At 30.6% G+C, this 115,343-nt stretch carries 121 protein-coding genes, 1 other RNA gene and 6 pseudogenes (2 of these 128 running past the window's edge); 32 read left to right on the top strand and 96 right to left on the bottom strand.

What is annotated here, in order from left to right:
* Both sdhD and sdhC read right to left on the bottom strand, forming a co-directional pair.
* Nucleotides 1–28: the beginning of a succinate dehydrogenase, hydrophobic membrane anchor protein gene (gene sdhD / locus CF386_RS05750; protein WP_089073451.1), read on the bottom strand. Its footprint begins 320 nt before the window's first position; only the first 28 of its 348 coding nucleotides appear in the window; it begins with the start codon at nucleotides 26–28; its stop codon lies off the left edge, out of view.
* A complete protein-coding gene (sdhC, locus tag CF386_RS05745; protein WP_192867705.1) occupies nucleotides 25–405 on the bottom strand; it encodes a succinate dehydrogenase, cytochrome b556 subunit in 381 nt (126 codons plus the stop codon). Before sdhC ends, sdhD begins: the two co-directional genes overlap by 4 nt.
* Nucleotides 406–755: 350 nt before the next feature.
* On the opposite strand from sdhC, the pseudogene CF386_RS05740 reads away from it, so the two are divergent.
* Nucleotides 756–2,044 (top strand): annotated as a pseudogene (locus CF386_RS05740) (citrate synthase).
* A gap of 21 nt (nucleotides 2,045–2,065) precedes the next feature.
* On the opposite strand, the gene CF386_RS05735 reads toward CF386_RS05740, so the two are convergent.
* Genes CF386_RS05735 through CF386_RS13660 form a run of 4 tightly spaced genes read right to left on the bottom strand, consistent with a single transcriptional unit; the run spans nucleotide 2,066 to nucleotide 5,044 of the window.
* Nucleotides 2,066–2,818 (bottom strand): Nif3-like dinuclear metal center hexameric protein, encoded by a 753-nt coding sequence (locus tag CF386_RS05735; protein ID WP_089073449.1) that lies wholly within the window; start codon nucleotides 2,816–2,818, stop codon nucleotides 2,066–2,068.
* 42 nt (nucleotides 2,819–2,860) lie between these two features.
* Nucleotides 2,861–4,501 (bottom strand): phosphohexomutase domain-containing protein, encoded by a 1,641-nt coding sequence (locus tag CF386_RS05730; RefSeq protein WP_089073448.1) that lies wholly within the window; start codon nucleotides 4,499–4,501, stop codon nucleotides 2,861–2,863.
* Nucleotides 4,502–4,517: 16 nt separating this feature from the next.
* A complete protein-coding gene (locus tag CF386_RS05725; RefSeq protein ID WP_089073447.1) occupies nucleotides 4,518–4,784 on the bottom strand; it encodes a hypothetical protein in 267 nt (88 codons plus the stop codon).
* An 11-nt stretch (nucleotides 4,785–4,795) separates the two neighbouring features.
* Entirely contained in the window at nucleotides 4,796–5,044 is a 249-nt protein-coding gene (locus tag CF386_RS13660; protein ID WP_404824941.1) for a hypothetical protein, read from the bottom strand.
* 82 nt (nucleotides 5,045–5,126) lie between these two features.
* Here CF386_RS13660 and CF386_RS05715 point away from each other — a divergent pair, with 82 nt between their 5' ends.
* Genes CF386_RS05715 through fur form a run of 4 tightly spaced genes read left to right on the top strand, consistent with a single transcriptional unit; the run spans nucleotide 5,127 to nucleotide 7,119 of the window.
* Nucleotides 5,127–5,924, top strand: a complete 798-nt coding sequence (locus CF386_RS05715) for an alpha/beta fold hydrolase (protein ID WP_089073446.1) — start codon at nucleotides 5,127–5,129, stop codon at nucleotides 5,922–5,924.
* Nucleotides 5,914–6,120 carry a DUF2788 domain-containing protein gene (locus CF386_RS13655; RefSeq protein ID WP_089073445.1) on the top strand — a complete coding sequence of 69 codons (207 nt, stop codon included), beginning with the start codon at nucleotides 5,914–5,916 and terminating at the stop codon, nucleotides 6,118–6,120. Before CF386_RS05715 ends, CF386_RS13655 begins: the two co-directional genes overlap by 11 nt.
* 23 nt (nucleotides 6,121–6,143) lie before the next feature.
* Complete coding sequence (gene fldA, locus CF386_RS05705) at nucleotides 6,144–6,656, top strand: flavodoxin FldA (RefSeq protein WP_089073444.1); 513 nt, start codon at nucleotides 6,144–6,146, stop codon at nucleotides 6,654–6,656.
* Between the two features lie 16 nt (nucleotides 6,657–6,672).
* Nucleotides 6,673–7,119 carry a ferric iron uptake transcriptional regulator gene (fur, locus tag CF386_RS05700; RefSeq protein WP_089073443.1) on the top strand — a complete coding sequence of 149 codons (447 nt, stop codon included), beginning with the start codon at nucleotides 6,673–6,675 and terminating at the stop codon, nucleotides 7,117–7,119.
* 58 nt (nucleotides 7,120–7,177) lie between these two features.
* Here the strand turns inward: fur and glnS are convergent, their stop codons facing one another.
* From glnS to nagE, 3 genes are all read right to left on the bottom strand, one after another.
* Nucleotides 7,178–8,827 (bottom strand): glutamine--tRNA ligase, encoded by a 1,650-nt coding sequence (glnS, locus tag CF386_RS05695; protein WP_089073442.1) that lies wholly within the window; start codon nucleotides 8,825–8,827, stop codon nucleotides 7,178–7,180.
* A 152-nt stretch (nucleotides 8,828–8,979) separates the two neighbouring features.
* The gene (locus CF386_RS05690) at nucleotides 8,980–9,642 is read right to left on the bottom strand and encodes a DNA-3-methyladenine glycosylase (RefSeq protein ID WP_089073441.1); all 663 of its coding nucleotides are present in this window, start codon (nucleotides 9,640–9,642) and stop codon (nucleotides 8,980–8,982) included.
* Between the two features lie 164 nt (nucleotides 9,643–9,806).
* On the bottom strand, nucleotides 9,807–11,348 hold the full coding sequence (nagE, locus tag CF386_RS05685; protein ID WP_089073440.1) for an N-acetylglucosamine-specific PTS transporter subunit IIBC: 1,542 nt from the start codon (nucleotides 11,346–11,348) through the stop codon (nucleotides 9,807–9,809).
* 163 nt (nucleotides 11,349–11,511) lie between these two features.
* Between nagE and nagB the strand changes: the two genes are divergently transcribed.
* The 3 genes from nagB (at nucleotide 11,512) to asnB (ending at nucleotide 15,367) form a co-directional block, all read left to right on the top strand.
* Nucleotides 11,512–12,321 (top strand): glucosamine-6-phosphate deaminase, encoded by an 810-nt coding sequence (gene nagB / locus CF386_RS05680; protein WP_089073439.1) that lies wholly within the window; start codon nucleotides 11,512–11,514, stop codon nucleotides 12,319–12,321.
* Entirely contained in the window at nucleotides 12,321–13,454 is a 1,134-nt protein-coding gene (nagA, locus tag CF386_RS05675; protein ID WP_089073438.1) for an N-acetylglucosamine-6-phosphate deacetylase, read from the top strand. Before nagB ends, nagA begins: the two co-directional genes overlap by 1 nt.
* Nucleotides 13,455–13,705: 251 nt before the next feature.
* The gene (gene asnB, locus CF386_RS05670; RefSeq protein WP_089073437.1) at nucleotides 13,706–15,367 is read left to right on the top strand and encodes an asparagine synthase B; all 1,662 of its coding nucleotides are present in this window, start codon (nucleotides 13,706–13,708) and stop codon (nucleotides 15,365–15,367) included.
* A gap of 6 nt (nucleotides 15,368–15,373) precedes the next feature.
* Here asnB and CF386_RS05665 read toward each other — a convergent pair whose 3' ends face one another.
* The 8 genes from CF386_RS05665 to CF386_RS05630 form a co-directional block, all read right to left on the bottom strand.
* Nucleotides 15,374–16,675 (bottom strand): inosine/guanosine kinase, encoded by a 1,302-nt coding sequence (locus tag CF386_RS05665; protein WP_089073436.1) that lies wholly within the window; start codon nucleotides 16,673–16,675, stop codon nucleotides 15,374–15,376.
* 39 nt (nucleotides 16,676–16,714) lie between these two features.
* Nucleotides 16,715–17,686 (bottom strand): ferrochelatase, encoded by a 972-nt coding sequence (hemH, locus tag CF386_RS05660; protein WP_089073435.1) that lies wholly within the window; start codon nucleotides 17,684–17,686, stop codon nucleotides 16,715–16,717.
* Between the two features lie 54 nt (nucleotides 17,687–17,740).
* A complete protein-coding gene (gene adk, locus CF386_RS05655) occupies nucleotides 17,741–18,385 on the bottom strand; it encodes an adenylate kinase (protein WP_089073434.1) in 645 nt (214 codons plus the stop codon).
* A gap of 52 nt (nucleotides 18,386–18,437) precedes the next feature.
* Complete coding sequence (gene htpG, locus CF386_RS05650) at nucleotides 18,438–20,342, bottom strand: molecular chaperone HtpG (protein ID WP_089073433.1); 1,905 nt, start codon at nucleotides 20,340–20,342, stop codon at nucleotides 18,438–18,440.
* 95 nt (nucleotides 20,343–20,437) lie between these two features.
* Nucleotides 20,438–21,037 carry a recombination mediator RecR gene (recR, locus tag CF386_RS05645; RefSeq protein ID WP_089073432.1) on the bottom strand — a complete coding sequence of 200 codons (600 nt, stop codon included), beginning with the start codon at nucleotides 21,035–21,037 and terminating at the stop codon, nucleotides 20,438–20,440.
* A gap of 8 nt (nucleotides 21,038–21,045) precedes the next feature.
* A complete protein-coding gene (locus CF386_RS05640) occupies nucleotides 21,046–21,375 on the bottom strand; it encodes a YbaB/EbfC family nucleoid-associated protein (protein ID WP_089073431.1) in 330 nt (109 codons plus the stop codon).
* Between the two features lie 27 nt (nucleotides 21,376–21,402).
* A complete protein-coding gene (gene dnaX, locus CF386_RS05635) occupies nucleotides 21,403–23,367 on the bottom strand; it encodes a DNA polymerase III subunit gamma/tau (protein ID WP_089073430.1) in 1,965 nt (654 codons plus the stop codon).
* A 23-nt stretch (nucleotides 23,368–23,390) separates the two neighbouring features.
* Nucleotides 23,391–23,927, bottom strand: a complete 537-nt coding sequence (locus CF386_RS05630; protein WP_089073429.1) for an adenine phosphoribosyltransferase — start codon at nucleotides 23,925–23,927, stop codon at nucleotides 23,391–23,393.
* A gap of 97 nt (nucleotides 23,928–24,024) precedes the next feature.
* Here CF386_RS05630 and CF386_RS05625 point away from each other — a divergent pair, with 97 nt between their 5' ends.
* Nucleotides 24,025–24,885, top strand: coding sequence for a phospholipase A (locus CF386_RS05625; protein ID WP_089073428.1), 861 nt, complete (start codon nucleotides 24,025–24,027; stop codon nucleotides 24,883–24,885).
* Between the two features lie 10 nt (nucleotides 24,886–24,895).
* Here CF386_RS05625 and CF386_RS05620 read toward each other — a convergent pair whose 3' ends face one another.
* A complete protein-coding gene (locus CF386_RS05620; protein ID WP_089073427.1) occupies nucleotides 24,896–25,279 on the bottom strand; it encodes a YbaN family protein in 384 nt (127 codons plus the stop codon).
* Nucleotides 25,280–25,346: 67 nt separating this feature from the next.
* Between CF386_RS05620 and CF386_RS05615 the strand changes: the two genes are divergently transcribed.
* Nucleotides 25,347–25,520, top strand: coding sequence for a YbaM family protein (locus CF386_RS05615; protein ID WP_089073426.1), 174 nt, complete (start codon nucleotides 25,347–25,349; stop codon nucleotides 25,518–25,520).
* On the opposite strand, the gene ffs is transcribed toward CF386_RS05615, so the two are convergent.
* From ffs to sixA, 4 genes are all read right to left on the bottom strand, one after another.
* Nucleotides 25,508–25,604: signal recognition particle sRNA small type (gene ffs, locus CF386_RS05610), an RNA gene on the bottom strand. The genes CF386_RS05615 and ffs overlap by 13 nt on opposite strands.
* Before the next feature lie 75 nt (nucleotides 25,605–25,679).
* On the bottom strand, nucleotides 25,680–26,432 hold the full coding sequence (locus tag CF386_RS05605) for a VP0952 family biofilm-associated protein (protein WP_089073425.1): 753 nt from the start codon (nucleotides 26,430–26,432) through the stop codon (nucleotides 25,680–25,682).
* A 99-nt stretch (nucleotides 26,433–26,531) separates the two neighbouring features.
* Complete coding sequence (locus tag CF386_RS05600; protein WP_089073424.1) at nucleotides 26,532–26,993, bottom strand: Lrp/AsnC family transcriptional regulator; 462 nt, start codon at nucleotides 26,991–26,993, stop codon at nucleotides 26,532–26,534.
* An 87-nt stretch (nucleotides 26,994–27,080) separates the two neighbouring features.
* Entirely contained in the window at nucleotides 27,081–27,548 is a 468-nt protein-coding gene (sixA, locus tag CF386_RS05595; RefSeq protein WP_089073423.1) for a phosphohistidine phosphatase SixA, read from the bottom strand.
* A gap of 78 nt (nucleotides 27,549–27,626) precedes the next feature.
* Between sixA and CF386_RS05590 the strand changes: the two genes are divergently transcribed.
* A complete protein-coding gene (locus CF386_RS05590) occupies nucleotides 27,627–30,350 on the top strand; it encodes an insulinase family protein (RefSeq protein WP_089073422.1) in 2,724 nt (907 codons plus the stop codon).
* On the opposite strand, the gene CF386_RS05585 is transcribed toward CF386_RS05590, so the two are convergent.
* The 19 genes and pseudogenes from CF386_RS05585 to zipA form a co-directional block, all read right to left on the bottom strand.
* A complete protein-coding gene (locus CF386_RS05585) occupies nucleotides 30,341–31,024 on the bottom strand; it encodes a 3-hydroxyacyl-CoA dehydrogenase family protein (protein WP_264080484.1) in 684 nt (227 codons plus the stop codon). The two genes, CF386_RS05590 and CF386_RS05585, sit on opposite strands and share 10 nt — an antisense overlap.
* A gap of 21 nt (nucleotides 31,025–31,045) precedes the next feature.
* Nucleotides 31,046–31,497: pseudogene (locus CF386_RS13035) on the bottom strand (3-hydroxyacyl-CoA dehydrogenase NAD-binding domain-containing protein); the annotation flags it as partial.
* Between the two features lie 400 nt (nucleotides 31,498–31,897).
* Nucleotides 31,898–32,425, bottom strand: a complete 528-nt coding sequence (locus tag CF386_RS05575) for an enoyl-CoA hydratase-related protein (RefSeq protein ID WP_145955015.1) — start codon at nucleotides 32,423–32,425, stop codon at nucleotides 31,898–31,900.
* A 10-nt stretch (nucleotides 32,426–32,435) separates the two neighbouring features.
* Nucleotides 32,436–33,737: an acetyl-CoA C-acyltransferase gene (locus CF386_RS05570; RefSeq protein ID WP_089073418.1), complete on the bottom strand. Its 1,302-nt coding sequence runs from the start codon at nucleotides 33,735–33,737 to the stop codon at nucleotides 32,436–32,438.
* Between the two features lie 34 nt (nucleotides 33,738–33,771).
* Complete coding sequence (locus CF386_RS05565; protein WP_089073417.1) at nucleotides 33,772–34,698, bottom strand: MlaA family lipoprotein; 927 nt, start codon at nucleotides 34,696–34,698, stop codon at nucleotides 33,772–33,774.
* A gap of 103 nt (nucleotides 34,699–34,801) precedes the next feature.
* Nucleotides 34,802–35,524 (bottom strand): tetratricopeptide repeat protein, encoded by a 723-nt coding sequence (locus tag CF386_RS05560; RefSeq protein WP_089073416.1) that lies wholly within the window; start codon nucleotides 35,522–35,524, stop codon nucleotides 34,802–34,804.
* Between the two features lie 30 nt (nucleotides 35,525–35,554).
* The gene (locus CF386_RS05555; protein ID WP_145955014.1) at nucleotides 35,555–35,962 is read right to left on the bottom strand and encodes a cytochrome c-type biogenesis protein; all 408 of its coding nucleotides are present in this window, start codon (nucleotides 35,960–35,962) and stop codon (nucleotides 35,555–35,557) included.
* Between the two features lie 37 nt (nucleotides 35,963–35,999).
* Nucleotides 36,000–36,524, bottom strand: a complete 525-nt coding sequence (locus tag CF386_RS05550; protein ID WP_089073414.1) for a DsbE family thiol:disulfide interchange protein — start codon at nucleotides 36,522–36,524, stop codon at nucleotides 36,000–36,002.
* A 114-nt stretch (nucleotides 36,525–36,638) separates the two neighbouring features.
* The gene (locus CF386_RS05545; RefSeq protein WP_089073413.1) at nucleotides 36,639–38,579 is read right to left on the bottom strand and encodes a heme lyase CcmF/NrfE family subunit; all 1,941 of its coding nucleotides are present in this window, start codon (nucleotides 38,577–38,579) and stop codon (nucleotides 36,639–36,641) included.
* 16 nt (nucleotides 38,580–38,595) lie between these two features.
* Nucleotides 38,596–38,793 (bottom strand): cytochrome c maturation protein CcmE domain-containing protein, encoded by a 198-nt coding sequence (locus tag CF386_RS13780; protein ID WP_455430256.1) that lies wholly within the window; start codon nucleotides 38,791–38,793, stop codon nucleotides 38,596–38,598.
* A 35-nt stretch (nucleotides 38,794–38,828) separates the two neighbouring features.
* The gene (locus tag CF386_RS13775; protein ID WP_455430254.1) at nucleotides 38,829–39,059 is read right to left on the bottom strand and encodes a hypothetical protein; all 231 of its coding nucleotides are present in this window, start codon (nucleotides 39,057–39,059) and stop codon (nucleotides 38,829–38,831) included.
* A 163-nt stretch (nucleotides 39,060–39,222) separates the two neighbouring features.
* The gene (locus CF386_RS05530; RefSeq protein WP_089073411.1) at nucleotides 39,223–39,957 is read right to left on the bottom strand and encodes a heme ABC transporter permease; all 735 of its coding nucleotides are present in this window, start codon (nucleotides 39,955–39,957) and stop codon (nucleotides 39,223–39,225) included.
* A 22-nt stretch (nucleotides 39,958–39,979) separates the two neighbouring features.
* Nucleotides 39,980–40,639 carry a heme exporter protein CcmB gene (locus tag CF386_RS05525; protein WP_089073410.1) on the bottom strand — a complete coding sequence of 220 codons (660 nt, stop codon included), beginning with the start codon at nucleotides 40,637–40,639 and terminating at the stop codon, nucleotides 39,980–39,982.
* A 1-nt stretch (nucleotide 40,640) separates the two neighbouring features.
* The gene (gene ccmA, locus CF386_RS05520; RefSeq protein WP_089073409.1) at nucleotides 40,641–41,267 is read right to left on the bottom strand and encodes a heme ABC exporter ATP-binding protein CcmA; all 627 of its coding nucleotides are present in this window, start codon (nucleotides 41,265–41,267) and stop codon (nucleotides 40,641–40,643) included.
* 91 nt (nucleotides 41,268–41,358) lie between these two features.
* Nucleotides 41,359–41,838, bottom strand: a complete 480-nt coding sequence (locus CF386_RS05515; protein ID WP_089073408.1) for a hypothetical protein — start codon at nucleotides 41,836–41,838, stop codon at nucleotides 41,359–41,361.
* Complete coding sequence (locus CF386_RS05510) at nucleotides 41,835–43,082, bottom strand: helix-turn-helix domain-containing protein (protein WP_089073407.1); 1,248 nt, start codon at nucleotides 43,080–43,082, stop codon at nucleotides 41,835–41,837. The genes CF386_RS05515 and CF386_RS05510 overlap by 4 nt, the downstream gene beginning before the upstream one ends.
* A gap of 82 nt (nucleotides 43,083–43,164) precedes the next feature.
* Complete coding sequence (gene gltX, locus CF386_RS05505) at nucleotides 43,165–44,583, bottom strand: glutamate--tRNA ligase (RefSeq protein ID WP_089073406.1); 1,419 nt, start codon at nucleotides 44,581–44,583, stop codon at nucleotides 43,165–43,167.
* A gap of 21 nt (nucleotides 44,584–44,604) precedes the next feature.
* Complete coding sequence (locus CF386_RS05500) at nucleotides 44,605–46,542, bottom strand: BRCT domain-containing protein (RefSeq protein ID WP_089073405.1); 1,938 nt, start codon at nucleotides 46,540–46,542, stop codon at nucleotides 44,605–44,607.
* A gap of 8 nt (nucleotides 46,543–46,550) precedes the next feature.
* Nucleotides 46,551–47,339, bottom strand: coding sequence for a cell division protein ZipA (zipA, locus tag CF386_RS05495; RefSeq protein ID WP_089073404.1), 789 nt, complete (start codon nucleotides 47,337–47,339; stop codon nucleotides 46,551–46,553).
* A gap of 125 nt (nucleotides 47,340–47,464) precedes the next feature.
* Between zipA and cysZ the strand changes: the two genes are divergently transcribed.
* The 5 genes and pseudogenes from cysZ (at nucleotide 47,465) to crr (ending at nucleotide 51,942) form a co-directional block, all read left to right on the top strand.
* Complete coding sequence (gene cysZ, locus CF386_RS05490) at nucleotides 47,465–48,220, top strand: sulfate transporter CysZ (RefSeq protein WP_089073403.1); 756 nt, start codon at nucleotides 47,465–47,467, stop codon at nucleotides 48,218–48,220.
* A gap of 78 nt (nucleotides 48,221–48,298) precedes the next feature.
* Nucleotides 48,299–49,255 (top strand): cysteine synthase A, encoded by a 957-nt coding sequence (gene cysK, locus CF386_RS05485; RefSeq protein ID WP_089073402.1) that lies wholly within the window; start codon nucleotides 48,299–48,301, stop codon nucleotides 49,253–49,255.
* Between the two features lie 147 nt (nucleotides 49,256–49,402).
* Nucleotides 49,403–49,660, top strand: coding sequence for an HPr family phosphocarrier protein (locus tag CF386_RS05480; RefSeq protein WP_089073401.1), 258 nt, complete (start codon nucleotides 49,403–49,405; stop codon nucleotides 49,658–49,660).
* 26 nt (nucleotides 49,661–49,686) lie between these two features.
* Nucleotides 49,687–51,413 (top strand): annotated as a pseudogene (gene ptsI / locus CF386_RS05475) (phosphoenolpyruvate-protein phosphotransferase PtsI).
* Nucleotides 51,414–51,435: 22 nt separating this feature from the next.
* On the top strand, nucleotides 51,436–51,942 hold the full coding sequence (gene crr, locus CF386_RS05470; RefSeq protein ID WP_089073400.1) for a PTS glucose transporter subunit IIA: 507 nt from the start codon (nucleotides 51,436–51,438) through the stop codon (nucleotides 51,940–51,942).
* A gap of 84 nt (nucleotides 51,943–52,026) precedes the next feature.
* Here the strand turns inward: crr and CF386_RS05465 are convergent, their stop codons facing one another.
* Entirely contained in the window at nucleotides 52,027–52,326 is a 300-nt protein-coding gene (locus CF386_RS05465; RefSeq protein ID WP_089073399.1) for a chaperone modulator CbpM, read from the bottom strand.
* A gap of 2 nt (nucleotides 52,327–52,328) precedes the next feature.
* Nucleotides 52,329–53,255 (bottom strand): DnaJ C-terminal domain-containing protein, encoded by a 927-nt coding sequence (locus tag CF386_RS05460; RefSeq protein ID WP_089073398.1) that lies wholly within the window; start codon nucleotides 53,253–53,255, stop codon nucleotides 52,329–52,331.
* Nucleotides 53,256–53,498: 243 nt separating this feature from the next.
* Here CF386_RS05460 and CF386_RS05455 point away from each other — a divergent pair, with 243 nt between their 5' ends.
* The 6 genes and pseudogenes from CF386_RS05455 (at nucleotide 53,499) to ykgO (ending at nucleotide 56,162) form a co-directional block, all read left to right on the top strand.
* Nucleotides 53,499–53,867: a Spx/MgsR family RNA polymerase-binding regulatory protein gene (locus CF386_RS05455; RefSeq protein ID WP_089073397.1), complete on the top strand. Its 369-nt coding sequence runs from the start codon at nucleotides 53,499–53,501 to the stop codon at nucleotides 53,865–53,867.
* Between the two features lie 3 nt (nucleotides 53,868–53,870).
* Nucleotides 53,871–55,006: pseudogene (dapE, locus tag CF386_RS05450) on the top strand (succinyl-diaminopimelate desuccinylase).
* Entirely contained in the window at nucleotides 55,003–55,281 is a 279-nt protein-coding gene (locus tag CF386_RS13350; protein ID WP_089073396.1) for a D-alanyl-D-alanine carboxypeptidase family protein, read from the top strand. Before dapE ends, CF386_RS13350 begins: the two are co-directional and overlap by 4 nt.
* On the top strand, nucleotides 55,272–55,685 hold the full coding sequence (locus CF386_RS13650) for a D-alanyl-D-alanine carboxypeptidase family protein (RefSeq protein ID WP_089073395.1): 414 nt from the start codon (nucleotides 55,272–55,274) through the stop codon (nucleotides 55,683–55,685). The genes CF386_RS13350 and CF386_RS13650 overlap by 10 nt, the downstream gene beginning before the upstream one ends.
* Before the next feature lie 73 nt (nucleotides 55,686–55,758).
* The gene (locus tag CF386_RS05435) at nucleotides 55,759–56,019 is read left to right on the top strand and encodes a type B 50S ribosomal protein L31 (RefSeq protein WP_089073394.1); all 261 of its coding nucleotides are present in this window, start codon (nucleotides 55,759–55,761) and stop codon (nucleotides 56,017–56,019) included.
* The gene (gene ykgO / locus CF386_RS05430; RefSeq protein ID WP_089073393.1) at nucleotides 56,019–56,162 is read left to right on the top strand and encodes a type B 50S ribosomal protein L36; all 144 of its coding nucleotides are present in this window, start codon (nucleotides 56,019–56,021) and stop codon (nucleotides 56,160–56,162) included. The genes CF386_RS05435 and ykgO overlap by 1 nt, the downstream gene beginning before the upstream one ends.
* A gap of 84 nt (nucleotides 56,163–56,246) precedes the next feature.
* Here the strand turns inward: ykgO and CF386_RS05425 are convergent, their stop codons facing one another.
* From CF386_RS05425 to CF386_RS05415, 3 genes are all read right to left on the bottom strand, one after another.
* The gene (locus CF386_RS05425; protein WP_089073392.1) at nucleotides 56,247–57,521 is read right to left on the bottom strand and encodes a glutamate-5-semialdehyde dehydrogenase; all 1,275 of its coding nucleotides are present in this window, start codon (nucleotides 57,519–57,521) and stop codon (nucleotides 56,247–56,249) included.
* 9 nt (nucleotides 57,522–57,530) lie between these two features.
* Entirely contained in the window at nucleotides 57,531–58,643 is a 1,113-nt protein-coding gene (gene proB / locus CF386_RS05420; protein WP_089073391.1) for a glutamate 5-kinase, read from the bottom strand.
* 117 nt (nucleotides 58,644–58,760) lie between these two features.
* On the bottom strand, nucleotides 58,761–60,053 hold the full coding sequence (locus CF386_RS05415) for an NCS2 family permease (RefSeq protein WP_089073390.1): 1,293 nt from the start codon (nucleotides 60,051–60,053) through the stop codon (nucleotides 58,761–58,763).
* 163 nt (nucleotides 60,054–60,216) lie between these two features.
* Here CF386_RS05415 and CF386_RS05410 point away from each other — a divergent pair, with 163 nt between their 5' ends.
* The gene (locus CF386_RS05410) at nucleotides 60,217–61,680 is read left to right on the top strand and encodes an aminoacyl-histidine dipeptidase (protein WP_089073389.1); all 1,464 of its coding nucleotides are present in this window, start codon (nucleotides 60,217–60,219) and stop codon (nucleotides 61,678–61,680) included.
* A gap of 126 nt (nucleotides 61,681–61,806) precedes the next feature.
* Here CF386_RS05410 and nqrM read toward each other — a convergent pair whose 3' ends face one another.
* The 12 genes from nqrM to CF386_RS05350 all read right to left on the bottom strand — a co-directional run bounded on the left by nqrM (nucleotide 61,807) and on the right by CF386_RS05350 (nucleotide 70,527).
* Complete coding sequence (nqrM, locus tag CF386_RS05405; protein ID WP_089073388.1) at nucleotides 61,807–62,016, bottom strand: (Na+)-NQR maturation NqrM; 210 nt, start codon at nucleotides 62,014–62,016, stop codon at nucleotides 61,807–61,809.
* A complete protein-coding gene (locus CF386_RS13645) occupies nucleotides 62,016–62,606 on the bottom strand; it encodes an FAD:protein FMN transferase (protein ID WP_404824940.1) in 591 nt (196 codons plus the stop codon). Before CF386_RS13645 ends, nqrM begins: the two co-directional genes overlap by 1 nt.
* Entirely contained in the window at nucleotides 62,579–63,055 is a 477-nt protein-coding gene (locus CF386_RS13640; RefSeq protein WP_158522308.1) for an FAD:protein FMN transferase, read from the bottom strand. Before CF386_RS13640 ends, CF386_RS13645 begins: the two co-directional genes overlap by 28 nt.
* The gene (nqrF, locus tag CF386_RS05390; RefSeq protein ID WP_089073385.1) at nucleotides 63,048–64,271 is read right to left on the bottom strand and encodes an NADH:ubiquinone reductase (Na(+)-transporting) subunit F; all 1,224 of its coding nucleotides are present in this window, start codon (nucleotides 64,269–64,271) and stop codon (nucleotides 63,048–63,050) included. Before nqrF ends, CF386_RS13640 begins: the two co-directional genes overlap by 8 nt.
* Nucleotides 64,272–64,290: 19 nt before the next feature.
* Nucleotides 64,291–64,887, bottom strand: coding sequence for an NADH:ubiquinone reductase (Na(+)-transporting) subunit E (nqrE, locus tag CF386_RS05385; protein ID WP_089073384.1), 597 nt, complete (start codon nucleotides 64,885–64,887; stop codon nucleotides 64,291–64,293).
* A gap of 10 nt (nucleotides 64,888–64,897) precedes the next feature.
* Nucleotides 64,898–65,524 carry an NADH:ubiquinone reductase (Na(+)-transporting) subunit D gene (locus CF386_RS05380; RefSeq protein WP_089073383.1) on the bottom strand — a complete coding sequence of 209 codons (627 nt, stop codon included), beginning with the start codon at nucleotides 65,522–65,524 and terminating at the stop codon, nucleotides 64,898–64,900.
* Nucleotides 65,524–66,300, bottom strand: coding sequence for a Na(+)-translocating NADH-quinone reductase subunit C (locus CF386_RS05375; protein WP_089073382.1), 777 nt, complete (start codon nucleotides 66,298–66,300; stop codon nucleotides 65,524–65,526). Before CF386_RS05375 ends, CF386_RS05380 begins: the two co-directional genes overlap by 1 nt.
* The gene (locus CF386_RS05370; RefSeq protein ID WP_089073381.1) at nucleotides 66,281–67,534 is read right to left on the bottom strand and encodes an NADH:ubiquinone reductase (Na(+)-transporting) subunit B; all 1,254 of its coding nucleotides are present in this window, start codon (nucleotides 67,532–67,534) and stop codon (nucleotides 66,281–66,283) included. The genes CF386_RS05375 and CF386_RS05370 overlap by 20 nt, the downstream gene beginning before the upstream one ends.
* Before the next feature lie 112 nt (nucleotides 67,535–67,646).
* Complete coding sequence (locus CF386_RS05365; RefSeq protein WP_089073380.1) at nucleotides 67,647–69,002, bottom strand: Na(+)-translocating NADH-quinone reductase subunit A; 1,356 nt, start codon at nucleotides 69,000–69,002, stop codon at nucleotides 67,647–67,649.
* Between the two features lie 94 nt (nucleotides 69,003–69,096).
* Nucleotides 69,097–69,405, bottom strand: coding sequence for a BolA family protein (locus tag CF386_RS05360; RefSeq protein ID WP_089073379.1), 309 nt, complete (start codon nucleotides 69,403–69,405; stop codon nucleotides 69,097–69,099).
* Between the two features lie 25 nt (nucleotides 69,406–69,430).
* Nucleotides 69,431–69,940 carry a class I SAM-dependent methyltransferase gene (locus tag CF386_RS05355; RefSeq protein WP_225971744.1) on the bottom strand — a complete coding sequence of 170 codons (510 nt, stop codon included), beginning with the start codon at nucleotides 69,938–69,940 and terminating at the stop codon, nucleotides 69,431–69,433.
* Nucleotides 69,941–69,963: 23 nt separating this feature from the next.
* Nucleotides 69,964–70,527 carry a 23S rRNA (guanine(1835)-N(2))-methyltransferase RlmG gene (locus CF386_RS05350; protein WP_089073377.1) on the bottom strand — a complete coding sequence of 188 codons (564 nt, stop codon included), beginning with the start codon at nucleotides 70,525–70,527 and terminating at the stop codon, nucleotides 69,964–69,966.
* Nucleotides 70,528–70,664: 137 nt separating this feature from the next.
* Here CF386_RS05350 and CF386_RS05345 point away from each other — a divergent pair, with 137 nt between their 5' ends.
* The 3 genes from CF386_RS05345 to CF386_RS05335 are packed head-to-tail and all read left to right on the top strand — an operon-like array spanning nucleotide 70,665 to nucleotide 72,176.
* Nucleotides 70,665–71,573: a 2-dehydropantoate 2-reductase gene (locus CF386_RS05345; RefSeq protein ID WP_089073376.1), complete on the top strand. Its 909-nt coding sequence runs from the start codon at nucleotides 70,665–70,667 to the stop codon at nucleotides 71,571–71,573.
* On the top strand, nucleotides 71,560–71,856 hold the full coding sequence (locus tag CF386_RS05340; protein WP_089073375.1) for a DJ-1/PfpI family protein: 297 nt from the start codon (nucleotides 71,560–71,562) through the stop codon (nucleotides 71,854–71,856). Before CF386_RS05345 ends, CF386_RS05340 begins: the two co-directional genes overlap by 14 nt.
* Nucleotides 71,790–72,176, top strand: coding sequence for a type 1 glutamine amidotransferase family protein (locus CF386_RS05335; protein ID WP_158522307.1), 387 nt, complete (start codon nucleotides 71,790–71,792; stop codon nucleotides 72,174–72,176). The genes CF386_RS05340 and CF386_RS05335 overlap by 67 nt, the downstream gene beginning before the upstream one ends.
* 63 nt (nucleotides 72,177–72,239) lie before the next feature.
* On the opposite strand, the pseudogene thiI reads toward CF386_RS05335, so the two are convergent.
* A pseudogene (gene thiI, locus CF386_RS05330) lies at nucleotides 72,240–73,690 on the bottom strand (tRNA uracil 4-sulfurtransferase ThiI).
* A 151-nt stretch (nucleotides 73,691–73,841) separates the two neighbouring features.
* Between thiI and xseB the strand changes: the two are divergent.
* The 3 genes from xseB to dxs all read left to right on the top strand — a co-directional run bounded on the left by xseB (nucleotide 73,842) and on the right by dxs (nucleotide 76,802).
* Complete coding sequence (xseB, locus tag CF386_RS05325; RefSeq protein ID WP_089073373.1) at nucleotides 73,842–73,997, top strand: exodeoxyribonuclease VII small subunit; 156 nt, start codon at nucleotides 73,842–73,844, stop codon at nucleotides 73,995–73,997.
* Nucleotides 73,998–74,058: 61 nt separating this feature from the next.
* Nucleotides 74,059–74,943: a polyprenyl synthetase family protein gene (locus tag CF386_RS05320; RefSeq protein WP_089073372.1), complete on the top strand. Its 885-nt coding sequence runs from the start codon at nucleotides 74,059–74,061 to the stop codon at nucleotides 74,941–74,943.
* A 2-nt stretch (nucleotides 74,944–74,945) separates the two neighbouring features.
* On the top strand, nucleotides 74,946–76,802 hold the full coding sequence (gene dxs / locus CF386_RS05315) for a 1-deoxy-D-xylulose-5-phosphate synthase (RefSeq protein ID WP_089073371.1): 1,857 nt from the start codon (nucleotides 74,946–74,948) through the stop codon (nucleotides 76,800–76,802).
* Nucleotides 76,803–76,811: 9 nt separating this feature from the next.
* Here dxs and thiL read toward each other — a convergent pair whose 3' ends face one another.
* The 12 genes from thiL to guaB form a co-directional block, all read right to left on the bottom strand.
* Nucleotides 76,812–77,453 carry a thiamine-phosphate kinase gene (gene thiL, locus CF386_RS05310; RefSeq protein ID WP_158522306.1) on the bottom strand — a complete coding sequence of 214 codons (642 nt, stop codon included), beginning with the start codon at nucleotides 77,451–77,453 and terminating at the stop codon, nucleotides 76,812–76,814.
* Nucleotides 77,444–77,764: a thiamine-phosphate kinase gene (locus tag CF386_RS05305; protein ID WP_089073768.1), complete on the bottom strand. Its 321-nt coding sequence runs from the start codon at nucleotides 77,762–77,764 to the stop codon at nucleotides 77,444–77,446. The genes thiL and CF386_RS05305 overlap by 10 nt, the downstream gene beginning before the upstream one ends.
* Nucleotides 77,751–78,227, bottom strand: a complete 477-nt coding sequence (gene nusB, locus CF386_RS05300) for a transcription antitermination factor NusB (RefSeq protein ID WP_089073369.1) — start codon at nucleotides 78,225–78,227, stop codon at nucleotides 77,751–77,753. Before nusB ends, CF386_RS05305 begins: the two co-directional genes overlap by 14 nt.
* Before the next feature lie 3 nt (nucleotides 78,228–78,230).
* Complete coding sequence (gene ribH, locus CF386_RS05295; protein ID WP_089073368.1) at nucleotides 78,231–78,695, bottom strand: 6,7-dimethyl-8-ribityllumazine synthase; 465 nt, start codon at nucleotides 78,693–78,695, stop codon at nucleotides 78,231–78,233.
* A gap of 67 nt (nucleotides 78,696–78,762) precedes the next feature.
* Nucleotides 78,763–79,848 (bottom strand): 3,4-dihydroxy-2-butanone-4-phosphate synthase, encoded by a 1,086-nt coding sequence (gene ribB / locus CF386_RS05290; protein WP_089073767.1) that lies wholly within the window; start codon nucleotides 79,846–79,848, stop codon nucleotides 78,763–78,765.
* A gap of 22 nt (nucleotides 79,849–79,870) precedes the next feature.
* On the bottom strand, nucleotides 79,871–80,926 hold the full coding sequence (ribD, locus tag CF386_RS05285) for a bifunctional diaminohydroxyphosphoribosylaminopyrimidine deaminase/5-amino-6-(5-phosphoribosylamino)uracil reductase RibD (protein WP_089073367.1): 1,056 nt from the start codon (nucleotides 80,924–80,926) through the stop codon (nucleotides 79,871–79,873).
* Nucleotides 80,927–80,947: 21 nt separating this feature from the next.
* A complete protein-coding gene (gene nrdR / locus CF386_RS05280) occupies nucleotides 80,948–81,400 on the bottom strand; it encodes a transcriptional regulator NrdR (protein ID WP_089073366.1) in 453 nt (150 codons plus the stop codon).
* 15 nt (nucleotides 81,401–81,415) lie between these two features.
* Nucleotides 81,416–81,754, bottom strand: a complete 339-nt coding sequence (locus tag CF386_RS05275) for a P-II family nitrogen regulator (protein WP_089073365.1) — start codon at nucleotides 81,752–81,754, stop codon at nucleotides 81,416–81,418.
* 24 nt (nucleotides 81,755–81,778) lie between these two features.
* Complete coding sequence (purL, locus tag CF386_RS05270) at nucleotides 81,779–85,672, bottom strand: phosphoribosylformylglycinamidine synthase (RefSeq protein WP_089073364.1); 3,894 nt, start codon at nucleotides 85,670–85,672, stop codon at nucleotides 81,779–81,781.
* A 305-nt stretch (nucleotides 85,673–85,977) separates the two neighbouring features.
* On the bottom strand, nucleotides 85,978–86,439 hold the full coding sequence (gene tadA, locus CF386_RS05265) for a tRNA adenosine(34) deaminase TadA (RefSeq protein ID WP_089073363.1): 462 nt from the start codon (nucleotides 86,437–86,439) through the stop codon (nucleotides 85,978–85,980).
* A 306-nt stretch (nucleotides 86,440–86,745) separates the two neighbouring features.
* Nucleotides 86,746–88,332: a glutamine-hydrolyzing GMP synthase gene (gene guaA / locus CF386_RS05260; RefSeq protein ID WP_089073362.1), complete on the bottom strand. Its 1,587-nt coding sequence runs from the start codon at nucleotides 88,330–88,332 to the stop codon at nucleotides 86,746–86,748.
* Nucleotides 88,333–88,355: 23 nt separating this feature from the next.
* The gene (guaB, locus tag CF386_RS05255) at nucleotides 88,356–89,816 is read right to left on the bottom strand and encodes an IMP dehydrogenase (protein WP_089073361.1); all 1,461 of its coding nucleotides are present in this window, start codon (nucleotides 89,814–89,816) and stop codon (nucleotides 88,356–88,358) included.
* Between the two features lie 125 nt (nucleotides 89,817–89,941).
* Here guaB and xseA point away from each other — a divergent pair, with 125 nt between their 5' ends.
* Both xseA and CF386_RS05245 read left to right on the top strand, forming a co-directional pair.
* Entirely contained in the window at nucleotides 89,942–91,273 is a 1,332-nt protein-coding gene (gene xseA / locus CF386_RS05250; protein ID WP_089073360.1) for an exodeoxyribonuclease VII large subunit, read from the top strand.
* Between the two features lie 133 nt (nucleotides 91,274–91,406).
* Nucleotides 91,407–92,660: a mechanosensitive ion channel family protein gene (locus tag CF386_RS05245; RefSeq protein WP_089073359.1), complete on the top strand. Its 1,254-nt coding sequence runs from the start codon at nucleotides 91,407–91,409 to the stop codon at nucleotides 92,658–92,660.
* A 456-nt stretch (nucleotides 92,661–93,116) separates the two neighbouring features.
* On the opposite strand, the gene CF386_RS05240 is transcribed toward CF386_RS05245, so the two are convergent.
* The 20 genes and pseudogenes from CF386_RS05240 to CF386_RS05150 form a co-directional block, all read right to left on the bottom strand.
* Nucleotides 93,117–93,335: a hypothetical protein gene (locus CF386_RS05240; RefSeq protein WP_089073358.1), complete on the bottom strand. Its 219-nt coding sequence runs from the start codon at nucleotides 93,333–93,335 to the stop codon at nucleotides 93,117–93,119.
* Between the two features lie 401 nt (nucleotides 93,336–93,736).
* A complete protein-coding gene (der, locus tag CF386_RS05235) occupies nucleotides 93,737–95,173 on the bottom strand; it encodes a ribosome biogenesis GTPase Der (protein ID WP_089073357.1) in 1,437 nt (478 codons plus the stop codon).
* Between the two features lie 8 nt (nucleotides 95,174–95,181).
* A complete protein-coding gene (bamB, locus tag CF386_RS05230; protein ID WP_089073356.1) occupies nucleotides 95,182–96,342 on the bottom strand; it encodes an outer membrane protein assembly factor BamB in 1,161 nt (386 codons plus the stop codon).
* A 39-nt stretch (nucleotides 96,343–96,381) separates the two neighbouring features.
* A complete protein-coding gene (locus tag CF386_RS05225; protein WP_089073355.1) occupies nucleotides 96,382–96,966 on the bottom strand; it encodes a YfgM family protein in 585 nt (194 codons plus the stop codon).
* A 2-nt stretch (nucleotides 96,967–96,968) separates the two neighbouring features.
* Nucleotides 96,969–97,742 carry an ATP phosphoribosyltransferase regulatory subunit gene (locus CF386_RS13345; RefSeq protein WP_318778974.1) on the bottom strand — a complete coding sequence of 258 codons (774 nt, stop codon included), beginning with the start codon at nucleotides 97,740–97,742 and terminating at the stop codon, nucleotides 96,969–96,971.
* Nucleotides 97,743–97,783: 41 nt separating this feature from the next.
* A complete protein-coding gene (locus CF386_RS13340; RefSeq protein ID WP_264080460.1) occupies nucleotides 97,784–98,242 on the bottom strand; it encodes an ATP phosphoribosyltransferase regulatory subunit in 459 nt (152 codons plus the stop codon).
* A 10-nt stretch (nucleotides 98,243–98,252) separates the two neighbouring features.
* Complete coding sequence (gene ispG / locus CF386_RS05215) at nucleotides 98,253–99,362, bottom strand: flavodoxin-dependent (E)-4-hydroxy-3-methylbut-2-enyl-diphosphate synthase (RefSeq protein ID WP_089073354.1); 1,110 nt, start codon at nucleotides 99,360–99,362, stop codon at nucleotides 98,253–98,255.
* Nucleotides 99,355–100,194: a RodZ domain-containing protein gene (locus tag CF386_RS05210; RefSeq protein ID WP_089073353.1), complete on the bottom strand. Its 840-nt coding sequence runs from the start codon at nucleotides 100,192–100,194 to the stop codon at nucleotides 99,355–99,357. Before CF386_RS05210 ends, ispG begins: the two co-directional genes overlap by 8 nt.
* Before the next feature lie 41 nt (nucleotides 100,195–100,235).
* Nucleotides 100,236–101,351 carry a bifunctional tRNA (adenosine(37)-C2)-methyltransferase TrmG/ribosomal RNA large subunit methyltransferase RlmN gene (locus CF386_RS05205; protein ID WP_089073352.1) on the bottom strand — a complete coding sequence of 372 codons (1,116 nt, stop codon included), beginning with the start codon at nucleotides 101,349–101,351 and terminating at the stop codon, nucleotides 100,236–100,238.
* Nucleotides 101,352–101,429: 78 nt separating this feature from the next.
* Nucleotides 101,430–101,854 (bottom strand): annotated as a pseudogene (gene ndk, locus CF386_RS05200) (nucleoside-diphosphate kinase).
* Nucleotides 101,855–101,866: 12 nt separating this feature from the next.
* On the bottom strand, nucleotides 101,867–103,159 hold the full coding sequence (gene pepB / locus CF386_RS05195) for an aminopeptidase PepB (RefSeq protein ID WP_089073351.1): 1,293 nt from the start codon (nucleotides 103,157–103,159) through the stop codon (nucleotides 101,867–101,869).
* 43 nt (nucleotides 103,160–103,202) lie between these two features.
* Nucleotides 103,203–103,403, bottom strand: a complete 201-nt coding sequence (iscX, locus tag CF386_RS05190) for a Fe-S cluster assembly protein IscX (protein WP_089073350.1) — start codon at nucleotides 103,401–103,403, stop codon at nucleotides 103,203–103,205.
* A gap of 14 nt (nucleotides 103,404–103,417) precedes the next feature.
* On the bottom strand, nucleotides 103,418–103,756 hold the full coding sequence (fdx, locus tag CF386_RS05185) for an ISC system 2Fe-2S type ferredoxin (RefSeq protein ID WP_089073349.1): 339 nt from the start codon (nucleotides 103,754–103,756) through the stop codon (nucleotides 103,418–103,420).
* Between the two features lie 3 nt (nucleotides 103,757–103,759).
* The gene (gene hscA, locus CF386_RS05180; RefSeq protein WP_089073348.1) at nucleotides 103,760–105,616 is read right to left on the bottom strand and encodes a Fe-S protein assembly chaperone HscA; all 1,857 of its coding nucleotides are present in this window, start codon (nucleotides 105,614–105,616) and stop codon (nucleotides 103,760–103,762) included.
* 14 nt (nucleotides 105,617–105,630) lie between these two features.
* Nucleotides 105,631–106,143: a Fe-S protein assembly co-chaperone HscB gene (gene hscB / locus CF386_RS05175; protein ID WP_089073347.1), complete on the bottom strand. Its 513-nt coding sequence runs from the start codon at nucleotides 106,141–106,143 to the stop codon at nucleotides 105,631–105,633.
* An 18-nt stretch (nucleotides 106,144–106,161) separates the two neighbouring features.
* On the bottom strand, nucleotides 106,162–106,485 hold the full coding sequence (gene iscA / locus CF386_RS05170; RefSeq protein WP_089073346.1) for an iron-sulfur cluster assembly protein IscA: 324 nt from the start codon (nucleotides 106,483–106,485) through the stop codon (nucleotides 106,162–106,164).
* Nucleotides 106,486–106,501: 16 nt separating this feature from the next.
* Nucleotides 106,502–106,885, bottom strand: coding sequence for a Fe-S cluster assembly scaffold IscU (gene iscU / locus CF386_RS05165; RefSeq protein ID WP_089073345.1), 384 nt, complete (start codon nucleotides 106,883–106,885; stop codon nucleotides 106,502–106,504).
* Between the two features lie 21 nt (nucleotides 106,886–106,906).
* Nucleotides 106,907–108,121 (bottom strand): IscS subfamily cysteine desulfurase, encoded by a 1,215-nt coding sequence (locus CF386_RS05160; protein WP_089073344.1) that lies wholly within the window; start codon nucleotides 108,119–108,121, stop codon nucleotides 106,907–106,909.
* 22 nt (nucleotides 108,122–108,143) lie between these two features.
* Nucleotides 108,144–108,611 carry an Rrf2 family transcriptional regulator gene (locus CF386_RS05155; RefSeq protein WP_089073343.1) on the bottom strand — a complete coding sequence of 156 codons (468 nt, stop codon included), beginning with the start codon at nucleotides 108,609–108,611 and terminating at the stop codon, nucleotides 108,144–108,146.
* Nucleotides 108,612–108,697: 86 nt separating this feature from the next.
* Nucleotides 108,698–109,417 (bottom strand): RNA methyltransferase, encoded by a 720-nt coding sequence (locus tag CF386_RS05150; RefSeq protein WP_089073342.1) that lies wholly within the window; start codon nucleotides 109,415–109,417, stop codon nucleotides 108,698–108,700.
* A 136-nt stretch (nucleotides 109,418–109,553) separates the two neighbouring features.
* Between CF386_RS05150 and CF386_RS05145 the strand changes: the two genes are divergently transcribed.
* A complete protein-coding gene (locus CF386_RS05145) occupies nucleotides 109,554–110,309 on the top strand; it encodes an inositol monophosphatase family protein (protein WP_089073341.1) in 756 nt (251 codons plus the stop codon).
* Nucleotides 110,310–110,520: 211 nt separating this feature from the next.
* On the opposite strand, the gene yajC is transcribed toward CF386_RS05145, so the two are convergent.
* The 5 genes from yajC to aceB all read right to left on the bottom strand — a co-directional run.
* Entirely contained in the window at nucleotides 110,521–110,859 is a 339-nt protein-coding gene (gene yajC, locus CF386_RS05140; RefSeq protein WP_089073340.1) for a preprotein translocase subunit YajC, read from the bottom strand.
* 13 nt (nucleotides 110,860–110,872) lie between these two features.
* Nucleotides 110,873–112,000: a tRNA guanosine(34) transglycosylase Tgt gene (gene tgt, locus CF386_RS05135; RefSeq protein ID WP_089073766.1), complete on the bottom strand. Its 1,128-nt coding sequence runs from the start codon at nucleotides 111,998–112,000 to the stop codon at nucleotides 110,873–110,875.
* A 10-nt stretch (nucleotides 112,001–112,010) separates the two neighbouring features.
* Nucleotides 112,011–113,069: a tRNA preQ1(34) S-adenosylmethionine ribosyltransferase-isomerase QueA gene (queA, locus tag CF386_RS05130; RefSeq protein ID WP_089073339.1), complete on the bottom strand. Its 1,059-nt coding sequence runs from the start codon at nucleotides 113,067–113,069 to the stop codon at nucleotides 112,011–112,013.
* An 80-nt stretch (nucleotides 113,070–113,149) separates the two neighbouring features.
* Entirely contained in the window at nucleotides 113,150–114,457 is a 1,308-nt protein-coding gene (gene aceA, locus CF386_RS05125) for an isocitrate lyase (RefSeq protein ID WP_089073338.1), read from the bottom strand.
* 22 nt (nucleotides 114,458–114,479) lie between these two features.
* Nucleotides 114,480–115,343: the 3' portion of a malate synthase A gene (gene aceB, locus CF386_RS05120; protein ID WP_089073337.1), read on the bottom strand. 720 nt of this gene lie beyond the right edge of the window; 864 of the gene's 1,584 nt are visible here — the last part of the coding sequence; its start codon lies off the right edge, out of view; the stop codon is at nucleotides 114,480–114,482.

Genomic DNA, 115,343 nt, shown 5'->3' with positions numbered 1-115,343 from the left:
GTCCAAATGAAGATGCTTGCTTAATCATACTAAAGCTCCCAAAATGATTAGAGAAAAAATAATTGTTATAATCATAACTACTATGGCACTTTTTCTACCTGAGGCTATTTCTTCAAAATACCCTAAATCCATGAGCATGTGTCTAATGCCGGCAAATAGATGATAAGTTAGAGCTGTTAAGAATCCCCACATAATAAAAATTACAAAATAATTATGTAAAAATGAAACAATCGACTGATAGTTGTTTGAGGATTGTAAAGAGAAATCTAGCAAAATAAGCAAAAACCCTACAAGAATAAAGTTAATGACACCAGAAATTCTATGAAGAATTGAAGCAATGGCCGAAACTGGCTGTTTGATAGTCGTCAAATCAAGATTAGTCGGACGAACCTTTTGACTTTTCACAATTTATCTCCGTTTGTATTATTAGAATATATTTATTGGCGGAACATATGTTAGCGTTAAAAGCCATTTATTTGAATAATAAGACTAGCTAATGTGATCTAATACCCAAAAAAAGAATAAATGAATTAATTAGCCTTGTTTATGGCACAAATGCTTTAAATATTCCTGAAAAAATTATAATCTTTATTTTTGAAATAATAAATATAAAAAATAATATCTTATTTATCATTTATAATGCTTAAAATAAATGATATCTCATTTATCAAAAATGATTGTTACATCATTGGTGTAACTTAGTTTAATATGGTTAACATTAACAAATTCATAATTTTTGTCACTAAGGAAGTCAAATGACCAATAAATTAGTAAACTTTAATTGTAATGATGAAACACTTGGAGAATTTCCTGTTTTAGAAGGTACATATGGATATAAAGTTATTGATATTCAAAGCCTAGGAAAAAATGGAATTTATACATATGATCCTGGTTTCCTATCTACAGCATCTTGTGAATCAAAAATCACTTATATTGATGGCAACAAAGGAATTCTTCTTCACCGAGGATATCCAATCGATGAACTTGCGAAGAAAGCAAATTATTTAGAAGTTTGTTATATCCTTATATATGGGCAGGCTCCTTCCAAGGAAGAGTATGAGTCTTTTAAAAATACAATTACTAGACATACTATGGTACATCAGCAGATCGCTTCTTTTTTCAAGGTTTTAGAAGAGACGCACACCCCATGGCTATAATGTGTGGAGTAGTAGGTGCATTATCAGCTTTTTATCACGATTCACTAGATGTATCCAATGAGAAACATAGAGAGGTAGCAGCATTTCGATTAGTAGCAAAAATGCCAACCCTCGCTGCAATGTGTTTCAAATATACAAATGGTCAACCTTTTATGTTCCCACAAAATGACCTTGGTTATGCAGAAAATTTTCTTCATATGATGTTCGCCACACCATGTGAAAAATATGAAGTCAACCCTACTGTTGCAAAAGCGATGGATGTTATCTTTACTCTTCATGCTGATCATGAGCAAAATGCTTCAACGACAACTGTTAGACTTGCTGGTTCATCTGGAGCAAACCCTTTTGCATGTATTGCTGCAGGAATAGCATCGCTTTGGGGACCTGCACACGGTGGTGCTAATGAAGCTTGCTTAAAAATGCTTGAGCAAATAGGTAGTGTTGAAAATATAAAAGAGTATGTCGACAAAGCTAAAGACAAAAATGATCCATTTAGATTAATGGGCTTTGGTCACCGAGTCTACAAAAATTACGATCCAAGAGCTACAGTAATGAGGGAAACTTGTCATAACGTTCTTAAAGAACTCAACATTAAAGATCCTTTGTTGGATGTTGCAATGGAGCTTGAAAAAATTGCATTATCAGACGAATATTTCATTGAGAAAAAATTATATCCTAATGTGGACTTTTATTCTGGAATAATACTAAAGGCAATAGGAATTCCCACTTCGATGTTTACAGTTATTTTTGCAGTTGCTAGAACTGTTGGTTGGATTTCTCATTGGCTTGAAATGCACAAAGATCCTCTATTTAGAATTGGTCGTCCAAGACAGTTATACACCGGGGAATCAAAAAGAGATTTTAGTCCAATACATGAAAGGGAATAATTTGAGTTTAAAAATCCTGTTTTAAACAGGATTTTTTATATCTACAAACTTAGCATTTAACTTCAAATTAGATTGAAGCCAGGTTGATAGGCTGTTAACACCAAAGGTTTCGGTTGCGTGATGCCCAGCGGCGCAATAATAAATGTTTCTTTCTTTTGCTATATGATAAGTTCTTTCTGAAATTTCTCCTGAAATGAACAGATCAAATTCATTATCAGCTGCTAAATCTATAAAGTCCTGACCACCTCCAGTACATATTGCTACCTTACTTATTTGTTTTGATTTATTATCTGGGCTAATCAATAAAGCATCTCTGTCTAATAAAAAGTTTAAACGCTTGACAAATTGCTCGATATTTTCAGGAGTTTCTGTGCAAGCCGATAAAATAACATTATTGTCAGGTAAGGGCCCATTAATAATCAAATTCAAGGACTTTGCAAACTCAACATTATTACCAACATGTTTTGATATATCTAAGGGTAAATGATAAGCAAATAAATTTATATCATTTTTAATAAGTTTAGATATTCTGTGATATTTCATTTTGGTTATAACGCTTGATTCATTCTTCCAAAAATATCCATGATGAACTATTAACGCATCTGCCTTTTCTCGAATTGCAACATCAATTAAATCTTCACATGCAGTTACGCCTAAAATAATATTTTTAATATCACTTCTACCCTGAACTTGAAGCCCATTTGGGCAATAATCTTTAATATTTTTAATATCCAAAAACTCATTTAAAATTTTTTCGAGATTAAAATTGTTCACAACAGTCCTCTTTCAATAAACTTAATTAATATCCACTCAAATTTAATGCATTATTTCGTAGATGATTTTTTCAGCTCCCTTTATAATTTTTTGTAAATGGTCTTCACTAATGAAGCTTTCACAGTAGACCTTCAAAAAATCTTCAGTTCCTGAAGGTCTTGCGACAAACCATCCATTGTCGGTTTCAATTTTTATCCCGCCAATTTTTTCATTATTTCCAGGCGCGCATGTGAGCACTTGTGTAATTTTTTCTTCAGCAAGAAATTTATGCTTAAAATTGGATTCTAAAAAGTTTAATAGTTTGTCTTTTTGTTTTTTATTAGCTGTTAAATGTATTCGTGTATAATAGGATTTACCTAATTTCTTTTCTAAACTATTATAGTAAGTCTGAGGAGATATACCTTCAACCGCCATAATCTCGGCCGCAAGCAAACACAAAATAATCCCATCCTTATCAGTTGTCCATGTTTTACCATCTAACCTAAGAAAAGAAGCTCCTGCACTTTCCTCTCCAGCAAAACCTATTTCATGGTTCAGTAAACCTTTAACAAACCATTTGAAACCAACAGGTACTTCATAAACAGTGAGCTTATTTGATTTTGCAACTCTATCGACCATTAAGCTTGATACCAGTGTTTTTCCAACATTTTGAGAAATTTTATTCCATTCAGTTCTTGTTTTAAATAAATAGTCGATACAAACTGATAGAAAATGATTGGGTTTCATAAGTCCTGCTTTTGTCGCGACACCATGACGGTCAAAATCAGGATCATTCCCAAGCAACAAATCATAATCCTCGCAATGTTCTAAGAGACTATTCATAGCATACTCGGATGAACAATCCATTCTAATGACTCCGTCCTTATCAAGAGTCATAAAACTAAACTGTGGATCTATTTTCTTATTTATAATATCAATATTTAAATCGTAAAAATCAGAAATTTTTTGCCAGTATTTCAGTCCAGCTCCCCCCATTGGGTCAACAGCAATTTTTAGATTTGAAGCTTTAATTTTTTCAAAGTTAATAACATTACTTAAATCACTTACATATGGCGTTAAGAAATCATATTCAGAAATAGAGTCAGACATTAAATATGATTGACTTCTAAATTCATTAAAATTAACTAATCCCGAAAACAAAATTTCATTAGCTCTATTTTCTATAAATTTCGTTATACTTTCTTCTGATGGCCCGCCATGAGTAAAATTATACTTTATACCTCCATCTTCTGGAGGGTTGTGAGATGGTGTTATTATAATACCATCTGACAAGTTATCCTGACTATTCGTTCTATTATGTTTTAGAATAGCAAAGGATAATGCTGGAGTTGGGACAAATTCTTTCTCCGATGTTAAAGTTTTAATTCCATGAAATGATAAAACCTGCAAGACACTTTGCATTGCAAGCTTTGATAAAAGATGGGTATCCATACCAACAAAAATTGGGCCATTTATTTCATTTTTTTTTCTAAAATCAATGATAGCTAATGTAATCGCAAAAATATGAAGTTCATTAAAAGAACTTTTCAAAGATGACCCTCTATGTCCAGAAGTTCCAAATGAAACATAAGTGTCTTTTTCATCTTTTAATGGTTTTTTATTGTAATATGCATTTTCAAGCTTTTTACAATCAATCAAATCACTTTCTATTGCTTTGAGGCCAGCTCTTGGATGAGTTTTCATTGTAACAAGTATGCTCCTATATTATTTGGATAACTGATTCAATAGTCAGTTTCTTAAAATCCATCTGTTGCATTACATCTTCAATAATTTGTTTTTTTCTTTCAGTGTTAGTATTAGTGATAATCCAAAATGAAGTTCTTGGAATTTGTTTAGGACGAGTATTAGTGCCACTCTTAATTAAAAGCTCTTTTGATGGTGACAAATATAATCTACTTCTTCCCCTTACTTCCACATTTTTAAACCTTTGAGAATCAACTAAATACAGTTGAGACAAGATGATCATAAATTTATCGGTTATTTTTTTATTGTAGAGCTATTTCTTAGAAACTCTAAATTATTTAATAAAGCTTCATCTCTATGAAACTTTTTTATATGATTTTCAGATGATGCTAATTTACTAATGACTTCAACATTAGAGACGTCTTCTGTTAATTTCTCAAAGTTCAGTAATCTGCGAAGAATATCTGAAGCACTTTCCCCAATTCTCTTTGTTTGACTTGCTATATAGTTATACAAATCTTCATCTAGATCTATTCTTTTCATTTTTTATTTCACACAAATTAATGTTATGTTATCTTAGATTATATAATTTTAATAACAAACTCTCTATTAAAACATTATTATAATGCGAAATAATTTAAACTTATCCTATAACTCACTTGGTGAATCCAGTAGCAAAAATGTCATTATTTTTATCCATGGTTTATTTGGAGATTCTGGTAATCTTAGAAGAATTGCTACTCACTTTTCAAGCCATTCTTATTGTATTTGTGTTGATGTAAGAAATCATGGTAATTCGTTTCACTCAATAACACATGATTACGATACTATGGCGGAAGATATATTACAGTTGATGAAAAATAAAAATATTGAGTCCGCTCATCTTATTGGTCATTCAATGGGAGGAAAAGTTGCCTTAAAATGTGCAAGTTTAAACCCAAAAAAAGTACAATCATTAGTTATAATTGATATTGCACCTATCAGTTATAAAGTGAACAAACACAAATCTATTTTTGAGGGTCTACTTAAAACTGAAAGCATTTTAAAAGATGAAAATTTAAATAGGAGTGAAATATACAGTGTTTTAAATACTTATGTAAAAGAAGAATCTATTTCTCAATTTTTGCTAAAATCTTTGGTTAAAACTAATGGCTCTTATTCATGGAAATTTAACTTAAAATCATTGTCAGAAAATTATTCCAAGATAATGGAATGGACCGAAATTAAACCAATCCAAACTAAAACTCTTTTTATAAAAGGTAACTTATCTGATTACATATTGCCAGAATATTCTAGTGATAGTTTAAAGCAAGTACCAAATAGCAAAATTCATATAATTGCAAACGCTGGACATTGGGTGCACGCTGAGTATCCAGTTAAATTAATAGCAATAATTGAAAAGTTTTATCAATATGAACTATGAGAAATTAGTTCTTTATGAAAATTTAATATTGAATTTTATGCTCATATTTTGTGTTCTTTTTATAGTTTACACAATACTTACAATAACGAAAAAAACAAATATTTCAAAATTTGGAAAGATAATTATTTGGTTTATTTTATTTTTGGGTTGTTTTGGTTTTATTGTAAAGAGTATAATATCAACTATAGTAACTTAAATAAATATAATAAAGGTAATGGTATGCAAAAAGTAGGTTTGTTTTTTGGGAGTGATACAGGAAATACAGAAGAAATTTCAAAAATCATTCAGGATAAAATTGGTTCTGATATTGTAGATGTTAAAGATATCGCTAATTCCACTAAAGAAGATTTTGAAAACTACGACTTATTTTTATTTGGGATTCCAACATGGTATTATGGAGAAAATCAGTGTGATTGGGATGATTTTTTTCCTGAATTAGAAACGATTGACTTTAACGGCAAGAAAGTTGGTATTTTTGGATGTGGTGATCAGGAAGATTATGCTGAATATTTTTGTGATGCTATGGGCGCAATTGCAGAAATTTTAACTAATAATGGTGCTTCTTTAATTGGTAAAACATCTTCTGAGGGATATGAATTCGAAGAATCTAAAGCATTATTAGAAGATAATCAATTGGTTGGTTTGTGTATTGATGAAGATCGACAACCTGAAATGACCGAAGAACGTGTGTTAAATTGGGTTAAACAAATCAAAACTGAAATGAATTTATAATTAATCATAGGAATATATGATGGAAAACAACAATGCTCTAAAAAAAGCAGGTTTAAAGGTTACTTTACCAAGGTTAAAAATACTGGAATTTTTGCAACATCCTGAAAATCAGCATATTAGTGCCGAAGAGCTCTATAAAAAGTTTTTAGACATTGGCGAAGAAATTGGACTAGCGACTGTATATAGAGTATTAAATCAGTTTGATGATGCAGGCATTGTCACAAGGCATCATTTTGAAGGTGGAAAATCGGTTTTTGAACTTTCCAAGCAAGAACATCATGATCATTTGGTTTGCCTTGATTGTGGGAAAGTGATTGAATTTAACGATGACTTAATCGAAAATAGACAAACAGAAATAGCTGATAGATACAATATTAGATTAACAAACCATAGTCTTTATCTTTACGGTCATTGCACAAAAAAGAATTGCCAAGATAATCCGGACCTTCATAAAAAGAAATAGATTTATAAAAATCTATTTCTTATATAACAATTTTTTAAAACTTTTGTTTAACTGAAAGCTATTTATTTGTTTCTCTTAAACCAACAATCTGATTAAATATTAGAAATTCTTTGCTAAAATCTTTATTGTCTTGTGTAAAATAGCCCTTTCTTTCAAATTGATACCTTTCCTCTATATCATTTTCTTTTACTGAGTTTTCTACAAATCCATTGAAGGTTTCCAATGATTTTAAGTTAAGTTCTGTTCTGAAATCTTCAACTTGTGCTGGATTTTTATGATTAAAAAGTTTTTCATAGACTCTAAATTGAGCTGAGATTGCATTTGTACTCGAAACCCAATGAATCACTCCTTTTACTTTCCTACCATCTAAAGGATCTTGTCCTAATGTATTTGGATCATATGTGCAAATTATTTCTTTTATAGATCCGTATTCATCATATACAACATCATTAGCTTTAATAACAAAACAATTGCGTAGCCGAACCTCTTTACCCAAAACTAAACGTTTGAATTTTTTATTGGCCTCTACCTTAAAGTCTTCTCTTTCAATCCAAATCTCTCTTGAAAACTGCACTTTACGAGTTCCCATCTCATCATTATTAGGATGATTTTTGGCATCTATAAAAAATGGTTGGTCATCAAAATTTTCAATAATTACTTTTACGGGATCTAATACAGCCATAACTCGTCTAGCATTAGTATTTAGATCTTCCCGAATACAAGCTTCAAGAGCATTTAATTCAATTGTATTTTCTTGTTTGGTAACACCAATTCTTGAGCAAAACTCTCTAATAGAAGCAGGAGTATATCCTCTTCTTCTCAAACCAGATATCGTTGGCATTCTAGGATCATCCCAACCATCAACAAATCGCTCTTCAACTAGATCGCTTAATTTTCTTTTGGAAGTTAAAGTATATTCAAGATTAAGTCTACTAAACTCATATTGATGGGGTCTAGATTTTATTGAAATATTATCAAGAATCCAATCGTAAATTCTTCTATTATCTTGAAACTCTAATGTACATAATGAATGTGAAATATTTTCAATGGCATCAGAAATACAATGGGTAAAATCATACATGGGATATATACACCATTTATCTTTAGTTTGATGATGCTGAATAAATCGAACTCTATAAAGAACAGGATCACGCATAACCATAAAGCTTGACGACATGTCAATTTTTGCTCTTAAGCACGCCTTACCTTCTTGAAAGCCACCCATTTTCATTTTCTCAAATAAGTTGAGATTCTCTGATATACTTCTATCTCTATAGGGGCTGTTCTTACCTGGTGTAGTAAAATTTCCTCTATACTGTCTTATTTCATCATCGGTTAATTCATCTACATATGCTAGACCCGAACTAATTAGTTCTTTTGCGTATAGATATAACTGTTCAAAATAATCAGAAGAGTGTCTAAGTTCATCCCATTTAAAACCCAACCACTTTACATCTTTTTTAATGGCTTCAACAAACTCTGCAGTTTCTTTTAACGGGTTAGTATCATCAAATCTTAAATTACATGTGCCATTATATTCTTTCGCTAAACCGAAGTTTAAACAAATAGATTTAGCATGTCCAATATGTAAAAAGCCATTAGGTTCTGGGGGGAATCTGGTGTGGACAGTTGTAACAACATTGTTTTCTAAATCTGAATCTATTTTTTGTTCTATAAAATTCTTTGGACGAGCCACTTCTACACTCATCAAACAAACCTCATTTATAAGTTATTTTAATATTTTAGACATTATGATAGTTTAACCTAATTCAAATGTATATAAAATAGATGTGACATTAATAATTTTATATTAAAAAATACACAGATATAAGTTTATATTAAGTGTGCTAGCGAAAAATATTAATCATGCCAATGATCTTCTAAAATAAAATTTGTTTTCTTTCTGGTTGTTAATGGATTTTTTGAAGATTGTCTTACATATTTATAGTCAATGAATCTATTCAAAAGTCCATTGTCTCTATTAGGAGGTATACCTACTCTTGTTGTTGCGATTATTTTTTGTGGTTCATAATCGATATTTTGAATATTGAAAGTATTATTAAATTGTTTTTGGCTCCAATCTTTAACTTTTAAATCAAGTGATTTGCATAAGATCGTTTGTCCAGTTAAAAGCTTATCAGTGCTTCTCTTTTTGCCGCCACATAATAATGAAAGAGATTGCATTGTTTCTATAACATTAGAGTTATCTAAATCATCAGGATAAATTCTAGCGGATTTAATCAAAACGGCACCGCCATTCTTCCTTGAGTGTATTCCAAATGAAGCCTGCCCATGAGCAAAGTGCATATAAATTGTTCCAGGTGTCATGTATAAGGCCTTTATTTTAGGCGAATATCCCAGTGAAGCATGGCTAGCTTCATCATTTAATTCATAAGCTTCCGTTTCAATTATAATTGCCCTTAAATCAAGGTGATTATACTTTCTATAAATCATTTTTCCTATAAGGCTTTGAGCTAATTCAACCGAATTCTTATTAAAAAAATTTGTTTTAACTATCATCATATTGCTCTTCACTATAAATTTACAAAAGTTAATTATAACCACTGACAAATAAAGTATAAGTTTCTTTTTTACCTAAAATAAAACAAAAAAAGCCAGAATTGTCTGGCTTTTTTAAAAATGATATACATTCTTATTAAATATATCGAGTATTCTTTTTAGTTTACTTATTGTTTTGAAGCTTTTATTTCTTTGGCAACTTGTTCTGCAATTGTACCTAGAATAACTTGTATATTTTTATCTGATAGTTTGACGATTGCTTTTGCACCTAGCCTTTTCAATTCGTTTTCATTAATTGTGGTTGAGTCCCTTAGAGTTAACCTTAACCTAGTAATGCAAGAATCTATTATTTCTATATTATCATCGCCACCCAATGCAACAATAAAATTTTTACCTCTTTCTGAAGTTTCTTGTTCTGTTTTTGAGTTTTGTGACATTGCAGTAGTTGCATTAAAATCATCTTCTCTTCCAGGTGTTTTAAGCTTAAAAAACTTAATTGAAAAATAAAAAATGATAAAATATATAAAGAAAAAAGCAATAATTTGAACTAGTAAAGCTAAAGGTTTTGTAGCTAAACCCCAGTTTAATACATAGTCAATAGCACCAGCTGAAAAGCCAAAACCATCCAATATACCAAAAGCATTACTTATAACTAAAGATAAGCCAGTTAAAATAGCATGTATTAAAAATAAGACGGGCGCTATAAATACAAACGAAAACTCTAATGGTTCAGTTATTCCTGTTAAAAACGCTGTAAACCCTAGAGAGAAAAGTATACCACCAACAATAGCTCTATTCTCCTTGGGTGCAGCAAAATACATTGCTAAAGCTGCCCCAGGAAGTCCGCCCATCATAACTGGGAAAAAACCTGCCAAATATACACCTGCAGACTTATCACCTGCTAAAAACCTACTTATATCACCATTAACAATATTGTTTGTGATTTTTGTGACAGTTGCTTGTATTTCAGGCGTTACCGAATTATTAAAATAAAAAGTATGTGATTGCCCTACAACTAAGTCTTTAGTCACACTTGGATCAACACATAGATGAGTTGCTCCGTGAAGTGCTGCTACGGGATCTACTTGTATTTGCTGACAACTGCCAAGTAAAAACCAAATATAACTATTAATTACGTGGTGTAATCCAAAAGGAAGTAAAAGTCTATTCAAAACACCATAGCCAAATTCTCCAATAGAACCGGAACTTAGAACAGTTTGAGCTATTTCATTTAAACCATTTTGAGCATATGGCCATAAATACCCAGCTGCAAAACCAAAAATTAGTGTAATTATTCCAGACATAATTGGAGGTAAACGTTTACCTGCAAAAAATCCTAACCATTCAGGAAGCTTCACATCATTGAATTTATTATATACGACGCCTCCAATAATACCTGCTATGAAACCAGCAAAAAAGCTCATATCAATATCAGGGTTAATAGCTTTAGCACTCGCAACTAATACAAAATATGAAACAGCAGCAGCTAAACCAGCTGAACCGTGCTCATCCTTAGAGAGACCTATGCCTATACCTAATGCGAAAAGCAAAGGAAGATTTGAAATAATCGCATTTCCAGATGAGCTCATAAATGGAATGTTTAACACATCAGGAGCTCCAAGCCTCAGAAGTAATGCAGCTATAGGTAAGATAGCTATTGGCAACATTAAGGCTTTACCTAGCCTTTGTACAGAACCTAATATATTCACTGAATTTTTCCTTGTTGTTTATAATTTTTAAGAATAAATATTCTAATAAATACATTATTTATACAATTTCACTTAATGTGTTTTGTGATCTCAATCAACATTAACTTATTTCTTATTTTTATTTATTAACGTAAAATCAAAAAAAAACAACAAAGGAAAAGATATGAGAGTTGTCCCATTAAATTCATGTGATGATGTTGCATTATGGTCTGCCAAAAGAATTATTAATAAAATAAATACTTTTCAACCCACACCAGAAAAACCATTTGTACTTGGACTTCCAACTGGAGGTACTCCTCTTAAAACTTATAAAAAATTAATCGAATTTTACAATAAAGGAATAGTAAGCTTTAAAAATGTAGTGACATTTAATATGGATGAATATGTTGGATTAGAAAAAGATAATCCTCAATCTTACCACTATTTTATGCACCACAATTTTTTTTCAAAAATTGATATATTGCCTGAAAATATTAATCTTTTAGATGGGATGTCTAAAAATCATGAGGAAGTTTGCTTAAATTATGAGAAAAAGATTAAAAGTTATGGTGGTATACACTTATTTCTAGGTGGAGTAGGTACCGATGGACATATAGCTTTCAATGAACCTACATCTTCATTATCCTCTCGTACAAGAATAAAAACCTTAACAGAAGAAACTTTAATTGCAAACTCTAGATTTTTTGAAAACGACATTAATAAAGTACCTAAATATGCATTAACCATCGGTGTTGGTACTCTCTTAGATGCAGAAGAAGTTATGATTTTAGCTACAGGAATGAATAAAGCTCATGCTGTTCATGCTGCAGTTGAAGGATCTGTTAATCATTTATGGACTGTATCGGCGTTACAGCTTCACAAAAAATCCATCCTAGTATGTGATCCAGAGGCAACAATTGAATTGAAAGTAAAAACTTTAAATTATTTTAAAAAACTAGAACATGACCAACTTACAACATTTAAGGAGGTTTAATGTTTGTCCTTACAAATTGTATTATTCATGATGGCATCAAATTTATCTATAACCACTCAATAATCATAAAGAATAATAAAATACTAAAAGTATGTAAAAATGAAGAAATTGATTCTTCCATAAAAACCATAGATTTAAATGGTAATTTCGTTACACCAGGATTCATTGATCTCCAGTTAAATGGATGTGGTGGTGTTATGTTTAATTCAGACACAACGCCTAAAACCATTGAGATTATGCATAAAACAAACTTAATAACAGGGTGTACAAACTTTCTTCCTACCTTTATTACAGCCTCCGAAGAAGATTTGAAAATTGCTGTTGAATCAGTAAGAACATATCAACAGTCAAATATTAATAGTTCACTCGGAATTCATTTAGAGGGGCCTTATTTAAACGAAAAAAAGAAAGGTATTCATAATAAGTCTTTTATAAAACCCTTAAGTAAAGAAATGGTTAATTATATCATTTCAAATAAAGATATTATTAGAAAAATAACCTTGGCGCCTGAATTAAATTCAGAAAAATTCATAAAAAAATTAAATGATGCCGGCGTTATTGTTTCAATCGGACACTCCTTGGCAACATATGAAGAAGCAATGAATTCATTTAAAAATGGAATTTCATTTGCTACGCATTTATTTAATGCAATGACACCTTTAAATAGCAGAGAGCCTGGTATTGTAGGCGCAGTTTTTTCATCAAAAGAAATATTTGCAGGAATTATTGCTGATGGTTTTCACGTCTCATACCCAAATATAGAGTTAGCTCATAACATTCTATCGGATAAGTTGGTTCTTGTTACTGATGCTACAGCTGCAGCATCCTCCAACATACCAAGCTTTGATTTTGTGGGTACCAAAATTTACATCAAAGATGGTCAGTGTGTTGATTCAAATAACACATTAGGTGGATCTTCTCTAACTATGATTGAAGCAATTAAAAATTGTGTATTAAATACACGCATACCCCTGAGTGAAGCAATAAAAATGGCTACCATTAATCCAGCTAAAGCAATTAAATGTGAACAAAATTTCGGCAGGATCAAAGAAAATAGAATAGCAAACTTAGCAGTTTTTGATCACTCATTAAAAATGGTAAGTACAGTTTTTGAGGGTAATATGATTAGTTAAAATTAACACTTCATTCCAATCAATTCTAATTTAAGACTTTATCTATCAATATTAAAACTCTTAATTACAATATTCATAGTTGTAATTAAGAGTTTTAATGAAGTTGACATTAAAATTTTAGAGTCATCAAATGCCTACCATATAAAAAATTCTTAGGAAAAATATATAACTTCGATAATAAGTACTAGATTTTACAGTAAAAATAAAGCATATTAATTTTAGGGACTCAATTCAAAAGGAAAACAAAACTAATGTGTGGAATATTAGGAATATTAGGACTTAAAGATGATATGGAAAAAATGCGAAAAATAGCATTAATCCAATCAAAAAAATTAAGACACAGAGGACCTGATTGGTCAGGTATTTTTGCATCTAGTAGTGTTATTTTAGCTCATGAAAGGCTGGCTATTGTTGGGTTAAATAGTGGTGGACAACCTTTATTTAACAATGATAAATCCATCGTACTTGCCGTAAATGGTGAAATATATAATCATAATGAGTTAAGAAGTGAAGTCATGGATTACAAATTTCAAACTGACTCAGATTGTGAAATAATCATAGCTTTATACGAAAAATATGGAATTGATTTCATTAATAAATTAAACGGTATTTTTTCTTTTATTTTATATGATCAAAATAAAGATATATACTTCATTGCTAGAGACCATATTGGAATAGTGCCATTATACCAGGGAATTGATAAAATAGAACAAATTTATATCGCATCTGAACTTAAAGCTCTTGAGGACGTATGCTCAAATGTATCTGAGTTTCCCCCAGGACATTACTACTCCAGCCAAAATAAGACATATATTAGATACTATAAGCCATCCTGGGAAACGTCAAAAGTTGAAAATCTTAATTTTTCAACACCAAAGGCGATTAAACATGAATTAGAAAGTGCTGTTAAAAGACAATTAATGTGTGATGTACCCTACGGTGTCTTACTATCAGGTGGTCTTGACTCCTCCATTATTGCTTCAATCGCAAAAAAGTTCTCAACCAAAAGAATTGAAGATGATAGCAAATCAACCGCTTGGTGGCCATCTCTTCATTCTTTCGCAATTGGTTTAAAAAATTCCCCTGATCTTAAAGCTGCACAAACTGTTGCTGATTACATTGGAACCATCCACCATAGTTTTGAGTATACTATTCAGGAAGGGTTGGATTCTCTTGAAGATATAATTTATCACCTAGAAACATATGATATTACAACTATCAGGGCTTCTACTCCAATGTTTTTAATGGCTAGGAAAATAAAAGCAATGGGAATAAAAATGGTTCTATCAGGAGAAGGCGCAGATGAGATATTTGGTGGCTATTTGTATTTTCATAAAGCTCCAAATCATCATGAGTTTCATAAAGAAACTATAAGAAAAGTTTTCGCATTAAATAAATTTGACTGTAATCGAGCAAATAAATCCATGGCTGCTTGGGGAATTGAAACTAGAGTACCATTTCTTGACAAACAGTTTTTAGATGCAGCAATGAATATGGATCCAAAGTTGAAAATGGTAACTAAATCAAAAATTGAAAAGCAGGTTTTGAGAGATATTTTCAAAGAAAATTTACCAAATGAGATCATTAACCGGCAAAAAGAACAATTTTCAGATGGTGTTGGTTATAGTTGGATTGATTCATTGAAGGAATATTCAGAACAAAAAATATCTGATGAAGATATGAAAAATGCTTCATACAAATTTCCTTTTAATACTCCTAAAACTAAGGAAGGATACCTTTATAGAGATATCTTTGAAAAGCTGTTTAAAACAAAAGGTTCTTTAGAACTTGTGCCTGGTGGTCCAACAGTGGCTTGCTCTACTCCAGAAGCAATAAATTGGGATAGCTCATTTAAAAACTCTAATGACCCTTCCGGTAGAATAATATCAGAAATTCATACCGATGGATATTAATTACTCTTAATTATCCCAATAGGCTTCCTCTAAACAATCCTCTTTTTCAGGAAGCCCTCTCATTAGTCTAGGAGAGTGTTGTGAAATAACTTCGTAACTAACTCTATTTGCGTATTTACAAACTTGCGAGAATGAAGAGTAAGTTAAAAAATTAAAATTATGTTTTTCTGAATTAGGATAATTATCTCTATGAAATTGATTTGCTGAAATGTCATGTAATAAGGCAGCTAAAGCCCCATCACCTGCACCATTTGTATTTTTTATCTTTTCTGGTCCGCCTTTGAAAGGTGCTTTATAAGAAAATACTTTTAAAGGTTGTATGCAATCAGATTTCATCATTGCTCGACTAAATTCGTATTCATTAAACTTCTCTTTAAAGTTTGAGATTAATGGCAAAGTTGTTAATCTTTTAGCATCATCATCAGTATAACCAGCTGTATAAATTCCTTCAGAACCAACTGTACATAATATATAATCAGTAATATCTAATAATTGGTTCATTGATTCAATGACATTTTCACATCCTGTTAAAGCCATTGATTCTTCTTCATTCATAGCTAAAATATCGATATTTTCTTTAATAAAGTTTAACCACCATTCAGGTCTATCTTGTATGAGAAATTTTGTACCTGTAGATAAAACAACTGGTATCTTATAATTTTTTGCTATCGCAATAGCTTTTTCCGATGATCGCTGGATTTCTTCATAACTTTCACATCTTGTGATATAAGCACTTATAACAAGAGCACATGAATCTTGAAAAATACTTTCATCAATAGCTTTAGGTGATAATTCGTTCATAGACCCTTTATTAATAGCAAATGTACGTTCACCATCAGAGCTAATTAATGTATAGCATCTTCCAATCGGCCCATCGACAGCATCAAGATAATTTAAATCCATTCGACTAGATGAATGACATAAATATTTGTAAGCAAAAGATCCTACGTTGATTTTTTTACTCATCACTCCCAACAAAACAGACTTATCATCAGCCAGCATAGAATAATTATGTAAAGTATTGGCTATAGTTCCACCAGGATGTTCATATTCAATTAAATTTTCAGAAATAAGCTCATTATGTAACTTGAGAGCTTTTTGGTTATCAATAATAAAAGAAGAACCTTTTATTAAATCGAACTTCCTAAGAAAGTCATCAGACACTTTTGCCTCAATATCAACCATAGTTTGATCAATCCCAATGAGATGTCTGCGTTTAAATTGCTTCTGGGACTTTAATGAGCTTTGATTATTAGCATCATCAATGGGAAAATAATGTTTTGTTTTTCTTCTACCTGGAAACTTCATATAAATAAACTAAAAATAAAAGAAGATATTAACATAACTTTAATTACTTGTGGAATGAAAATTTTCTTTAATAAACGATACCAAAAATTGAATATGTTCATTTTCATCATTCAAACAAGGTATATAATTCAATTTTTTTCCTCCAGCACTAATAAAAACCTCTTCAGCTTCCTCTTTAATTTCTTCTAAAGTTTCCAAACAGTCCACAGAGAAAGATGGAGAAAGTATATCAATTTCTTGTATTCCTTGTTTACCGAGAGCTTTTAAAGTATCAAAAGTATAGGGTTTTAACCACTCTTGAGGACCAAGCCTAGATTGGAAAGTTGTAATTATATCCTTATCAGAAAGCTTAAGTTCTTCTTTTAATAACTTAGTGTTTTCAATACATTGTTCGTAATAAGGATCACCTTTATCAGAATAATCTTTAGGGATACCATGATAAGAGCAAATTATAAGATTTGATTTTTTATGTTTTTTTCTATGTTGAGTGATGCTATTAGCCAACACTCTAATATAATGAGGATGATTAAAATAATAATTGATAAATTGTATTTGAGGAATAAACCGTTTGTTTTTAAAGTATTGACCTATCTGATCAAATACAGCAGCTGATGTTGTTGCCGAAAATTGAGGAAACATTGGTAAAACCATAATATTTTCACAATTTTTGGATTCAATTAATTCTTTCAGAGCATTAGAAATCGAAGGTTCCCCATAAGTCATTGAATACTCAACGGGGAAATCAATTTCATCTTCAATTTTTTCTTTCTGTTTTCTACTATAAAGCTTTAATGGAGAGCCTTTTTCTGTCCAAATGGATTTATAAGCCTCGATATTTTTCCTGCTTCTAAATGGAAGAATTACTAAATATAAAATTGGTTTCCAAATTAAGGGAGACTTTTCAATTACCCGTCTATCAGATAAGAACTGCTTCAAAAAAGCTCTTATATCTTTTTTTGAATAACTTTCAGGAGAACCCAAATTTACAAGTAATAATCCTTTTTTTTTCATATTTTATTTCCACAAGATGGACTAATCCAGATAATAATTAACCTTTTACAGATTTTACAATAGTACTTTTTCTATTTCTTGATTTAAAACTTCTACTGATTTTGTTGCATCAAAAACACAATATTTCAAATCAGATTTCTGGCTTTCTCTATTATAATACTCTTTTAGAGGAGCCGTTTGATCATGATAAACTTTTAACCTTTTTTTAACAGTTTCTTCTTGATCATCATTTCTAATAACTAAAGGCTCCCCTGTCAAATCATCCAATCCTTCAACCCTCGGCGGATTATAGATAATATGATATGTTCTTCCAGAATCAAGATGAACCCTTCTGCCAGTCATTCTTTTTAAAATTTCATTATCACTAATGTCAAAATCAAAGACAAAGTCAATATCGATTTTTATTTCTTTAAGACCATTGGCCTGAGCCAATGTTCTGGGAAAGCCATCCAATAAAAATCCATTTTTACAATCAGGTTTACTTATTCGCTCCTGAACTAAACCTAAAATAATATCGTCAGAGACTAACTCTCCTCGGTCAATAACAGTTTGGGCTTTTATCCCTAATTCAGTTTTTTCTTTAATTGCTGCCCTTAACATATCACCTGTAGAAATTTGAGGGATGTTAAGTTTTTTCATAATAAATTGAGCCTGAGTTCCTTTTCCTGCACCAGGCGCGCCTAACAAGATAATTTTCATTTAAAACCTTTTCTTATTTCGTAAGTGGATATTATCCACTTACAATTAATGTTTAAGCTAATTTTCCTAAAAGAGCTTGAGTTGCGGAAACAAATTTAGATGTATCTTCCATCATTCCCTTTTCAGATAACATTGCTTGTCCAATTAAGTACTCAACCCAGTGATTAAAAGTTTCTTCATCTGCTTCATCAGCCATTTGTTTAATTAATGTATGTTCAGGGTTAATTTCAAATATATATTTTACTTCTGGTGCATTTTGACCTGCAGCAGCAAGTAATTTCGCCATTTGAGTTCCCATTTCATTTTCATCAGTAACAACTATCGCCGGTGTATTATTAAGCTTAAAAGTTGTTTTAACATCTTTAACTCTGTCACTTAAATAAGTTTTGATTCTTTCAACCACTGAAGAAAACTCTTTTTCAGTTTGTTCTTTCTTTTCTTTATCTTCATCAGACTCAAATTTACTTAAGTCTAAATCTGACTTACTAATTGATTGTAGTTTTTTACCTTCAAACTCAGTTAAATAACTCATCATCCACTCATCAATGCGATCATACATTAAAATAACTTCAATCCCTTTCGATTTAAACTGCTCTAAGTGTGGACTGTTTATGGCTGTGCTATAACTGTCAGCTGTTAAGTAATAAATAGTGTCTTGATCTTCTGACATTCTTTCCAAGTAATTTTTCAAAGAAACATTCTGCTGATTAGATTCATTGTTAGTTGTTGAAAACCTTAATAGGTTTGCAATTTTTTCCTTATTTGAAAAATCTTCAGCAAGCCCTTCTTTCAAAACTTGTCCAAATTCATTCCAGAATGCTTGATATTTATCATTATCATTGTTTGATAATTTTTCTAGCATTTGTAAAGTTCTTTTCGTGCAAGCATTTCTTAATGATTGAGTCACCTTATTATCCTGTAATATTTCACGAGAAACATTTAAAGGTAAATCATTCGAATCAATTAGCCCTTTCATAAATCTTAAATAACTTGGCATAAATTGTTCAGCATCATCCATTATGAACACTCTTTGTACATAAAGCTTCAATCCATGCTTTTGATCTCTATTGTAAAGATCCCATGGGGCTTTACTTGGTACATATAATAGACTTGTGTAATCTTGTTTGCCTTCAACTTTATTGTGTGACCACGTTAGTGGTTCGGAAAAATCATGGGAGATATGTTTATAAAATTCGTTATACTCTTCTTTAGAAATGTCTGATTTGGAGCGAGTCCAAAGTGCCTGAGCCTTGTTTATTTGCTCCCATTTACTCTCTTTTGGCTTACCATCTTCATCTTTTTCTGTAGTCCAAATATATACAGGTATACCTATATGATCGGAATATTTACCAACAACTTCTCTTAACCGGTAGTCATTTAAAAATTCTTTTTCTTCTTCTTTTAAATGAAGAATTATATCTGTACCTCTTTCTTTTTTGGAGACATTTTCAATAGTATATTCTCCTTCTCCAAGAGAATGCCACTGGACAGCATCATTTTCAGACGAAAATGCCGAACGAGAAATTACAGTTACTTCATTTGCAACGATAAATGCAGAATAAAAGCCAACCCCAAACTGACCTATTAATTGAGAATCTTTAGTCTCATCTTGACTCAACTTTTCAAAAAACTCAGCTGTTCCAGATTTCGCGATTGTTCCTAAATGCTCAATAATCTCAGAACGGTTCATTCCAATACCATTATCACTTATAGTCAATGTCCCTGCTTCTTCATCAAAAGAAAGCCTTACTCTAAGATCAGCATCATTTTGATATAATTCTGAATCAGATAAGGCTTTAAATCTTAACTTATCAGCAGCATCAGAGGCATTAGAAATTAATTCTCTTAAAAAGATTTCCTTATTTGAATACAAAGAATGAATCATTAAATTTAATAATTGTTTGACTTCAGATTGAAAGCCTAGAGTCTCTTTTTGACTTGTTACTTGTTCTGACATAGTTACTCCTAAGATTGAAGAATAAAAATTTTGATATGTCTTATAAATAGGGGCAAATTTATTTTTATCAAGTCAGAATGTAAAAATTTTTTATGCTAATATGTTTTACGACCGGAAAATGCATGAATTAGAGTACTACCATCCACTAAATCAAGCTCACCACCAATTGGAATACCATAAGCAATGCGAGTAGATTGAATTTTATATTTCTTACAAATTTCGGAGATGAAAAGTGCTGTAGCTTCCCCATGAATAGTTGAGCTTGTTGCAAGAATCACTTCAGAAATATTACCACTTTTCAATTGATTTTCCAGTATGTCTATCTTTAAATCTTCAGGAGAAATTCCATCTATAGGAGATAAGTTGCCATGAAGAACAAAATAACGTCCATCAAACTGACCTGTTCTTTCAACAGCAATTATATCAGATGGGTTTTCAACCACACAAACCGTACCTGTAGCCAATCTATCTTTATTAAGACAGATCTCACAGATCTCATTTTCAGTATAAGTCTGACATACACTACAATTTGAAACTTCAGTCATAGCTTGTTTCAAAACTTGACTTAAATTAATTCCACCATGTCTGTTATTTTTTAATAACGAATATATCATTCTTTGTGCAGATTTAGGCCCCACACCTGGTAAGCAAGTGAGAGCCTCTATAGCTGTTTCTATTAACTTACTATTTTTCATAAGATGCTTTAAAATGGCATTTTAAATCCCGCCGGTAAGTTCATACCTCCACCAACTGCCGACATCTTTTCTTTTTGAGCTTCATCAACTCTTCTACTTGCATCATTAAATGCCGCTGCAATTAAATCTTCAAGCATATCTTTGTCATCATCTAGTAATGAATCGTCAATGTGGACTTTTCTAACGTTATGCGAACCAGTAATAGTTATTTTAACTAAACCAGCTCCTGATTCACCAGTAACTTCCATGTTAGCAATCTCTTCTTGCATTTTTGCCATCTTTTCTTGCATTTGCTGGGCTTGTTTCATTAAATTGCCCATTCCACCTTTGTTAAACATAAATTTCTCTCTCAATAAATAAAAACTTTAATATAATTCTATATTATTATAATCCACTTGTGCATCAAAATTTTCAATAAAAAACTTAACATTTTCATTTGTATTTATTTCTTTCTTAATATTAGTTAATTTTTGTTCCCTTAAAAAGTCTTTTCTTTCATTTGGAGTAATACCTTCTTTCGTTATAAAAACTTCTATGTTTACAGCCTCCCCAAAAAAATCAGATAACTCCGATTTTATTTCATTCATATATTTTTTTTGTTGTAGTTGTTTATGGGAATCTCTAAGAAACAAATTAATAAGCTGTTTGTGCTTCTTCATGGCTGAATTAAGCAATATTTGTTTTGATATTTTAGATACTGATAATTTTTCAATTATTGTAGACCATTTTTCAATATTAATGAACTCATCGTTTTCATCAGATAAATTACTTATCAGATGGGATGAATGGATTTTTTCTTGGTTTATTATCATTTTTTCTGGATGAATAGGCTCTTCTAGAGAGCTTTTTTTGTCAAATCCTTCAGAATCCGTCTTACCATTAGGCGCTGATAGAGTCGTTAATTTATCTTTTTTTTTTTCTTCTTTTGCGCGAAGCAAATTTCTTGATTTTATTAAGCTGTCTGACAAAGATGGCTTTTCTATATCTCCACTAAAACTATGTTTTTCATTAGTTAGATTAGTTTTAGATTCAATTTTTTTTTCTACAATTTGCTCAAAATTATTATCTTCAGTTTTAGATGAAACAATTTTATTTTCTTTTATAAAATTGTTATTTTGTTCTGAAACTACTTCTTGCTTATTATTTTGTTTTAAACAATTTCTTTTAATGCCTTCAGATTCTGAAGCAGAATTCATGTCTGAAGCTTTAAACAAAAATTCACCTTCATCAATTCGAAATGCGTACATCCGTAAAATCGCTATTTCAAAACCTGTTTGTTCTGTTGGACTGAACTCTAAATCTTTTATAGACTTTATAATAATTTCGCAGAAAACTTGTATTTCCTGAGGGGAAAATTTATTCGATAAGTATTCAATTTTTCTTTTATATTCTTCAGTGCTAGCATCAGTAATAAATAAATTTTCAGAAAGGACTTGATACATTGCAACTTTATGTAAATCACTATGTAAGTTTTTTAATAATTTTAACCAGTCAACTCCCTTTGCATTAAAAAATATTAGTGCTTTAGATAAACAATTTACCCCTTCTTTTGCAAATTTTATCAAAAAGTTCAAACTATCTTCCTGACTTATTAAGCCCAGCATAGATCTAACTAGACTATCACTGATATGTTTATTGTCAGTAGAACTCATTAAAATAGCTTGTTCAGTAAGACTCAGAGCATCTCTTAAACTTCCTTTTGCTTCTTTTGATATTTGAGCAATAGCTTCTATATCAAAGGTAATATTTTCATGCATCAATATTTTTTCTAATTGTTTATTCAAAATATCTGTTGTAATAGGCTTTAATTTAAATTGAAGACACCTTGATATGACTGTAAGAGGTATTTTTTGGGGATCAGTTGTCGCAAGAATAAACTTTACATATTGAGGAGGTTCTTCAAGTGTCTTTAAAAGAGCATTAAAACTGCTCTTAGAGAGCATATGAACTTCATCAATAATGTATATTTTAAATCGTGACTTGGTTGGTTTATATTGCACATTATCTAATATTTCACGAATATCCTCAATTTTAGTTTTGGAGGCTCCATCTATTTCAATTAGATCTAAAGACGTATTTTCTTTTATACCGACACAACTTTCACACTTTCCACAAAACTTTCCAGAAATACCCATCTCACAATTTAATCCCTTTGCAAGCAATCTAGCTATTGTTGTTTTACCTACTCCCCTAGTCCCAGTAAATAAATAACATTGATGTAGGCGTTTTTCGTCTAATGCATTTATAAGAGCCATACGAATGTGATCTTGACCTTCTAAGTCATCAAAGTAATCAGGTCTCCATTTTAAAGCTAAAATTTTATCATTCATCAATTATGTCACCAACAATTCATTTAAAAATTAAATATATTAAATGTCTGTAAATTATTTTTATTTAAAAGAAACTCTCCACCTAAAGCTGGGAGGTTAATTAGAAAGCCTGCATGTTCTACATTAGCTCCTAGTGCTTTTATTAAATTATAAGTTGCATTAACTGTCCCACCAGTTGCAAGCAAGTCATCTATTATTAAAACATTATCATTGGAGTTTAAAGCATCGGCTTGTATTTCAATTGTGTCAGTTCCATACTCTAAATTATATGTTTCACTAATAACAGGCGGAGGTAATTTTCCTTTTTTTCTTGCTGGAACAAATCCAATATTTAATCTCTGAGCAAGCGGTACGCCAAATAAGAACCCCCTTGCTTCTGTACCAACAATCTTCGTAAAAGTAATTTGCTTATAGTGCTCTTCGAATACATCCAAAACATAACTCATTGCAGTATAATCATTTAAAATAGGTAAAATATCCCTAAAAACAATTCCGTCTTTTGGATAATTTTCTATGCTAATTATTTTGTTTCTGATAACTTCAATTTTTTTTTCTGACATCCGCTTCTCTTTTTTATTCAAATATTAGTTATATTAATATAAATGAATTTTAAATATATTATCATTAAAATATAAAATATAAAAATGAGTTCTAACTATGAGAAACAAAATTTTAAACTTAATCTCAACCATGACTGTATTTTCGATATCACATGCAGCACTAGCTGATACTAAACCCATTGACACAAATACAGATACCAAAAAAAATGCAAATCATTATATTTTTAAGCTTATGCCTTATAAAGAAAATTATTTGTTACCATTTAACTACTCTGATAGGCCATACAATAGTTTTTACAATAATAATTACATTGCCCCAAATGATGAAAATGTTAAGAAAAGTGAAGTCGAATTCCAATTTAGTATAATGCATGGAATAGTAGAAAGAATTGCTGGATATGACAATGAATTATTCTTAACCTATACCCAAAAATCTTTTTGGCAACTATATTCAAAATCAGCTTGGTTCAGAGAAACGAACTACGAACCAGAATTATTATTCCGAATGCATACTGATTATCGATTAAATAAATGGTTTTTTAAAAATACCGATTTATCAATAAATCATGAGTCCAATGGAAGGGGTGGTGATGCGGAAAGAAGCTGGAATCGTATTATTCTTGCTCAAGAATTAGAGCGAGGCAATTGGAGTTTCAAGTTATCAGTTTGGTCTAGAATTGAAGCAGGAACTGACTATAACCCTAATATAACCGATTATCTTGGACATGGCTCCTTTGAAATTACAAGATACTTTGACGACTTTAAAATAAGTTTTTTATCTCAAAATAATGTTGAATCTGGCTTTTCAAAAGGCGCAGAAACTTTAAGCTTTTCTTATAAAATAGGAAATGGCTTTGCTGCTTACATTAAACTTTTTAGTGGCTATGGTCAAAGTTTAGCAGAATATGATCATTATACGAACTCAGTAGGTGTTGGGTTTACTCTAAGTGACTGGTAGTAATACAATATTATTTTTTTCTTTCATCTAAAGTTTGAACTTTGTAAGATATAAATAAAATCATAAGCAATGCCATTATAAATAGCACACACTTCAAATAAAGATTTGGCACAAAAATAATTGAAATAGCAAAACTTAAAATCATAAAACAAATAATTTTCCTTTTATTTGATTTAGTTATAGCTTTGTGGTTTTGCCAAGATAAAATAAAAGATGAGAAAATTGAGTCATTAAGTAACCAATTTTGAGCTCTTTTAGAGCTTTTATAAAAACACCAACTAGATAGGAGGACAAAAGGTGTTGTCGGCAACAAAGGTAAAACAATTCCAATTAAACCTAAAAACAGGCTTATACAACCTAAAGTGAAAAGTAATGACTTAAATATAAGGTTCATAAACATTGAATATAATTATAATATTTTTTATTATAATTTAAATGAATGAATTTAAAAAGGGTAATAAATGAGAAGCAAAAGAAAACTGGGATTAGAAAAAGAAAAAGACCACATAAAACTTGCAGTAGATTTAATACTATTATTAGAACAAAACAACATTAGTCCAAATACCGCTCTAAAAGCAATTGAAATTGTCAAAAAAGACTTTGAAAAAAAGATGGAGGAAAACTTTAACAGCTAAACTCTCTCACATGCATCATCTGCTACGGCTGCTCCCTTCCAGGCCTGACCGAGTTCACAAATTAGCATTGAAAAAAAGCCGAAAAAGTTTTCCATTGCATCTGGATTTAACCAGAATTAGTTACATTATCCCTAAAATTGAAACAAATTCAAGTTTTTTTTAATTATCAAAATCCTCTTCATGAATCATAAAATTACTCAACCATCCACTAAGTAAAATGAGAAACCAAACAAAAATGATAATATTGGGTGTATTGTGACCATCAACTAAAAATAATGAACCAAAAGCAACTGATGGAATGATCCAATATAAAATATTTTCTTGGGTATTTTGATGACATAATAAGGAATATTTTTGACAGCAAGTAACTCCAATTAGCGTGAATAAGATTAATAATGCTTCAAATTGATTTGCGCTTAAAACCAAAACAAATATTAAAAATAATGCAACTTTATTATCCTTGAAGTTATTAATTATATCAATTTCTACCCATAACTTAAATGATACCCAAAGTAAAAAAACAGATATTATTTGTGTAATTGTTGCATATATACTCCCACCGAGGTTCTTATCAAATTGAACTACCATTAATCCGGCAAACATTATAAGAATAATTAACATTATAAAAAAAACAAAAATACTAATATGTTCCTTTGATGAAAGTAAATTAATTACTGGGAGTATCATTAGCGTACATAATGAAAGAGAAATGGGTTGTATGTTGCCCGAAATAAAAAATAGCATAAAACCAATCAAGAAAAGAAAAGCACCTAAGTGAAATGGTCTTAAAAGATAAAAGCCAATTGCTAAAAACGAGATTTCAGTAAAGGTATTATTTACTGAAATAAAAACACTTACGGACAGTATAGTAATTATTATTATGGTTAGTACTAAAACAAATGGTTTGGACAATTTTCAAAGCCTCCAAAATATAACCTTAAAATTATAGGTTAGTATCTCGTTCAACTTTAAATTTACCCAAAAAGATTTAGATGTCTGTCTCAGCTTTTATCAAATTGGTAGTTCAGTTGAATATTTCAAGGTCTCCATAGCAAATGAGGATGTGACATTAGTCAAGCTATCAAATCTATTTATCAATTTTTTATAAAAATCATCAAAACCTTTCATGTCCTTAACTAAAACTTTCATCATATAGTCATAATCACCGGCCATTCTATAAAACTCCATAACTTCTGGTAATTCTGTTGAAACCTCGGAAAGAGCCTGACTAAAGTTAAAGCTATGGTTACTCGTTTTAAACTGTACAAAAGCTATTAATTTAAAGCCCATCAAGTCTGGATTTAACAAGGCAACTTTTTTTTCAATCAAGTTATTATCTTCTAATTTTTTTAATCTTTTCCAACAAGGTGTTGTTGTAAGGTGAACCTTCTCCGCAAGATCTGATAAGGAAATTTCAACATTACTCTGTAAAATTTTCAAGATCTCTAAATCAACACTATCAATAGTTTTCATTATATTTAACCTTCAATAACATAGAAATAATAAATTTTCCGCTGAGCTAATAATTTAACTTATTATGAAAAGTTTTAAAACGTCTAATTATATATTAGTGTTTATCACTTCTTGTAATTTGAACTTTTTTATCTGATGACAATAATTAATTAAAGCTATTGATGATGTTCTAAAATGCACATTTTCTTTAGTTAGGTCATAGCATAAATAATTGACTAGAGGGAGGTGAGATATAATAATTAAATTATTAAAACACTCGCTTTCATATAAATACCTTATATCATTACTTAAATTTTCATCATAAGCATTTGGTGTTAATTCTGGTAATACTGAGATCTTTGAAGATATTACCCCTAAATTTTCTAATTTCCTACACGTATCGAGCGTTCTCTGATATGGACTAACCCAAACATGATCAAATCTAATTTTTTTTTTTTTGATACATAAAGATAATTTTTCAAGATCTGAAAATCCTTTTTGAGTTAAAGTCCTATCTCTATCACTTATCTCTATATTTTTTTTAGCATCTCCATGCCTCATCACAAAAAAATTCATATTATCAGCTCACTTCTTATTTAAAAAAAATCTATTTCAATTATACTTAAGTTATCATATAAATTGTAGAAAAATCATATGCTTTTAGGTTTATCTAAAAACTATCAACATAATTTTTTTGTTTTAAACAATAAGCTTAAGGTTTGCGTCCTTCAAAACAAAAATTTAAAAAAATCTGCAGCATCATTATGTATCAACACAGGGCATTACGCTGATCCTAATTCCACCTTGGGCCTCAGTCACTTGCTTGAACATATGTTGTTTTTGGGCAGCTCGAAGTATCCCAATGAAAACTTTTTTCAAAATTTAATTAAAAGTAATAATGGTTATGTTAATGCCTGGACAAGTAACGAAAAAACTGTATTTTATTATGATGTGAACAACCAAGCTTTTTATCAGACTCTGGATGTGTTCTCTGACTTTTTTAAAAATCCACTATTTAAAAAAAGATTAATCAAAAATGAAATAAAAATCATTGATGCTGAATTTCAATCAAAAATCAATGATGACTTTAGAAAAAAAAATCAAATTTTAAAAGAATTGTGTAATACCAAACATCCTTTTTCAAGATTTTCTTCTGGTAACTTTGAAACATTAGGGAAGCAGGAAACTCAGCTTTTAAAAGAAAGGCTATTCAATTATTTCAAACAGCATTACTATGCTAGTAATATGACACTCGTTATTGTCTCACCTAATGATTATCGAACTCTTAAAAATTATATAGTTGAGTTATTTTCAGAAATAAAAAATCCAAATAATGAGAAAATTATAAAATATAAGAGTCCAAAGATTTTTAATAAAAATAGCACTCAAAATTTAATTCAATTAAAATCAGAGTCAAAAAATGGAAACATTTGCTTATCATTTATAATACCTAAAAAAAAGAAATACTCTAAAACTAAGCCATTGACATATATTTCTCATATTATTGGTTCTGAAGAAAAAGGAACCTTACACAATTACTTAAAGAAAAATAACTATATTAACACTTTGGTAATTACATCGGGCATGAAAGATCAAAAATATCAAGAATTATCAATTACATTTGTTGCAACAAAGTATGGAATGGATAACGTTAACTTAATAGTTAAGCTGTTCTTTGAATATATTTATTTAATCAAATCAAAAGGCATTGAAAAGTGGCGGTTTAAAGAAAAAAGTCAAATGCTCCAAAATTTAATCAATCATAAAGAAGATTGTCTTCCAATTGATTTGGCCCGAGAGACCTCTATTAACATGCATCTATATCCCAAAAAGAAGACCTTTTTTGGCGATTATGAAATGTCAAATTATGATAAAAAAATTTTACTAACTAACTTGGATTTTTTATCTCCAAAAAATTTAAATATTTTTATTTTTTCAAATTTAACCACTTTTAAATTGAAAAGTTTATATTATCAAACACCCCATTCAAAACAGAAAATAAGTCAAAAAGATTTGAATTCATGGGAAATCAATCAAGAAAACACAGATCTTCAATTACCAAAGCCAAATCCCTTTATAACTTACCTTAAGCCTTCTGTGAAAAAATCTATCAAGAAAAAAAAAGTTTCCTTTATAAAATTAAATGAAAAAACAAATGTTTGGATAAAAAAACCTACAAAAGATAATCATCAAAAGGGTTACCTTTTTGTCTCTTTAAATTCTAATATTTTAAAATTATCCCTACAAAACAATATAATTTCGAAAATCTTTACTGAAATTTTATTATATCAATTAGAGGAGTCAACGTATCAAACAGAGGTTGCTGGTATTCACGTTGACATTTTTAATCATGCTAAAGGTATAACTGTTCAAACATCCGGCTTTCAAAAATTTCAACCAGAGCTTATGGAAAGAGTTTTGGCTAAAATAATAAACTTTAAAGTTAGCAAAAAAGATTTCATAAAAACCAAGTCACAATTAAAACATAATTATAAACAAGCCTTGAATCAAAAACCTCTGAATATTTTTTTGAATTATCTAGCTGGAATTATACAACCAAACTATCCAACTTATTATTCTTTTATAAAAAAAATAGACCAAATTGAATTTAACGACATTATTAATTTCAAAAATTTATTTTTAGAAAGTGTATCTTTTGATTTTTTATTTTATGGTAATTGGAACGATAAAAAATGTAAGGCACTAACTAATTTGCTAACAGAAAAGTTTCCAAAAACAAATCCTATCAATGTCAATAAAATTAAAGATATAAAAAATATACTTTATCCCAAAGAAACTTTATCAATGGAAATCAAACTGAAGATAAAGGAGTCTTGCGTTCTTGTCTATTATCAGGCACCTAAGTTCAGTTATTCTAATATTGCTTTTTATTCATTTGCTCATTATTTAATATCCACCGAATTTTATAATGAAATAAGAACCAAACAACAACTAGGTTATTTGATTGGAACATCATATATAACAATTGCTCAACATCCAGGCATTATTTTTTATATACAATCTTCTTTAGCTGGTTCAAAGGAAATCCTTAACTCTATTGATCAATTTATAAAAGATTTTATATTACTGTTAGTTAGTATTGAAAGTTCAACTTGGGAGAAATCAAAAAAAAATATTTTAAAGCAATTAACTAAAAATAATCAAAACACCAGGGAAAAAGCTAATAGAATTTGGAATAGTATTTCCCATGGAGACTATTCATTTACTCAAAGAAAAAAAATATGCGCAGAGATTGAATCCTTAGATAGAGTGAAAACCATATCTTTTTTTTCAAATTTTCTCAAACCCACAAATTCGGCTAGAGTTGTGCTCTTTCATCAATCAAGCCTTCATAAAAATAAACTTAATCACGAATAAAAGGATAATTTTTTTTCGCTCATATTTTGAATAATTGGGTATGGTTTAAACCTTTTGCCAAATGCTTTTTCTAAGTTCAGTAATTTGCTCTCTATGATTTCAAGACCTAATTTATCCATAAAGTAAAATGGTCCACCTTTATAGGCCGGAAAACCGATACCAAAAACTGAAGCAATATCGCCTTCACAGGCATGATCAATGATCTCTTCGTGGATACATTGACCTGCCTCATTAAGTAGTATGTAAAGACACCTCTCTATAATAACGCTTTGGCTTAAGTTAGGTTTTAATTTAATATCTAAAAGTTCATAGATTTGATTTGAAAACACTTTACTATTACCTTTATATTTGTAGAAACCTAATTTATTTTTTTTCCCTTTATACCCCTCCATTAACAATTTTGTTAAGATATGATTACTTTTATACTTAGCCGTACCATATTCTTTTTGCATGACTGGAAAAATATCATTAGCAATATCAATCCCTACATTATCAATTAATGTAAATGGCCCTACAGGAAAACCAAAATCAACCAAGGCCTTGTCAATCATCTCAATGTCATATCCTTCATCTAATAAGTATGTGGCTTCCATCAAATAAGGAATAAGAATTCGATTTATGAAAAAACCAGGCTTATCGGCTACAATAATGGGTATTTTTTTTTGTGAAAACACAAGATTTATTGCTTTGCAAATAGAGTATGAACTAGTTTTAGATTGAGGAATGATTTCCACAAGCTTCATTTTTTCAACTGGGCTAAAATAATGAATTCCCAAAATATTTTCTGGATTTTTCGAGTTTTCTGCAATCTTTGATATTGGTATTGATGATGTATTAGATGCATAAACCAAATCCTTAATTTTCAAGTTTTCAATATCTGTCACCATTTTTTGTTTTAATGTTAGATCTTCATAAACAGCTTCAATAACAATATTACTTCCATGAACTTTTTATAATCCAATGTACCATTTAATTGAGACATATACCTTTTTAAATCAATATTTTTTTTCTTATTAAACTTCAGTTTCTTTTTAAGTAAGTTATAGTTTGATTTATATGCTGCTAAAATGCCATCAATTGAAATATCTTTCAATACTACTTGGGTCTTTGCATGATAAATGGAAACAAATGATATCCCTCCCCCCATCAGTCCACCACCCAGTACACTCAATTTATTACAATTCATAGAACTTGGATACTGTTTGGTAATTTTCTTTTTATATTCATTTAACTGAAAAAAAATATTTATAAGTGCTTTTGCTTGAGCCGATATCGCTAGTTTGCCAAAAGCTATAGCTTCTAGTTCTAATCCTTTATCTAAATTATAGTAACCTAGACCACGATGAATGCAATCAATACATTCTGAGATTGCTGGATAATTCTTAAGCTGCGAAGGAGGTATTGTCGACAATACTCTTTTTTTTATAATTCTGCGAATAATAATATTATTTTCATAGAACCATTTGTTCCATTTTATTTTTTTTTGCATTGATTGTTGACGATATTTTTACATGATAAAAGGTCGGAATCGTCAGAAATAGAATCAATCAATCCAATTTTTTTGCCTGTTTAGCATTAATTGAATTTCCTTTTAGAATCATTTTATAACTTTCTTTGGCACCAACTAACCTAGGTAGTCTCTGTGTGCCTCCAGCACCTGGCAAAATACCTAATTGAATTTCAGGAAAACCTAAACTTGCTTTTGACGAACAAACCCTATAATCACACGATAATGCAAACTCTAAACCGCCACCTAGACAACTTCCTTCTATATAGCAAACTGTAATAACTTTTAATTTTTCGAGTCTGTTAAAAGCACCTTGCAATTCTTGAGCTAATTTTTTTGCTGCTTCTTTATTAGTACAAGATGAAATCAGATTGATATCTGCTCCTGCAATAAAACTATTTTTTTTACCTGAATATATTATTAACCCTTTTAAACTATTGTTATGAATGATTTCATCAATAACATTGTTTAATTGACTTAAAAAAAGCGCATTAATAATATTTACTTTTTGATCTAAGGCATCAATTTTCAAAAAACCAATTTTATTTTCAGTATTATAATGAAGCATAAAAACACCCTCATTCAGAGTTAACTTCAAGAAGCATTGAACAACCTAAACCACCAGCAGCGCATGAAGCAATAATGCCTAAATTTTTATTAGTTTTTTTTAACTGAATTAAATTTTGCAAGATTAATCTAATTCCAGTTGCTGCAAAAGGATGTCCATATGCTATAGATCCCCCTAGAGGGTTTACCTTGTGTAAATCAATTGACCCGATTTTGTTATATAGATTATTTTTCTCTAGAAAATTTCTGGAGTTCAATGCCGTAATATTTGAAAGAGTTTGAGCTGCAAAAGCTTCATGAAAATCAAATAAATCTATATCTGAGAAACTCATTCTTTCCTGCTCTAATAACCTAGGAATTGAAAATGATGGTCCCATCAACATATCTTCTTCGACTGAAATAGCAGTATTATTATAAGCTCTGATATAACCCAAAGGCTCTAATTCTAACTCCAATGCTTTTTTCTCTGACATAAGTAATATTGCTGCAGCTCCATCAGTCATTACAGAGCTATTTCCTGCTGTTACTGTTCCAATATTTTGAACAAAAGCAGGCTTTATACTTCCATATTTGGTTATTTCATTATCATGTCTTATATTGTTATCAGTAGTAATATAATTATCATAGGGCTCTAAGAAAAAAATGGAAATGTGTTGTCGCATAACTTTCTCAATTTCAGCTTGACTTGCATTGATATGCGATTTCATTGCAAATTCATCCTGCTCAGCACGAGAAATACCATATTTTTGAGCCATTTGCTCTGCTATTTGTCCCATAAATAAACCAGTTGTATATTCTGAAGGGCTCAAGGTTCTGGGTATAAAATATTTGAGTTTAAATTTTGAAAGCAACTTTATTTTCTTTAAAAAACTTTTAGTTTTACTGATATTAAGTAGCCACTGGCCAAACTGATCAGGACTCATAAAAGGAATATTTGATGCTGAATCACCACCGCCAGCAATACCAGATTTAATTGTTCCTGACTTAATTGCCCCACAGATATTAATTGTCGCCTGCAAACTTGATACGCATGCTTTTGAAATACTATAAGCATCTATTTGACTCTTTAATCTAGTTCCTAAAATTACTTCTCTTGCTATATTTGGAATACTCGGGTTCAATATTACTTGACCATATACAAGTTGCTCTATGTATTTTTCAATTCCATAATGTCTAGAAGTTAACTCATTTACAATCGTTTGAGCCAAGTCCAATGAAGTCATGTTTTTCAAAGTAGTCATTTGTTTTGCAAAAGGTGTCCTCACACCATCTATGACTGCAATCCTTTCTGAATTTTTTAAAACATTTGACATCTAAAAACTCCCATTACTAATAATGCCCTTATCATTAACCAGAGTTGATTTCATCCTCAAAATCATCTGGTGCTAAATCAGAGGAGTTAGTTTTAGGTTTCTTGTCATTATCATCACTGCTCTTAATCCCATCAACTTCATCAGCAAATGAATCTAAATCAAGGTTACTTTGGCTATCATCCTCGCCAGGCATTACTGTCCCATGAATTTTATAATAATCTCGCTGTAAATAGGTATCTCTATAAAAAATGTATGGATCTGGTGAATTAAAAAGTAAAGTATCCTGAGGAGCCGCTGCAGCAATAGTTTCCATACCATTAAACACATATCTTATTGCAACTTCAGGAAACGTTAATAAATTCAATAATGGATATAAAAAATCGGCATAATCAGCAGTATTCCTAACCGTATTCTCACCTAAAATAGGCAAGTAATAATATGGTCCTTGCGGAGTATTCCAATATCCTAAAGTTTCTCCAAAAGTTTTTTCATCATCTTGATTTCCCAAATTCATTTTAGAAGCAAAATCTACTAAGCCTAAACTAAAGATTGTATTAATTAAAAATCTGCCTAAATGAGTAAAGAAGCTCCCTACTTCTAATCGTAACAAGCTATTTACCATACTTCTAGGTTCATCTAGGTTAGATAAAAAGTTTTTAATTCCAAACCGTAAGGGAGGTGGTGTGTATTTAACATAAGCAAGAGATACTGGTTTTGCAATCGGGTAAAGATAATTAAATTGAAAATCAAACATGACTCTATTGAAACCCTCAAGTGGATCATTTACACCATTATTACCTGATTCTTCTAAAGATTCATTAGAGTTCTTGGAACTTTCAGTTATGTTATTTTGATTAACCTTATTTTGTTCCTTTTTATTCTCATAAGTTGAGGAACATCCTGTGAGAAAAAAAACAAAAACGAAAGTGTATGCTAATTTCAATTTAAATTTAAATTCCATATTTTAATATCCACAATTAAACTATATGCTTTAATTTACAAAAAATCTAAATATAAGATGTTTTTTTATGGTTTCATACCTAAATTTTTAAAATTTAATGAAATTAGGTGTTTTTTAAGGTATTTAGTAGTTCAATTTTATTTCTAATATCCTCTCTTTCGTATAAACTTAAGAAATCAAAATTGTACATTTTTTCCAAATATATTTGAGCTAAATCATATTTTTTCAGTAAAATAAAGTTTTTTGATAAAGTTTGATATTTTAATTTAAGTTTATGAGTACTATCAATATCTTTTTCATCGACAGCAAGAAGAACGTCATTCGATTTAATTAACATTTCTGTGTTATTACTTTCAGACATTAACATTGCATATTGTACAGCATAAACAGCATTTTTTTTGTCAATTTCGAAAGCCATTTTGCTAGTACTTATAGCCTCTCTAAGATTGTTTTTTAAAAAATTAAGTCTACTCAGAAGGTACCATCCAAAAGCATCATTTGGTTTTTTAAACACTCTATTTCTTAAAGCTATATACAAGGTATTTATATCCTGCTCTACTAACTCCTCTCTATTGACTAATTTTATAGCTATAGCTCTAGCATCATTATTTGATTCATCTATCTTATGCAAGTTTTTTCCTTTACCCATATACCAAAATAAAGCTAAGGGTATTATCATTAGGGTGATTATTTGAGTAATTATAAATTTTATAGCAACGTCATTTTTAAGGCTTAAACTTTTCTTTTCATAATAAAAAAAACACAAACAAACACTTATTAAAATGACTGATAATATTAAAGCTGCTAGTGTAAACTTCACTGCCATTTTCAATATCCTCCATTGTAAAGGTATTACCTAAGTAAACTCATTCAATTTTTGTTTCCTACACTTAATAAGTAAAGTTAATAAAAGTATAAGTAAGATTAAAAAAGGAAAAGTCCATAAAAAAATGACAAGTACAGTTAAAGGTGGATCGTATAAAATAGCATTGTCATATCTGGAAATCATATAATTATAAATATTTTCTTTAGAGTAGCCCTTATTTATTAACTCATTGACTTTAAATTTCATATCATTTGCAATTTGTGAATTAGAGTCAAATATGCTCTGATTTTCACATTTTGGACACCTCAAGTTTTTTGAAATTTCAACAAATAATTGATCATTGTCAATGTTTTGAACTTGGGAAGTTTCTTTTGTATACCCGTTAAAACAAACCTTAAATAATATAATTAAAATTAATAATTGAATACCTCGCATCATTTTATGTTCCTTATCACAAGAAAATATAAAAAACTCACTAAATGAAATATCTTTCAAAATTATCAACCCAGATTTGCTGATTTAATACACCAACAAATTTGTAGACAACTCTGCCATTTTTAATAACATAAGTCTCAGGTGCTCCATATACACCTATATCAAGACCGTACATACCTGTTTGGTCGAAGTACACATTTTCAAATGGATTTCCAAGTTTACCTAAAAACTTGTTAGCTAACTCAGGCTTATCTTTGTAGTTGAGTCCAACTATATTTATTCCTCTTAATTTCAGTTGATTCAAAAACAAATGCTCTTCATAACATGAAGGACACCAAGTTGCCCAAACATTTAGGAGATATATTTTAGACGAAAGAACTTTATGATGATTGAATTTAGCTGGTAATTGTTTTAATGAGGGAAGATTTTTTCCAATCATGTTTGATTTTTTTTCGGACGTACTTTTATTAGAATCAACAACTCTGAAGAAAAAAATAATCAGTACAATAAAGAATATAATAGGAATACATGAAAAAATTTTAATTTTTGAACTTGTAAAAAACATACATTGCCCTCCTAAAACAAAATTACGTTATCCATATTTTAATATTAAATTTTAATTTTTAACTTTTATATCATACATATATAGATTTAGAACCATTTCAATTTATGTTTGAAACTAACAGTCTAACAATATATTTTTCTTTGGTAATTTTGTGTTTTCTTTCTTCGCTCTGAAAATAATCGATAAAAAACCTAAAGACATTAATACTCCTCCTCCCCACACCCACCTAACCATTGGTTTAATTGCAAAACGAACAGAAAAAGATGTGCCTTTTTTATTACCTAAAGCAATATATATATCCTTAAATAATTCAGAGTAAATTGCAGTTTCAGTCGTTATAATTCCATTATTTTTGTATAATCTTTTTTCTGGATTCAGGATAATCTTTTTATTATTAGGTAGAAGCATTTCGAAAGTAGCTATTTCTGCCTTGTAATTTTTGTTTTCTTCTATTTTTATGTCTCTCAAAGTTAAAGAAATATCATCAAAACTTACGGTTTGATTTAAATTTATTTGTAATATTTTTTCCATTTGAAACTGAGATACAAAAGCAACTCCCAATAAAAATATCCCAAATCCTATGTGAGAGATAAACATACTAAAGTTCTTAATTATTGAGTTAAAGCCATTTCTTTTAAGTAGAAAGAAAACCAGGTGATTTTGAATAATCAAAATACTGCAAAAAATAATGACAATAAATTTAATTACAAAATCATTTTGAAAAGAACCTAAAATGCCGGCTAGTATGGAAGATGAAATAATTGAGACAACAAATATCTTAAAGTTTTTTTTAAAATTATTTTTAGAATACTTAATTATTGGCAGAAAACCTAAAATTATTGAAAAAGGGATAATCAAAATAAAAAACATTAAATTGAAAAAGGGAAAGCCCACTGAAATAGCTCCAAAACCCATTTCTTCATGAAATAATGGTAACATTGTCCCCATGAAAACTATTATTAATCCAGTGATTAATAAAATATTATTAATTAATAATAAAATTTCATTACTTTGAATAACTTCGTCATTGTTCTTTAATTCTATTTTTCTAAAGGAAAATAGAATTAATGCGAAACCAATAATTAGTGCAATTAAACTTAAAATGAATAGTCCTCTTTCTGCATTAGAAGCAAAAGAATGAACCGAAACTAAAATTCCAGATCTTACTAAAAATGTTCCAAATAAACTCAATGAAAAAGTCATGATACCTAGGAAAATAGACCAGTTTATGTAATTTGGTTTTTCTTTACATAAAGATAAGGCATGAAGAAGTGCAAGACCAGATATCCATGGCATTAATGATGCATTCTCTACAGGATCCCAAAACCACCAACCTCCCCATCCTAGCTCATAGTATGCCCACCATGATCCTAAAGTTATACCTAATGTTAGAAATGACCAAGAATATAATGACCAATTCCTAGCTAAAGTTAGAAATTTAAGATTTATAGTTTTAGTGATCAAACATGATAAAAAGATTGCAAAGGGAACTGAAAACCCAATATACCCTAGATATAATATAGGTGGATGCAATATTAAACCAATATCTTGTAAAAGAGGATTTAAAGAATGACCGTCGGAAGGAAATATTGATAAGTTTCTTTCAAAAGGATTAGATGTGAAAAAAATAAAAACTATGAACCAAGCATAAATAAAATTTAGAATCATTAAACTGATATAAAATTCTCTATATTTATTTTCATTGTAGTTAAGACTATATAAAAAAATCCATATTGCTTGAATGAATGACCATAAAAGTAATGACCCTTCATGCGAAGACCAAACTGCTGTTATTTTATAATACCATTCAAGATTTGTGTTTGAATTATTAAGAATATATGTATTTGAATAATCATTTTGCAAAAATAAGATTGTTAAAAAACCAACAACAAGAAAATTAGTTAAGCAAATCAAAAATGGAAAAAGCTTTATTATTATTGATGCGCTATATTGATTATCGGAACAACGTAAATTTAATTTTCCCAAAAAATAAATAAATGAAATTGCTTCAATAAAGGAAATTAATAAAAGATACTCAGATAATTCATTTAACATAAAAATCCTTATAATGTTATCTATCTGTTTTTGCTATTGTATTTATGTTTTTCTTTAACTTTTTATAAATTTCTGGAGGCATGTAGTTTTCGTCATGTTTAGCCAAAACCTCATTAGCAAAAACAATTAAATTTGGAGAAACTGTTCCTTCAACTACGACACCTTGTCCTTCCCTAAATAAATCTGGTAATATGCCTTTGTAATATACTCTAATACTATTTTGAGCATCTGTTACTTCAAATGAAACACCTAGGTCATTATTATTTTTTTGACTGTCCCTTCTTTAACCAAACCACCTAGTCTAATAGTTTTTTGGACATCAACCAATTTATCCTTCAAGGAACTATCTTTTAATTCAGTTGGAGTGTAAAAAAAGTTTATATTTTGATTTAGGGCTAGTATTACTAAAGATATAGTAAAAGAAAAACCAAATAAAATTAACACTGTTCGAAAAAGTCTTTTTTTATTAAGTTTTTTCATTATGACCTCGGTTTTTTATTTGATTCAAAATATATTTCCTATCTTTACGTTGTTTCAGATAAAATATAAAAAAAACACTATATGTTAAAATGAATCCCCCAAATACATAAATTGAATACCCTCCCATATTTAAAAACTCACCAATTGAATTAAAATACATGATTTACTCCTTGATTAATTTTAGAACCCAATTACGCTTACACTCATATTTCAGGATATTGTTTCTAAGTGTCAATAAGAAAAACGTGGCTAATATAATAAAGTAAGAAAAAATATTAAAAAGTAATGGCAATAACATAGAATGATCAATTGATGGTTTTTCAAATTTTGTAATGGTAGGACCTTGGTGCAACGTATTCCACCACTCAACACTAAAATGGATAATTGGTAAATTAACAACACCTACAAGAGCTAATAAACACGGAAGTTTTAGATTTTTATAACTTAAATCAAGAGACAAATTAAGGAATATGATCCCTAAAAATAACATTAACAAAATTAATTCTGATGTTAATCTTGCATCCCATATCCAAAAAGTACCCCACATGGGTTTGCCCCATAAAGAGCCAGATATAAGAGTGATTAGAGTCAGTATAGATCCAATTGGAGCAAGCGAAATACTCATTATACCAGACATTTTAAATTGCCATACAAGGTAAATGAAAGCAAAAACAGCCATGCAAAAATAAGTAAATAAAGACAAAATAGCCGCAGGAACATGTATATAAATTAATCTAACGGTTTCTCCTTGTTGATAATCACTTGGTGAATAAAGTAATGCCCAAGCAGTCCCTGTAATTATTAAAATAATAGTAAAAAAACCAAAAAATATTATTGATTTATCTACGATGTTATATAATTTCTCGGGTTTGAATTGGTTAGTTAAATATTTAATCATAAAATACCTGTCCCGCCAAAAATTAATCATAATGAATACGTATTATAATTGCCACTAAATAAGGAATAATAACTATACTGGCACTTAAAACAGCTAGCATTAAATATAAAACCCCCAAATATGAAAGTTCAAATTTTGCAAGTTTAACCATTGTTAAACCTAATAAAAATACAGGTATATATAATGGAAGCATAATAATAAAGAGCAAAAAAGTGTTTTTAGAAATAGACAGAGTTAAAGCAGTTCCTATACTTGATAATAACGAAATAGTACATGAGCCAAGCACAATACTAACTATAATCGGTATAATTAAATTCATGTTTAAGCCTAAAAACAGCATAACAATAGGCATAGAAATAAATAAAACAATATTAGAAAAAAACCAATTTGATAGAACCTTTATTAGAACGGAAGTTGGTAAAGAGTAATTGGATAGAATTAAATATATTAAGGAACCATCATTAAAATCATCTTTTAAAAGACGATTATTATTTAAAAGAGATAAAAACATCATTAAAAACCAAATTAATCCTACTTTAACCATATCTCCGGTTTGCTCAAATCCTGAAGAAATGCCAAAAATAACTAAAAAAGTCAAAAAAAAGCCAGCTTGCATAAAAATATCATTTTTAGATGAAGTAACTAAATTTGACTCTTTTTTTAAGAAACTAATCCAATACATTTTATATACCTAACCATATTGTATGGGCACAATTAAGCTCTTCTATCTTTTGGTGTGTACTAAAAATAACTGAACCATTGTATTTTAAATGTTGCACAACACTCTCTAAAAATACTTGTCTACTTAAAGAATCTAATCCTGTAAGAGGTTCATCTAAAATCCATAATTTCCTTAAACAAAAAAATAATCTAGTTAATGAAACTTTTTGTTGTTGCCCAAATGATAATTTTCCAAGACATTCATTAAGACATGATATATCAAGATTTATTTTTACAAACGAATCATATAATATCTTTTTTAATTCATTTTCAGATTTTCCTGGATTTGTAATCGATGCATAAAAAATTAAGTTTTGATAAACAGTTAAATTTGGTTTAAGTCCACTTTTATGGCCTATAAAATGTAAATTATTAAAATAATGGGAAATATTTATAATATTTTCTCCCATCCAAAAGATATTGCCATCACTAACAGAATGGAGTCCTGAAATACAACCTAAAAGAGTACTTTTTCCTGAACCATTATCACCCCTAATGACTGCCAAATCACCAGGCGAAAGAACCATATTAATGTCCTGAAATATACATTCATCATATCTTTTATATTTGATATTTTTTACTTCAAGCATATGAATCCCTAATTTTTAAAATCCATATATATTTTTATACTACATTTAGGAATTACATCTTTGAATCCAGTTCAAATAAAGCAAATTAATTTTATTCAAAGTATCTTTTTTTAGAAATAACACTTACTTTAGTTAATGATATAAAAATATCTATTTCTAATTTAAATAGGGTTAGTGAACATATAAAGTCAGTTTTATTGAGGAAATAATAATTTTTTATTTGTAACAATTTATTTTGAGGTTTAGGGAATATTGATAAATAGGTTCTTTTATTATATTTAGTTTCTTTATTTAGTGAATTAATTAATAAAATATCTTCTTCAAATAAAGAGTAATTTATCACAAAGAAAGTTTTGTTTTTATTTGTATAAAACAAATATAATTGATTACCATTTTTTATAAGCTTAAAACAATGTCGGTAATTAATATGCACCATTTCTAATAAACTAAATTGAGAGTTTTTATCATTAATTTTTAATGATGATTTTTTTTTATATATTAAAGAAGCAATAAGAATTAACACTAAAAAAATTAAAATAACTACATAATTAAGGGATATAAAAGAATTCATAAATTTGTTTTGAAAGATACAAAAGAGTTATTATATTTATTTTTTAACACCTTTATTTGATACTTCCTCATCTTTTCAATTAGTGTTGTTCTTCTTAACCCTAAAAGTTTAGCTGCGTTGGAAACAACTCCATTCGATTCAACTAATGCTTGTTTAATATAGCTAATTTCGTATTCTTCAACAGATTCTCGTAAGCCTTTATTTTTTTTTGAAAAAAGTTTTGAAATATCAAAAGGTGTTTTGTTTGAATTATTAAGAGAAAAATATATCCAATCTGCTAAATATTCAACTGGTAAGCATGTTAGGTTTAATTGTTCATCTTTTACATTACTTAAGAGGTGAGAAAGAAACTCCGTAAACTCATATTCATTTCCTGGCCAATGATAAGATTTCATGAAATTTAAGAGTTCAGCATCATAAAAATATTTTTTATTATAAATATGTAAAAATCTTTCAAAGTACTCATCCATTAATAAATGAATATCTTCTTTTCGATCCATTAAAGCAGGAATCTTTATAATTTGATCTAATTTTAAGTTAGAATAACATCCATCAATTTTAGAATTTATTACATAGTTATGTTGGTTATATTGTTCAAAAATTTCTTGTCTTTTCACATAGAAGTCGTATTCAACTTGAATAATACCATATTTTTCTTTTTTTAATTCATACTCCAATTGCTCTTCACTATTCAAATATAGATATTTTTTAGAGTCTTTATACAATCTATAATGAATATTTCTGCCAATACCTTCAAAATTAGTACCCTTCTCACCTAGGAGTAAAATAAGTTTTGCATTTTTTTTTGTTAAATCAATATCTCTTCGAAGTTTTTGTATAGCTGGACTAGATCCAACCAGACTTCTAAATCTAAAGTTTTTCTGTAACACAAAGTTACACTCGAAACTCCTTAACTTTAATTTAGCATCATAAATTATTTTAATGAATTCTATATAATTTATATTGTTAGGTACTTCAATGGTATTTAATTCTGAAAAAGCATCAATGTGAATTTGTTTAAAAAAAAGTAAATTTTTATGTGTATTTATAAACTTAAAAAGCTCTTTTTGAGTCACTTTGTTAGTAAAATTAGTCGAGATATAAATTGAATTAAAATTGGTACTAGGTATGTTTGTTACATCGTTAAATGTAACAAACTTTATATTAAAAGTCCTACAGAATTCTATAAACTCATCATTATCTAAATCAGCTGAATGAATCAAAACTGTTAAAAAAAAATTCATAAATCAATCTTATAAGATACTTTAATTCATTGATTATAGGATTAGTTTATTGTTTTATCAGCTGAACATATTAAAAGATCGACTAAGATCTACATTTTATAAAATTCACTCCATTGCTTATTCTATTTAGACTCTCTTCTTTTCCCAAACACTCCATTATAAAACTCACTGATGGGGATTGACCTTGCCCTGTTAAAGAAACACGCAAAGGCATTCCTAATTTTCCCATGCCTATATCCAAATCCTTACAAGTGGAATCAATAACTTCTTGTATAGCTTCTTCATTCCAAGAATCATTCTTAAGTTCATCCAACTTTCGGGAAAAAACTTCCAAATATTCCTTAGCAACAGGCCTTAAGTGTTTTTTTGCAGCTTTTTCATCATACTGAGTAATACTTTCATAAAAATACCTGATGTGGCCTTTTAATTCCAAGAGAGTGTTTGCTCTATCACGAACTTTTGACAATATTTTATCCAATTTAAGATCGTCAATAATTATAAAATCGTTATCTTGAACTAAACCAAGCAATTCTTTCTTTATTCTATTTAATGGAAGAGTTTTTATATAATGATTGTTTAACCATAAAAGCTTTGTTGTGTTGAAAGCGGAAGCAGATTTATTAATTCCATTTAAATCAAATAATTCTATCAGCTCATCCTTGGAAAATATTTCCTGATCTCCATGTGACCAACCCAAGCGCACTAAGTAATTAATTAAAGCTTCAGGTAAAAAGCCGTTTTCTTTATATTGCAATACGCTAACAGCGCCATGTCTTTTGGACAGCTTAGCACCATCATCACCAAGAATCATTGAGCAATGAGCAAAAACTGGAGGGTTGGCATTTAAGCTATGATAAATATTTATTTGGCGAGGTGTATTATTAATATGATCTTCTCCACGTATAACATGAGTAATATTCATATCAATATCATCAACAACAACCGTAAAATTATAAGTTGGACTTCCATCCGTTCTTCTAATAATCAAGTCATCTAATTCGTCGTTTGCAATCTTGATTTTACCTCTTACTACATCATCAAATTCTACGTATCCACTACTTGGATTTTTAAAACGAACTACATGAGGTTTATCTGCATCCATATTTTCATTTGCTGAAATTACACGGGGATCTTTAGGATTATATCTAGGTTTTTCTCCTTTGTGTTGCTGTTCTTCTCTTATAGTATCCAAGAGATCTTTAGGAGCATAACATCTATAAGCAAGACCTTTTTCAATTAATTCATCTATTATTTTATTGTATTTATCAAATCTATCTGTTTGATAAAAAGGTCCCTCATCCCAGTCTAACCCTAACCATCGCATTCCATCTAAAATTGCATCAACAGCTTCCGAAGTAGATCTTTCACGATCAGTATCTTCAATTCGCAATACAAATTTTCCATTGTTTTTTTTGGCATACAGCCAAGAGTATAATGCTGTTCTAGCACCGCCTAAATGTAAAAAACCTGTCGGACTCGGTGCAAATCTCGTTTTAATCATTTAATTTATTCTCATTATTAGTTAGTTTGAAGTTAGTTCCATAAATTCTTTTTCACTTAAAAGTTTAATATTGTGAGTTTTAGCGGCATCAATTTTTCGCTGACCCACTTTACTTCCAAGGATCAAAAAGTCTGTCTTAGAACTAACAGACTTCGTTACTTTTGCGCCAAGGCTTTTAGCAATTTTTTCTAAATCTTCTCTCGAACCAATTTCCATTTTTCCAGTAAAAACCAGGTTCTTATGTAAAAATTTTGATTCACTATCAATAGTTAATTTGGAACTTTTGAGATTAAAATTTAATTTATAAATATCGTCAAATTGTTCTTTGATTAAATTAAAGCCATTAATTACAATCTGACTAGTTTTTTTTGCAAAGCCATCAATTTTAATCAAGTCATTTTCATCTAAATTATAAAGATCACTAATATCGTATAATTCAAGAATGCGTTCAGATGCCGCATAACCAAGCCGATTAATACCAAAAGCAGCTAGAAATCTCCAATCTTCAATTTCAATCCTTCTACTTTTCTTCAGAGCGTCAATAATATTTAATGCAGATTTTTGCTTGAAGCCCATAGCAAATAACTTTTCTGGGTCATTTTCTAACAAATAAACATCATATATCGAACGGATACCATGATCATAAAAGGTTGAAATTGTAGCAGGACCCAACCCATCATTATTCCCAAGAGTTTCAAAAAAATGAATAATTGTTTTTTCAATTTGATCTCTACACCCGTTATGATTTAAACAAAATAAATTATCATCGATCCAATGAAGGACAGAACCACATGAAATACAATGATTAGGTATAGATGGGCTTGATTTCTTAATTACTCTTTCAATTTTTGGAATAACTAATCCGCTACGAACAATTTCTAATTCTGAACCCACTCCGATTCCAAGTTTTTTTACCATAGAGTAGTTGTGTGCGGTTGCCTTTGATATTTCAGCTCCTGATAATCTTATTGAATTAAAAATTACTACTGGGGTGTTTTTACCATTTCTCGATACTTGTGGTATAACTTTCAATACTTCAACCAAACTTGATTCATCATTTGATTTCAGTGCTATTTGCCATCTATGGTGATGTCTTGTAGAACCCAAAAAGTCTTTTAGTCCTTGATTGGTTATTTCTATAACAACACCATCAGTTTCAAAAGGAATGTCACTTAAAACATTTTTAGTAATAGAATCATAATTTTTAATTAATTCTGTAGAAGTTCCTCTCCAAGAAGGCAAGGCTTTAAAAGGGTAAAAAATAGCAGCTCTGTCAATGATAGACTTTTGTATAACTTGAGATAAATTCTTTTCTGCTATTATTGAAGCCTGAATATTTCTTGTGTTATCAAAATAATTTGCCAAGTGTTCATTAAAATAATGCTTATTAATTACAATTTCGCCCGCTCCTAAGCCTCGTTCATCTCCGAAAACTGATAAACCTCTATCAAAAACAAAAGATATATTTCGTCCTTTAGAACCATTACCCCTTGTATAGAGCGAATTTCCATCATCAAATGCTGCATAGCCATCAAGTTTTGCTGTAACTTTAAATTCAATATTGTTTTCATCCAGACCATATTGAACAGATGCTTTTCTGATGCGATCTATCCACTTTATAATTTCTTCTTTACTATAAGCCTTATCGGTTGATAACATCTTTTGAGGTAATGTTACTAACTTCTCGCCAATTATCGGCTCAGGTTCTACAGTTAAAATAAAATCATTGTTCGGATATTTTTTTTTAAAAAAATTGAAAAATTGATTATATTGCTGATCAGTACATGCTGGGTGACCACCCCTATATAAAAAGTTTAATACCTTTAAAATATAAAGTTGTTTTTCTTCACTTAAAATTTCAAACGATTTTAAGCTCTCTAAGTCAGAGTTTATTTGATCTATATCGAATAAATCAAACGATGATTTTAGAATTTTGATTTGATTTTTTGAAAGTGCCATTATAAATCTTAAGTAGTTTGTTTGATTTCATTTATTTTTTTTCTATAATTTTCAATACGTTGGGGAGTTAAAAGATTTCGTCCTTCATCAAGAACATTCCCACTTAAGCTATCAGCTACTTGTTGAGCGCATTGTAACATAAAATTAAAGCATTCCTCTGGATCAGCAAAACTTGGTATTTCCATAAAAAAAGATAGTCCTGGGGTTTTAATTATTCGAGAGTTACAGTCTTCAAATGTTCCCGGAGAAACCATATTAGCAACACTAAAAAGTGTTAATTGCTTTTCTTTTAAACTAACTTTGTAATGAAAAATTGACATTTCACCAAATTTTAGTCCATGTTTCTCAAGTATTGGTAAAAATTTAGAACTAGAAAATAGTTTTCCTTCGTTTGCATGGACATTCAATATTATAACTTCATTATATCTTCCATTACATTCACCAGCTTTTTCGCTATTATTTATTGCTTCCTTTTTTGAAATATCTTTATTATCGTCTACAACTGATTCATCTTGATTTTCTTCATCAAGTGTATCACCTAAAGAAGTTTTTTTAGAATTAATAGTGTCTTCATAATTTTTGAGTTTTTTTAGTTTGTTTCCAATATTTCTTGCCAGAAACTCTTCACTTTTTTTATATAGCAAAGATAGCTGAGAATTAGATATTTCAGTTTTTTTATTTTCTTCTAATCTGTCAGACTGTTTTTCAAACTTATTATTTTTTTTTACTGAACTTAGAATGATTCCTAAAATCCCAAGTAAAAAAAGAAAAATAAGTATGTAACGTATATATTCCATTAGATTTACTCTTCGAAAAATGATTAATTATGTATTAAGTGAGCCATAAAGTAGTTAACCTCAACAAAATAATTATATAAGATGTAAATATCAAATCAACAAACTTTGGTTTAAATTAGAAAAAAATGAAAGAAACGTTTTCAACAGAAGAAAACCTTTATCGACAATTTATAAAAGGTTACAAACTTGCATTCTCAAATAAACTCGTACACTTTGTATTAATTCCTTTGATAATAAATATATCAATTTTTATCGGTTTAAGTATTTTTATCTATTATAAATTCAGTGGGTACTATAATTACTTTTTAACCATTTTACCTTCTTGGTTGTCATGGCTTCATTACCTTTTAGTACCATTGTTTTTTTTAATAATTCTATTTATTGTATCCTTTTTCTTTAGTACAATTGCTAATTGGATTGCTTCTCCATTTAATGGAATTCTTGCTGAAAAAGCAGAGGCTATTCTTGAAAACAAATCTATCCAGCCAGTCTCTTTTCAAGATATAATAAAAGATATACCTAGAGTTGCTTCCAGAGAACTGCAAAAGCTCAAATATTTTTTTCCAAGATTTATCATAATATTAATTACCTTTTTTATTCCCGGTTTTGGTCAAACACTTAGCCCCATAATACTAATTATTTTTAACGCTTGGATGATGTCAATCCAATATTGTGATTACTCTTTTGATAATCATAAGATAAATTTTAAATTGATGATAAAAATATTAAAAAAGCATAAATTTAAAAGCTTTTTATTTGGAATTGTTATAAGTTTTTTGTCTGTGATCCCAATTATCAACTTAATTATTATGCCTGTGGCAATCTGCAGTGCTACTGTAATATGGGTTGAAAATTTGAAGGATAATGAAATTCTCGAATAAGTTATAACCAAAAATTATTTACAAATAATAAGTTACGATACTATAAAGTAAATTTAAAAGAAATTTTAAGGGCTGACAATGAAACAAATATATGAGGATACATCTTTTACAATAGGAAATACGCCAATTGTAAAATTAAATAATATTACAGATTTGAAAAATATTTTTGTTAAAATGGAGGCAAGAAACCCTAGTTTTAGTGTTAAGTGTAGAATTGGCTCAAATATGATTTGGGATGCCGAAAAGAAAGGACTTATAGATAAAAGTAAGACATTAATTGAAGCAACAAGTGGTAACACTGGAATATCTTTAGCCTTTGTTGCTTCAGCAAGAGGATATAAATTACTTCTAACAATGCCCGAGACTATGAGTTTAGAAAGAAGAAAATTACTCAAAGCATTGGGAGCCGAACTTGTCTTGACAGATGGTAAGCTTGGTATGTCAGGTGCTCTTCAAAAAGCAGATGAATTAGTAAAAGCTTCTCCCAATAAATTTCATAGACTGAATCAATTTAGTAACCCAGCTAATCCGGAAATACATTTCAAAACTACAGGCCCTGAAATATGGGAGTCTACGCAAGGAGAGATAGATATTTTTGTTGCAGGCGTAGGAACAGGAGGAACAATTTCTGGTGTTGCTAACTACATAAAAAATGAGAAAGGTAAAAAAATTCATGTTGTCGCGGTCGAACCTGAAGAATCACCTGTAATATTTCAAAAGCTAAATGGATTAGAAATGAAGCCCTCACCTCATAAAATACAAGGTATTGGTCCTGGATTTATCCCCGAGAACTTAGACCTTTCTTTAGTTGATGAGGTTGTTCACGTTAGTTCCAATGAAGCAATCGAAACGGCTCGTAACCTCATGAAAAAAGAAGGCATATTAGCAGGAATCTCTTCTGGTGCAGCTGTTGCAGCCGCCATAAAAGTTGGTAAGAAATTCCCTAATAAAAAAATAGTCACAATTTTACCAAGCGCAACAGAAAGATATTTAAGCTCTGCATTATTTGCTGATTTTTTTCAGAAAAAGAATTAACTCAATAATATACACTAAAAAGTTCTATATTTAATAGAACTTTTTTACAAAAACGTGAGATAATCCGACTATTAAAACAATAAATTTTGTTATCTATTCCAATTATAATATTATAATCTCAGTTTATTTAAAAAATTGGGAAAAGATATGTTAATAAAAGAAACAATCATTCAATCTGAGAATGGCCTTCATACAAGACCCGCTGCACAATTTGTTAAATCAGCAAAAGAGTTCAAATCAAGTATTACCATTACAGCTAATGGAAAAAGTGCTAGTGCTAAAAGTCTTTTCAAACTTCAAACTTTAGGTCTCAGTAAAGGAAGTACAATAACGATTACTGCTGATGGTGAAGATGAGGAATTAGCTCTCGACACACTAATTAATTTGCTGAGCGAACTTCATTAATCTACATAAAAGGTAATTATGAATTTATGAAAAGTGGAATAATAGCATCACCTGGTGTATGTTTCGGAAAAGTTTTTCTTTTAGAAGATGCTCAATATGAGTTAAATAAGTCCATAATATCAGACAATGATATAGTTCATGAAAAACAAAAATTTTTATCTGCAAAGAAAACAACTTTAGAACAATTAGAAAAAATAAAATATAAGGCTCTTCAAACTTTTGGAGAAGAAAAAGAGGCTATTTTTGAGGGACATATATTACTTGTCGATGATGAGGAGCTTGAAACTGAAATTATTGAGCTTATTTCAAATAAAAAATTATCCGCTGATTTTGCAACATATTCCATCATGGAAGAACAAGCATCTTCTCTTGAGCAACTAGATGATGAATATTTAAAAGAACGTGCAACTGATTTAAGGGATATTTCTGATAGATTAATTAGAAATATTTTAAACATTCCTATTCTATCTTTAGATGAGATTGATGAGGAAGTTGTTATTGTCGCAAATGATCTTACCCCATCACAAACTGCACAAATTAATTTAAATTTCGTTGTTGGGTTTATTACAGATGTCGGTGGAAAAACATCGCATACTTCAATTATGGCTCGTTCATTAGAGTTACCAGCGATTGTAGGTACAACAGATATAACAAGTTGCGTTAAAAATAATGACATAATCACAATAGATGCAATAAATAATGAGATCATAATTAACCCATCAAAAGAAGAGTTACATAAAATTAAATCTTTTAAAAATGAATATATTTTAGAACAAAAAGAATTATCAAAATTAAAGGATTTACCTGCGGTTACGCTCGATGGGAAATTCATTGAAGTCATGGGTAACATAGGAACTGTTAAAGACTGTAACAGTATTTTGAAAAATGGTGCTGATGGTGTTGGTCTATATCGTACAGAGTTCTTATTCATGGATAGAGACTCACTCCCTTCTGAAGATGAGCAATTTCAAGCTTATAAAGAGGTTGCTGAAAAGATGGATGGTGCTCCAATAATTATTAGAACTCTAGATATTGGAGGAGATAAGGACTTACCTCATTTAGACTTACCCAAAGAAATGAATCCATTTCTAGGTTATAGAGCCATTCGTATTAGTCTTGATCGTAAAGAAATCCTTAAGGCACAATTAAAAGCAATCTTGAGAGCATCTGCTTTTGGTAAACTACTAATAATGTTTCCAATGATTATTTCTGTTGAGGAAATCAGGTTATTGAAAAGAGAATTAGAAAAATTTAAAATTGAGCTAAAAAATGATGGAATTAATTTTGATCAGAACATTCAAATTGGCATTATGATTGAAACACCAGCATCTGTTGCAATTGCAGATCATTTAGCCAAAGAAGTTAATTTCTTTAGTATCGGTACTAATGATCTAACCCAATATACTTTAGCTGTAGATAGAGGAAATGAATATATCTCTAACATGTACAACCCACTATCTCCATCAGTGATAAGAATGATAAAACAAGTTATTGATGCTTCACATAACGAGAATATTTGGACTGGAATGTGTGGTGAGCTTGCGGGAGATGAGCAAGCAACTCTTTTATTACTGGGCCTTGGGTTGGATGAATTTAGCATGAGTGGTATATCTATACCAAAAATAAAAAAATAATTAGAAACAATAATTATAGCGATGTGAAAGTGATGGCAGAAAAAGCACTTACTTTATCTACATCAAAGGAAATAGAAGATTTAATAGAAAGCTTTATTTCTGAAAAATCTATTTGCTAAACTAATTTCTTTGGAGATATTTATGGGATTATTTAATAAGTTAAAAAAGTTAGTTGGAGAAGACTCCAAAAGCGGAGAATTAGAAATAATTGCACCCCTATCAGGAAAAATTGTTCCAATAGAGGAGGTTCCTGATGTGGTTTTTTCAGAAAAAATTGTTGGAGATGGTGTAGCTATACAACCAAGTGGAAACAAAATGGTTGCTCCAGTGAAAGGAACAATTGGAAAAATTTTTGAAACCAATCATGCCTTTTCAATTCAGTCTGAAAATGGTGTTGAGTTATTTGTTCACTTTGGTATAGATACGGTTGAATTAAAAGGAGATGGATTTACTCGAGTTGCAAAAGAAGGACAGTCAGTTAATGTTGGTGACACTATAATAGAGTTTGATTTAGATATTTTATTGGATAAAGCTAAATCTGTTATTACGCCAGTTGTTATATCAAATGTTGAAGATATGAAAGAAATACAAAAAATGACAGGCAATGCAGAAGTCGGTAAAACAAGCATAATTAAAATTTCAAAATAAGTATATATGCTCTTAGGTTTAATATTTAAATTTAAGAGCACTTTTTTATATTTATATTTAAACCAAAATTTTTCAGTTTAAAGTTTAATCAGAAATATACTTTAATAGCTTACTTTTAAGTCTAAGATTATCTTGTTCCAATAAATCATTTTTTTCCATAAGGTCATATATCAATGAAACGATTGGCCATTCAATTTCAAAGTGTTCATATAAACGATATGCTTTTTTTATAGAACATATCATATGAGTATCAAAGAGTTGTTCTTGAATTTTTTCATCGTAAAATGGTGTAATAATCTCTACCTCTATTATAGAGTAAACATGGGATTTTTCTATGGATAAAATCTCACACAATTCATTTAAATTTATTAGGTCGTTTGTCACCTTTAATTACCTCCATTCCATTCATTTCGTGGGTTAAAATTGCTAATATCTGACAATTTTTTCCATAATTTATCTTCTTCTTCAGAAGTTTGTAGTGGAGTTACAACTTTCAAATTAATAAATAGATCCCCCACACTATTCTTAGAAGGCAAACCTTTACCTGGAACACGAATTTTATTTTTTATGTCACTTTTTGGTTTAATATTTAATTTAATTTTTGAGGTTAAGGTAGGTATTTCAATCTGAGATCCTAAAACTGTTTCCCATGGTGCTATAGGAACTGTTATTTCCAGATCTATCTTGTTAGCTACATCAAAGAGTGGATGAGGAACAAGTTTTATGGTTACATAAAGATCTCCTCTTTTGGGGGAGTTTACTCCATAACCACCTTGACCTTTTAATCTAATTTTATCTCCATCTAAAGTACCCTTTGGAATAGTGATTTCAATATTTTTCTTTTCTAACTCTCTTTGCCCATTAGGTAGTATTTTAGGTATTTCAAAAGATAGTTTTTGTTTATCATTTTTAACAAGTGCTTCTAAAAATATAGGTAACTCTATTTCAAAGTCTGAACCAGGCTGTTGAAAATCTTCTTTTGAGCGTCTGAATATTGAATCAAAAAAGTCAGAATAATCATGATGGCCAGTAAAGTCTTGATGGTGTGACTTTGAACTTCCCCAATTTGGAGGAGGAGTAAACTCCTGGTTTGCTCCACCATATTTTCTAATTTCATCGTACTCTTCTTTTTTTGCAGGATCTTTTAGAACATCGTAAGCTTCTCTTACTTCTTTAAATTTTTCTTCCGCATCAGTAGATTTATTTACATCTGGATGATACTTTTTTGCAAGAGCTAAATAAGCTTTTTTAATAGCTTTTTTATCAGCATCTTCAGAAACATTCAGTATTTTATAATAATCTTTAAAATTCATTTAACCATACTTCTTTTTTGTCTAATTTTATATTATATCTTTTATAAAATAATTTATTTATTTTTACAATATTATTATGTATGAAATGTAAGTTTAAAGTATGAAAAATGGAAAATTAAATTACTTTTCACTTATACAAATACAATAATTCAATAAAAATAAAATTAAAATACTTGTCATTTCTCGTTAAAGTATAATACATTACTAGTTTATGCTATTCTAATAAAAATGAGACTTATAATCATGAAAAATTCTATTATCCTGTATGGAATTGCAAACTGTGATTCTGTAAAAAAAGCAAAAAAATGGCTAGAAGAAAATCAAATTTGCTTCTCCTTTTATAATTATAAAAAAGAAAAAGTTAATTCTAATTTGATTAATGAATTTTTAGAATATTTTGACATGAATAGTCTCATTAATAAGAGAGGTACAACATACAGAAACCTCGATGAAAGTGTCAAAAATAATATAAATGAAACAAATGTTGTTGATTTGATTTTGACTCACACATCAATGATTAAGCGACCAATACTAAAGTATAATGGTCAAATGTATCTAGGTTTTTCGAAAGATAAATACCAAGAAATTTTTAATACACATAAAGTGGATTAGCTGATGAACAAAAATAATGAAGTAATTTCTCTAGCGAAAGAATTAATTAGAAGACCCACAATAACTCCGAAAGATTTGGGCTGTCAAGAAATCTTTAAAGATAAACTCTTAAAATTAGGTTTTAAATGTGAAGATATGATTTTGACGACACAACAAATCTATGGGCAAGAAAAGGAAGTAAAAGCCCCCTTCTTGTTTTTGCCGGACATACTGATGTCGTGCCCACTGGTCCCCTAGAACAATGGGACTTCCCTCCCTTTGCAGCAGTAGAGTCTGACGGTTATATTCATGGAAGAGGTGCTGCCGATATGAAAGGTTCTTTAGCCTCTATGTTAGTAGCAATAGAAAACTTTGTAAAAGATAATCCAAATTTTAATGGATCATTAGGTTTATTAATAACTTCAGATGAAGAAGGTCCATTTATTAACGGTACTACCAAGGTCGTTGATACCTTAATGGCCAGAAACGAACTTATAGATATGTGCATTGTCGGTGAGCCATCGAGTACAAATTTTGTGGGTGACGTGATTAAAAATGGTCGCAGAGGATCCGTTTCTGGTAAGTTGATTGTAAAAGGTGTCCAAGGACATGTTGCTTACCCCCATTTAGCGAAAAATGCTATCCATTTATCAAGTAAGATAATAAACAAATTAACCGAAATAAAGTGGGATAGTGGCAATGAATTTTTTCCCCCAACTAGTTTTCAAATATCTAATATAAATGGTGGCACTGGTGCTACAAATGTTATACCAGGCGACTGCGAAATAAGTTTTAATTTAAGACACAGTAACGAAACTGATGCTGAGAATATTAAAAATACTATTGAAAGAGTCATTAACGATCTGGACATTGAGTTTTCAATTGATTGGCAAATTAATGGGCTTCCTTTTTTAACAGAGTCAGGTCCTCTTTTAGACGCAGTAAAGGATGCTGTGAAAGAAGTAAATAATATAGATGCAAAGGTTTTGACAACTGGAGGTACATCAGATGGTAGATTTATTGCAAAAATGGGCGCACAAGTTGTTGAGCTAGGTCCTGTAAACAAAACCATCCATAAGTTAAATGAAAAAGTTAAAACTGACGATCTTACTTCATTATATGAAATGTATTATAAAATTATTGAAAAAGTAATGCTATGATTATTAGTCGAGATCTTTTATTTGGTTTTTCAACTAATCATTTTGAAAAAAAAGACGGACATTATTTAAATAAGGATGTTTTTTATTCTTATGAACAACTAAAAAAAAAGGCCAATGCTGATGGTTTTGATTTGAAAATTGCTAGTTCATTCAGAAACTTCGAAAGACAGCTAATAATTTGGAATGAAAAATTTTCTGGTAAAAGACCCTGTCTTGATGAACATGAAGTTCCTGTTGATGTCTCCTCACTAAGCTCAACAAAAAAATTTTTTTAATTTTAAATTGGTCAGCAATACCTGGTCTTAGTAGACATCACTGGGGAACTGATCTTGATGTTTACGACAATAATTCTAATCAAGGAAATGCATTAAACTTAACCTTACAAAATTATCAAAAGGGATACCAAAAATATTTTTCAAAATGGCTGCGTGAAAATATCGAACAATTTGGCTTTTATTACCCATATTATCAAGATTTGACCGATGGTGTGCAAATGGAGCCATGGCATATTTCACATATTAAAACTGCACATAATTACGAACTATCTTTATCTCTCAATGAAGTTCGCAATTTTTTGGAGTCTGATAATATCCATATTCTAGGAAAAGGTGAAATATTAAAAAATATTAAGTTTATCTATGAGAATTATATAGAACGATACTTTTCTAAACGCAAATGATAACGCTTATCATTTGCGTTATTATCTTACGCATGTTATGATGTAACACACATCAACTAATAATGAGATAAAAATGAAACCGAATATTCACCCTAAATATAGGCAAGTTGCCTTTCATGATACTGGTGTAAACGAGTATATTATAGTCGGATCTACTGTGAAAACTTCCAGGACGATTGAACTTGATGGAAAAACATATCCTTACATGACCCTTGATGTATCATCACACTCTCACCCTTTTTATACTGGTAAAAGCAAATCTACCAAACAAGATGGAAGAGTGGCAAGATTCAAAAAGCAATTTAGTGTCAATACAATTAAGGCGAATAAGTAATGCAAGTTTTGAGTTCTCTAAAAAGTGCCAAAAACAGAAGCAAAGACTGTCAAATTGTTAAACGTAGAGGCAGAATTTATGTTATATGCAAAACAAACCCAAGATTTAAGGCTGTTCAGGGAAAAGCAAAAAAGAAAAAATAAATAAGTGTTTTTATTTTTTCTATAAACTAATTTCTTAAAAAATTGAATCTTTTATTTTTTAATGAAATATGCTAATTTCCTAAATTATTTATTTGATTTACACAAATAATTGCCCTTTCCAACCCACTTATAACTTGTTAGAGAATCAATAGCCATTGGTCCTCTAGCATGAATTTTTTGAGTTGAAACTGCAACTTCTGCTCCTAACCCAAATGCAGCTCCATCCGTAAATCTTGTTGAACAATTTACATACACTGCTGCTGAATCAATATGATCAACAAAATAATTAGCATTATCGATATCTTCAGTTAGGATTGAATCTGAGTGAATAGCGTTATGATTTAATATATGACTCACAACTTTCTCCGTAGATTCTAAAATCAATACATTTATTGATAAACTTAACCACTCTGTGTTTAACGTTTCTTCAGTCATTTTGAATATTAAGTTTGAATTTACACCTTTTTTTAAAAGCATTTTTCGTGTTAACTCATCACAATAAGTGTTGAGTTTATATTTATTGATTTCGGGAGCTAACTTTATAAAAACATCTTCTATTATATCTTTGTGTACAATTAAGGTATCTAATGAATTACAAGCAGAGGGTTTATCAGTTTTAGAGTCAATAATTACATTTATGGCTTTTTCAATATTTGCAGTCCTATCTACAAAAAGGTGTGAAACCCCAAATCCTCCTATAATAACTGGGATTTTACTAATTGTTTTACACAGTTCATGTAATTGAGAACCACCTCTTGGTATAATTAAATCAACATAATCATCCATTTGAAGTAACTCTTTTATTGAGTCTCTTGATGTGTCTCCAATATACTGAACAATATCTTCAGATAAATTAAATTTTCTAAGAACATTTTTTATAATATTCACAAGATATAAATTTGTATTTATCGTTTCTTTTCCACCTCTTAAAATGCAAACATTATTTGTTTTTAAACAAAGTGATGCAATATCAATTGTAACGTTCGGTCTGGATTCATATATAACCCCAATTACTCCGATGGGAATAATTTTTTTTGATAACTCAAGACCGTTTTTTAACTTTCTTTTCTCTACAGTTAAACCTAAGCTATCATTTTGATCTGCGACATTTAAAATATCATTAGAAATTATTTCTAAGCTTTGTTGGTCTAACTTTAATCTTTCAATTAAAGGAGATGGCAAATTATTTTCAATTGCATTATGAACATCTAAACTATTAGCTTCAAGAATCCCGTCTTTTTTAATGAGGATATCTTTTGAAATTTCTTCTAGTAATTCCTTTTTATGCGAAGAATCCAAGGCTAAAATTGACCTAGTGGCAATTTTTGCTTTTTTAGCAACTTCTAAAACTTTATTCATTCCTAATCCTTATTTATTAGTTATTACTAAATCATCTCTATGAATAACTTCAGAACCATAATTATATGTGAGGATATTCTTAATTTCTGAACTATGTTTTTGCATTATTTTTTTCACATCTACGCTAGAATATCTGGTGATACCCTTCGCAATTTGTTGATTTTTATAAAATAAAGTTACTACATCCCCACGTTCAAAAGTACCCTTAACTGAAATAATACCCTTGGATAATAAACTTTTACCATTATTTAAAATAGCACTATTTGCTCCCTCATCTAAAAAAATATCCCCACTACTTATAGGACCAGATAGAATCCAGGATTTTCTTTTTTCAATAGGCAAAGTCGAAGGCTCAAAAGTAGTGCCTATGCTTTTCTTTCTTAATATTGTATCTAAAATAATGTTTTCTTCAAAACCAGAGGCAATTTGGACTTCTATACCAGAAAGACAAGCTACTTCTGCTGCTTGAATTTTTGTAAACATTCCTCCTGTTCCTAACTTGGTTGAGGAACCTTGTGAAATTGCATACGTTGTGTGATCTATCTTATGGACACTTCTGATAAGTTTTGCATCAGGATTTTTAGTAGGGTTTTCTTCAAATAAACCTGACTGATCAGTTAACATTAATAGTTTCTTAGCATTAGCAAGCACAGCAACTGAGGCTGATAAATTATCATTATCACCAACTTTAATCTCTGTCGTCGCAACTGCATCATTTTCATTTATGATAGGAATAATATCATTCACTATAAGTTCATCTAAAAGATCTTTGGCATTAAGATACCTCTTTCGATCTTCAAGATCTGCTCGAGTTAATAGCATTTGTCCAATATTCAAGTCATATATTGAAAAATATTTAGCCCACTCACTCATCAATTGACTTTGACCAACAGAAGCTAGCATCTGTTTGTATGCAATCTTATTTGAGAGTGTTGGGAAATTTAAATGCTCACGTCCAGCAGCAATCGCACCAGATGATACAATAATTATATTAAATTTATTATCAATTAATTTCTTAATTTGTCTCACAAAATCTAAAATATGAGGTTTGCTCAATAGATTAGAACCTTGTGTTAATACACTTGTACCAAATTTTATAACAACAGTTTTATTTTCAAACATGATTTGTAATTACTTCTGACTCTTTTAACTTGATTCTAAAAAGTTTTCACATTTATTACAATTTTTTTTTAACACAATCTTCCTTGATTGAGTTATGTTTTAAAATACAATCTGTTATTAAGATATGAATATAACTTTCAATAAAAATAATAATGCGATAATAAAAACACTTATGTTAACTGTTTTAGCTTTTCCGCTTAAGATTTTAATGGCAGCGTATGAAATAAATCCTAAAGAAATACCCTCTGCAATAGAATAAGTTAAAGGCATCATTAATGTTGTAATGACAACAGGTGCTGCTTCTGTCACATCCTCCCAATCAATATTAGCAAGACCAGACATCATTAATACAGCAACATATAATAATGCACCTGTAGTTGCATAAGAAGGAACCATTCCTGCAAGAGGTGAAAAAAACAATGCAAGCAGAAAAAGAATGCCTACTACAACTGCAGTTAAGCCTGTTCTACCTCCAGCCGCTACACCAGAAGCACTTTCTATATATGATGTTGTATTCGATGTCCCCAAAACAGCACCAATTGTTGTAGCGGTACTATCTGCTAATAATGCTTTTTTTAATCTTGGTAACTTACCATTTTTATCGATCAGACCAGCCTTAGTTGTGATTGCGACTAAAGTTCCAGCTGTATCAAATAAGTCTACAAATAAAAACGCAAAAACAACTGAGATCAAACCTACTGTCATTGCACCTGAAAAATCTAGTTGTAAAAAAGTAGGGGCAATACTTGGTGGTAATGAAACTAATCCAGTATATGGTGTTTGACCAGAAATGATTGAAATTAACGTAATGATTAAAATAGAAAAAACTACTGCCGGTTTAAACCCTTTATGAGCAAGAGCAACAGTTAAGAAAAAACCTAAAGCTGTCATTGCAGGAGCAAACTCAGTAAAATCACCGATACTTACAAGAGTATTTTTATTTGCTATTATGATATGTGATTCTTGTAAAGCGATAAAGCCTATAAATAAGCCTACACCAGCAGCTATACCAGTTCTAAGAGCCAATGGAATTGCATTAATAATCCATTCTCTAACTCTAATGATGCTTAATAATATAAAACAAACACCGGACAAAAATACCGCTGCTAAAGCGACCTGCCACGTATATCCCATTCCTATTACAACAGTATAGGTAAAAAAACTATTCAATCCCATACCTGGAGCTTGAGCCACTGGATAGTTAGCCCAAAATCCCATTATAAAACAACCAATTGCAGCAGCTAAACAAGTTGCAACAAATACAGCACTTTTATCCATACCAGCTTGACCTAATACGGATGGATTAACAAATATTATATATGCCATGGTTAAAAAAGTGGTAAGACCTGCAATTGCCTCAGTTTTAACACTTGTTTTATGCTCAGCTAATTTAAAAATTTTTTCTAACATTATCAAAAAAACCTATTTTAATTAAAAAAAAAACGTAATACCCAAAAAGCAAACGTTTACTTAGTGATTATATTACTACAGCACTTAAAATACCAGTTGATTATATTTTTTTAGAAAGTATTCTATTTTATATTACGTAATTTAAAAAAAGGTATTTTGAAAGTTGAACTCTTTATTAAATCTACAGCCTCAAATTGTTTGGGATTATTTTTCCCAAATATGCACCATTCCGCATCCATCTGGGCATGAATCAAAATTAATAGATTATATTCTTACCATTGTTGCAGAAAATAACTTGGAACATAAACAAGATGATGTAGGCAACTTATATATTAAGAAACCACCTACAAAAGGTTTTTATAATAAAAAAACCGTTGCTCTACAAGCACATCTTGATATGGTGCCTCAAAAAAGCACAACATCAAGCCATAATTTTCATACTGATAAAATTGAAACTTTTGTTAAAGATGGCTGGGTAACTGCAAATGAAACTACTTTAGGGGCAGACAATGGGATTGGACTAGCTGCATGTCTTGCAGTCATGACAAGTAATAATATTGATCATGGCCCACTTGAGTTTTTATTTACAGTCAACGAAGAAGCTGGCATGACCGGTGCTCATAACTTAAACCCCAAGTTTTTAGATGCTGATATTCTATTAAATACTGATTCCGAGCAGGAAGGAGATATATTTGTTGGTTGTGCAGGAGGATCTGATTGCAAAATAAACATAAATATTGAAAGAGAAAGTATTGAAAACAATACTCTCAAATTTATTGAACTATCACTATCTAAACTTAAAGGAGGACATTCAGGAGCAAATATCAATGATAACAGAGGTAATGCAATACAATTGTTGAATGATTTCCTTTTAAACAATATTGATTTGTTCAATGGAAGAATAGTCGATATTAAAGGTGGTAGCCTAAGAAATGCTATTCCTCGTGAATCAAGTGTGTATCTTGGTTACTCAGAGGAGCATGCACAGCTGTTATTTGATTGCATAAATACTTTTAGAGATGCTCTTAAATTACAATTAAGTCAAGATGACCAAGAATTTGAAATTCACCTAGAAGAAAGACCTAAAGTTAAAAGTGTGTTAACTAAGGAAAGCCAAATAAAGTTATTAAATTTAATTAATGCTTATCCAAATGGTGTACAAAAAATGAGTTCAAAGTTTGATGGTGTTGTGGAAAGCTCTTTAAATTTAGGTGTTATTCACTCAACAGAAAGTAACATTGAACTTCTTTTCTTAATTAGATCGTTAAATGAAAGTGGTATTCGTAGAATAAAATCAAATTTATCATCAATCTCTAAACTTGCTAGTGTTGACGCGATGTTTAGTGGTGATTACCCTGGGTGGGATCCTGATCCAAAATCAAAGATTGCAAAAATTTTTAACGACACCTACTTTGAGATTTATCAAAAAGAACCAAAATTAATGGTCATTCATGCTGGTTTAGAGTGTGGCTTATTCAAAAAACCATATCCAAACCTAGATATGATTTCTTTTGGTCCAACAATAAAAAACCCTCATTCGCCAGGTGAGAAAGTTGAAATAAAATCTGTAGAATTATTTTGGCAACAATTAACAGCCATTCTAAAAAGAATTCCTGAAAAACTATAGTCTGAAATGAAGTACATGGTATAACATGTACTTTTTTAATCATATCTAGGAAAATCTCCATGTCAAAAAGAGATTTCATTGCAAACATATTTAATGACTGCAAGAATATTATTGTAAACAATATAATTAAAGATTCTTAATTTCTATTCTATGTTTGTTCCAATTTTTGATTTTTTTTTCACTACATGGACTTGGACAATCGCATACTCTTTTAATACCAATTTTTGATAATCCACCACAACTTCCAATTATTGTTTTTTTTTGAAAAAGAAAGCCCACTGACATTAAAAGAATAAAAACTAAAAAAATCAAAAAAGTTATTACTAACACTAACATTAAACTTTTACCCCATTTATTTTCACAAATTTTTCAAATGATTTTGATGCAATTGTGTTAATTTTGTTATTACGTTTGTAAATAATATAGACAGGCAAATTTTTTCTATCTGCAATTTTCAAGGCTTTTTCAACTCCAGTAAGCTCCAGAGCGGTTGCTAAGCCGTCCGCGTCAAGGCATGATTGAGTAATTACGGTCATAGATATAATATTATTATTTATGGGCTTGCCAGATATTGGATCTATTAAGTGAGAATAATGTTCACCTTCATAAATAATGTAATTATGGTAAGTTCCAGATGTTGCTATTGCGAGATCGTTTAATTTAAAATTAATTTGCGATTGATATTTACTACTATAGGGTTTAACGACACCAACAATCCAAGAACCATTATTTTTTTTTCCCAGAGTTCTAATCTCCCCCCCAATTTCCACTAAGTAGTTAGTGATGTTATTTTGATTTAAATAATTTGAGATTAAGTCAACGGCATATCCTTTAGCAAGAGATGACAAGTTAATTCTTACATTATCTGTATTTTTTATTAAAATATTATTTTTAACTATTAATCTTTGGATTCCAACTGATTGCATTGTTTTTTTAATTTCATTTTCCGTTGGTATTTTTTTTGTTTGCTGTAAAATCCCCATACTTTCAATAACGGATCAATAGTAATATCATATCTACCATCAGTAAGTTCATTAAGAGAAAAACTTTTGTTTATAAGATATTTAAAATCAGCGGACATTTTAAATGGTGTGTTACTTTTTAAAGCATTAAATTTAGAGATTTCAGACTCTTTGTCGTAAGTAGAAAATTTAGAATTAACTTCTCTTAAAATAGAATTAACATTATTACTGATATCTTCGTTATCATGAGCATTTCTGGCATAATATTTTATACTAAATGTGGTACCCATAGTATTACCATATATAGTATAAAGCTTTTTATCATAAAAAAATGATAAAATGCATATGCACAAACTATCAATAATAACGATAACAAAAAGTATTTTTTGAGTACAAGCTTCAACGTTAGCCACCAAAATCATCTAGAAAAATATTTTCATCTTCAACACCAAGGTCTTTAAGCATGCCTATAACTGCACTATTCATCATTGGTGGTCCACACATATAATATTCACAGTCTTCAGGATTATCATGATCTTTTAAATAGTTTTCTAGCAAAATATTATGGATGAAACCAACAGATCCTGTCCATTTATCCTCAGGTAGAGGATCAGATAACCCTACATGCCAGGAAAAATTACTATTTTCTCTAGCCAACATATCAAAATCCTCAACATAAAACATTTCCTTTTTAGATCTTGCACCATACCAGAAAGATATTTTTCTTTTCGTTTTAATTCTTTTTAGTTGATCAAAAATATGCGATCTCATCGGAGCCATCCCAGCCCCACCTCCTATGAATATCATTTCATTATTAGTCTCTTTAGCAAAAAATTCTCCAAATGGTCCAGAAATAGTCACTTTATCTCCTTTTTTTAATGACCAAATATATGAGGACATAATGCCAGGAGGGATCTCAGGTTTATTCAATGGTGGAGTTGCTATTCTGACATTAAGCATTATTAATCCTTTTTCATCAGGGTAATTTGCCATTGAATAAGCACGGATTGTTTCACTTGAACTTTTAGACTTAAATTGGAATAAATTAAACTTTTCCCAATCATCAATATATTCTTTCTGCACATCAAAATCTTTATATAATACTTCATGTGGTGGACTTTCAATCTGAATATATCCCCCTGCTTTAAAAGGTACATCTTCTCCATCAGGTATTTTTAAGACTAATTCCTTTATAAAAGTAGCCTTGTTATCATTAGAAATAACTTCACATTCCCACTTTTTAACACCAAAAACTTCTTCAGGTATTTCAACCTCAAGGTCGCTTTTAACATTGACCTGACATGCCAATCGCTCACCACATTTAGCCTCTTTTCTACTAATATGCTCTAACTCTGTTGGTAAGATTTGTCCTCCACCATTTAAAATTTTCACTTTGCATTGACCACAGGATCCGCCGCCACCGCAAGCTGATGATAGAAAAATATCTTTGTCAGAAAGAATAGATAATAACTTACTTCCTGGAGATGCTTTAAAAGATTTATCTTTATCATTATTCACATTAATTTCAATATCTCCAGATGGTATAAGTAAATTTTTTGCGAATAAAATTATCATCACTAATAACGTAATAATTAAGATAAACATAGAAACACCATAAATGATTTCCATATTAACACCTCATTTAATTCTATAATTGTATTCCGGAGAATGATAAAAATCCAAGCGACATCAAACCCACTGTAATAAATGTTATCCCTAAACCTCTCAAGGCAGGAGGCACGTCAGCATATTTCAGTTTTTCTCTTATACCTGCTAAAACCACGATTGCTAACATCCACCCAACACCAGAACCAAAACCAAAAGCAATCGATTCTAAAAAGTTATAATCTCTTTGTACCATAAAAGATACGCCACCAAATATCGCACAGTTAACAGTAATTAATGGAAGAAAGATTCCAAGAGCGTGATACAGAGATGGGAAAAACCTATCTAATACCATTTCTAAAATCTGAACAAGGGCTGCAATAACGCCTATAAAAGTGATAAAACTTAAAAAAGTTAAGTCCAATCCTTGAATTAAAGCATTATCTTTTAATATATAAGCATAAATTAAATTGTTAATTGGTACTGAAATAGTTAAAACAAGTACAACAGCAATTCCCAAGCCAAAAGCAGTGGAAACTTTCTTTGAAACCGCCAAAAAAGTACACATACCCAAGAAAAAGGTTAGAGCCATATTATCAATAAAAACTGATTTAATAAGAATATTAACATAGTGTTCCATAGTTCACCTTTCAGTTTTCAATCTGCTCAGGATTATATATTCTTATAACCCAAATCATCAGTCCAATTATAAAAAAAGCTGATGGTGCTGTTAACATAAGTCCATTAGGCTCATACCATCCACCATTTTTTGCGAGTGGTAAAATCTCATAGCCAAATACTGAACCTGATCCTAAGAGTTCTCTAAAAAAGCTTACAGTAATTAATATAAAACCATAACCCACACCATTTCCAACTCCATCTACAAATGATTCCAAAGGTTTAGACTTCATTGCAAACCCCTCAGCTCGTCCCATTACAATACAATTAGTGATTATTAATGGAACAAAAACTGATAATTGTTTTGAAATATCATAAAGATAAGCCTTTAGAACTTGATCAACTAATATTACTAGAGAAGCAATAATTGTCATTTGAATAATAATTCTTACACTATTAGGTATAATTTTTCTGATTACAGAAACAAATAGATTTGAAAAAGCTGTGACAAAAATTACAGCAAGTGACATAACAAAAGCAGTATCCATTTTAGTTGTAACAGCTAAGGCCGAACAAACTCCCAATACCTGCAATGCAATTGGATTATTTTGTACAATTGGTACAATTGCAAGTTTTCTATAACTTAGAGTGTTTTCCATTAAACATCTCCTTCTTTTAGATTCTCAATAAATTTTTTATAACCAAGCTTACCAAACCAAAAATCAATTGTATTTTGAACTCCATTGGTAGTTAAAGTGGCTCCAGATAATGCATCTACGTAATATTTATTAGGTTTAGTATCAGGAATTTTCTTAACTAACTTGATGCCAACTGAGTTGTTTTTATATATTGTCTTTCCTTTGAATTGTTCCTGCCATTTCAAGTTTTCAACCTCACCTCCTAATCCTGGGGTTTCTCCTTGCTTATAAAATGTTATACCTTTTACCTTTTTTCCGTCTGGAGTAATTGCTATAAATGCATACATCATTGACCATAAACCAAGACCATGAATGGGCAAAATAATAGAATCAACTTTATTGTTTTTCTTAACAAAATAAATTTTAGCAAAATTTTCTCTACGAATTATTTTTGCAATATCTTGCTTAGCCGATAATTTTTTAGAGTATTTAATATTTGTACCTAGGGAATCTTTATTATAAATCTCAGGTGTGATTTTTTCTGATAACTCGCCAGATTGAAGATCTAAAATTTTTTCAATAATGTTTGTATTATATATATCTGATATATTACTTTTATTGAATGGGATATTAGCTACTTTTAAGATATTTTGTTGGATATCTCTTTCAGCATTAACCTTCTGAATTGGTTTTAAGAACAAGACCGATGCTGAAACAATAACTGAACAAACAAGGCATAATAATATTACAACAATAAAAGTACTTGAGATTGAATCTTTATTTTTTAACATCTTCATGTCTTGAAATTCTCCTGCGAATATTTCTTTCAAGAATCAAATGATCAAACAATGGAGCAAAAAGATTTGCAAAAAGGATTGCTAGCATCATTCCCTCTGGATATGCTGGATTTAGAACTCTTATAATCACGCACATAAACCCTATCAATAACCCATAAAATATTTTCCCTTTATTAGTATACGAAGCTGATACGGGATCAGTAGCCATAAACATCATCCCAAATGCAAAACCACCAAGCACTAAATGCCAGTAAAATGGCATGTTAAACATAGGATTAGTATTCGAACCAATTAAATTAAATAATGATGCTGTAATAATCATCCCTAAGAAAGTGCCCAAAACAATTCGCCATGAAGCAATACCCATATATAATAATAAAGCCCCTCCAAATATAATTAAAAGAGTGGAACCTTCACCCATAGAACCAGGTAAATTTCCTAGGAAAGCATTCAACCATGTTACTGGCATTTCAGTAGAATGGTGTATCAGTCCATTTTGTCCATCAGCAGCCCACTGACTGAGAGGAGTTGCTCCACTATATCCATCAACCACATTCCAAACAGTATCACCTGAAAGTTGAGCTGGATAAGCAAAATATAAAAATGCTCTTCCAGCTAAAGCTGGATTTAAAAAGTTTCTTCCAGTACCACCAAATAATTCTTTGGCAACAACAATACCGAATGAAATACCTAATGCTGCTTGCCATAAAGGTATTGTTGGAGGTAAGGTTAAGGAAAATAAAATAGATGAAGCAAAAAAACCTTCGTTTATTTCATGTTTCCTTATTGTAGCAAAACATACTTCCCAAAAACCTCCCACAATAAAAACAGTTAAGTAAACTGGAAGGAAGTAACTCGCTCCAATTAAAAATTTAACTAAAAAACCAGACGATTCAGTTATCTCTAATCCCAAAAACTCAATAAAATATAAGTGCCAATTGGAAGAAATTATAGAGGAAATCGCATTTAAGTCATTATTTGCAAACAAATCAAAAATGGCTTGATTGCCGATGTTGTACCAACCGTAAAACATTGTTGGAAAAACAGCTAACCACACAGCAATCATAATTCTTTTTAGGTCTATGTTATCTTTAGCATGAGTACTTGTTTGAGTTGTTGTACCGGGTGTGTAAGCAATTGTAGCCACAGCCTCATAAAGTGAATACCAACGCTCATACTTTCCGCCCGGCTCAAATTTATGTTCAATTGATTCTAAAAAATGCTTTAAACCCATGAAAAAACTCCTCGAGGAAATGTAATCTCACTTAATAAGTATAGAATCTATGTAAGAAAATTTAATTGGCTGGGTTATTTAATATCAATAAATTATGTTTTAATTTTGAAAATTAAACTTCTTTATAAATAATATCTAAACAGTGCCTTAATTTTTTATTAAAATTAGCTTTACCCGGACAAACAAAATTACATAATCCTAAATCTTCTTCATCTAGCTCCAAAATTCCAATTTTTAATAAGTTATCAATATCTTCTGCATGTAAGTATCTCAAAAATAAAGTAGGCTCGATATCTAACGGCATGATTTTTTCATAATTACCAATTGGAACCATAGAACGTTTACTACCATTCATTGATGTATTAATGTTAAATCTTTTATTTTTAAAAAATTGACTTGTAAAAGCCTTAGTTACAGAAAATTTATTCTTACCTGGTTTAATCCAACCCAAAAACTCTTTTTGGTTACCTTCCTCTAGTATAGATAACTGTAAATGATATTTTCCTAAATTACTTTTAATACTTTCCATTTTAATACCATTTAAAATAGAACCTGATATGATTCTTAACTTAGGATTTTTATAAATATTGTTCTGAACTTGATCTAAGATATCCAAGCCAGAACCAATATCAACTTCATAAAGTGCCGGTTTAATTACAGTTGGTCCAGCAATTGAAATTATTTTCTTTGTCAATAAGTGACCATGTAAAAATAAATATCCAATACTGATAACATCTTGATAATTTATATGACTAACAGGGTGATTTAAATCAGCACCATAAAGAAAATGAATATGAGTGCCAACTAACCCAGCAGGATGAGGTCCGTCAAAAATCTCTTCTTTTATTTTTTCATTTTTAGGACAAGGAATTATATCAGTATCCTTACATAAAAAAATTTTTTCACTACAAATTTGGCTAACCACTTCAAGCCCAATTAAAAACTCTTTTTCATATTTATTAATAATAATACTTGGCTTAGGTGATAATGGATTTGTATCAATTGCATTAACAAAAATAATGTCAATTGTGTCATTAGGATTTGTTACTCTTGAGAATGGCCTTGTTCTAAGCCCTAACCAAAGGCTAGTATCAAGCAAAATTTTAATCAACTCACTTTTTTCATATTTATGTATTGAAGTAATTGAATGATTGGGTATTTGAACTATCGAATTTTGACTATCATCTTTTTTTACTACAACTGATTCTAAAGATCTTTGATAGCCTCTATTTATTGAATCAACTGTGCCAGAAAATGGGCTAATAAATTTTAATTCTGGTATTTTTTTGTCAATAAATAATATATCACCTTGATTAACTTTATCGCCAACTTTAACTTTTAATACAGGCTTTATTCCAATAAATTCCGTACCTAAATAACCAAAATATTTTGAACTAAGGTACCCATCGATGTCCTGTTCTGGTTCGCCTTTTATTGGAATATCTAAACCTTTCTTGATTTTAATCATAATAGTTAAATCTAAAATAAACTTAACAAAAATTTAACATTTATTGCAAAAACAATCTTAATTTATTGATTCCATTACGATATAAATCACATATTTATTTGTGCTGACAATCAGGTGTTTGAATATTACTTATATTTTCTTTTTTCCACTCACTTTCATCAAACAAGTGAAGAGATAACGCATGCACACTTTGGAAAAATTTTGCGCCTAATAATTCGTTAATAAACCTATGTCGCTTAATTAGAGATAATTTTGTGAAATTATTACTTACAACAATAACTTTGAAATGGCTTTCTGCATCATCAGGAACATTATGCTTATAGCTTTCATTTTCTATGTGTAAAAAAGAAGGCTTCAACTCATTAGTTAATTGTTCACGAATATAATTTTCTTGCTTTTTCATAATTAATAAAGCTCCTCAAGATTATTTATTTGTTGATTGACTCTAAAATAACAAATTTTGAATTTTGATTTATTAACTTAACATTGCCATAAATCTTTTTCAGTACAATATGATAATTCAAATGTCTATTGGCCACAACTCTCAAAGCTCCAAATTGCAAAAGCACTTTTTTGCTATCTTTAAACATGTTTATAGCTATCCCTTTCATTATTGTATTATTTTGATGAAATGGAGGATTACATATGACCAAATCAAATTTTTGTTTAATACCTAAAGTACTATGTGTCCAAAAAAAATGAGCTTTGTCTTTAAAATATAAATTATAATTTTGATTAGCACTTTGAATGGCCATCTTTGATTCATCTGAAAAATAAACGATCGAATCACTCTGTTTATTTTTCAAATTTATACCTAATATTCCATTTCCACATCCTAAATCCAAAACATACTTATAATTATTTTGAGGTAAATTTTCTAACAAAAACCTTGTTCCAATATCTAACTTTTCTCTAGAAAAAACATTCGAATAATTTATGACCTTGTAAGGATATTTATCTATTAAAACCTCTTTAAAATTAATTTTCTTTTTTGTATTTTGATAGCATTGCTACTAAATATTAATTTTGCTTTTTTTTGAGTTAGACTAATATTTGCATCCTTAAATGTATGAGTATATAAATTATAAGTATTTCGAGTTAAATATTTAGCCATCCCTGCAGAAATAAAATTACTCTTTGGTGACAATGATGAAAATTTGTTTAGGATTTCTCGTAAAAAACTTAAATTTTTGGGAATTTTTATAACAATTAAATCATAGTTTTCTTTAATATCATCAAGTTCAGAAATCAGTTTAAATTTTTTTATCGGATTATTCAGTCGTAGAGCACTTAAGCTTAAGTATGAGTCAATGTATGTTGTCACATCCAAGTGTTGAAAATATCTAGTTAAAGCACCAAAAGCATCATTCACAATTATAATTTTTAATCCTTCTAATTCCATTGTCTGCATTTTTTGAATAATGAGTTCATCAGCAGCATCCCATGCTCTGAGGAGTTCTTGATTTGGATATCGTTTTAAGTTTAACTTCTCTAATTCTTTTGTAATTTCTTTAAGTTCTTTCATTGACGTACTTCGTTAAATATCATTAAAATATGGAAATGATTATGACAATCCTTTGAGTTTTATATGTAACTTTGCAAAAAAGATCAAGAGGATTTTCATGAATTTTTCAAACATTCAAACTAAATATTTTAACTTTTATGAACATTTCAATTATTGGTAATGGCGCAATTGGTAGCTTACTTGCTCACAAACTCGTAAATATAGGAAATTTTCCTCACTTATGGGATAAGACTAATAATCCAATTATCCAAAGCCATTTAATAAATTTAAATGGTAAAAAGACAACCCACACATTCAAAGCTAATAATTCCACATTACTAATCAAAAGTGATACAATTTTTATTTGTCTAAAAGCACATGCAATTTTAAAATCTATGCATGTTTTGCAAAAATATATATCTTATAAAACCAACCTGATTTTTGTACATAATGGTATAATATCTAGAGAAAAATTAAACAAACTTTACCCTTATAACTCAAAATTTATTATGGTCACCAGTTTAGCTGCGCAGAAATTAAATTTAAATACAGTTCGACATACTGGGGATAATTTTTCGTGGATTGGAGCCATTAATAAGAGCTATAATTCTCAAAAAGTTATATCTCGTTTAATAAATCTAAACTTTATCAAATTGAACTCAGCTCCTCAAATATACAATATTCAGTTAAAAAAACTATGTATAAATATGATTATTAACTATATAACTACTGTAAATGATTGCAAAAATGGTGCATTGGCACAAAAAAAATATAATCAATTGATTTTAGATCTATCAACTGAATGCCGAAATATTTTAGAAAAAGAACAATTTAACATCGAGTTAGAAGAAATTTTGGCAATCACTTATGAAGTCATACAAAAAACCCAAAATAACACTTCTTCTATGTTACAAGACAAAATTAATAATAGGAAAACTGAAGCTGATTACATAAGTGGTTATTTTATTGAGTTAGCACATAAACATAACCTAGAAATACCTTTAATTATTTCATATCATAACAAAATTAAACAATTACAAGAAAGAATAGGCCATGATAGAACCTGAACTAAAAAAAAGATTAAATATTGCTATTATAGTATCTGACTATGCTGATGAGCTTGAAGTGATAACATTATGTTCAATATTTAGATTAGCTAAATCTAGCGTTAAGCTTTTACATAATGGACCAACAAAACGAGAAAGTTTTACGGGGTTATACGGAAATAAAGTTCAAGTTGATTCTCATCTTTTAGAATTGTTAAACGAAGGCTTTGATCTAGTGTGTGTACCAGGAGGTGGATTTTTTCTGAATATACTGCTTCAAATATTGCATCACAAGAGTTTTTAAAGCAACATATTTATGAAAAAAAACTACTAGCTTTATCCGGTTCATCTGCATATTTCATTAAAAGTAATATGGATTATTTTAAAAGTGCGATATCTACATGCTCTCCATGTTTTTGGGATAAAATATCTACAAATAATTTAAGAAAAAAAAGAGTTACATATGATAAAATTCATAACCTCATAACAAGTCAAGGTCCTGGTACTGTGATGGAGCTTGCTCTTGAAATTATAAAACTTAAGATTAATAAAATAGAAGCTTCTAAAATAGCTGATAACCTAATCGTATGGCCAAATATGCACTATGGAATTATGCCAAAGTAATTGTTTTTTACGCTTAAGTCATCAATCTAAGTACAACATACAGGTACTTAACTATAGTAATAGTTATTTTGTTTTTTCAAAGACTGCAACATTTTTAAAACCGGATTCAATCAAATGTATAGCTTGTAAGCGACTCATTACTTGCCTATCACAATATAAAACATAATTTTTACTTTGATCTAAAGATGGGAACTTACTGACTAATTTATAAAAAGGAATTTCAAGGATATTTGAAAAATCAAAGTCAAGTGGTGTTGATTCAATTTCACTGTTACTTCTAATGTCCAATAAAACATCTTCATTTTCATCTAAAACACTAACTGTGTTGACTGGTGAAAACCCATCATTTTTTGTTGCAATTACCTGTCTGATGTCCTCAAGTTTGGCACCTTCAATACATTGAGATATTGAATTCTCTTTGACTTTAGACTCTTCTAAGATTAACTTATTAAAATCAGCTTTAATAGTTGGCTTTTTAGATATAATACTACAATATTCAGGAATTGACTTGCAAAGTTCTTCAGTACCAATATTTTTGTTAGTTTGATAATTTCTTCTTTATCACTTGTTATTAAAGGTCTCAAAATTAATCTATCTGTGGCAAGATCAATTAGTTTTAGATTACTCAGTGTCTGGCTAGAAACCTGACCAAGTGCTTCACCAGTGACTAAGGCTTCTATTTTGAGTTTCTTAGCGATTTCGCCCGAAATTTTCATAAACATCCTTTTCAGAACAACTCCCATATAACCATCACTTACATGCTCAAGAATATCTTCAATAACTGGATTCAAATCAACTGTTATGAAGTTTACTTTTGCAGACGAGCCAAATTCATTCCAAATAAAGTGAGCGACTTCTTTAACGCTTCTTTCATGATCAGGGCCACCAAGATTAAAAAAGCAAAAGTGAACTTTACTACCTCTTCTAATATGTTGATAAGACGAAGCACTAGAATCATACCCCCCAGAAATTAAAGAAAGGACGCTTTCTTGTGTTCCTAATGGAAATCCACCAAGAGCATTATATCTTCTTTTGACTATACTGAATTCATCGCCATCAATTTCAATGTTTATAGCCACTTCAGGTTTCTTTAAATCTACTCGAGTTTTTTTAACCGACTGAAATAAGTCACTTCCAATTTTTCTTTCGACTTCAGTAGACGAAAAATTATGATTACCTCTTCTTTTAACTCTTACACAAAAGCTTTTGTTTTCAATTATCTCATTATAAAATTTATTAGAAATCTCAGATATTTCGTCTAAATTATCAAAATTAAATTTAACTACTTCTAAAAAATAGTTTATACCAGGAATCTTTGATAAGTAGTCAATGACTTTAGTATCATATTGCTTAATTGAAACCTCAATATGAGTTCTTTTATTATACACAGCAACGTTTGCTAGTCTTCTTTTCAGAATATTTCTAATATTACATTCAAGAATTTTAGTAAATCGTTTTCTAACTGATTCGCTTTTAGTAAATACTTCTGGGTGAGGTTTTATAATAAAATACATTGGGAGCTTTTCTCAAAAAATTACTATCTATTATTATACCCTAAATAAAATAAACTAAGAATCATTACTTTATTTAATTTACAAAGTAAAGTTTGATTATCAAACGCGGTCTATTGTAAAATAAAGTTTATTAAAAAAAAAAGCGTATAATATGTCCAAGAAAATTGAAAATTTAAGCTTTGAAGAATCTTTAAATTATTTAGACTCAATTATTAAGGAATTAGAGTCAAATGATATTACTTTAGAAGAATCTCTAAAAAAATATGAAGAAGGAATTGCTGTAGCTAGATCTAATCAAAAAAATTAGAAGAAGCAGAACTCAAAATTCATAAAATCAAGAATCAACAAACTGAGTAAAGCTATCATTTATGAAAAATCAACCATTTAGTTTTGAGATATATTCTAAAAAAATTCATGAAAATATGAGTTTTTTTTTAAATCAATTGCCTAATCAGGATCAAGAGTTAATTCAATCTATTAAGTATTCTTGTTTGAATGGAGGTAAACACGTAAGAGGCATATTGGTCTATCTAATAGCCGAGTTATTTCAAGTTACTTCTTCAAACGTTGATAAAATTGCTATTTCTGTTGAGTTAATGCATACCTATTCTTTGATACATGATGATTTGCCAGCTATGGATGACGATGATATCAGAAGAGGACAGCCAAGTAATCACATAAAATTTAATCAAGCCACCGCTATTCTTGCGGGTGACGCACTTCAAGCATTAAGCTTTGAAATATTGACACAACTTACTATTAAGCCTCATTATATTATTAGACTAATTGAATTGCTTTCTAACTCAGTAGGTACAAAAGGAATGTGTTTAGGTCAATCATTAGATATTTTAAACGAAAATAAAACAATTGATCTGAATACTCTAAAAAAAATACACCAACTTAAAACTGGAGCACTTTTTAAATCTTCTATTCTTATGGGAGCTATAGTATCTGGTGATGAAAGTAAAAAATATTTAAACTCTTTATCTCATTTTGGCGAAACAATAGGCTTATTTTTTCAAGTCCAAGATGACATTTTAGATATTACAAGTACAACTGACGAACTTGGTAAACCGCAAGGCTCAGATCAAAAGATATATAAGAGCACATTCCCATCTTTATTAGGGCTTGATGAGGCAATCGTATATGCAAATGAACTTCAAGAAAAATGTTTGTTTATAATAAACCAACTTCCTGGAAATAAAGAGAAGTTAATACATTTAATCAAAATACTTTCGAAACGAAAAAAATAATAATGAATAATACTACAAATTTCACATATACTCTTTTAGATAAGATTAATAACTCAAATGATTTGAAATGTATCCCCCTTTCATCTTTACCTGATTTATGTCAAGAAATTAGAACCTTTCTATTAGAAACGTTAAATGAAGGCGGGGGACACTTTGCATCTGGTTTAGGTGCTATTGAGTTAACTGTTGCTCTTCATTATTGTTATGAAACACCTTTTGATCAAATACTATGGGATGTTGGGCACCAGGCATATCCCCATAAAATATTAACTGGCAGAAAAAGTAAACTTAACACTATAAAAAAGCTGAATGGTTTGCATCCATTTCCCTGGAGAGAGGAAAGTGATTACGATGTATTATCTGTGGGTCATTCATCCACTTCAATCAGTGCAGGGCTTGGAATTTCTATAGCGGCTCAAAAAGAAGGAAAAGGCAGAAAAGTCGTCAGTGTAATTGGTGATGGTGCAATAACTGCGGGTATGGCTTTTGAAGCTATGAATCATGCTGGAGATATTAAACCAAATTATCTTGTAATATTAAATGATAATGAGATGTCAATATCAGAGAATGTTGGTGCATTGAATAAAAATTTAAATCGCTTTTTATCTGGAGATTTATACTCAAATTTTAGGGAAGATAGCAAACGACTATTAAACAATATCCCTCCCCTCAAACACTTTGCAAAAAAGGCAGAGGAACATATTAAAGGCATGGTAATCCCAGGAACTATGTTCGAGGAATTAGGTTTTAATTATATTGGGCCAGTAGATGGACATGACGTTTTAGAACTTGTAAATATTTTTTCAAAAATAAAAAAACTTAAGGGACCACAATTTCTTCACATTTTAACTAAAAAAGGTAAAGGTTTTAAACCTGCTGAAATTGATCCTATTAGATATCATGCAGTAAACCCAAACTTTAACTCTTCAGACATCAAACAAAAACCAAAAAAAGAGTCCAAAATACTATCAACATATTCTGAGATTTTTGGGAAATGGTTGTGTGATAAAGCTTCAAAAAATAATAAGATAGTTGCAATAACACCCGCAATGAAAGAAGGATCAGGATTAGTTGATTTTGCACAAAATTACCCTGAACAATTTTTTGATGTAGCCATTGCAGAGCAACATGCTGTGACATTATCTGCGGGTCTTGCTATTGGGGGATTAAAGCCAGTTGTTGCTATCTATTCAACTTTTCTTCAGCGTGGATATGACCAACTTATTCATGATGTGGCTCTTATGAACCTACCTGTTATATTTGCAATTGATAGAGCTGGTGTTGTTGGTCCTGATGGTCCCACTCATCAGGGTATGTTTGATATATCATTTACACGATGCATCCCAAATTTATGTATATTGACACCTAGTGATAAATTTTCCACTTTGGGTTTATTAGATTTATGTTTAACATTAAAATCCCCTGTTTGTATTAGATACCCAAGAGGCAAAGCTCTGGAGTATAAAAAGTATAAAGAGAAAATTAAGTTTGAAGTAGGTGTTTCCCAAACATTACATGAAGGAACTAAAATAGCAGTTTTAAATTTTGGTAGTTTACTAAATACTCTAGAAAATGTTTGTGTAAAATTAAATGCAACGCTTGTTGATATGCTATTTGTCAAACCTTTAGATACTGCTATGTTAGATAGAGTCATTAAAGAGCATGACTACATTATCACCGTTGAAGATAATGTAATAAAAGGAGGTGCTGGATCAGCCGTTATTGAATATATGATGTCAACAAAAAATATTAAACCCACTCTACAATTAGGCCTCCCCGATAATTTCATTGAACAAGGTTCTCAGGAACAAATCTATAAAAAGTTAGGTTTAGATTCTGAAGGTATTATAAAAAAATAAAAAATTATGTTAATAACTAGAAAAGTGCTCGTAAGTTTTTAAATTTAAGGATTTTATTTCTTTCTCATCTTTTTTAAAACTTACTCCTTTTCCTTCACAGACAGTTCCAATACAAGATATATTTATATTAGTTATTTTAGAAATTTTTTGAATCTCTTGAAAGTTCTCTTTTGGTGCCGTAAAACACAACTCATATTCTTCACCACTAGACAGAGCTATTTCTTCACCATAGCCTAATTTTTTATAATTTTTAGAAGTAGGTAATTTTTCAATATCAATACAAATATGTTTGTTTGATTTTTCAGCAATATGACTTAGTTCACTATACAACCCATCAGAAACATCAATACAAGCAGAAATAAATGTTCTTAATTTTTGTGCTAAATCAATTCTAGGAACAGGATGCAAATGCTTTCTAATAAAATAGTCTTTAACTTCTTCTTGCATTTCTGTAGGGTGATTTAATAAAACCTCTAAACCAACAAAACTATCACCAATATTGCCAGTAACGAATACTAGTTCATCAACTTTAGCAGATGATCTTAATGCAATTTTGTTTTGACTACTACCCATAACTGTCCAAGTAATACTTAAGGGGCCTTTAGTGGTATCACCACCTACTAACTGCACATTATGTTGTTCTAAAAGCACCTTATATCCAGCACAAAATCTCTCATCCACATTTCAGAAATATTTGGTAATGTAATCGATAATAAGGCCCAACTAGGATTACAGCACATTGCTGCAATATCACTGAGATTAACAGCTAAGGATTTATACCCCAAATCATAAGGGGTAATATTTTTAAGAAAATGAGTTCCTTCTACAAGAGTATCTGTTGAAACAACTATTTTAGAAGAAGGATTTAAAACTGCACAATCATCACCAATCCCCTTTAGAACGTCACTTCTAGAGAAACTCTGATTTTTAAAGTACTTTTCGATTAACTCAAACTCTTTCATCTTTTCTTGTATAAATGATAGCTTTATCTAATACGCCATTTACAAATTTATGACTATCATCCGATGCAAATGTTTTTGCTAATTCAATTGACTCATTAATTACTACTTTATAGGGTACATCTTTACAAAATAATAACTCAAACATTGATAGTCTTAAAATAGCTAATTCCATAAAATCTAAATCTTGAATTGGCCTTGAAAGAAATGGCATCATTTTACTATCAAGCTTAGAGTAATTATCAATCACTCCAGAAAATATTTTTTCAAAATAGTCAATGTCTGTATTTTTATCGGTGAAGCTTGGTTCAGACTCATGATACTGCTCTTCATCTAACTTTTCTTTAGATAAAAAAAGATTTTTAATATATTCCGGATTATCTTGGGTAATTTGCCATGAATATATTGCTTGTGTAGCAAAATGTCTTGCATTTCTTCTAGCTTGAGGTTTCATTCTTTTACTCATAATTTAAATTTTTGATAGGACACTAATCATTTCAAGGGCGCTTAAAGCCGCTTCTTCACCTTTATTTCCAGCTTTTGTTCCAGCTCTTTCAATAGCTTGCTCTATTGAATCTACAGTCAAAACACCGAAGGCAACTGGAACTTCATGCTCCAATCCAACATTCATTAAACCTGAGTTACAAGCACTGGACACATATTCGAAATGAGGTGTACCTCCTCTAATAACACTACCTAGAGCAATAATAGCATCATATTTTTTTGTTTTTGCAATTTTTTTTGTAATTAAAGGAATTTCATAAGCACCAGGGCATTTGACAATTGTAATATTCTTTTCATCTAAACAGCCTTGTCTCAACAAAACCTCTTTGGCACCTATCAAAAGACTTTCATTGATAAAGCTATTAAATCTTGCTATGACAATAGCAACTTTTGCTTCTTTATTAATAAAACCACCTTCAATAATATTCATACCTTATTATCCCCTCAATATAAAAATGGATGCATCTTATCATATTTTAATACTAAAAATATATTATTTATTTAGTTATATACTCAGTAATTTCTAAACCAAAACCTGACAAAGCGTGGTACTTTTGATCACTGGAAGATATTAACCTCATAGTTGAAACATTTAAGTCGGACAATATTTGGGAACCAACTCCAATGTTTCTTGAAACTTGTTGACATGTACGACTATTAATTTCATTTTTCTTAACTTTATTTAAAAAATTAGCTTCTTTTTGTTCATTACTAATAAAAACTAAAACCCCACCTTCTTCAGAGATTTTTTTCATTGAGCTTTGAAGAGACCACAAACTATCTGAAAAGTTTTTTATTTGAAAAATATCAGCCATTGTATCTTGCAAATGAACTCTAACCAATGTATTGGAACCTATATCTCCCTTTTTAAGGGCATAGTGAAGACGACCATCAATTAAATCTTTGTAAGTGTGAAGCGAAAAAATACCATGCATTGTATCAACATCAATTTCAGAAATTTTTTCAATAGTAGTTTCTTTAATATTTCTATATTCGATTAAATCAGCAATAGTACCTATCTTGATTTTATGTAACTTTGAAAATTTCATTAAATCGTCTCTTCTAGCCATAGTTCCATCATCATTTAGGATTTCAACAATCACGCTAGAGGGAGTTAATCCAGATAATCTAGCCAAATCACAGCCAGCTTCTGTGTGCCCTGCACGTGTTAGAACACCTCCTGGTTGTGCTCGAAGGGGAAAAATATGACCTGGCATAACAATATCCATCTCTGTAGCATTATTATCAATCGCTGCTAAAACTGTAGTCGCGCGATCATGTGCCGATATTCCAGTTGTTACACCTTTAGCAGCTTCAATGGAAACCGTAAAATTTGTACCATATTGCTCAGAATTATTTGAAACCATCAATGGCAAGTTCAGTGCATCAGTTTTTTCAGAAGTCAAAGTTAAACAAATTAGACCACGTCCATATTTACTCATGAAGTTTATCTTATCAGGCGAGATCTTTTCAGATGCAACAATCAAATCTCCCTCGTTTTCTCGGTCTTCATCATCAACCATTATTACCATCTTGCCTTGTTTGAAGTCATCCAAAATTTCTTCAATTGAACTAAATTTTATCTGATCCAGATGGTGCGAAATTTTACTCATACTTAACCTCATAGACAGTTTTTAGATCTTCCCCTATTAAAGTAATATCTAAAATACTCAATTTAATAACTTCATTCATATTAGTATATCCCATAGGACCAAACATACTAAAAGAATCCCCTCCCATAATCTTCGGTGCCTGGTAAAGTACTAATTCATTAACTTTTCTTTGTTTCAAAAATGAAGAAGCAAGTTTTGAGCCACATTCAATTAAAACTTGATCTATATTGAAATCTTTAAGGGTTTTGAGTACATAGCTCAAGTCTATTTTATTTTCTTTACAATATTCTCTTGGAATCTGAATTTGAATAATATTTGAGTCTATAATATTATCATTTTTAACTAAATTAAAAATAATAATATTTTTGTTCTTTTTAAAAACATTTAAATTGGGTGTTAAGTTATTTTGTCTATCTAAAATAACAATAATTGGCTCATTTATAGTACTTTCATCAGTTTCCATTCTAACTATTTGAGGAAACTCATTTATCCTTACGTTCAAGCTTGCATTGTCTTTTATAATAGTTGTGCTTGATGATATTAATGCATCGCAACTAGCCCTGTACAATTGAACATCTGCTCTCGATTTTTTTGACGTTATCCATTTGCTTTCTCCATTAGCAAGAGCAATTTTTCCATCTAAACTTACACCTAATTTAAGCGTAACTGAAGGTGAGTCATTGTTCATTGTGAAAAGGTAAGATTTATAATAATAATCAATTTCAGCAGAAAAGACTTTCTTATACTTTCTGTCATTGCCTCCAACAGATGTCCCTATAAAAATGTTACTCACATTGAAGTTACTTAAAAAGCTACTAAATGTAAAAACATCTTTTTTATTTGTCGGTTCTAAAGAAAGGAAAACATCAAAGGAACCAGGTATTAATAATTTATCCGGAATTTTATCTATAAGTGTCTGTAAATTTATTTCAATATCAAAATAAATTATTTTTTCTTTTGTGAAAAGAATTAGAACTTTGTTTCTGTTAGAAAAAAATTTTTTATAATTGAGCAGCTCAATACATTTGTTAATTACATTATCTAACATAAGTAAGATTCTTAAGTATCTCTAGTGACTTTTTAATTTATTAATTTCTGTAATAAACTCACCAATATCTTCAAATGATAAGTAGACTGATGCAAAGCGTATGTATGCAACATGATCTATTTTTTTTAAAGCATCCATCACAAGAATGCCCAAAAATTTCGAATCAATTTCTCTCTCACCTTTAACTCTTAATTCAAAGGAGATATCTGCTAGCATTCCTTCGATTACATCAGTACTTACAGGTCTTTTTTCCAATGATCTTAAAACTCCTTTTTTTAATTTTTCTATTTGGAATTGCTCCCGATTGCCATTTCTTTTTAAAATAAAAGGTAAAAATAATTCAGCGCTTTCGAATGTTGTAAACCTACCATCACACTTCATGCATTGCCTTCTTCTTTTAACCTGTGAACCATGATCCACTAATCTAGAGTCAACTACTTTAGTCTCTTTATTTTTACAAAAAGGACAATGCATAAATATTCCTCAAAGTTAAATAGCTTCTTCGTTTTCTTCGCCAGTACGAACCCGAATAACTCTATCTATATTTTGAATAAACAATTTACCGTCACCTATTTTTCCAGTATGTGCAGAATCAACAATCTTCTCTATACATTCATCTAACATCTCATTTGAAACAACAATTTCTAGCTTAACTTTCGGCAAAAAATCAACCATATACTCTGCACCTCTATAAAGCTCCGTATGTCCTTTTTGACGTCCAAAGCCTTTTACTTCAGTAACAGTCATTCCAGACACACCTAGCTCTGAAAGAGCTTCTCGTACATCATCTAATTTAAAAGGCTTAATAATTGCTTCTATTTTTTTCATTTGAAATCCTTCTAACAGCAAAATTTATTTAATCGATAATCTAGCATTTCTAAATATTTTCATCCAAGGACTATCTTCTTCCCAATCAGAAGGATGCCATGAATTACTTACAGTTCTAAAAACTCTTTCTGGGTGTGGCATCATGATCGTTGCTCTTCCATCAAGAGAACAAAGTCCAGTCACACCATCCATAGAGCCATTCGGATTTGCAGGATATTTATCTGTTACTTTACCATAGTTGTCTATAAAGTTTAGAACAATAGCATTCTCTTTTCGAGCCAGTTCGTAATGTTCTTTTTTTGCAAACTCGACTCTCCCTTCTCCATGAGAAACAACAATTGGGATGGTGGAACCTGACATATCGGTAAATAATTTTGATTTATTATCTCTAACTTTAACAAGACTAAATCGTGCTTCAAATTGTTCTGAAGTATTTTTTACAAATTTTGGCCAAAAATGAGCTCCAGGAATCAAATCTTTCAAATTAGACATCATTTGACATCCGTTACATACCCCAAGGGAAAAAGTATTATCACGATGGAAAAACATTTCAAATTGTTTAGCAAGTTCATCTTTAAATAAAATTGTTTTTGCCCATCCCTCCCCTGCACCTAAAACATCTCCGTAAGAAAATCCACCGCAAGCAGCTAATCCATTAAATTTACTTAGATTCTTTGAACCATTTATCAAATCTGACATATGTACATCTACAGCATCAAAACCAGCCCGATCAAAAGCTGCAGCCATTTCAGACTGAGAATTAACACCTTGTTCTCTTAAAATAGCTACTTTGGGCTTACTTCCAGTTAATAAACTAGGAACGCTGTTATTCTTTATATCAAATGTGAGCGAACAATTTAAACCTGGATTATCAGAGTCCAAATCAATTTCTTTTTCTTGTGCAACAGATTCTGGATTATCTCTAAGCATTTTAATTTGATATGACGTTTCAGACCACAAAGCTTTCAATTCTATTATACTTGATTGAAAAATCTTGGCTCCATGACTAAATATTTTAATATCTCTAGAAGTATTCGCTTGACCAATTTTTTTAAAACAATGTAAAAGTCCATTTTTTTTCAGTATATCTTTAACTAAGTCAACTTTTGAGTTTTCTATTTGAATGACAGCACCAAGCTCTTCATTAAAAAGTTCCTCAATTGGATTACTTTCAGAATAACCGATTTCTATATCTATACCAATTCTACTTGCAAAACTCATTTCTGACAAAGTAACGAATAAACCACCATCACTTCGGTCATGATAAGATAAAAGTATTTCATTTTTAATCAAAGATTGAATTGTGTTAAAAAAACCTCTCAACAGTGACGGATTATTTAAATCTGGGGTTTCAGTACCTAATTTTTTGTAAACTTGAGCAAGTGCAGATCCCCCCAGACGATTACGACCTTCGCCTAAATCAATGAGCCATAAACTTGTATCTTTTATATCTGGGTTCAGTTCTGGAGTTACTGTATTTCTAATATCCTTTACCCTTGCAAATGCTGTTATCACTAGCGATAAAGGAGATGTAACCTCTTTTATTTCTCCATTTTCTTGCCACTGTGTTTTCATTGACATTGAGTCTTTACCAACAGGTATTGTTAAATTTAACTCTGGGCAAAGCTGTTCCCCTATTGCTTCAACTGCACGATATAATCCAGCACCTTCGCCAGGATGGTCGGCTGCTGACATCCAGTTTGCAGATAAGTTAATTCGCTTAAAATCTCCAATATCGGAACAAGCTATGTTTGTAATCGCTTCAGAAACAGCTAACCTTGCAGATGCTTCAAAATTTAATAATGCTACCGGAGCTCTTTCTCCTATGGCCATAGCTTCGCCATGATAAGTATCAAAACTTGCTGCTGTAACTCCACAGTTTGAAACAGGTATTTGCCAAGGTCCTACCATTTGGTCTCTTGCAACCATCCCAGAAACACTTCTATCTCCAATAGTAATAAGAAAAGATTTATCTGCTACTGCTGGTAAAGTTAGTATTCTCTTTACAGTTTCTTTCAACGATAAGTTATCAGTATCTAATTCATCTCCTGCTGGTTTAAGAGTGTCAACTGATATTTCAAGTTTTGGTGGTTTACCTAATAATATATCTAATGAAAGATCAACAGGGTTATTTGAAAATTCACTATCTTGTAATAATAGTTGTTTAGTTTCAGTGACATCTCCTACAACGGCATATGGAGCTTTTTCTCTTTTACAAATATCATCAAATATTGATAAATTTTTTTCTTCAATAGCCAATACATATCTTTCTTGCGATTCATTACACCAAACTTCTAAAGGACTCATACTAGGTTCATCATTCGGAATATCTCTCAATTGAAATGCACCACCTCGGTTTCCATCATTTACCAACTCGGGTAATGCATTTGAAACTCCTCCAGCTCCCACATCATGGATAAAACATATTGGGTTTCTATCACCTAGTTGCCAACATCGATCAATCACTTCCTGACATCTTCTTTCCATTTCAGGGTTATCACGTTGTACAGAAGCAAAGTCTAATAGTTGATCTGATGTTCCAGATGACATCGATGATGCTGCACCACCGCCTAATCCAATATTCATTGCAGGACCACCTAGAATGATAACCTTAGAACCAAGTGGAATAGTTGTCCATTTCTTTTGAATGTCTTCCGTACGAATGTTTCCTAGTCCTCCGGCAATCATGATAGGCTTATGATATCCTCTCACTTCTAGCCCATTAAAAGAATTAACTCTTTCTTCATATGTTCTGAAGTAACCTAAAATATTAGCTCTACCAAATTCATTATTAAAAGCAGCACCTCCCAGAGGTCCTTCAATCATAATATCAAGTGGGCTCACAATTCGATCAGGTCGACCAAAATCCGACTCCCAAGGTTGAATAAAGTTAGGAATATTTAAATTTGAGACACTAAATCCAACTAAGCCTGCTTTGGGCTTTCCACCAACACCTGTCGCACCCTCATCTCTAATTTCTCCACCTGATCCTGTAGCTGCTCCAGGCCATGGTGAAATTGCAGTTGGGTGATTATGAGTTTCAACTTTCATCAATATTTCAACATTTTCATTTGAATAACCAAATGAATGACTAGAACTATCTGGGAAGAATCTACCTGCAGTTGAACCTTTCATGACGGCAGCATTATCTTTGTAAGCAGATAAAACATAATCATTATCTTGATTGTAGGTATTTTTAATCATTTGAAACAGTGACTTATCTTGCTCTACGCCATCTATAGACCATTTAGCATTAAAAATTTTATGACGACAATGCTCTGAGTTTGCTTGAGCAAACATCATCAACTCCACATCGGTTGGATTCCTATTCATTTTGATAAATTTATCATACAAATAATCTATTTCATCCTCAGCAAGTGCTAGGCCCATTGATTTATTTGTTTCATAAAGAACGCCTTTACCTTTTTCTAACAGCTGAATTTCCGATAATGGTTTAGGTCGCTCAACATCAAAAAGTTTTTGTGCATTATCAATTTCAAACTCAACAGTTTCGATCATTCGATCATGTAATAGGTTTTTTAATTTGTTTTTTTCTGAATCATTTAAGCCCTTCGAGTGAATTACATATTGAATGCCTCTTTCAACTCTTCTAACTTTTGTTAAATCACAATTATGCACTATATCTGTTGCTTTTGATGACCATGGTGAAATAGTTCCATATCTGGGTAATACAAAAAGAGAATCATCATCATTTGAAACAGAATTAAATTTATCTCCGTAACATAAAAGCTTTTCTAGTTTTATATGTTCATTTTCACTAAGTGTTTCTTCAATATCAATAAAATGTACGTAACGGGCTTGTATATTTTCAACAGGCACTTTTAATTCTTTACACTTATTTAATAGTTTTGTAATGCGGAAATCAGATAATGCTATCGAGCCATATATTACTTTCATGCAAATAATTCTCTTCTGGTCATTGAATTAGATTTAAAATGATTGTTTTAATCACGTTTTCTTTGAGGACCTTATTATAGATGATCTTATACATAGATGTAAATGAAAACGCAACCGTTTGCATTATTATATTTTAAAGCTATTATTGAATGATGTTTATTTAAAAAATTTAAAATTTATGAAAAAAAATTCTTTATTTATAAGAAGAACCTGTCTAAACAACAGAAGGAAAATGCTTAAACATAATCACAAAAAATGTCTTGCCCGAGAAAGGATTTTTCACTTTTTAAATCAAGATGAATTTCCTACTTAGTTTTTTTTCTTCTTGCGCGAAAAAAATCTTGAAGGATATTTTTACATAATTCTTGTTCAATATTATGAATAATTTCTATTTTTGTATTAGAGACCCCCTCATTAAGTAAATTTAATTTACCTCCTAGTGTCCCAGTCTTAGGATCACTTGCTCCATAAATAATCTTACCGATTCTACTATGTATTAATGCCCCAAGACACATGCTACATGGTTCTAAAGTCACATATAATGAAAAATTTTTATTCAATCTATAGTTATTCTTTTTTAAACATGCGTTTCTAAGTGCCATAATTTCAGCATGTGCGGTACAATCATTCGAAGAAATTGAAAAGTTCCAGCCTTCAGAAAAAATCTCGTTATTTTCAACCAATACAGCTCCTACGGGAACCTCCCCTAGAGATCTTGCGTATTCAGCTAATTTATATGCTTTTTTCATAAAAAAGTGATGATTCATAACAATTATTTACATTTATTTAACAAAATAAAACAATAACATGACATTTTAATAAAAAAATAACATATTATTAATATTAGATGGAACTTTTATAATTTTTTAATGTCTTAAATATTGCTTGTCGACCAAAGCTAATTTATTAGCTACAAGCGTATGTATAAAGAATTTATTTATCCTTGATTCTTTCAAAGGCTTTCAGTTGAAAGCCTTTTTTATTTACAGTCTAATTCATAATTTTTTATTTTTCACTATCCTTGCTCAATAACAAATTCTAACAAACTATGACTAATTAACTGGATAATCAAGTTATTCCCATTCAATAGTGGCTGGTGGTTTACCTGAAATATCATATACAACTCTTGAAATTCCGGAAACTTCGTTAATTATTCTATTGGATACGTGTCCTAAAAAATCATAAGGTAATTGAGCCCAATGAGCAGTCATAAAATCAACAGTTTCTACAGCTCTCAAAGATATAACCCAATCATATTTTCTTCCATCACCCATAACTCCAACAGATTTTACTGGTAAAAATACTGCAAAAGCTTGCGAAACTTTATGATATAACTCATTTTTTATTAATTCTTCTATAAAAATATGATCTGCCTTTCTTAAAAGTTCACAATATTCTTTTTTAATTTCACCTAAAACTCTGACCCCTAAACCTGGACCAGGAAACGGATGTCTATACAACATGCTGTGTGGTAAACCAAGCTCAAGACCAATTTTTCTAACCTCATCTTTAAATAATTCTTTTAAAGGCTCGACAAGACCTAATTCCATATCATCTGGCAAACCACCAACATTATGATGTGATTTAATTACATGGGCTTTACCTGTCTTTGATGCTGCTGATTCAATTACATCTGGATAAATTGTTCCTTGAGCAAGCCATTTAGCATTTTCAATTTTTTTAGATTCTCTATCAAAGACATCTATAAAAGTATGTCCAATTGCTTTTCTCTTTTCCTCAGGATCATTTATTCCTTTCAAAGAGTCTAGGAACATATTTTCAGCATCGATTTTCTTTATGTTCAGACCAAAATGATCACCAAACATATCCATAACTTGATCTGCTTCATTTAAGCGTAATAAACCATTGTCAACGAAAACACAGGTTAACCTTTTACCAATTGCTCTATGAACAAGCATTGCTACAACTGAAGAATCTACTCCACCAGATAATCCTAAAATAACTTCATCGTTGCCAACTGTTTCTTTGATTTGTTTAATTGCATTATCAATAATTGAACTCGAACTCCACAGTTTCTCACATTGACATATATCAATAACAAAATTTTCTAATATTCTTTTACCTTGCTTTGTATGAGTTACTTCAGGATGGAATTGAATACCAAAAAAATTTTTTTCCTCATTACTAATGATCGCGTAAGGACAACTAGAAGTTTCACCAATTTTCTTAAAACTACTTGGAATTGACTTTACTTTGTCTCCATGACTCATCCACACATCTAGAAGTCCATAATCATCACTTGAAACAGCATCTTCAATATTTTTAATTAATGAACATTTTTGCGTCACTTTAACTTGAGCATAACCAAACTCTCTTTTATCTGAAGAAGATTCAACTTCACCTCCAAGTTGTTTTGCCATCGTCTGCATCCCATAACAAATTCCTAAAACAGGTATATTTGCTTCAAAGACATAATTACATGCTCTAGGAGAATTGTTTTCTGTGACACTCTCCGGTCCCCCAGATAGAATTATTCCATTTGGATTAAATTTTTTAATATCTTCAGAATCTACATCCCAAGACCATATCTCACAATAAACACCTATTTCTCGAACTTTTCTAGCAATTAATTGAGTATATTGTGAACCAAAATCTAAAATTAAAATTTTATCTTTATAAATATTATCAACATTTTTCATTAATTATTCTCTTAAATTATACCTTACCCAAGACGATAGTTTGGAGCTTCTTTTGTAATTGTCACATCATGAACATGAGATTCTTTTATCCCTGCACCAGAAATTTTCACGAATTCTGCTTTTGTTCTAAGATCTTCAATTGTTGCTGAGCCTGTAAGTCCCATACAAGATCTTAATCCACCTATTTGCTGATGGACAATTTCTTTCAGCATACCTTTATAAGCAACCCTACCCTCAATACCTTCCGGAACTAATTTATCCGAAGCATTATCAGATTGAAAATATCTATCTGAAGAACCTTGACTCATGGCTCCCAAAGATCCCATTCCTCGATAAGATTTATAAGAACGACCTTGATATAATTCAATTTCCCCTGGAGATTCTTCGGTGCCAGCAAACATTGAACCCATCATTACACACGATGCTCCAGCAACAATAGCCTTACACATATCTCCTGAAAACCTGATCCCACCATCAGCAATGACGGGGATATCATATTTTTGTGCAATCTCAGCCGCATCTGAAATAGCTGTTATTTGAGGAACTCCTACTCCAGTCACTATTCTAGTTGTGCAAATAGAACCAGGGCCAATACCAACTTTTACCGCGTTTACTCCAGCATTTATAAGTGCCTCAGCTCCCTCTTTGGTTGCAACATTACCACCAATAATTTGAAGGTTGGGGTATGCTGCTCTTGTTTCCCGAATTCTTTGGAGAACACCTTCTGAGTGCCCATGTGACGAATCAATTAATAGCACATCAACACCCGCATTCACAAGTGCTTCAATTCGCTCTTCATTCCCTTTTCCAGCACCAACAGCAGCACCCACTCTCAACCTACCTAATTCATCTTTACATGAATTAGGCTTATTTTCAGCTTTTTGGAAATCTTTTGCTGTAATCATGCCCTTCAATGAATCATTTTTATCAACTAAAAGAACTTTTTCAACTCTATAATTTTGCATGACTTGCTCAACTTCTTTTCTCGAAGCATTTTCTGGAGCAGTAGCTAATTGAGAGCGAGGGGTCATGACTTTATCAACTGTAATCGATAAATCTTGTACGAAACGAACATCTCTTCCTGTTATAATACCAACTAACTTATTATTTTCAATAACAGGGAAACTGGCAAAACCAAAACGCTGTGTTAACTCTTTCACTTCAAAAATTGTATTATTTGGGTTCACAACGATAGGTTTCTTTACTACACCAGCTTCAAAATGCTTAACTTTTTTTACTTCTTGGGCTTGTTGTTTGATTGACATGTTTTTATGGATAAAGCCAATTCCACCTTCTTGTGCTAGAGCAATTGCAAATCTACCTTCCGTGACAGTATCCATAGCTGCAGAGACCATTGGTATGTTTAAATTAATGGTTTGGGTCAATCTTGTTGACAATTGAACATCATTTGGTAAGACTTCTGAATGTGCGGGTACTAGTAAAACATCATCAAAAGTGAGTGCTTCTTTTTTTATTCGTAACATGGCAATATCTCATTAAAGTATATAATATTGCCGAAGAATTATACTTTAATAAATTAAAATTTGCTAGTCATTAATTTATAAAAAAGTATAATACTAAACAATGTGATTTTTTAAATAAAAAGTTCATGGACAGTACAAAAATACATACCGTTTCATCACTAAATAATCTTGTAAAAAGAATTTTAGAAAATAATATTGACCACATTTATTTAACTGGCGAAATTTCAAATCTTTCAAAGCCGATATCAGGGCATTGGTATTTCTCATTAAAAGACTCAACTTCTTCAGTCAAATGTGCAATGTTTAGAACTTCAAATAAATTTTTATCATTTGAACCTATTAATGGTGATCAAATAATGGTTTTAGCAAAAGTGACGTTATATTCTGCTAGAGGTGATTATCAGTTGATCATTGAAAAAATGAAGCCATTTGGTGAGGGTTTACTAAAAAGACAATATGAAATATTAAAAACAAAGCTTTCAAGTGAAGGGTTATTTGATAAAGTTCATAAAAAAGCATTACCGAAAAATATTGGTAAAGTTGGAGTTTTTACTTCAGAAACTGGTGCAGCCATTCATGATATATTGAATGTGCTAAAGAGACGAAATCCCTCTCTTGAAATTTATCTATACTCTTCAATTGTTCAAGGAGAGAAATCTGAACAATCATTACTAAATAACATTGCATTAGCTGAAAAAGAGAATATTTGCGATGTTTATATTATCACTCGTGGAGGTGGAAGTCTTGAAGACTTATGGTCATTTAATAGTGAAAAACTAGCCAGAAGAATATTTTCTTTCAAGAAACCTATAATTTCTGCCGTAGGTCATGAGATTGACACCACCATAACTGACTATATTTGTGATTTGAGAGCAGCTACACCTTCTGTTGCTGCAGAAATAATATCTGTTGATATTGTAAAATTAGTTACAGATATTTTCGGAAAAGTAAATCAAATTGAACGACTTGTTTCCAATAAGTTAAAAGAAAAGTATCTATGTTTAGAAAAAAAAAGTGAACAAATAAATAGCTTAAACCCCACGAGAATCATTCAAAATAATTTTCAAAAAAATGATTATATTGCAGAGAAGCTAAATAATTTAATATTAAATAAAATCATAGAATTAACTAATAAAATACAAGCAAAAAATCTAGAATTAGATCATAAGATTGTAGTTTCAAAAATAAATAAGTATGGCTACTCTTTTCAACAAAAAGAAATACTTTTAAATTCAATTCTAGCTCAGATAGTTGATTTAAAGAAAAATATGAGTCATCAAAAATTAAACCACTTATCACACTTAAATCCTTTGGATATTTTTAAAAAAGGTTATTCCATTACAGTTAACTCCGAAAGAAAAGTCATTAGATCTAAGAAAGATGTTATTTGTGGAGAACACATAGAAACAACCATTAAAGATGGAAAAATTGTATCTAAAGTTATCCAAATTAATTAAGATGATAATTTTAAGTATAAAAATCTATCTTGATAATAATCTTTAAATTAAATATTATCTTTAAAAATATAAAAATATAAAAATATAAAAAATATAAAAAATATATATAAACATCATCATAAAGGAATAATAAATGAATGCACAAATTACAAACTGGCTCATACAATACTTATCAATTAGTGATAATATTGCACTATACCTTTCAGCAATAATAATATTTTTTGGAATTTGTATTATTAGCTTATTGGTAAATTACATTTTAAAAAAATATATTGTCTCCATTGCTACTAAAATAATTTCCAGAACCAAAAGTATGCTGTTAGGACTTTTTATTAATGAAGATGTCATAAAAGTGCTATCCCATATTGGTCCTGGATTGGTTTTTTTAAAGGCTTCCCCTTTAATCTCTAGCCAGAAATTACCTTTAAATAATTTAGTCAATGGTATTCAAGTTGCCGCTGAACTTTATTTGCTTTTTGTTGTGTCTGTCTTTTTCTTTAGATGTTTGGACGGTTTTAAGCAATTACCACATAAGGTAAAGTCCCTCGAAAAGCAACCCATGCATGTATATGTACAAGTTGTTAAAATTATTATTGCAGTTTTTGCCACTATAATGGCCATATCAATTGTAATTGATAAAAGTCTACTATCTCTGATTGCTGGTATAGGTGCATTAGGTGGTATTGGTTTATTAGTATTCAAAGACTCATTAATGGGCCTTGTTTCAAGCATACAAGTCTCCCAAATGGATATGGTGCGAGTTGGTGACTGGATTACTGTACCCTCACAACATGTTGATGGCGACGTAATTGAACTTAATTTAAATACAGTCAAGATCAGGAACTTCGATAAAACAATAGCAACAATCCCAACGACATCGTTAACAAGCGCAAGTGTTCAAAACTGGAGAGGTATGTCTGATTCCGGTGGTAGAAGGATTAAGCGTTCCATATATATTAATATAGATACCATTAAATTTTGTTCCGAAGAGTTATTAATAAAGTTAGAAAAGATTGAATTACTTAAACCTATTATTTTTGCCAAAAACAAAGAAATATCTAGCGAGAATAACCAAAATAAAATAGATACTTCACATGTAATCAATGGCAGACAATTAACAAATGTTGGACTCTATAGGGCTTATATTGAAGCATACCTAAAAAGTAGAGATGATATAAAGTTCGATTTCACATTTTTAGTTAGACACTTAGATCCAACTCCAATTGGATTACCAATCCAATTATATATATTCACCAATGATACTAATTGGATTAATTATGAGGGAATTCAGTCTGATATTTTTGACCATTTGCTAGCTTCCCTAGAACTCTTTGAGCTTAAAAGTTTCCAAAATATTTCCGGGTACGTTGAATCAAAATTGAACTAACATAACAAAAATTATAAAAAAAGTTCTCATGCCATAGATATGAAGAAACAACAAGTATTTATAACATGTATTTAGCTGGATAAGTCCGGCTTTATTTTTGTCTTTTTTAAAAATTACTATATTGTTTGGTTTGCACAAAAGATGTTTCTTTATCATCTACAAAAGTTAGTGAAACATTTTTTAGTATGAAGGAGAAATTGATTACTGATGATAAAAAAGAACTCAAATAATTATTAAACTTTATTCATAAAAAATTTTATCCTTTTATCACCCACCTTGCTTCTTGGATATCTTTCTCATTATTTTAAATAGTAACTTGATATACAAGACTGGTATTTTTTTGATGGCATCTAACCCCCTAACATGTAATATATTTACTATACACCCGATAATCTCACCTGTTTTAACTACTATTTTAATAGGTCTCTTTTTCCTTTTTATACAAAATTACCTACTTTATCCAAGGATTATAATTCTAGGGTATAGACTCTCGATGCACACTCTTTCATTTAGGACTTTGTGCATGTAAGAAAAAACAGCAACATCTAAAAATTTATTGCTCACTTCAAAAGAGGATGTAGGAAGATTTTTTTTATTCAATATAATATTAAACAATCCCAAAAAATCATCATTTCTATTATTTAGAACAATTCCAACTTTTTCTATTTCAACCATATCTACATATCTAGTCTTTGTTTATTCTAATTTTTTTAAAAGTTATCTAAGGAACACTCAACTTAACCATATCTTTTGATATTGAATAACGTAGAAAATTTATCGTCAAAATCATTAATTAGATAATCAATAACATTCGTACTATTGATTTTATCAATAAAAAAACCTCACATTTGAAAGGTTAAAAAATGAATCTAAATAAACAAGGAAAGTGAAGAAAATTCTAATACTTTTATAAAGTGACCTTTTTCATAAAGATTCATTTTTTATTTTCAATAGTATAATTTCAAGAAAAATAAAAATAGAACATTTATAACTAAAACCACCGAAAGCATAAGTTACATAATCTGCATTTCGATTTTAAGTAGATAATAATTCCGTAATAGAGGATAAATTTAGATTTATCCTCTTGATTTTTTATTTTGTAGATGTCTTAAAATTCTTTTTCTTCTATCTGAAAGGTTTTTCTCGTAGGGGTTCTCGCTATTTTGAAATTGTATTTTTATTGGTGTACCAACAATCTCAAGTGTTTTTCTAAAATAATTCATTAAATATCTCTTATAGGAGTCAGGTAACTCTTTAACTAAATTACCATGAATAACAATAATTGGTGGGTTGTAACCACCTGCATGAGCATATTTAAGCTTAACTCTCCTACTACGAATTAATGGAGGCTGATGATCGTCTGTGGCCATTTTTAAAATTTTTGTTAGCATTGATGTACTTACACGTTTGGTACTAGAGTCAAATGCTTCTGATATGGATGCAAATAAGTTTCCAACTCCTGTACCATGTAGCGCAGAAATAAAGTGAATTCTAGCAAAATCAACAAAACCTAATCTACGATCAATTTCACTCTTAATACTTTCTTTTTTTTGTTGTGATAATCCATCCCACTTATTGATAGCAATAACTATGGAACGACCGGAGTTTAGACTAAATCCTAGTAAACTAAGATCTTGATCAGTAATATTTTCCCGAGCATCTACTACAAACACAACTACATTGGAATCCTCTATTGACTTTAAAGTTTGAACGATTGAAAACTTTTCAACTTTTTGTTTTATATTTTTCCTTCTTCTGATACCTGCAGTATCAATTAGGATATAATTAGTATCATTTCTTTCAAGTGGAATGTAAATAGAATCTCTAGTGGTTCCAGGCGCATCATATACGACAACACGTTCTTCCCCCAGTATTCTATTAATCAACGTCGACTTCCCAACGTTTGGTTTACCTATTATGGCAATTTTAATAGGTCTTTCTTCAAGGCTATCTTCTTGGCTACCATCTAATAATGTAGAATCTGAATTAATTTTCATAGCCTCAACATCATCAATCTCAGATTCAAAAAAAGGAGTTAAAGTTTTACTGATTAACCTATTTAATCCCCTATTATGAGCAGCTGAAATTAAGAACTTTTCATCAATTCCTATTCTATAATATTCATGCTCAATCTGTTCAGAATCTACACAGTCAGTTTTATTTATTACTAATGCACAGGGTTTATTCTTTTTTCTTAAGAAGTCTGCAAGCAATTCATCACTTACACTCATACCTAACTTTGCATCAACTAAGAAATAAACGAAATCAGCTTCTTCAATAGCAAGTCGAGTTTGTTCAGACATTTTTGAATCAATACCAATCTCATCTCCATCTACACCACCGGTATCAATAACAATATAATCAAAGTTATTAAAATTTGCCTTCCCATATTTTCTATCTCGAGTTAATCCGGGAAAATCAGCAACTAAAGCATCTCTTGACTTTGTTAAGCGATTAAATAGTGTTGATTTACCTACATTCGAATGACCGACTAAAGCTATTACTGGTACCATACTTTACCTTAATTAATTATTTGTTCGTTTATTAAGTCACCGTTACTAGTAAAAGCAATAATACCTTGTTTAGTATCCAAAGGCGGGACCAAAAATTTTGAGTCGTAGTCTTTTTGAGCTACAATTAAGCCTGTGTTAATGTTTATCCAATGCAGATAACCTTCCATATCACCAACCATCAACGTGTCTTTAAATATACTTGGCGAAGTTAAAAATCTATACTCCAATTGGGAGTTTTTCCAAACGTCTTTTCCGGATGTCAAGTCTACACATCGGACTTCATCACTAGATGTTACAAAGATGATTTTCGACCCTTTTATAACAAAATCTTTTGCTGATGAAGTTTTAATTTTCCAATTAAACTTATAAGTTGATAAATTTATTGAGTTCAAATCACCGTTGTATCCAAGTATATATAAATTATTTCCAACAACTTTCGGCGTTGCATCCACATCCATTAATTGACCAACTTGGGTTTGATTAATTGGTGTTCCAACTGGTATTTGTTTTAATAAATTTCCTGTTTTTAACTCTGCAACTCCCACCATGCCATTAGACATACCCCAAAAAACCTTATTATCATGAATAGTAATAGAGCTTGCAGATCTTAAAGAAAATGGAGGCTCAAAAGTTTTTATGTTCCAAATTTCTTTTCCGTTATTCTTATCAAAAGCTTGTAAGTTGCCTCCATCTGTATTAACAAGAACATAATCTTGATAAACAACTGGTTTGGAAATAACTGAACTATTTGTATCAATAACCCATTTAACTTTCCCTGACTTTAAATTTAAAGAATACAGTTTGGCACTTTCACTTCCAATATATAAATCATTTTGACCTAAACTTATCCCACCCGAAAGCTTAGCATCTGAATCAGAGTTTAATTCCTGTTCCCAAATTTCTTTTCCTGAGTTAGCGTCAATAGCCTCAACCGTTCCATTTCGATCGGCTACGTAAATGATTCCATTTTGTTCAACAGGGCTTTGTTGAGAATAGTATTTACCGAACCCATCTCCAATATTATTATTCCAATTATTTTTAATTTGGAATTGATTTTGAACGACTGGTAATGGTGACATTTCATGAGCTGGTTTTTCAGAAGAGCACCCGAATAAAATCAAGCTTAAAGACAAAAATAAAGGGGTTATCCGTGCATTTATTTTATACATTATCAACTCACTTATTTAAATTACTGATTTTTATATTAATTAATGGAACATTTGGATTAATTTTTTAGCCTTTAGATACTCTTTTTTTGCTAAATCAAACTTGTTTTCTTTTGTATATAAATCACCCATTAAAATAGTTTTTTGTAACTTCCAACTTTCAGATTTAATTGTCCCAATGATATTTTTAGCTAAATCAAATTGAGAGTTAAAAATATATAATCTTGCCAGCCGTACTTTAGCTATGTTGAGTAAATTAACATCTGATGAATTATGAATAATCCAATTAAGAGAGTTTATCGCCTCATTATAGTTCTGCCTTTCCACATATACTTTAGAAAGATTTAAATTTAGTAATGATGAATATTCATTTTTATTATTTTCAATATAATTTTTTGCGTTTTTTATAACACCATTACTAACTTCATCACTCTGGAGCTTTTTATGAATTACTTCAAAATTATCCACAGAAATCAAGTTATCTTTTGATACACTTTGATGATAAAAGGTTTTAACAAGAATTGCGGCAAAAATTATAACCAATATAACCACGACCCACTTTAGATATTTTTTACACCATCTCTTTATCGCATCAACTTGTTGATCTTCTGTTGTATATACTTCCATCTTTAAGCCTCCAATTGTTCCCTTAACTCACTCATAAATGTATTTTTTGGATAATCTTTTTGATTGCCGTCCATAAGATTTTTTAAAGTTATTCTTTTGTTTGATATTTCAGAGTCACCTATAATTACAGCAAAGTTAGCTCCCATAGAGTTAGCTTTTTTAAACTGCCTTTTAAAGCTAACGTTATTGTGATTAAAGAAAACTCGTTTATCAGGAAAGTTGTTTTTTATATCAAAATAGAGCTTTAATGCTGTCCGCTTATTTGATTCATTTTGTGTCATAACAAATATATCTATTGTTGGTAAATTTACATTCACATCAATTGATTCAAGCATTAAGACTAATCTTTCAATACCAAGTCCGAATCCAAAACCAGGTGTTTTAGAACCTCCCAGATGCTCAACAAGACCATCATATCGTCCACCACCACAAACAGTTCCTTGCGCACCTAATGCGTCTGTAACCCACTCGAAAACAACACCATTATAGTAATCTAACCCTCTAACTAAACGTTCATTAACTTCAAATGAAACTCCTATCTCCTTCAAAGAAGCACACACTAATTCAAACTCATTTTTATCATTTTCTGTAAGTACACTATGAAATTTAGGAGCATTTTCGACAATTTTTTGTGTGGTTTTAATTTTACTATCTAAAATACGTAGTGGATTAGAATAAACTCTGCGTTTTGAATCTTCATCCAAAAAATCAATATGCTGTAAAAAATAAGTCTTGAGTGCCTTTTTATAGGCCTCTCTAGACTCTGTATTACCAATTGTATTTATTTGAAGTTTTACAAAGTCACCTAAACCAAGATTTATAAAAAGTTATTTAACATACCTAGTATTTCAACTTCAATATAGGGAGCCTCAATACCAAAAACTTCCACACCAAACTGATGAAACTGTCGATATCTTCCTTTTTGTGGTCTTTCATATCGATACATCGGCCCCATATACCAAAGCTTCTGTTCTTGATTATGAATCAGACCATGCTGAATTACTGCTCTAATACATCCAGCTGTTCCTTCTGGTCTTAGCGATATATTTTCATTACTTTTATCATTAAAAGAATACATTTCTTTTTCAACCACGTCTGTTGACTCTCCGACACTTCTTTGAAACAACTGTGTTTTTTCGAGTAATGGGGTTCTAATTTCAAAGAAATTATGTTCCATCATCATCCTTCTAATTTTATTTTCTAAAAACGACCAATATTTTATTTTGTCTGGAAGAATATCATTCATTCCTCGAATTGCTTGGTATATGTTCTTCACGTCATTCTCACTAATATTCTTTTATATTTAATTTATTTGAAATCATGCTTGCCTTTGCACGAATTTTCTTCTCTAACCGTTCAATAATTTCGCCATTATCAAATCGTTCGCGCTGACGTTTTCCATCTTCATAAAATGCGCTTTTATTATTACTACCCGCAATTCCTAAATCCGAAACTTCAGCCTCACCGGGTCCATTAACAACGCAACCTATTATGGATACATCCATTGGTACAGTAATGTCTTCGAGCCTTTCTTCTAAAGTATTAATAGTACCTATAACATCAAACTCTTGTCTTGAACAAGTTGGACATGCAATAAAATTTATTCCTCTAGCTCTAATTTTCAGAGATTTAAGAATATCAAATGCAGCTTTTATTTCATGCACGGGATCTGCAGCTAAAGAAACTCTTAAAGTATCTCCTATCCCCTCAGATAGAAGAATACCTAGTCCAACAGCTGATTTAATTGAACCAGATCTTAAGCCACCTGACTCTGTTATACCAAGGTGTAGAGGCTGATCAATTTTTTTTGCGAGTAATCTATACGCATCAATTGCTAAAAAAACATCCGACGCTTTAACACTAACTTTAAAATTATCAAAGTTATATTTTTGTAAAATATCAACATGCCTCATCGCTGACTCAACTAATGCTTCTGCTGTTGGCTCTCCATATTTAGATTGGATATCTTTTTCTAAAGAACCTCCGTTTACTCCAATTCTTATCGGTATGTTTTTTTCAAAAGCCTTATCAATAACAGCTCTAATACGTTCCTCTTTTCCAATATTTCCGGGGTTTATTCTAAGACAATCTACACCATAATCCGCAACCTTCAAAGCTATCCTATAATCGAAGTGGATATCAGCGACAAGTGGAATTTTAACTTGTTCTTTTATTAGTTTAAACGCTTCAGCTGCTTCCATTGTAGGAACAGATACTCTCACAATATCAGCTCCAGCTTTTGCAAGATCTTGAATTTGTTTGACAGTTGCCATTACATCTGTTGTTTTGGTATTTGTCATTGATTGAACTGCAATAGGGGCATCTCCACCAATAGGAACATTGCCAACATATATCTTTTTGGACTTTCTTCTAACAATATTATTTTTATTAATCATCTATTAGCTCTTCATTCGGTAAAGAAAACTTTGCAACTTTATTTGGATTAAACTTATTTAAATCAACCTTTTTTCCTTTGAAAAACATTTTTTTGACATTACCTGGTGCTCCAAAAATAAATTTCAATGGTTGTGATCCACTTACAATAAGAGTTTGTTTTTGTTTTTGTAATCCGAAAAAAAGTTTTTTTAAGTTTTTATCATAAATCTCAACCCAGCAATTTCCTGAAAAAAGTATCTCTACTTCATCTGGACTGGTAATTTTTTTAAAATAATCAATATTTTTGTTCGAAAACTTTTTATATTCTAATTTATTGTATAAAGGACTATTATACATCTTCAGTATGTGATTATCATTTATTTTGAACAAATGTTTAACAGCATCATAATCAATCGTTGGTACAACTAATTTTTTTTTGAGTGAAATGGGTTGTGCATTGTTTAATTCAATGTTTTTACGCTTGTTTTGCTCTTCTAATCTTTGAAAATATAAAAAGAGAATGGACAAGAAAATAATTAAAACAAAAATTAACAAGAAAAAGTTAAAATTAATTTTTTTATTTCTATTTGAAAAATCACGCAAATCAGGACTACTTACTAAATTATTTTTTTCTTGTGTGTAAACCTGTATATTTAAAATTCCTGCATAAGCCTTCATATAACCTATCAAATAAACATCTAAGTTACTTTTATCAAAGGCTTTATCATCAATGGTTTTAATTACACTTAAGTTAATTCTTAACTTATGCGCAATTTCCAATTGGCTAATCCCTTTTGACTCTCTTAAAATCTTAAATTCAACCTTTAGAAGTTCTTCATGTAATGAGTTCATTTAATCTATCATTTTTGCATTCTAAATTAATCTTAGACTATTTATAATTCTTTGATTTGAATTTGTTTTTTATTCTTTAAAGCACGTTTTGTTTTATCTAAAATATCACCAGCTAACTGACCACAAGCAGCATCAATATCATCACCACGGGTCTTTCTAATAGTGACAGTAAATCCATGTTTCATCAGTGTTTTTTGAAACCTATCCACTCTTGAATTACTTGGTTTATCATAATCAGAACCTGGATGGGGATTAAAAGGAATTAGGTTAATTTTACATGGTATATCTTTTAAAAGATTAATTAAGTCTATGGCTTCTTCTGGGCCATCATTAATATGATCTAACAAAATATACTCAACAGTAACTTTTCCTCTATTAGCATTAGAGCTATCAATATATCTTTTTACCGTACTCAAAAATAAATCAATATTATATTTTTTATTGATTGGCATAAATGAATTTCTTAATTCATCAGTAGGCGCATGAAGAGAAATGGCCAAAGCCACATCGATTTTACCAATCATTTGTTCAAGACCTGGAACTACTCCTGAAGTTGAAACTGTTACTCTTCTTTTAGATAAACCATAACCTAAATCATCAAGCATAATTTCTAGAGCTGGGATCAAATTATTTAAGTTTAATAATGGTTCACCCATTCCCATCATGACAACATTTGTTATTGGTTTTCGAGATGTTTTAATTTTATCTTTAATTTCAGTTGTCGCTCTCCATATCTGTCCTACGATCTCAGATACACGAAGATTTCTATTGAAACCTTGCTTACCAGTTGAGCAAAACTTACAATCAAGAGCACAGCCAACTTGAGAAGATATACATAACGTAGCACGGTCATTTTCAGGGATATAGACTGTTTCTATATCTTGGTTTCCATCAACTTTAATAGCCCATTTTATTGTTCCGTCACTAGAGTATTGTGCTTTTGATATTTGAGGTGCCTCTATACAAGCTTTAGATTCTAATTTACTGATTAAGCTTTTGCTTAAGTTTGTCATTTTAGAAAAGTCAGAACAATGAAAATGATATATCCACTTCATAACTTGTTCAGCTCTAAATGGCTTTTCATCTAATTGATTAACAAAAAAGTCACGGAGAGATTGACGGTTAAAATCTAATAAATTTACTTTTGAACTTGACACTGATACTACCCAATTACAAAACAACCTAAAACAAGCACATTTTATCAATAATTTGTAAAATATGCTAATTTTTTAAAATTAAGATATGATTTCGGGATTTGAAAAAAAGAAAGCTATCTCCTGCTCAGCGGAATGCTCACTGTCTGATCCATGAATAGAGTTTTCCGTGTTATTTATGCCAAACTCAGCTCTAATTGTTCCTAGCGCAGCCTCAGAAGGGTTAGTTTTGCCGATCAAAGCTCTAAATTGATTAACAACTTCTGGACCTGTTAAAACAAAAACATATATCTGATCTGAAACCATATATTCAATTAAATTATTGAAGAAAGGTTTACCAGTATGTTCTTCATAAAAACTTTTAGCTTGTTCATAATTTAGATGTACTGTTTTTATTGCAACAATTTTAAAATTATTTTTTCAATTTTTGAAATTATTTCCCCAACTTTGTTTCTTTTTACAGCGTCCGGCTTTATTATTCCTAAAGTTTTTTGCTGTTTATCCATCATTTCATCCTTCTAATTCAATTTTTGTAAAAAATTCGCTATTGTTCTTATACCAATTCCAGTAGCCCCGATACTAAACTTATCAGAAGCCGAGGCTTTGTATGTAGCACTACAGTCTACATGTAACCAATTTTTTTTGTAATCATCTACAAAATAAGACAAAAATGCTGCGGCAACAGAATGGCCCGGTCCTGGATTAGTGCTCGGGACATTTGCGATATTAGCAAAAGAAGATGAAATCCTATTCCTATGAAAATCTGCCAATGGCAGCGGCCAAAACCCTTCTTTTTCTTCACTAGCAGAAAATAGTAATTTTTGAGATAATTCATGGTCATAGCTAAAGATCGCATGGTAATCATTACCTAGCGCAACCTTTGCAGAACCAGTAAGAGTAGCACAGTCAATAATATATTTGGGATTTTGAGAGTTAGCGTAAATCAAACCGTCAGCCAGCACTAATCTACCTTCTGCATCAGTATTTAAAACTTCAACACTTACGCCATTTTTATATTCAATAATATCTCCTAATTTAAGAGCATTACCAGAAACCATGTTTTCAGCACAACATAGTATTAATTTAACTCTTTTTTTCAAGCCCCTTAAAATTCCTAAGGCCAATGCACCAGAAACTAATGCTGCTCCCCCCATATCAGCTTTCATCGTTAACATGCCAGCTGATGGTTTAATACTATAACCTCCACTATCAAAAGTAATTCCCTTCCCAACAAGACAGGCAAAAACCTCTTCATCATCATTTCCAGAAGGATTGTAATCTAATATTAACATACAAGGCGAGTTATCAGATGCTTTTCCAACAGAATAAACGCCGTTCCAACCTTCATCAACTAAATCAATACCTTTAATCACTTTATATGAAACATCGTTTGGAGCAATATTTTTAATAAACTCCGCGGCTTCATTAGCTAATCTTGCTGGGAACAATTCACTTGGACTTTGGTTTATTAATCCCATAGACCATTTACTTACACTGATTCGATTTAATAGCTCATTTTGTTCCTGTTGTTCAAGTTGATTCCATTCCATTTGATTATTATTTTTAGGGTTATTATAACCTTGAAAAAAAGCCCATATTTCTTCTAATTGCCACTCGCCACCTTCGAGATAAACATTTTTAATCCCTAAATTATCTATTTTTCTTGCAGACTTTTGAATTATGTTTTTAGTGTCAGAGTCCGATACGTGAATTATGATTGCATCATCACTAAATGATAAGTGAGTTGTTTCTCCCCATTTAGGACATGTATTATTTTCTGTAAGTCTTATAAAAATTCTATCTACAGACATATTATATAGCCTCAATATTATTATTTATCTAAATATGAAAAAATTAGTCAATTTCATCAATCCAGCACATTTGAATTGCTTCTAATATTTTTTCACTACAATGGTTAGGATCGTCATCAAATTTTTCTAATTCAATTATCCATTCTCTTAGATCAGTAAATCTTATCGTTCTTGGGTCAACTTCTGGAAATTTTTCCGAAAGCTCTATTGCAATGTCAAGTGAATCAATCCATTGTAAGCTCATCAGTATGCTCCTTTTTAATGATTTTCTGCGGCTAAATTTATTGTATATTTGGGGATTTCGACTGTTAAGTCTTGATCCTCTATTTTAGCTTGACAACCAAGTCTTGATTCTGGTTCAAGTCCCCACGCTTTATCAAGCATATCATCTTCAAGCTCACTACTTTCCTCTAGTGAATCAAAACCTTTTTTAATAATGACATGACAAGTAGTACATGCACAAGATTTTTCACAAGCATGTTCTAACTTAATCCCATTTTTCAAAACCACATCAAGAACAGTGTCTCCTTTATTCGCATCTAATTCAGCACCCATAGGACAAAGTTCTTCGTGAGGTAATATTTTTATTTTTGGCATTTCTTAAATCTCGTCTATTGATTTTCCAGTTAAAGCAGATTTTATTGACTGATTCATTCTTCTGGCAGCAAAATCTTGGCTTAATTCATCAGTTTGTTTGATTAAACGTTTTATCTCTTTGATATCTTGACCAGATAATGATTTATATAACAGCATCATGGATGACTCTAAATTATTTCTTTCATTTGCTGTCAATAATGCATCACCATCTTTTTTTAATGCACTTATCAATCCCTCAAGTACTCTCTCAGCTTCTACTTTTTGTTCTGCCAAAGCTCTTGCATCTCGATCAATCTTAGCATTTGACATCGATTCCTTAATCATACTCGCAATTTCATTTTCGTTTAAGCCATAAGATGGCTTAACTTCAATACTTGATTCCCTCCCAGTAGTTAATTCTTTAGCACTAACTGATAATAAACCATCAGCATCGACTTTGAATGTAACTTGGATTTTTGCGGCACCAGCAACCATTGGAGGTATTTCCTTAAAAGAAAACTTAGCTAAAGAACGACAGTCAGCACTCATTTCTCTTTCGCCCTGAAGTACATGTATAGACATTGCTGTCTGCCCATCTTTAAATGTTGTAAATTCTTGAGCACGAGCAATTGGTATTGTTGTGTTTCGAGAAATAATTTTTTCAACCATGCCACCCATAGTCTCAACACCTAGAGATAGAGGTATAACGTCTAAAAGGACCATCTCATTATCAGACTTATTACCAATCAAAACATTGGCTTGAATTGCCGCACCAAGTGCAACTACCTCATCAGGATTTATATTTGAAAGTGGCTTTGAATTAAAAAACGACTCCACTTCGCTTAAAACTAGAGGAACTCTTGTAGACCCACCAACCATAACAATACTAGATATATCTTGTGCCTTTAATTGAGAATCTCTGAGGACTTTTTTACAAGAAGATAAAGTCTTTTTTATTAAAGGCATAATTAGCGAATTAAAGTCTGATCTTGTGAAAATTATATTTTTGTCAAAAATATTAAATGTAAATTCATTTGTGTGTGAAAGCTGTTCTTTTGCTTTAGTTGACAAATTAACAATTTTTCTAACTTCTGAGCTTGATAAGTTACTCTTATCTATATCAAGTTTATTTAAAAGCCAGTTGACAACTAAATCATCAAAGTCATCTCCACCTAAACTTGAATTACCACCTGTTGCAAGAACCTCAAAAACACCTTTATGCAATCTAAGAATGGATACATCAAAAGTACCGCCACCTAAATCATAAACTAGAATATTTCCTTCACTTTTGGTATCCAAACCATAAGCAATCGCAGCTGCTGTAGGTTCATTTAAAAGCCTTAACACATTGATTCCAGCAAGTTCAGCTGCTTTTTTTGTACAAGCTCTTTGAGTATCATCAAAATAAGCTGGTACTGTAATTACAGCACCTTCAATATTTTTATTTAGTTGATTTTCAGCTGTATTTATCAGATGTTTTAAGATATCCGATGATACTTGAACTGGGTTTTTAATGCCTTGATTTGTTACAAAAGAAGGAAGACCCGAATCACTAAATTTTAAGTTATAGGACAATGCCGCTGTATTATTGATTTCTGCTTTGGAACAACCCATGAATCGTTTCACTGAAACAATTGTGTTTAAAGGATCCGACTCGTTGTACTTTAGCGCCTCATTACCAACTTTCACGTCTTCAACACCATAGTAAACCACTGACCTTGTTGTGTTTTGTTTATCATCACTTTCAATAATTTCAGGACGATCATTGAAAACTTTTGCTACCAAAGAATTAGTAGTCCCGAGGTCAATACCCACAGCAATTTTTTGTTTAAATTTTGTTGCATTTTGTTGGCCTGGTTCAGATATTTGTAGTAATCCCATAATTTTCCTAATATTTAAATAATCTTATCTTCAAGATCTTCAATCTCAGTAACTAACTTCGAATAAAACTTTAGTTTCTGTACTTCCAAAAAAACCTGATTCCAATTTTCGATGCCTATTAATTCATTTAATTGTTCAAGAATTTTGTTATATTTTGCATCTACATATTGAGATAATTCCTCAAGTTTATTTTGCATATTTTCAATGTCATTAGATACTTCCTCTATTGTCTCACGAAGCTCCATTTGCTCAAATAAAAAAGTATCGTCAGCAATAGTTTTATTGGAATCAAAATGTATTCCATTTATATTTAGTAAATGTTCAGCCCTCGAAATTGGGTTTTTCAAAACATTGTATGCGTCATTGATCTCTGAGGTTTTTTGAAGAACTAACAATTTATCTCTGCTTGATGCAGTGCTATATTTATCAGGGTGGAAAGTGTTTTGAAGGTTGAAATACTTTTTTTGAAGTGTTGATAAATCGACATCAAAACTTTGTTCAATGTCGAATAATTTAAAATAATTCATAATACTCAATAATATTAATTAAACAGTAAAACTCTCACCACACCCACATTCGCCAGATGCATTCGGATTGTTGAAAACGAAACCCTCATTCAATCCTTCCTTACGAAAATCCAATTCGGTGCCATCTATATATACAAGACTTTTATCGTCAACGATTATTTTGAGACCTTTGACTTCGAAAATATTGTCATATTCGTCGGTTTCATCTACAAACTCTAGAATATAAGCCATACCCGAACAGCCATGAGTTTTGATACCTAAGCGAAGTCCAATACCCTTGCCTCTATCCTCTAAAAAAGAGGAGATTCGACTAGCAGCGTTATCAGTTAAAGTTATTGACATATTTTACCTTACAAACCTAGCTGTTTTTTTTATTTTTGTAGTCTTTGACTGCTGCTTTGATAGCATCTTCTGCTAATATTGAACAGTGAACTTTAACTGGCGGCAGTTCTAGTTCTTCTGCAATTGCAGAGTTTTTCAAAGATTCGGCTTCTTCAATAGACTTGCCTTTGACCCACTCTGTAACTAAAGAGCTTGATGCTATCGCTGAGCCGCAACCATAAGTTTTGAATTTAGCATCTTCAATGATACCTGCATCATTAACCTTAATTTGAAGCTTCATGACATCACCACATGCTGGCGCACCAACCATACCACTACCAACGTTAGGGTCATTTTTATCCATTGATCCAACGTTTCTAGGATTCTCATAATGATCCAATACTTTTTTACTATATGACATAATTTACCTCTAAAATTCTAATTAATGATGAGACCACTCTACTGTATTTAAATCTATGCCTTCATTATGCATTTCCCAAAGTGGTGACATTTGTCTGAGTTTATTAACTGCATCGCTAATTTTGGAAATCGCAAAATCAACATCTTCTTTTGTAGTAAATCGACCAAAACCAAATCTTATAGAACTATGCGCTAACTCATCATTTCTTCCAATTGCTCTTAAAACATAAGATGGCTCCAAACTAGCAGATGTACAAGCTGAACCTGAAGATACTGCTAAGTCTTTCAATGCCATGAGTAATGACTCACCTTCAACAAACTCAAAACTAATATTAATGTTGGTAGAAATCCTCTGCTCTAAATCACCATTAATATGCATTGCATCTATACCTTTCAAGCCATCAAGTAATCTAGTCCTTAACATTAAAGTGTGTTGATGATCTTGTTCCATTTCATTCATTGCTATTTCACAGGCTTCACCAAAACCAACAATTTGATGAACTGCTAGGGTGCCAGATCGCATACCACGCTCATGTCCTCCCCCGTGAATCTGAGCTTCAAGTCTCACTCTAGGCTTCCTTCTAACATACAAACAACCGATTCCTTTTGGTCCATATATTTTGTGACCAGAAATGGATAGTAAATCTATTTTCATTTCTTTCACATCAATCGGAAGTTTACCTGCAGATTGAGCAGCATCTACGTGAAATAAGATACCTTTATCTCGACATATATCACCAATAGTAGCAATATCCTGAATAACACCAATCTCACTATTTACATGCATAATAGACGCTAAAATAGTATCTTCTCTGATAGCATCCTTGAATTTATTTAAATCAAGTAAGCCATTAGATTCGGGGCTTAAATACGTAACTTCGTAACCTTCTCTTTCTAACTGGCGACAAGTATCTAAAACCGCCTTATGTTCAGTTTTTAAAGTAATTATATGCTTACCTTTTTTCTTATAGAAGCCTGCTACTCCCTTTATAGCTAAATTGTCAGATTCAGTAGCACCAGAGGTGAATACTATTTCTCTTGGATCAGCGTTTAACAAATTCGCAATTTGTTCTCTTGCATGATCAACAGCTTCTTCTGCTTGCCATCCGAATTTATGTGAACGTGAAGATGGGTTTCCAAAACATCCATCTATAGTAAGGTACTCTTTCATTTTTTCGGCAACTCTTGGATCAACAGGAGTTGTCGCATTATAATCAAGATATATTGGCAATTTCATCTATTATCTCCGAAAATTCAAACTATAAAGTTTTCGTGTTTATTTGGTTTTTTGTTAAATTATCAGTAAAAAAATGTGATTTATCCCTATTTAGGATTAATTCAGCTAGTGTTACTTCTTCTAAAAAAGTCTTTATTTTTTGACTAAGTGCATCCCAGAGTGAGTGCGTTAAGCACATTTTTCCTGATTGACAATCAGAGCCTCCCAAACATTTAGTCACATCAACAGACTCTTCGACAGCATCAATTATTTGAGCAATATCTATTAAATCTGGACTTTTAGAAAGTACATAACCACCTCTAGGTCCTCTAATACTATTTACTAAACCTGCTCTTCTTAGTTTTGAAAATAGTTGTTCAAGATATGACAAAGAAATATCTTGCCTTTCAGCAATATCAGATAATGTTATGGCAGTGTCATTGTTAGAACAATGCATCGCTAAATCCAACATCGCTGTAACTGCATATCTCGCTTTTGTTGTCAATTTCATTGTTCGACCCAGTAATACTAATTATTACATATATTTTACATTCCTGACTAAATTAATCAAGTATTCTTTATGTTATAAATTGTAACTTATTTTGTAAATTTATTAATTGAAGATAACACACCTCTTAAAATGTTCACTTCTTGCTCTTCTAAGTTTGCTTTTATAAAAATTTTTTTTAGTTTTGATTGAATTGTATTCCCTTGAGATTTTTGCAAAAAACCAACATCATCTAATGTACTGATCAGATGTTCAAATAACATATTAAATTCTTGGTTTGAAGCTTGTAAATTATTATCTGCAACTTTATCCTTTGAGTTAGAAATGTATGATTTCCAAAGTTCGTATGATGTAATTTGAACCGCCATTGCTAAGTTTAATGAACTATATTCTGGATTTGCCGGTATAATCATCTGATAATTACAATGCTCTATTTCTTCATTAGTTAAACCAACACGTTCATTGCCAAATACTATTGCCACTTTTTTATCTTGATTAATCAGGTTCATAGTTTTTTCAGCCAAGCTAGAAGGCTCTAAGAGAGGCCATTGCATGTTTCTACTTCGGGCACTTGCACCTACAACTAAATGACAATCTTGAACCGCATCTTTTAGAGACTCGAACTTTACAGCATTGTTAGCAATATCATTTGCACTAGAAGCAAGAGCTTTCGTTTTATCATCAATTTCACATAAAGGATTGACTAAAAATAAACTTTTCAATCCCATAACTTTCATCGCTCTAGCCACGGACCCAATATTTCCAGAGTGCGATGTATTAACAAGTACAATTTTTACATTTTCTAACATTTTTATAGACTTATTTTTCAATTATTTAATTGATAGTCATCATATCAGAAAAGACAACAATAAAGTATTATTATGTTTGCATGAATAGCTTTTCATACTATAATAAACTGTTCTTTAAAATTTGTGGAGATATATGATGCAACCAATGCTCAACATTGCTATTCGTGCTGCTAGACTAGCAGGAAATGCAATTTCAAGTTCACTTGAAAATAAAAAATCTATTGAAGTGAAACAAAAAGGTAAAAATGATTTTGTTACAAATATTGATTTATACTGTGAAGAATTAATTATTGAAACTATCAAAAAAGCTTACCCCGATCATAGCTTCACTGGTGAAGAAACAGGTGTTCATAATGGTAGTAATACCGAATATAGATGGATTATCGATCCTTTAGATGGTACATTTAATTTCATTAGAGATATCCCACATTTTAGTGTTTCAATAGCTCTTCAAGTTAAAGGACGAACAGAAATTGGTGTTGTTTATGACCCTGTAAAAAATGAACTTTTCTCTTCTATTAGAGGAACTGGCTCAAAATTAAATGATCAAAGAATTAGAATTAGCTCTGTACCTCAGTTGACATCAGCTTTAATTTCAATTGGTTCCAGAAAAGACTCTAACAATTATTCAGAAAAAATCATTTCTGAATCTTACGATATTCGAAGACTGGGCTCAGCAGCACTTGATTTATGCTATGTAGCATCAGGTAGAACAGATGGATATATAGAAAATGGGTTAAAACCGTGGGATATAGCAGCTGGTGAACTAATTGCTCGTGAGGCTGGCGCAATATGCACAGACTTCAACGGATCCGCACAATATTTAAAAACAGGCAATATAGTTTGTTCAAATGTTAAGTTACTTAGGGAAATATTAAAAAATTTAGCATAATCTCAATTTAAACAATGTAGTTAATCTCGTGATTGCACTACATTATTATAAGTTTAGTTGAAATCGTTGATTACAATAAATTTAAATATTAGCTTTTGATTTTTCTTTAAAAAAAGAGTTCTGTATAACAGAACTCTTTTTTTCATACTTTTCAACAACAAAAATCTTTAAACATCTGTTAATGAAACAAACTTTTAATAAGCAAAAGTTGTTAAAGAGATTGTATTGTTCCTTTTGGAAGCACAGAGGTGATAAAGTCTCTTTTAATTGTGACTTCAGTTGTATCATTAAGTGCGATCACAATATACTCATTACCTTCAGATACTTTCTGAATTTTTCCAACAAGACCACCATTCGTTAAAACCTCTTCTCCTTTACTCAGTGAAGACATTAATTCACGATGCTGTTTGGCCTTTTTAGCTTGTGGTCTGTAAATCATAAAGTAAAAAATCGCTGCAAAAACAACAAGCATTAAAATTAATTGCATTCCGCCACCTTGTTGTGTCGCGCCAGCAGCAGAATCAGCGTATGCAGTATTTATAAAACTCATAAAATCCTCTTTTCTATTTTGTAATTAAAGGTGGTACATTTAGGTTTCGTCTTGAATAAAACTCTTCAACGAATTCCTCAAATCTATTTTCATCAATGGAACTTCTTATCCCTTGCATAAGATCCTGATAATATTTTAAATTATGGATGGTGTTAAGTCTAGCACCTAAAATTTCATTACACTTATCCAAATGATGAAGGTATGCACGTGAATAATTTTTGCATGTATAGCAATCACACTCTTCATCAAGTGGTAATGTATCATTTTTGTATTTTGCATTTCTTATTTTAATCACCCCATCCCTAACAAACAAATGGCCATTCCTTGCATTTCTTGTCGGCATAACACAGTCAAACATGTCAATACCCCTTCTAACTCCTTCAACAAGATCTTCTGGCTTTCCAACGCCCATCAAATACCTAGGCTTATCCTTTGGTAATAGGGGGCACGTGAACTCTAGAACCTTACGCATCTCATCTTTTGGTTCACCTACAGCTAATCCACCAATAGCATAACCATCAAAACCAATATCTATTAACTGTTCTGCCGAGAGCTTCCTAAGTTCAGGATATACACTACCTTGAACTATACCAAATAAAGCATTTTTATTCTCTAATTTTTTAAAATGTGCTTTACTCCTTTTTGCCCACCTCAAGGATAGTTCCATTGATTTTTGAGCTTCTTCATGAGTTGCGGGATATGGTGTGCATTCGTCAAAAATCATTACAATATCAGAACCTAAATCTTTTTGTATTTCCATTGATTTTTCTGCATCCATAAAAATTTTTTCGCCATTTACAGGATTACGAAAATGAACTCCATCTTCAGTTATTTTTCGAATATCGCCGAGGCTAAATACTTGAAATCCGCCTGAATCAGTTAATATTGGACCTTTCCAGTTCATAAAATCATGTAGATCTCCATGATTTTTTATAACCTCTTGTCCCGGTCTCAACCATAGATGAAAAGTATTTCCTAAAATAATTTCTGCACCAATTGATTCAACTTCTTCAGTCGTCATTCCCTTGACCGTTCCATATGTTCCAACTGGCATAAATGCAGGAGTTTCGACTGTTCCTCTTTTAAATTCTAACTGGCCCCTTCGAGCTCCACCTGATTCATTTTTTAATTCAAATTTCATAACAACCTTATTAATCTTCAGAAGAATGTGTATCGTTTTTTGTAATAAACATAGCATCACCATAACTAAAAAACCTATATTCTTTTTCTATAGCTTTTTGATACGCTTCCATTATATTTTGATATCCTGAAAAGGCGGATACTAACATTAAAAGTGTTGATTCCGGTAAATGAAAGTTCGTAATCATAGCGTCAACTACTTTAAACTTATACCCTGGATAAATAAAAATATCTGTATCTCCAGTAAAAGATTCTAGCGTTTTTAACGAGTTCTTAGCTGCAGACTCTAGTGCTCTTACGGAAGTAGTTCCAACAGCAATAATTCTTTTATTATTTTTTTTTGTATTTAAGATTTGTTGTACAACATCTTTTGAAACATCAATATATTCTGAATGCATTTGATGATCTTCAATATCATCTGACTTAACAGATTTAAATGTTCCAGCCCCAACATGTAAAGTAACAAAAGAAAAATTTACTCCTTTTTCTTTTAATTTATCAAGAAGATCTTGATCAAAATGCAAACCAGCCGTTGGAGCAGCAACAGCACCAACTTTTTCGCCATAAACAGTCTGATATCTATTTTTATCTTCATCAGTATCTGGCCGCTCTATATAGGGAGGTAACGGCATATGACCAAATTTTTCTAATGTATCAAAAACATTAACTTTATTTTCGAACTGTAAAATGAACAAGTCTTCTTTTCTTTCGATCATTTTCAAAGAAATATTTTGATCAGCTTCAATGAATATTAATGCATCTTTTTTAGGTGTGTTCGATGATTTTAAATGAACAAGAACCTTATTATTATCTAAAACTCTTTCAATTAAAATCTCTACTTTGCCTCCCGTTTCCTTTACGGCAAAAAGTCTAGCTGGCATCACTTTTGTATTATTAAAAACTAATAAATCACCAGGTTGAACAAGGTCCAAAACATCAACAAAGTTTTTATGATAGATAGCTTCGTTATTACTATCTAACATTAACAAGCGACTATCAGTTCTATGTTTGGCTGGTTTACTAGCAATTAACTCTTTAGGTAACTCATAAAAAAATTTGGAACGCTTCACTTTAACCTCTCTATGTCAAGAACGAATAGTATAGAGGACAAAAGTGTAGCGTCAAGTTTTTAAAGTTGGATTAGATATAGTTAATCATTGAACTGTTGTTCTTCAGTCGATCCCTTAAGAGCTGTTACCGAAGAATTTCCTCCTTGAATAATATTTGTCATAACATCAAAATAACCTGTTCCCACCTCCTGTTGGTGCGCTGAAAAAGTATAACCTCTACTTTTAGCATCAAACTCTTGTTGCTGTACTTTTTCAACATAATGCTTCATACCCTCTCCCTGAGCATACGAATGAGCAAGATCAAACATGTTATACCACATATTATGGATACCTGCTAAGGTTATAAATTGGTATGTATACCCCATATCTGCCAGCTCTTGCTGAAACTTAGCAATTGTGTGAGCATCTAAATTTTTACTCCAGTTAAACGAAGGCGAACAATTATAAGCTAATTTTTGTTCAGGATATTTATCTAAAATTGCCTCAGCAAATATTTTTGCTTCTTTTAGACAAGGAGTAGCAGTTTCACACCAAACTAAATCTGCATATGGTGCATATGCCAATCCACGAGATATTGCCTGATTAATCCCAGCTTTAACTTTATAAAACCCTTCTTTTGTTCTTTGTCCAAGAATAAATTCTTGGTCATAGGGATCTGAATCTGAAGTTAACAAATCTGCTGCATTAGCATCTGTTCTCGCTATAACCAATGTGCTAGTACCAGAAACATCGGCAGCTAATCTTGCTGCAATAAGCTTTTGAACAGCCTCTTGTGTTGGAACTAAAACTTTACCTCCCATATGACCACATTTTTTTACGGAAGCTAATTGATCTTCAAAATGAACACCTGCGGCACCAACTTCTATCATATTACGCATTAATTCATATGCATTTAATACTCCACCAAAACCAGCTTCTGCATCTGCCACAATGGGAAGAAAATAATCAACATTATTTTCATCATTATTATTTAACCATTGGATTTGATCTGCGCGTCTAAAAGCATTGTTAATACGTTTAACTACATTTGGAACAGAATCTACTGGATACAGAGACTGGTCTGGGTACATTGTACCTGCTGTATTATTGTCAGCAGCAACTTGCCAACCTGATAAATATATCGCTTCAATACCTGCCTTAGCTTGTTGAACTGCCTGTCCTCCTGTAAGAGCACCAAGACAATTTACATAACCTTTTTTTGCTTTTCCATTGATAAGTTGCCAAAGTTTTTGGGCTCCTTTTTCTGCAATGGTAAACTCTGGTACAAGTGAACCCCTCAATTTCACAACTTCTTCTGCTGTATAAGGCCTAGTAGTATTTTTCCAACGTGAAGATGTTGACCATTCATTTTGAAGCTGCTCTATTTGTTTTTTTCTATAAGAAATCATAATAAGTCCCTCTATTATTAATTTAATTGATTAATTCATATGCAGATAAAGTTAAAAATGGAACAAACTCATCATCTAGAATTAATTGTTCTAAGAGTTTAGAAGCCTGTTCAAATTTGTGGACTCTATCAATACTTTTTATTATTAAAAGCTTTTGTTCTAATAAAATTTCTTTTACTAACTTTCTTGTTACAAGCTGGCCACAGTCTAAAGATTGATTATGTTTAATCCATTGCCAAATAGAAGCCCTTGAGATTTCTGCCGTTGCAACATCTTCCATCAAACCATTTATTGGAACACAACCATTTCCCATTAACCACGCTTCTAAATAGTTTAAAGATACAAAAATATTTTCAATTAAACCATTCATAGTTTTAGGACCAGAACAAGGAGTTAGCAAATCCTCTTTTGAAATTGATAAGGACTTATTCATGAAGCCAATTTGATTAGGAGAATCCGAAAAAGCAGTTTTAAATGTTGACAAAGCAACTTCGGCTAAACCAGGATGAGCAATCCAAGTTCCATCATGACCATTTTTAACTTCGAGTATTTTGTCATTTTTTATTTTTAACATTACTTGTTTGTTCTCTTCGGGATTTTTGGAAGGAATAAAGGCTGACATGCCTCCCATAGCCAGAGCCCCTCTTTTGTGACAAGTATTTACCAATAACTTTGAATAAGATTTTAAAAAGTGTTTATCCATAGTCACACTTTTTCTATCAGGTAGAACTTTAGTTGGGTCATTGCTTTGTGTTTTTATAAAACTAAAAATATAGTCCCATCTGCCACAATTTAATGCAACTATATGCTCTTTTAATGAATAAAGTATTTCTTCCATTTCAAAAACTGCAGGTAAAGTTTCTATCAAAACTGTGGCTTTTATAGT

Origin of the sequence: Paraphotobacterium marinum (assembly GCF_002216855.1) — a bacterium.
GTDB lineage: Bacteria > Pseudomonadota > Gammaproteobacteria > Enterobacterales > Vibrionaceae > Paraphotobacterium > Paraphotobacterium marinum.
Note: the sequence above shows the minus strand (reverse complement) of the source record. Positions and strands in the feature narration are given on the sequence as shown.

Excerpts from the sequence above, each read along its gene's own strand:
- CF386_RS05575 (WP_145955015.1), bottom strand. The coding sequence starts at position 32,425 with ATGCTTCATTATAATACTGAAAATAAAATTGGTTTTTTGAAAATTGAT.
- CF386_RS05555 (WP_145955014.1), bottom strand. The coding sequence starts at position 35,962 with ATGATGCGAGGTATTCAATTATTAATTTTAATTATATTATTTAAGGTT.
- nqrF (WP_089073385.1), bottom strand. The coding sequence starts at position 64,271 with ATGGAAATCATTTATGGTGTTTCTATGTTTATCTTAATTATTACGTTA.
- dxs (WP_089073371.1), top strand. The coding sequence starts at position 74,946 with ATGAATAATACTACAAATTTCACATATACTCTTTTAGATAAGATTAAT.
- CF386_RS05665 (WP_089073436.1), bottom strand. The coding sequence starts at position 16,675 with ATGAAGTTTCCAGGTAGAAGAAAAACAAAACATTATTTTCCCATTGAT.
- iscX (WP_089073350.1), bottom strand. The coding sequence starts at position 103,403 with ATGAGCTTACAATGGATTGATTCACTTGACATTGCAATAGAGCTTTCG.
- CF386_RS05560 (WP_089073416.1), bottom strand. The coding sequence starts at position 35,524 with ATGGCAGTGAAGTTTACACTAGCAGCTTTAATATTATCAGTCATTTTA.
- CF386_RS05455 (WP_089073397.1), top strand. The coding sequence starts at position 53,499 with ATGAAAAATTCTATTATCCTGTATGGAATTGCAAACTGTGATTCTGTA.
- CF386_RS05380 (WP_089073383.1), bottom strand. The coding sequence starts at position 65,524 with ATGGAAAACACTCTAAGTTATAGAAAACTTGCAATTGTACCAATTGTA.
- CF386_RS05565 (WP_089073417.1), bottom strand. The coding sequence starts at position 34,698 with ATGGAATTTAAATTTAAATTGAAATTAGCATACACTTTCGTTTTTGTT.
- xseA (WP_089073360.1), top strand. The coding sequence starts at position 89,942 with ATGGACAGTACAAAAATACATACCGTTTCATCACTAAATAATCTTGTA.
- guaB (WP_089073361.1), bottom strand. The coding sequence starts at position 89,816 with ATGTTACGAATAAAAAAAGAAGCACTCACTTTTGATGATGTTTTACTA.
- hscB (WP_089073347.1), bottom strand. The coding sequence starts at position 106,143 with ATGAATTATTTTAAATTATTCGACATTGAACAAAGTTTTGATGTCGAT.
- proB (WP_089073391.1), bottom strand. The coding sequence starts at position 58,643 with ATGTTTGAAAATAAAACTGTTGTTATAAAATTTGGTACAAGTGTATTA.
- crr (WP_089073400.1), top strand. The coding sequence starts at position 51,436 with ATGGGATTATTTAATAAGTTAAAAAAGTTAGTTGGAGAAGACTCCAAA.
- CF386_RS05545 (WP_089073413.1), bottom strand. The coding sequence starts at position 38,579 with ATGTTAAATGAATTATCTGAGTATCTTTTATTAATTTCCTTTATTGAA.
- CF386_RS05345 (WP_089073376.1), top strand. The coding sequence starts at position 70,665 with ATGAACATTTCAATTATTGGTAATGGCGCAATTGGTAGCTTACTTGCT.
- CF386_RS05435 (WP_089073394.1), top strand. The coding sequence starts at position 55,759 with ATGAAACCGAATATTCACCCTAAATATAGGCAAGTTGCCTTTCATGAT.
- bamB (WP_089073356.1), bottom strand. The coding sequence starts at position 96,342 with ATGTATAAAATAAATGCACGGATAACCCCTTTATTTTTGTCTTTAAGC.
- ispG (WP_089073354.1), bottom strand. The coding sequence starts at position 99,362 with ATGATTAATAAAAATAATATTGTTAGAAGAAAGTCCAAAAAGATATAT.
- CF386_RS05155 (WP_089073343.1), bottom strand. The coding sequence starts at position 108,611 with ATGAAATTGACAACAAAAGCGAGATATGCAGTTACAGCGATGTTGGAT.
- CF386_RS05210 (WP_089073353.1), bottom strand. The coding sequence starts at position 100,194 with ATGAACTCATTACATGAAGAACTTCTAAAGGTTGAATTTAAGATTTTA.
- ribD (WP_089073367.1), bottom strand. The coding sequence starts at position 80,926 with ATGTTAGATAATGTAATTAACAAATGTATTGAGCTGCTCAATTATAAA.
- CF386_RS05305 (WP_089073768.1), bottom strand. The coding sequence starts at position 77,764 with ATGAAAGAGTTTGAGTTAATCGAAAAGTACTTTAAAAATCAGAGTTTC.
- iscU (WP_089073345.1), bottom strand. The coding sequence starts at position 106,885 with ATGTCATATAGTAAAAAAGTATTGGATCATTATGAGAATCCTAGAAAC.
- fur (WP_089073443.1), top strand. The coding sequence starts at position 6,673 with ATGATGGAAAACAACAATGCTCTAAAAAAAGCAGGTTTAAAGGTTACT.
- ccmA (WP_089073409.1), bottom strand. The coding sequence starts at position 41,267 with ATGCTTGAAGTAAAAAATATCAAATATAAAAGATATGATGAATGTATA.
- CF386_RS05240 (WP_089073358.1), bottom strand. The coding sequence starts at position 93,335 with ATGGTTGAAATAGAAAAAGTTGGAATTGTTCTAAATAATAGAAATGAT.
- CF386_RS05640 (WP_089073431.1), bottom strand. The coding sequence starts at position 21,375 with ATGTTTAACAAAGGTGGAATGGGCAATTTAATGAAACAAGCCCAGCAA.
- CF386_RS05590 (WP_089073422.1), top strand. The coding sequence starts at position 27,627 with ATGCTTTTAGGTTTATCTAAAAACTATCAACATAATTTTTTTGTTTTA.
- CF386_RS05600 (WP_089073424.1), bottom strand. The coding sequence starts at position 26,993 with ATGAAAACTATTGATAGTGTTGATTTAGAGATCTTGAAAATTTTACAG.
- CF386_RS05460 (WP_089073398.1), bottom strand. The coding sequence starts at position 53,255 with ATGAATTTTAAAGATTATTATAAAATACTGAATGTTTCTGAAGATGCT.
- tgt (WP_089073766.1), bottom strand. The coding sequence starts at position 112,000 with ATGAAATTTGAATTAAAAAATGAATCAGGTGGAGCTCGAAGGGGCCAG.
- gltX (WP_089073406.1), bottom strand. The coding sequence starts at position 44,583 with ATGATTAAAACGAGATTTGCACCGAGTCCGACAGGTTTTTTACATTTA.
- dnaX (WP_089073430.1), bottom strand. The coding sequence starts at position 23,367 with ATGAATGATAAAATTTTAGCTTTAAAATGGAGACCTGATTACTTTGAT.
- CF386_RS05360 (WP_089073379.1), bottom strand. The coding sequence starts at position 69,405 with ATGAAAAAGCAAGAAAATTATATTCGTGAACAATTAACTAATGAGTTG.
- nusB (WP_089073369.1), bottom strand. The coding sequence starts at position 78,227 with ATGAGTAAAAGAATGAAACCTCAAGCTAGAAGAAATGCAAGACATTTT.
- hemH (WP_089073435.1), bottom strand. The coding sequence starts at position 17,686 with ATGAAAAAAAAAGGATTATTACTTGTAAATTTGGGTTCTCCTGAAAGT.
- nrdR (WP_089073366.1), bottom strand. The coding sequence starts at position 81,400 with ATGCATTGTCCTTTTTGTAAAAATAAAGAGACTAAAGTAGTTGACTCT.
- CF386_RS05160 (WP_089073344.1), bottom strand. The coding sequence starts at position 108,121 with ATGAAATTGCCAATATATCTTGATTATAATGCGACAACTCCTGTTGAT.
- yajC (WP_089073340.1), bottom strand. The coding sequence starts at position 110,859 with ATGAGTTTTATAAATACTGCATACGCTGATTCTGCTGCTGGCGCGACA.
- CF386_RS05615 (WP_089073426.1), top strand. The coding sequence starts at position 25,347 with ATGAGAAGCAAAAGAAAACTGGGATTAGAAAAAGAAAAAGACCACATA.
- CF386_RS05515 (WP_089073408.1), bottom strand. The coding sequence starts at position 41,838 with ATGAATTCTTTTATATCCCTTAATTATGTAGTTATTTTAATTTTTTTA.
- CF386_RS05625 (WP_089073428.1), top strand. The coding sequence starts at position 24,025 with ATGAGAAACAAAATTTTAAACTTAATCTCAACCATGACTGTATTTTCG.
- xseB (WP_089073373.1), top strand. The coding sequence starts at position 73,842 with ATGTCCAAGAAAATTGAAAATTTAAGCTTTGAAGAATCTTTAAATTAT.
- tadA (WP_089073363.1), bottom strand. The coding sequence starts at position 86,439 with ATGAATCATCACTTTTTTATGAAAAAAGCATATAAATTAGCTGAATAC.
- recR (WP_089073432.1), bottom strand. The coding sequence starts at position 21,037 with ATGAAAAATAGTAAGTTAATAGAAACAGCTATAGAGGCTCTCACTTGC.
- aceA (WP_089073338.1), bottom strand. The coding sequence starts at position 114,457 with ATGATTTCTTATAGAAAAAAACAAATAGAGCAGCTTCAAAATGAATGG.
- CF386_RS05145 (WP_089073341.1), top strand. The coding sequence starts at position 109,554 with ATGCAACCAATGCTCAACATTGCTATTCGTGCTGCTAGACTAGCAGGA.
- fldA (WP_089073444.1), top strand. The coding sequence starts at position 6,144 with ATGCAAAAAGTAGGTTTGTTTTTTGGGAGTGATACAGGAAATACAGAA.
- CF386_RS05530 (WP_089073411.1), bottom strand. The coding sequence starts at position 39,957 with ATGATTAAATATTTAACTAACCAATTCAAACCCGAGAAATTATATAAC.
- CF386_RS05370 (WP_089073381.1), bottom strand. The coding sequence starts at position 67,534 with ATGGGTTTAAAGCATTTTTTAGAATCAATTGAACATAAATTTGAGCCG.
- CF386_RS05415 (WP_089073390.1), bottom strand. The coding sequence starts at position 60,053 with ATGTTAGAAAAAATTTTTAAATTAGCTGAGCATAAAACAAGTGTTAAA.
- glnS (WP_089073442.1), bottom strand. The coding sequence starts at position 8,827 with ATGAGTGTAGAAGTGGCTCGTCCAAAGAATTTTATAGAACAAAAAATA.
- guaA (WP_089073362.1), bottom strand. The coding sequence starts at position 88,332 with ATGAAAAATGTTGATAATATTTATAAAGATAAAATTTTAATTTTAGAT.
- CF386_RS05690 (WP_089073441.1), bottom strand. The coding sequence starts at position 9,642 with ATGATGATAGTTAAAACAAATTTTTTTAATAAGAATTCGGTTGAATTA.
- iscA (WP_089073346.1), bottom strand. The coding sequence starts at position 106,485 with ATGTCAATAACTTTAACTGATAACGCTGCTAGTCGAATCTCCTCTTTT.
- CF386_RS05630 (WP_089073429.1), bottom strand. The coding sequence starts at position 23,927 with ATGTCAGAAAAAAAAATTGAAGTTATCAGAAACAAAATAATTAGCATA.
- nqrE (WP_089073384.1), bottom strand. The coding sequence starts at position 64,887 with ATGGAACACTATGTTAATATTCTTATTAAATCAGTTTTTATTGATAAT.
- CF386_RS05365 (WP_089073380.1), bottom strand. The coding sequence starts at position 69,002 with ATGATTAAAATCAAGAAAGGTTTAGATATTCCAATAAAAGGCGAACCA.
- adk (WP_089073434.1), bottom strand. The coding sequence starts at position 18,385 with ATGAAAATTATCTTGTTAGGCGCGCCTGGTGCAGGAAAAGGAACTCAG.
- CF386_RS13655 (WP_089073445.1), top strand. The coding sequence starts at position 5,914 with ATGAACTATGAGAAATTAGTTCTTTATGAAAATTTAATATTGAATTTT.
- CF386_RS13660 (WP_404824941.1), bottom strand. The coding sequence starts at position 5,044 with ATGAAAAGAATAGATCTAGATGAAGATTTGTATAACTATATAGCAAGT.
- htpG (WP_089073433.1), bottom strand. The coding sequence starts at position 20,342 with ATGTCAGAACAAGTAACAAGTCAAAAAGAGACTCTAGGCTTTCAATCT.
- CF386_RS05730 (WP_089073448.1), bottom strand. The coding sequence starts at position 4,501 with ATGAAAACTCATCCAAGAGCTGGCCTCAAAGCAATAGAAAGTGATTTG.
- CF386_RS05570 (WP_089073418.1), bottom strand. The coding sequence starts at position 33,737 with ATGTCAAATGTTTTAAAAAATTCAGAAAGGATTGCAGTCATAGATGGT.
- fdx (WP_089073349.1), bottom strand. The coding sequence starts at position 103,756 with ATGCCAAAAATAAAAATATTACCTCACGAAGAACTTTGTCCTATGGGT.
- CF386_RS05510 (WP_089073407.1), bottom strand. The coding sequence starts at position 43,082 with ATGAATTTTTTTTTAACAGTTTTGATTCATTCAGCTGATTTAGATAAT.
- CF386_RS05620 (WP_089073427.1), bottom strand. The coding sequence starts at position 25,279 with ATGAACCTTATATTTAAGTCATTACTTTTCACTTTAGGTTGTATAAGC.
- zipA (WP_089073404.1), bottom strand. The coding sequence starts at position 47,339 with ATGGAATATATACGTTACATACTTATTTTTCTTTTTTTACTTGGGATT.
- CF386_RS05225 (WP_089073355.1), bottom strand. The coding sequence starts at position 96,966 with ATGGAAGTATATACAACAGAAGATCAACAAGTTGATGCGATAAAGAGA.
- pepB (WP_089073351.1), bottom strand. The coding sequence starts at position 103,159 with ATGTCTGTAGATAGAATTTTTATAAGACTTACAGAAAATAATACATGT.
- ribH (WP_089073368.1), bottom strand. The coding sequence starts at position 78,695 with ATGAATATTATTGAAGGTGGTTTTATTAATAAAGAAGCAAAAGTTGCT.
- nagB (WP_089073439.1), top strand. The coding sequence starts at position 11,512 with ATGAGAGTTGTCCCATTAAATTCATGTGATGATGTTGCATTATGGTCT.
- CF386_RS05150 (WP_089073342.1), bottom strand. The coding sequence starts at position 109,417 with ATGTTAGAAAATGTAAAAATTGTACTTGTTAATACATCGCACTCTGGA.
- CF386_RS05425 (WP_089073392.1), bottom strand. The coding sequence starts at position 57,521 with ATGAATAAAGTTTTAGAAGTTGCTAAAAAAGCAAAAATTGCCACTAGG.
- CF386_RS05375 (WP_089073382.1), bottom strand. The coding sequence starts at position 66,300 with ATGAAGATGTTAAAAAATAAAGATTCAATCTCAAGTACTTTTATTGTT.
- CF386_RS05275 (WP_089073365.1), bottom strand. The coding sequence starts at position 81,754 with ATGAAAAAAATAGAAGCAATTATTAAGCCTTTTAAATTAGATGATGTA.
- CF386_RS05725 (WP_089073447.1), bottom strand. The coding sequence starts at position 4,784 with ATGATCATCTTGTCTCAACTGTATTTAGTTGATTCTCAAAGGTTTAAA.
- CF386_RS05350 (WP_089073377.1), bottom strand. The coding sequence starts at position 70,527 with ATGAAAGAACTTAAAGAAATTACAAAAGAATTAGAGAAGTTAAACTTA.
- cysZ (WP_089073403.1), top strand. The coding sequence starts at position 47,465 with ATGAAAGAAACGTTTTCAACAGAAGAAAACCTTTATCGACAATTTATA.
- hscA (WP_089073348.1), bottom strand. The coding sequence starts at position 105,616 with ATGGGATTACTACAAATATCTGAACCAGGCCAACAAAATGCAACAAAA.
- CF386_RS05500 (WP_089073405.1), bottom strand. The coding sequence starts at position 46,542 with ATGGCACTTTCAAAAAATCAAATCAAAATTCTAAAATCATCGTTTGAT.
- ykgO (WP_089073393.1), top strand. The coding sequence starts at position 56,019 with ATGCAAGTTTTGAGTTCTCTAAAAAGTGCCAAAAACAGAAGCAAAGAC.
- CF386_RS05340 (WP_089073375.1), top strand. The coding sequence starts at position 71,560 with ATGATAGAACCTGAACTAAAAAAAAGATTAAATATTGCTATTATAGTA.
- CF386_RS05525 (WP_089073410.1), bottom strand. The coding sequence starts at position 40,639 with ATGTATTGGATTAGTTTCTTAAAAAAAGAGTCAAATTTAGTTACTTCA.
- CF386_RS05550 (WP_089073414.1), bottom strand. The coding sequence starts at position 36,524 with ATGTTTTTTACAAGTTCAAAAATTAAAATTTTTTCATGTATTCCTATT.
- asnB (WP_089073437.1), top strand. The coding sequence starts at position 13,706 with ATGTGTGGAATATTAGGAATATTAGGACTTAAAGATGATATGGAAAAA.
- CF386_RS05480 (WP_089073401.1), top strand. The coding sequence starts at position 49,403 with ATGTTAATAAAAGAAACAATCATTCAATCTGAGAATGGCCTTCATACA.
- CF386_RS13775 (WP_455430254.1), bottom strand. The coding sequence starts at position 39,059 with ATGAAAAAACTTAATAAAAAAAGACTTTTTCGAACAGTGTTAATTTTA.
- purL (WP_089073364.1), bottom strand. The coding sequence starts at position 85,672 with ATGAAAGTAATATATGGCTCGATAGCATTATCTGATTTCCGCATTACA.
- CF386_RS05715 (WP_089073446.1), top strand. The coding sequence starts at position 5,127 with ATGCGAAATAATTTAAACTTATCCTATAACTCACTTGGTGAATCCAGT.
- sixA (WP_089073423.1), bottom strand. The coding sequence starts at position 27,548 with ATGAATTTTTTTGTGATGAGGCATGGAGATGCTAAAAAAAATATAGAG.
- CF386_RS05245 (WP_089073359.1), top strand. The coding sequence starts at position 91,407 with ATGAATGCACAAATTACAAACTGGCTCATACAATACTTATCAATTAGT.
- CF386_RS05320 (WP_089073372.1), top strand. The coding sequence starts at position 74,059 with ATGAAAAATCAACCATTTAGTTTTGAGATATATTCTAAAAAAATTCAT.
- nqrM (WP_089073388.1), bottom strand. The coding sequence starts at position 62,016 with ATGTTAGTGTTAGTAATAACTTTTTTGATTTTTTTAGTTTTTATTCTT.
- nagA (WP_089073438.1), top strand. The coding sequence starts at position 12,321 with ATGTTTGTCCTTACAAATTGTATTATTCATGATGGCATCAAATTTATC.
- CF386_RS13645 (WP_404824940.1), bottom strand. The coding sequence starts at position 62,606 with ATGCAATCAGTTGGAATCCAAAGATTAATAGTTAAAAATAATATTTTA.
- cysK (WP_089073402.1), top strand. The coding sequence starts at position 48,299 with ATGAAACAAATATATGAGGATACATCTTTTACAATAGGAAATACGCCA.
- der (WP_089073357.1), bottom strand. The coding sequence starts at position 95,173 with ATGGTACCAGTAATAGCTTTAGTCGGTCATTCGAATGTAGGTAAATCA.
- CF386_RS13350 (WP_089073396.1), top strand. The coding sequence starts at position 55,003 with ATGATTATTAGTCGAGATCTTTTATTTGGTTTTTCAACTAATCATTTT.